Origin of the sequence: Micromonospora sp. NPDC048063 (assembly GCF_043202855.1) — a bacterium.
In the GTDB taxonomy this organism is placed as follows: domain Bacteria; phylum Actinomycetota; class Actinomycetes; order Mycobacteriales; family Micromonosporaceae; genus Micromonospora.
Genome location: NZ_JBIDBG010000002.1, coordinates 56039 through 150739 on the forward strand (window position 1 = coordinate 56039; position 94701 = coordinate 150739).

Here is a 94701-nt window from a genome sequence, read left to right on the forward strand (position 1 = left end):
GCGTGCACCAGCAGCGACTCGGCCGTGTTGCAGGTGGACAGCCGCTGCGTCTTGGCGTTCAGCGTGATCGCGACCGCCTTCGCCGGGTCGGCGGCGGCGTCGACGTAGACGTGGCAGTTGCCGACGCCGGTCTCGATGACCGGCACCGTCGACTCCTCCACCACCGTGCGGATCAGGGACGCGCCGCCGCGCGGGATCAGCACGTCGACCAGGCCACGGGCGCGCATCAGCTCCTTGACCGAGTCGCGGCTGCTGGCGTCGAGCAGTTGCACCGCGTCCGCCGGCAGGCCCGCGCCGGAGACGGCGTCGCGCAGCACCGCGACCAGGGCGGCGTTGGAGTGCGCCGCCGACGACGAGCCGCGCAGCAGCGCCGCGTTGCCGGACTTCAGGCAGATGCCGGCGGCGTCGACGGTCACGTTCGGCCGGGCCTCGTAGATGATGCCCACCACGCCGAACGGCACCCGGATCTGGCGCAGCTCCAGCCCGTTGGGCAGGGTCGAGCCGCGGACCACCTCGCCCACCGGGTCCGGCAGCGCGGCCATCTGCCGCAGCGCGTCGGCGATGCCCGCCACCCGCCCCGCGTCGAGGGCGAGCCGGTCCAGCACGGCCGCGCTCAGCCCGGCCGCGCGCCCGGCCGCCAGGTCCGCCTCGTTCGCCGCCAGGATCTCCGGCGTACGCGCCACCAGCGCGTCGGCCATCGCGACCAGCGCGGCGTCCTTGGCCGTACGCGTGGCGACGGCCAGCGCCTCCGCCGCCGTACGCGCCCGCCGGGCCTGCTCGCTCACGCTCATCGCCGCACTCATCTCCTCAGTCGTTAGGAAGGGCCCCTTGCTATACAGAATCCGATAACAAGGTGCCCTTCCTTACAGCAGTACCAGGTCGTCGCGGTGGACGACCTCCCGTTCGTACGCCGGGCCGAGCGCCGCGGCGAGTTCCGAGGTCGACCGGCCGAGCAGCCCGGGCAGCTCGACCGCGTCGTAGTTGACCAGCCCCCGGGCGACCGGCGCGCCCTCGACGTCCACCAGGTCGACCGGGTCGCCGGCGGTGAACGCCCCGTCCACGGCCGTGATCCCGGCGGGCAACAGCGACTTGCGCCGGCCCACCACCGCGGCGACCGCGCCCGGGTCGAGGTGCAGCCGCCCCCGGGGCGAGGTGGCGTGGGCCAGCCAGAAGAGCCGGGCCGCCGGGCGCCGGCGGCTCGGGTGGAACAGGGTGCCGACCGGCTCGCCGGCCAACGCCGGGGCGGCCAGCGGCGCGGCCGTCAGCACCACCGGGATGCCGAAGCCGGTGGCGATCCGGGCCGCCTCCACCTTCGTCACCATGCCGCCCGTGCCCACCCCGGCCCGCCCCGCGCCGCCGATGTCGACGCCACTGAGGTCCCGCTCGTCGCGCACCTCGCTGATCCGGCTGGAGCCCGGGCGGGTGGGGTCGCCGGTCCAGAGGGCGTCCACGTCCGAGAGGAGCACCAGCAGGTCGGCGTGGACCAGGGCGGCGACGAGGGCGGCCAGCCGGTCGTTGTCGCCGAACCGGATCTCCTCGGTGGCCACCGTGTCGTTCTCGTTGACGATCGGCACCGCCCGCAGGTCGAGCAGCTTGCGCAGGGTGCGGTACGCGTTGCGGTAGTGCGCCCGCCGGGTCACGTCGTCGACGGTGAGCAGCACCTGCCCGACGGTCAGCCCGTGCCGGGCGAAGGCGGTCGCGTACCGGCCGATGAGCAGGCCCTGCCCGACGCTGGCGGCGGCCTGCTGGGTGGCCAGGTCGCGCGGACGCCGGGCCAGCCCGAGCGGGGCGAGGCCGGCGGCGATCGCGCCGGAACTGACCAGCACGACCTCGCGGCCGTCGGCGGCGAGCGCCCCGAGGGTGCCGACGAGCGCGTCGACCCGCTCGTCGTCCAGCCCGCCGGCGGCGGTGGTCAACGAGGAGGATCCGATCTTGACGACGACCCGTCGGGCCGCCGTGACTGCGTCGCGCACCCGCCTATTCTGCGTGGTCGGTGCGGGCGCGCCCCGTCGCGTTCTCATATCGTGGCCGCTCGTGAGACCTGACGAGTACGTCGAGGCGGTGCTGGAACTGGTCGAGCGGATCCCGCCCGGCCGGGTGATGTCGTACGGGGCGGTCGCCGACGCGCTGGCCGAGCGCTCGGGGCGGGCGTCGGCCCGGCTGGTCGGCTCGATCATGGCCCGGCACGGCGGCGGGGTGCCCTGGCACCGGGTGGTGAACGCGGCCGGCCGCCTCCCGCCCGGTCACGAGCGGGAGGCGCGGGCCCGGCTGCGCGCCGAAGGCACGCCGCTGCGCGGCGACGGGGTGGACATGCGGGCGGCGGGCTGGTCCCCGGAAGAGGGGATGTGACCAACGCCATAACGTGAGTAACATTCGGCCCCATGGACGCGCCGCCGGGTGGAGCCGGCTCCCCGGGCGTGGCCGCGCCGGCCGTCCCGGTGCCGCCGGCCGCCGGCCCGCCCGCGCCGGGTGGGCTGCCGCGCCGGGTGCACGCCGGGTACGCGCTCGGGTCGCTGGCCACCGGCGCGTTCGGCACCGTGCCCGGGCTGCTCCTGCTGCCCTACCTGACCGACACCCTCGGGGTCGCGGCGGGCGCGGCCGCCCTGCTGGTGCTCCTGCCGAAGGCGTGGGACGTGCTGGTCAACCCGGTCGCCGGCCGCGTCTCCGACCGCACCCGGTCGCGCTGGGGCGCCCGCCGGCCGTACCTGCTGGGCGCCGGGGTGGCGCTCGGCGTGCTCTTCGCCGCCATCTTCGCCGCGCCGTTCGGGGCCGGGCCGGCCGCCGGGGCGTACGTCGCCGTCGCCTTCCTCGCCACCGCCACCGCGTTCGCCTTCTTCCAGGTGCCGTACGTGGCGATGCCGGCCGAGCTGACCGGCGACCACGCGGAACGTACCCGGCTGATGAGCTGGCGGATCGCGGTGCTGGCGCTGGCCATCCTCGTCTCCGGGGCGGTGGCCCCGCTGGTGCGCGACGCGGGCGGCGGTGGCGTCGCGGGGCACCGCTGGATGGGGCTCTTCGTCGCCGGGCTGATCGTGGCCGGCGCGCTCGGCGCGTTCCTCGGCACCCGGTCCGCCCCCGAGGGCACGGTGGGGGCGAGCGAGCCGACGCTGCGCGCCCAACTCGCCGTCGCCGGGCGCAACCGGCCGTTCCGGGCGTTGCTGGTCTGCTTCGTGGTGCAGTCCGCCGGGGTGGCCACGATCCTCGCCGGGGTCAACTACTTCGCCGACCAGATCCTGCGCGACCCCGAGGGCGGGCCGACCGTCCTGTTCGCCTGCTTCGTCGGGCCGGCGCTGCTGGTGATGCCGGTCTGGACCCGGGTCGGCGCGCGCGTCGGCAAGCCGACCGCCCTGGTCGCCGCGTCGCTGACCTTCGCGGCGGGCGCGCTGGCCCTGGTCGCCGCGCCGGTGCTGCCGGGGGCGGCGGTCTACCTCCTGGTCGCGCTGGTCGGCGTCGGGTACGCGGGCCAGCAGGTCTTCGCCCTCGCCATGCTCCCGGACTGCATCGCGTACGACACGGCGCGCACCGGCCGGCGGCAGGCCGGCGTGTTCACCGGCCTCTGGACGGCGGGAGAGACCCTCGGGCTGGCCCTCGGTCCGGGCATCTTCGGCCTCGTGCTCCAGCTCAGCGGCTACGTCTCCGCCGACACCGGCACCGCCGCCGCCCAGTCCGACGGCGCCCGCCTCGGCATCCTGCTCGGCTTCACCGTCCTGCCCGCCCTCCTGGTGGCCCTGGCCGTTCTCCTCCTGCGCCCCTACGACCTCACCCCCGCCCGCCTCGCCGAAGCCGAGGCCCAAGCCCAGGCCGCCCGTCGCCCCGCCGTCGATGCGGTCGGGGCGGGGACAAAAGCCGCTGAATCCCACGGAAAGGGCATTACGACTCCATGATCGACGAGAGGTCGGGCCGGAGCGCGCTGCCCGGGAGCGGGGTGCCCGCCGAGCGGGTGCTGGCCGAGCTGCGGGCGCTGCGGGGCGCCGACCGGCCCACGCACGGGGGGCGGCTCTTCGCGTACGTCTACGACCCGGCGGTGCCGGGGCTGGACGAGCTGGCCGCCGCCGCGCACGCCGGGAGCGCGCACGTCAACGGGCTCGACCCGACCGCCTTCCCGTCGCTGTTGGCGATGGAGAACGCGCTGGTCGGCGCGGCGGCCCGGCTGCTCGGCGGCGGCCCGGGCGGCACCGCGCCGGACGCCGTCGGCAGCGTCACCAGCGGCGGGACGGAGTCGCTGATCCTGGCCGTGAAGGCCGCCCGGGACGCCCACCCGGCGATCACCGCGCCCCGGATCGTGGTGCCGGCCAGCGCGCACGCCGCGTTCGCCAAGGCGGCGCACTACCTGCGGGTCGCGGTGGACCCGGTGCCCGTGTCGGCGGCCACGCTCCGGCCCGCCGCCGCCGACGTGGCCGCCGCCATCGGCCCGGAGACCGTCCTCGTGGCCTGCTCCGCCCCCTCGTACGCGCACGGCGTCGTCGACCCGGTCACCGAGATCGCCGGGGCGGCCGCCGAGGCCGGGGTGCGCTGCCACGTCGACGCCTGCTTCGGCGGCTGGACCCTGCCGTACCTGCGCCGGCTCGGGGCGTCCGTGCCGCCGTTCGACTTCGCCGTCCCCGGGGTCACCTCGATCTCGGTCGACCTGCACAAGTACGCGTACGCCCCGAAGGGCGTGTCGGTGCTGCTGCACCGCGACCCGGCGCTGCGCGCCCCGCAGTACTTCGCGTACGCGGACTGGCCCGGCTACACGATGGTCAACCCGGTCATCGCCTCGACCCGCTCCGGCGGCCCGATCGCCGCCGCGTACGCCACCCTGCGCCACCTCGGCGACGACGGCTACCTGCGGCTCGCGGCGGCGACGCGGGACGCCGTGGCCGGGCTGGCCGACGCCGTCCGGGCGGTCGACGGGCTGCGGCTGATGGCCGAGCCGGAGTCGACCGTCGTCTGCTTCACCGCCACCGACCCGGGGCTGGACCTCTTCGTGCTGGTCGACGAGCTGACCGCCCGGGGCTGGCACACCCAGCCCCAGCTCGCGTACGCCGACCTGCCGCCGAGCGTGCACCTGACCGTGACCGCCGCGGTGGCGCCCCGGGTGGCCGAGTTCGGCCCGGCCCTGGCCGACGCGGTGGCCGCCGCCCGGGCGGCCGGGCCGGTCGCGCTCCCCGGCGAGCTGCTCGCCCTCGCCACCACGCTGACCCCCGACGCGCTCACCCCGGACCTGGTCGCCGGACTGGCCGCGGGGCTGGGCCTGGGCGACCCGGCCCCGACCGGTGCGGACGCCCCGGCGCGCCCGGTGCCGGGGCGGACGGCGGTGGTGAACACGCTGCTCAACGCCGCGCCGCCCGCGCTGCGGGAACGGCTGCTCGTGGAGTTCGTCGGCCTGCTGCAACGCCCGACCTGGTGACCGGCAACGCCGCCGGTCACCACGCGGCCGACGCGGTCACGCGGCGGGCAGCCTGAGGTCGGTCGGAGCGGTGTTGTCGGCGGGGGTGCGGTCGGCGGGGAAGGCGCCCCGCACGTTTGCCCGGACGGTCAGCGCGAAGCCGGTGAGTGTGCGCGCCGGCCCGCCCGGCGCGACGTCCACCCGCACCCGGAACCGGTACGACCGGGAGCCGCCCGCCGGGATCTGGCTGTCCCCGGTGCAGAACATCGTCTTCGTGTCGTCGTCCCCGCCCTGGTGGAAGCAGCCGCCGACGCCGGTGCCGTCGAGGTTGATCGTCGCCTCCACCGGCAGCACCACGATCAGGTCCCCGCTGTCGTACGCGCGGGTGCCGGCGTTAGCCATGGTGACGTCGAGCCAGCCGGTGTAGGCGCCGTCGGACGGTTGCAGGGTGAGGGTGCGCGGGGCGTCGATCGACAGGTCGACGTACCGGGCCGAGGTCGCCGACGGCGTGCCGCCGGGGCGGGGCCCGGACGGGGCCGGCGCGCCGGTGGTCGGCGCCGGCGTCGCCGTGCGGCTCGGCGTCGCCGAGGGGGTGCCGCTCGGGGCCGCGGACGGGCTGGACGGTGACGGGTCGGGCGGGGTCGATCCGGTCGAGGGCCAGGCGGAGGGAAGGTCGGTGGGGTCGGTCGCCGTCACCGGCGCGGGCGGCAGACGGACCGCGCTCCCGGCCAGCCCCACCGCGCCGGCCAGCAGGACGACCGCCGTCGCCACCGCCGGGACGGCGGTCCGGTTGCGCAGTCGGCGGTACGCCCGACGGCGCGGCTCGTCCGGATCAGGGTCGGTGACCTGACGCAGACTGGCGGAGCGCAGTTCGGCGAAGGCGCCCGCCAGCCGGTCAGGACCCAGGTCCCGCTGGTCCATCTCAGTCCACCGTCCTTCGGGTCGGGGGTGCCGCCGGGCGGCTGCCGTCCGGATGCTCCGGGCCGTTGTCGGAGAGGCTGGCGGCGAGTGTCGTGCGGGCGCGGTGCAGCCAGGACTTGACCGTCCCGGGGGCCACCGCGCATTCCTCGGCGATCTCGCCGACAGTCAGTTCGGCCAGGTAGTACAGCACCACCGCGCGTCGCTGCTGGGCCGGCAGCGTACGGAGTGCGGTGGCGAGCGCGACCCGGTCCGGGCCCGGTCCGTCCACCACCTCCAGCCGTTGGCGCTGGTGGAACAGCCGGGCCGTGCGCAGCCGGCGCCACCGGCTGACGCCCGCGTTCCAGGCCACCCGGCGGACCCAGGCCACCGGGTCGTCGTAGCGGGCGATCCGGTGCCAGCGCGGCCACGCCCGGCTGAACGCCTCCTGCACCAGGTCCTGGGCCTCGCCCATGTCGCCGACGAACGCGTACAACTGCACCACCAGGGGCTGGAAGTGGTGGCGGTAGACGTCGTCGAAGCCGGGACCGGCATCCTCCACCACCGCGGCCCTCACCTCGATCGTCGGTCGCTCCGTCCCGCGTGGCGGAGGGGTGGTGCGCGGCCGTGGGGTCACCCACGGCCGCGCATCGGTCTGCGTCATTGTCGTCAGTCGACGGCGGTGACGGTGAACGCGGCGGTGTTGTCGGCCGGGTCGACGTCGAGCCGCTCGCCGTCCCAGCCGAAGACGGCGTACAGCCGTACCGAGCCCGTGCCCAGGTCGCCCGGGGCGACCTCCGCGGGCGCGCGGAGCAGCAGCGACACGGTGCGCTCCTCACCCGGCACGAACCGCCCGCCGGGCACGGTGCAGGCGCCGGCGCAGGTCTCCTCCGGCTCGATGCCGGCGAGGCTGACCCCGGCCGGCAGCGTCGGCTCCAGCCAGTACGCGTCGTGCGCGGCGTCGCCCGCGACCCGTACGGTCACCGGCAGCCGGCCCCGCCAGCTCCCGTCCTCCTGCCGGGTCATGGTTGCCGCCCCCACCGCCAGCGACGCGTCCGTCAGGGTGTCCCAGACGTACGGCTGCGGGTCGCGCAGCGAGCCGGTGGTGGAGCGGAACAGCGTGCTGAACTCGCTGGTGTCGTTGGTCGGGTTGGCGTCCCCGGTCTCCACCGTCACCCGACCCGCCGGGGCGGACATGGCGTGGTCGCGCAGGGTGGTCGACACCCGGAAGTCGACGGTGAACCGTCGGCGCTCACCCGGCTGGAGGGCTCCGCCGGGAACCGTGCAGTAGATCGTGCGCACCGGGTTCGGGCTGCCGGAGAAGCACGGTTCCGCCGGGGTGAGCCCGGCAAAGGCGCCCGGCACCGGTTCGGTGACGGTCAGGTTGAGAGAGCTCGCCTGGGCGCCCCGGTAGGTGACGGTCACCGGCAGGCCGCCGGCGTACCCACGATCGGTCGGTTCGAGCACCAATTGGCCGACCGACACCGACGTGTCGGCGGGCACGGCTGCGGCCTGCGCGGCGGGCGCTGCCGCGCCGAGCAGGGCGAGCCCCGCGCCCAGAACGCCGGCGGCGAGCCGACGGGCGATGGTACGTGCCATGTCCGTGTCCTCCAGTTCCCCGTGGTTCCGCCCGCGGCCCTTGCCGTCGGGCGGTGTTACGGGCAAGACACCTGCCACCCCCGGGAACGGTTGCGGCCGGACGAACACGAACCGACGTCGCCTAGCCGACAGTGGGCGGCCGAGGTCGCGCGGACCGAGCGACCGGTCGGCGTGCCCCGGGGCTGTGGTTGACTGGTGGCGGGCTCGGGGAAGGGGGCGGTCGTGCAGGTGCCGGGAGTGCTCGGCGAGCCGATCCGGTTCGTGCTGAACTGGGGCCGCCGCTACTCGCTCTGGGTCTTCAACTTCGGCCTGGCCTGCTGCGCGATCGAGTTCATCGCCACCAGCATGGGCCGGCACGACTTCATGCGGCTCGGCGTGATCCCGTTCGCGCACGGCCCCCGGCAGGCCGACCTCATGGTCGTCTCCGGGACGGTCACCGACAAGATGGCCCCCGCGATCAAGCGGCTCTACGACCAGATGCCCGAGCCGAAGTACGTGATCTCGTTCGGTGCCTGCTCCAACTGCGGCGGCCCCTACTGGGACTCCTACTCGGTGACCAAGGGCGTCGACCAGCTCATCCCGGTCGACGTCTACGTGCCGGGCTGCCCGCCCCGGCCAGAGGCGCTGCTGCACGGCATCCTGCGCCTCCAGGAGAAGATCGCCGCCGAGCAGTCCGGGATCGGCGGGGTGCCCCGGCCGGACGCGCTCGCCGCGCCGGTCGACGCCCCGCCCGCCGACGCCGGGTCCACCGGCGCGGTCCCGCGCTCGGCGGAGTCGCTGACCGCCCCGCCGGTCCGCCCGCCCACCCGCTGAGGCGCGTCCCCGCCCGCGCCGACTCCGGCCGTCGGGTCGGGAAGGCCGGTCGGTCGGACGACACCCCCGGGTGGTCGGCGGGGGCTAGCCTGCGCACCATGAGCCAGTCTGCGGACCAGCGTTCCGCCCACATCGTCCACGTGCTCACCGAGGAGTTCGGCGAGTCGATGGCGCTCGACCCGGCCGCCTTCCGGCGCAAGTTCCGCAAGATGGCCGCGTCGCCGTTCGCCTTCTACCGGGGCAGCGCCTCGCTGTTCTACGCCGACCAGCTCGGCGACTTCGCCGACGACCGGTTCCTCGACGAGCGGACCAGCCGGGTGTGGATCCACGGCGACCTGCACGCGGAGAACTTCGGCACGTACATGAACGCCTCCGGGCAGCTCGTGTTCAACGTGAACGACTTCGACGAGGCGTACGTCGGGCCGTTCAGCTGGGACCTGAAGCGCCTGGCGGCCAGCGTGGCCCTGCTCGGCTACGCCAAGGCGCTCTCCGACCGGGCGATCAGCGACCTGGTCGCCGGCTTCGCCGGGTCGTACCTGACGGAGCTGCGGGCCATCGCCGCCGGCGGTGACGACGCGATCGGCTCGATCACCCTGGACAACGCCGACGGGGTGCTGCGCCGGGTGCTCCAGCAGGCCCGGCTCAACACCCGGGTCGACCTGCTCGCCACGCAGACCACCATCGACAACTACGAGCGGCGGTTCTCCCTCGGCGACGGCGTCTTCGAGGTCGACGGTGAGACCCGGGCGAAGGTGTGCGCCGCGTTCGAGCACTACCTCGGCACGTTGCCGGTCTCCTCGGCCCGGCTGCGCCCGGTGGCGGCACACATCAAGGACGTGGTGCTGCGCAAGGGGGTGGGCATCGGCTCGGCCGGGCTGCCGTCGTACAACCTGCTGCTGGAGGGGCACACCCAGGCGCTGGAGAACGACGTCGTCATCTACATGAAGCAGGCCCAGGTGCCGGCGGTCGCCCGGCACATCGCCGACGAGTCGATCGCGGGCTACTTCCAGCACCAGGGGCACCGCACCGCCGAGTCGCAGCGGGCGCTCCAGGCGCACGCCGACCCGTGGCTGGGCTTCACCGAGCTGGACGGGGTCGGCCAGCTCGTCGCCGAGGTCTCCCCGTACGCGGCCGACCTCGACTGGGCCGACGTGAACGAGCCGGAGGAGCTGGCCGGGGTGCTGGCCGACCTGGGCCGGGCGGTCGCCCGGATGCACTCGGTCGCCGACGACGAGTCGAGCCACGACCTGGTGGACTACTCCACCGAGGAGGCCATCGTGGCGGCGGTGGACGCCGACGAGGCGGGTTTCGTCGCACACCTCGTCGACTTCGCCCACGCGTACGGGGTGCGGGCCCGGCAGGACCACCAGCTCTTCGTCGACCTGTTCCGCAACGGCCGGCTGCCCGGCCTCTGAGCGGCGTCAGGAGGCGAACTCCAGCACCACCTTGATGTCGTCCGGTTCGGAGGTGTACGCCTCGGCGTACGCCTCCACCGGCACGCGGCGGGTGATCAGCGAGCTGAGCCACGACTGGTCGGCGCGGGTCAGCGCCTCGGCGGCCATGTCCCAGTGCCGCCGGTTGGCGTTCACCGACCCGAACACCACGTTGTTCTCCAGCACCAGGGCGCGGTTGAGCGCCCCCGCGTCGAAGTCGATGGTCCGCCCGCCGCTGGACACCCCGGTCAGGCAGACGATGCCGGTCGGCCCGGCCTGGCACATCACGTCCAGGACGACGACCGGCGCCCCGGTGCACTCCAGCACCACGTCCGGTGCGAAGTCCAGCTCGCTGACCGGCCCGGTGTGGTAGGTCGCCCCGAGCGCCCGGACCAGCTCCGGCTTCGGCCCGGTGGTGCTGCGGTCCAGCACGTGCACGGCGAGCCCGCGCTGCGTGGCCAGCAACGCGGCCAGCAGGCCGATCGGCCCGGCCCCGGTGACCAGCACGGTCTGCGGTTGCCACTCGGCGCGGGCGCCGATCCGCTCGATGTGGTCCCACGCCTTCGCCACCACGCTGGTCGGCTCCAGCAGCATGCCGACCGGGGCGAGCGCCCGGTCCAGGCCGACGGCGAACCGGGGTTGCACCCGCCACCGGTCCCGGGCGAAGCCGGGCAGCGCCTTGATGCCGTGCTCGGTGAACTGCCCGTTGCGGCACATGTCCCACTCGCCGACCGCGCAGTTCGGGCAGGGCACCGGGTCGGGGTGCCGGACGATGCCGGCCACCAGGTCACCGGGTTGCAGGGTGCCGGTCGGGTCCTCCAGCACCCGGCCCAGCGACTCGTGCCCCAGCACCAGCCGGTCCGTGCCGGGCGGAGCCTCGCCGTACTCGCCCGCGATGATCTCGTGGTCGGTGCCGCAGATCCCGACCGACAGCGCCTCGACCAGGATCGAGCCCTCCTCGGGCGACGGCTCGGGATGGTCCTCCACCAGCCGCAGGGAGTCGGCGACACCAGGGGCGACAGTCACAGCACGCACGGCCTCATCCTCTCCCGCCGGCCGGCGAGCCGCCGGGCAAAGCGGCCAGATCGCCCGCGAACCGGCGGGACCGGCCGGGGCCGTCCGCCGTCCGGGGGCCTCGGCTCGCTCCGGCGGGCCCCACGGGAGAGGCCCTAGGATCAGCGGCATGACTCCGGAAGAGGTCGGCCAGCGGATGGTCGCGCTGCTCGCGCCCGCCGAGGCCACCCCGTCGGTCTCCGGCGGTCAGGCGCACGCCCGCGCCACCGTCGACGTACCCCCGGCGACCTGGCCGGACGCGCTCCGCGCGGCCCGCGACGACGCGGAGCTGGCCTGCGACTTCTTCGACTGGCTCTCCGCCGTCGACGAACTGGCCGGCGGCTTCGACGTGGTGGCGCACCTCTGGTCCACCACCCACCGGCACGGCCTCCTGCTGCGCACCCGCGTGCCCCGCGAGGCGCCGGCCGTCGCCTCGGTGGTCGACGTCTACCCGGGCGCCGCCTGGCACGAGCGGGAGACGCACGAGATGTTCGGCATCGACTTCCCCGGCCACGCCGGGCTGGCGCCGCTGCTGCTGCCGCCCGAGTTCGAGGGGCACCCGCTGCGCAAGGAGTTCGTCCTCGCCTCGCGGGTGGCCAAGCCGTGGCCGGGCGCCAAGGAACCGGGCGAGTCCGAGGCCGGAGGCGGGCGCCGACCGATCCGCCCGCCGGGCGTACCCGCGCCGGGGGAGTGGGGGACGACGCCGACGCCGGCCGGCGCGGGCGGCGCCGGCGAGGGTCCGCGCGGCGGCGTCCCGGCCCGCCCGGCCCGGGAGCGGCCCGCCCGGCCGGCCCGTACCGCCCGGCCCGCCGGCGCCGCCGACGGCCCCGCGCCGGCCGGCCCGACCGCCGAGGCTCCGGCGCCGGCCGACCAGACCGCTGCCGACGGTCCGGGGGCAGCCGGCCCGACCGGTCCACTGCCGGGTGCGCCCGGCGGTCGCGGCGAGGGGGCCGCCCGCTCCGGACCGCCGGCCGACCGGCCGTCCCGGCAGGGCCCGGCCGCGACCGAGCGGGCCGACGACGGAGGTACGCCCTGATGCCGCTGTGGTTGGAGCTGGTGATCCGGGTGGGCGGCGTGCTCGTCGCCTTCCTGACCCTGCCGCTGCTGGTCGGCCAGGCCGAGCACAAGGTGATGGCGCACATGCAGGGCCGGCTCGGCCCGATGTACGCGGGCGGCTTCCACGGCTGGGCCCAGTTGGTCGCCGACGGCGTGAAGTTCGTGCAGAAGGAGGACGTCACGCCCCGGGAGGCGGACCGGGCGGTCTTCCGGCTCGCCCCGGCGGTCGCCCTCGTGCCCTACCTGCTGGTCCTGCTGGTGATCCCGCTCGGCCCGGACGACCTGGTCGGGCAGCCGCTCGACATCGGCCTCTTCTTCGTGCTGGCCGTCGTCGGGGTGGGCGTGCTGGCGGTGCTGATGTCGGCGTGGGCGTCGGCCAACAAGTACAGCCTGCTCGGCGGGCTGCGCGGGGCGGCCCAGCTGCTCGGCTACGAACTGCCGCTGGTGCTGGCCGCCGCGTCGGTGGCGATGGCGGCCGGCACGCTCAGCCTTTCCGGCATTGTCGAGGCGTGGCAGCCGTGGTGGCTGCTCTGGCAGGCCCCCGCCATGGTCGTCTTCTTCCTCGCCGGGCTCGCCGAGATCCGCCGCCCGCCGTTCGACATGCCGGTCGCCGACTCGGAGCTGGTCTTCGGCTACATGACCGAGTACACGGGCCTGCGGTTCGCCTTCTTCCTGCTCGCGGAGTACGTCGGCATCGTCGTGATCGCCGCGCTCACCACCGTGCTCTTCCTCGGCGGCTGGCAGGGCCCGTTCGCCGACGCGCAGCTCGGCTGGCTGTGGACCCTGCTGAAGGTCTTCGCCGTCTCCTTCGTGATCATCTGGCTCCGGGTGTCCTATCCCCGCCTGCGCGAGGACCAGCTCCAGCGCCTCTGCTGGCTCGTCCTGGTCCCCGTCTCCCTGGGCCAGCTCGTCCTCACCGCCGCCGTCCGCGTCGCGCTGTAAGGAAGGGCACCTTCCTAACGTATTCGGTATAGGAAGGGCCCCTTCCTTACACCTCGGCCGGGTGCCGGCTCAGCGCAGCGGGCTGTGGGCGGGGTCGACCCGCTCCTCGGGCGGGGGCGGCGGGGGCGGGGTGCCGTCGCCGAAGGGGCGACCGCCGAGGGCCTCCCGGCCGTGCGGGGTGAGCCAGCTCGCCAGGTCAGGGCCGAGCGGCACCACCCCGGTCGGGTTGATGTCGCGGTGCACCTCGTAGTAGTGCCGCTTGATGTGGTCGAAGTCGACCGTGTCGCCGAAGCCGGGGGTCTGGAACAGGTCCCGGGCGTACGCCCAGAGCACCGGCATCTCGGTCAGCTTGCTCCGGTTGCACTTGAAGTGGCCGTGGTAGACCGGGTCGAAGCGGACCAGCGTGGTGAACAGCCGCACGTCGGCCTCGGTGATGGTGTCGCCGACCAGGTAGCGCTGCCCGGCCAGCCGGTCGCTCAGCCAGTCCAACCGGTCGAAGAGCCGGTGGTACGCCTTCTCGTACGCCCCCTGGTCGCCGGCGAAGCCGCACCGGTAGACGCCGTTGTTGACGTCCCGGAACAGGATCGCGCTCAGCTCGTCGATCTCGTCGCGCAGCCGCTCCGGGTAGAGCTCGGGCGCGCCCGCCCGGTGGTACGCCGTCCACTCGGTGGACAGGTCGAGGCTCATCTGCCCGAAGTCGTTGGTGACCACCTGCCCGGTCGGCACGTCCACGATCGCCGGCACGGTGATGCCGCGCTCGTAGCCGGGGAACCGCGCGAAGTACGCCTCCGCCAGCCGCTCGATGCCGAGCACCGGGTCACGCCCGCCCGGGTCCAGGTCGAACGTCCAGCTCCGCTTGTCGTGGGTCGGGCCGGCCACCGCCATCGAGATCGCGTCCTCCAGGCCGAGCAGCCGCCGGACGATGATCAGCCGGTTCGCCCACGGGCAGGCGCGGCTGACGGCGAGCCGGTACCGGCCGGGCTGCACCGGCCAGCCGTCCCGGCCGTCGGCGGTGATCCGGGTGGCGATGTAACGCTGGTCCCGGGTGAACTCGCCGCCCGGCTCGACGTACCTGCCGCCGGTCCGCATCAGCACCTCGTCGCCGCTGGCCGTGCCGCCGCCGCGGTCCTCGGTGGTGTCGCCCACGCCCGCTCCCTCCGCCGTCGCCTGTCGCTCGTCCCATCATGGCGGGTTCCGCCGCCCGCCGGTGTACCGAGCGCCAGCCCACTGCGCCCGCGGGCTCCTCCCCGGCGCGGCCGGCGTCCGGGTCGGGCGGCGCGGCCGGCGGTTACGCTGCCGCGGTGACCGATGTGGAGGCGACGGCCCGGCGCTTCATCGCCGACGTGTGGAACGCCGCGCGGGAGGAGTCGGCGTACGAGCTGGTCTCGCCGGAGTGCCCGGGGTGGGGCGGCGCCGGCCCGGAGGCGACGCTCGCGTGGCACCGGGAACGCCGCGCCGCCTTCCCCGACCTGCGCTACAAGATCGTGGACGTGGTGGCCGCCGGGGACCGGGTGGCGGTGCACTGGCGGGCGGCCGGCACCCAGGTCGGCCGGTTCGGGCCGGTGCCGCCGACCGGACAGGTGGTCAGCTACTCGGGGGCGAGTTTCCTGCGCTTCGACGACGCCGGCCGGATCGTCGACGTGTGGAGCTGCAACGAGCTGTTCCAGCTCCTCCAGCAGCTCGGCGTCGAGATGCTCCCGCCCGCCGCGGGTGGGATCAGCGGGACCTCGGCATGATCCTGCTGAGCGGGATGTCGATCTCCCAAGGCTCCGGAACCAGGATGCCGTCGGTCATCCGGGCCTGCTCGACGTAGACGCGCTTCGCCGGGTCGAGCTTGTGGGCATGCACGACGATCCCTGACTCGGTCTCGATGCGCCAGAAGTAGGGGATGTCCGCCTCGGCGTAGAGCGCGGGCTTGAGCACCCGGTCGATGCTCCGCGATCCCTCCGAGACGATCTCGACCACCAGCATCACCTCGTGGGGCCGGTAGTGCGAGGGGTTGCGCGAGGCCGCGTCCAGCTCGGTGACCAGCACGTCGGGGATGAACGCGCGGGTCCGGGACAGTCGCACCTCGACGGCCTGGGTGACGTCGAGGTCGGCGGGGCAGCTCTCCTGGAGAGCAGCACCGAGCATCAGGGCGATCGACTGGTGGAGTCGCGTGGGGGAGGGCGACATGATGAGGTTTCCGTCCAGGAGTTCGTGGCGGCGGCCGTCGTCGGGCAGGCGGTCGAGATCGTCGGCCGTCCACTCGCCCGGCGGCGGAAAGTCGTCGTGCAGCGCGGCGGTCATGGCGAGCCCTTTCCGGTGCGTCGTTCTCCCCACGCTCACGGTACGCCGGTCAACCCCGGGTGGTGGTCGCGCGCGCCGGGGCCACAGGGCAGGATGGTCGGCATGACCGACCGCAGCGAGCGCAGCGAGCCGGGCGGCGCCGGCCCAGATCGTGGCCTGCCGGGCGCGGGCCTGGTCAAGGGGCTCGCGGTCACGCTGAAGACGATGACCCGCCGCTCGACCACCCAGCAGTACCCGGACGTCGCCCCCGAGCTGCCGCCCCGCTCGCGCGGGGTGATCGCGCTGCTGGAGGAGAACTGCACGGTCTGCATGCTCTGCGCGCGGGAGTGCCCGGACTGGTGCATCTACATCGACTCGCACAAGGAGGAGGTGGCGGTGCCCGGCGCCGCCCGCCCCCGCCAGCGCAACGTGCTCGACCGGTTCGACATCGACTTCTCGCTCTGCATGTACTGCGGCATCTGCGTGGAGGTCTGCCCCTTCGACGCGCTCTACTGGTCGCCCGAGTTCGAGTACGCCGAGTACGACATCAAGGACCTGCTGCACGACAAGGACCACCTGGGGCAGTGGATGGGCACCGTGCCGCCGCCGCCCGCGCACGACCCGAACGGCGAGCCGGCCAAGGAGGAGACCACCGCCGCGCGTAAGGCCGCGGTCCCGGCGGCCCCCGCCGCCCGTCCCGCCGCCCCGCCCGTACGCCCCGAGCCCGAGGCCGGCGCATGACCGGTGCGGACGTGCTGCTGCTCGCCCTCGGCGCGGTGGCGGTCGGTTCGGGGGTGCTGGTGGTGGCTACCCGGCACCTGGTGCGGGCCGGCCTCTACCTCGTGGTCTGCCTCGGCGCGCTGGCCGGGATGTACCTGGTGCTCACCGCCGAGCTGGTGGCCTGGGTGCAGGTGCTCATCTACGTCGGCGCGGTGGTGGTGCTCCTGCTGTTCGCGGTGATGCTCACCCGCGCCCCGATCGGCGCCTCCGACGACCTGGACCGGCCCGGCTGGCCCGCGGCGCTGATCGGCGGCGGCACCGGGTTGGGCCTGGCGGCCCTGCTGGTCGACGCCTACCGCTGGACGGCCGTGGACCTGCCCGACGCGGGCACGGCGGAACGCCTGGGCGGCCAGATCTTCCGGAGCTGGGTGCTCCCGTTCGAGGTGCTCTCGGTGCTGCTGCTGGCCGCCCTGGTCGGCGCGATCGTGCTCTCCCGCCCCGACATCGGCCGACCGGGCACCGACCGGTCCGGCGGGCGGCCGGGGACGGCGACCACCGGGAGCGGTCCGGGCGGCGACGGCGGGCGGTCGCGGTGAGGCCGGTCATCCCGTACGTCACCGCCGCGCTGCTGTTCGGCCTCGGCGTCTACGGCGTGCTGCGCCGGCGTAACGCGGTGCTGGTGCTGATGGCCGTCGAGCTGATGCTCAACGCGGTCAACCTGATCCTGGTCACCGCCGACACCACCGTGCGGGCGCAGTTGCCGCACGGCGGGCAGGTCTTCGCGCTCTTCGTGATCGTGCTGGCCGCGGCCGAGATCGGGGTCGGCCTGGCGATCGTGCTCCAGCTCTACCGGCTCCGGGCCAGCGTCGCCGTCGACGAGGTCCCGCTGACCGAGCGCCCGCCGACCGCACGTCCGGCCGGGCCGGCCGTGGCCGGGGTCGCCGCCGGAACCGGCGCCCGGCCCGGTTCCGCCGCCGGGACCGACGCCCGGCCCGGGTCCGCCCGTCCGGAGGGGGAGCGGTGAGCACGACCACGACGCTCGGCGCGTTGCTGCCGGCCGTACCGCTGGTCGCGGGCCTGCTCGGCCTGCTGCTGCCGCCCTCGCCGCGCGGCACCGGGACGGGCGGGGACCGGGCCCGCCGGGTGGCGATCGCGCTCGGCGTGGCCGGGGCGGCCGGCGCGCTGGCGCTCGCCGTCGCTCTGCTGGTCGCCCTCGACCGGCCGGCCGAGGCGTCCACCACCTGGGTCGATCTGGGCGGGCTGACCGTGACCCTCGGGGTCCGGCTCGACTCGGCCGCCGCGCTGGTGGCCGTCGCGGTCGCCGCGGTGGCCCTGGCCGTGCAGGTCTACTCGATCGGCTACCTGCGCCGGGGCCCGCACGACGACGTCGACGCCGACCACCGCTACCCGCCGTACGCGGCGCAGATCAGCCTCTTCACCGCCGCCATGCTGCTGGTGGTGGTCGCCGGCGACCTGATCCTGCTGCTGGTCGGCTGGGAGGTGATGGGCATCTGCTCCTACCTGCTCATCGCCCACGACCGCCGGCTCCCCGAGGCGCCGGCCGCCGCGATGAAGGCGTTCCTGGTGACCCGCGTCGGCGACGTCGGCTTCCTGCTCGGCATCGCGCTGCTGGGCGTCTCGGCCGGCAGCTTCCGGATCGCCGACGTGCTCGCGCACGACCACGGCACCGCCACGCTGACCGCCGCCTGCCTGCTGCTGCTCGCCGGGGTGGCCGGCAAGAGCGCCCAGTTCCCGCTGCACACCTGGCTGCCGGACGCGATGGCCGGCCCGACGCCGATCTCGGCGCTGATCCACGCCGCCACGATGGTCGCCGCCGGCGTGTACGCGGTGACCCGCCTCTACCCGCTGTTCGAGGCCACCCCGGTCGCGCTGGCCGTGCTGGGGGTCATGGCCTCGGTCACCCTGCTGCTCGGCGCGTTCGCCGCCACCGCCCAGGACGACCTCAAGCGGGTGCTGGCCTGGTCGACGGTCTCCCAGATCGGCTACATGACCGGCGCGCTCGCGGTCGGCTCGGCTCCCGCCGCGCTGTTCCACCTGCTCACCCACGCCGCGTTCAAGGCACTGCTCTTCCTCGCCGCCGGCGCGGTGATCCACGCGGTGGGCACCACGCTGATGTCCCGGATGGGTGGGCTGCGCCGCGCCATGCCGGTCACCTTCTGGTGCACGGTGGTCGGCCTGGGCGCCCTGGCCGGGCTGCCCCCGCTGTCCGGCTTCTGGAGCAAGGACGGCGTGCTCGCCGCCGCCGGGGACGCCGCCCTGCACGGCGCCGGCCCGGCCCCGTCCTGGGTGGGCTGGCTGGTCTGGCTCGCCGGGCTGGTCGGCGTCGCCGTCACCGCCTGGTACGCCACCCGCCTGCTGCTGCGCACCTTCTTCGGCGAGACGCGGATCCCGCTGGCCCACCCGCACGACCCGCCCGCCGTGATGCGCTGGCCGGTGCTGCTGCTCGCCGTGCCGGCCGCCCTGCTCGGCCTCGCCGGCTTCGACTGGGCCCTCGCCCGCCGGCTGCTGCTCACGCCCACCGCCGGCGCGCCGGCCGGGGAGCACGCCCTGATCCACGTCGGCCCGGAACTGCTGCTGCCGCTGGCGCTGCTGGCCGTCGGGGCGGGGCTGGCCTGGCTCCGCTGGCGGCGGGACCCGGCCGCCGACCCGGCGGCCGCGCTGGGTCCGCTCCGGCCGGTGTTCGCCGCCGCGTTCCGGCTCGACGACGTCCAGCGTGCCCTGGTCGTACGCCCGACGACGGCGTTGGCCCGGGCGACGCGTACGGCGGACGAGGTGGTGGTGGACGGCGCGGTCGAGGGCAGCGGCCGGGCCGCGCTCGGCCTCGGCGGCGGGCTGGCGGCCCTGCACCGGGCCGCGCTGCCGCGCGCGGCAGCCGGGGTGCTCGCCGGCGCGCTGCTGATCGGGCTGGCCGCCGCCCTGATCGGAGTGGCCGCATGAGGTTCGGGGAGTTCCTGCTGGTCGCGGTGCTGGCGCTGCCGGCGCTGGGCGCGCTCGCGGTGGCCGCGACGCCCCGGGAGCGGGCGGCCCGGGCGCTCGGCACGGCCGTCGCCGCACTGACTTTGGTGGCCGCCGCGCTGCTCGTCCTCGGTGAGCGCGGCTGGGTCACCTACGCGGCCGACGTGCCCGCGGTGCGCCCGTGGCACCGGCTCGACCTGCCCTGGGTGCCCGGTCTGGACCTGCGCTTCCACCTCGGGGTGGACGGCATCTCCTGGCCGCTGGTCGTGCTGACGGCCCTGCTCACCCTGCTCTGCTGCGCCTACACCCTGTGGCGGGTGCCCGAGGGCGGCAGCGGGCGGGCGCTGGTGGCGCTGCTGCTGGTCGTCGAGGTCGGCATCCTCGGCACCTTCCTCGCCCTCGACCTCGTGCTGTTCTTCGTGTTCTTCGAGGTCGTCCTCCTGCCGATGTACGCGATCATCGCCGGCTGGGGCGGCGCGGACCGGCGGCGGGCGGCGGCGAAGTTCGCCCTCTACACGCTGTTCGGCTCGGTGCTGCTGCTGGTCGGCGTCTACACGGTGGTGGCCGCCGCGGGCACCGCCGACATCGTGGCGCTCACCGGTGGGGCCGGGCTGTCCCGGGGCACCCAGCTCGCCGCGTTCACCCTGCTCGCGCTGGCGTTCGCGGTGAAGAGCCCGCTCTGGCCGCTGCACTCCTGGCTGCCCGACGCGCACACCCAGGCACCCACCGTCGGCAGCGTCGTCCTCGCCGGGGTGCTGCTCAAGATGGGCACGTACGGGCTGATCCGGATCGCGGTCGGAGTGGCGCCGGAGGGCGCCCGCTGGGCCGCCCCGGTGCTCGGCGTGCTCGCGGTCGCGGCGATCCTGGTCGGGTCGCTGGTCTGCCTCGCGCAGCGCGAGCTGAAACGGCTGATCGCGTACTCCAGCGTGGGGCACATGGGCTTCGTGCTGCTCGGGGTCGCCACGCTCACCACCACCGGCATCCAGGCGGCCCTGATCGGCAACGTCGCGCACGGGGTGATCACCGGCCTGCTGTTCTTCCTCGCCGGGGCGGTCAAGGACCGTACGCACACCGGCTCGCTCGACGAGCTGTCCGGGCTGCGGGAGACCTCGCCCCGGCTCGCCGGGCTGCTCGGCTTCGCCGCCGTCGCCTCGCTCGGCCTGCCCGGCCTCGCCGGCTTCTGGGGCGAGGCGTTCGCGGTGGTGGCCGCCGTCGAGGTCGGTGGGGCGCTCTGGACCACCCTGGGCGTGCTGGCCGCGCTCGGCGGGGCGCTCACCGCGGCGTACTTCCTGCGGCTGCTGCGGCGGGTGACGCACGGGCGGCCCAGCCCGGCGGTCGGGCGGCTGACCCCCGGCCTGGCCGGCGCGGAACTGGCCGCGTGGGCGCCGCTGGTGCTGCTGGCTCTCGCGGTCGGTCTGGCCCCGACCCTGGTGCTCGGCGTCGCCGAGGCCCCCGTGGACGCCCTGGTGGAGGTGCTGCGATGAGCGAGCCGGGCCGGCGGAACGGACGCGGCGAGGTGTCCGCATGAGCGAGCGGAGCGAGCGAATCATCAGGCTCAGCGCTTTGGTGCCTCATGACGGCACGCAGCGAAGCGGAGTGCCGGCATGAGCGTGGTGCAGAGCGTCGACAACGTGGCGCTGCTCCCGGCGTACCTGGCCGCCGGGACGGCCGTGCTGGTGCTGCTCGCCGACCTGCTGGTGGCCCGCTCCCGGGTCACGTTGGCGACGGCCGCCGTCGGCGCGGTCGCCACGGCGCTCGGCGCGGCCCTGGTCGGCGCCGGGGACGAGCGGCGGACGTTCTGCGTCGGCCCCGACTGCTCGTACGTCTTCGGCGGCCGGGCCGCCCTGGTGGCGGCGGTCGTCGCCCTGCTCACGCTCGGGGTGCTCGCGCTGTCGGGGCCGCCGCTGCGGGCGGGGCAGTCGCCGACGGGGGAGTACTGCTTCCTGCTCGCCTGCTCGATGACGGGCGGCGTGGTGCTCGGCGCGGCCGGCGACCTGATCACCCTGGTCGTGGCGCTGGAGACGCTCACCCTGCCGCTCTACGTGCTCGTCGGGCTGCGCCGGGGCAGCCTGGCCAGCGCCGAGGCGGCCGTCACCTTCTTCGTGGTCAGCGTGGTCGCCACCACGCTGACTTTGCTGGGGGCGGCGCTGCTCTACGCGGCCACGGGCGGGCTGCACCTGGGCCGGCTCGGCGCGATCCTGACCGACCGGCCGGACCTGCTCGACCTGCCGTTGACCACCGCCGCCGTGGCGCTGGTCGTGCTGGGGCTGGCGTTCAAGGTGGCGGCGGTGCCCTTCCACGCGTGGGCGCCGGCCACCTACGACGGCGCGCCGCTGCCGGTGGCGGCATACCTCTCCACCGCCTCGAAGCTGGGCGGCGTGGTCGCCCTGCTGGCCGTCGTGCAGCACGCGCTGCCGGCCGACGTGACGGGGCCGGTGCTCGCCCTGCTCGCGATGCTGACGATGACCGTGGGCAACCTGGTGGCGCTGCGCCAGCGGCGTACGGTCCGGCTGCTCGCCTGGTCCTCGGTGGCCCAGGCCGGCTACATCCTCGCCCCGCTGGGCGCGTTGGCGCTGGCCGCCGGACGCACCGCCGACGCCCGCACCGCCGCGTACGCGGCCGCCGTCGCGTACGCCGTCTTCTTCGTGGTGCTGGAGCTGGCGGCCTTCGCGGCCGTGGTGGCGTTGCGCCCGGCCGGCGCGGACGGCGGCACCGTCGACGACCTGCGCGGCGCGGGCCGGCGGCACCCGTGGCGGGCGGCGGCGCTGGGACTGGCGCTGATCGGGCTCGCCGGTCTGCCGCCGGGCCTGGCCGGTCTCTTCGCCAAGGTGACCGTGGTCCGTTCGCTGCTGGACGGCGGCGCGGGCTGGCTGGCCCTGGTGGTGGCCGTGAACGCGGTGCTCGGCCTCGCCTACTACCTGCGCCTCACCGCCGCCCTCTGGGTCGCCCCGCCCGTGGCTCCGACGGCCCCGGTCGCCGGGCCCACCGCCCCCGCCGGTGGGGACGCCACGCCGGTCGGTGCCCCGGCCATCGCCGCCGTGCGGGCCGGGGCGGTCGGCGCGGCGCTGGTCGTGGCAACCGTGGTGGCAGTGGTGATCGGTTTCGCTCCGCAACTCGTGCTCGACCTCGCCGCCCGCTGAGCGAACTAGTCAGCCGGCGGCTCCCGCGCTGCGAACCCGTCAGCCGGCGGGCTCCGCGCCCGGATTCCCGCTGATCGTGGCGGTAACCGCAGGCGGGCACTCCGGACATCCCAGGCAACTCACAGCCATGAGACGGATGGTTGACGGGTACCGGGTTGTTGAAACGGTCAGCGGGTCCCGCGTGGATCCGCGCACCGAAGGAGTGATCGTGCACCACAACCGTCTGAAGACCGCCGCGTTGCTCGGCCTGCTCACCTCGCTGATCCTGGCGGTGGGCTACTGGTTCGGCGGCAGTGGCGGACTGGTCATCGCCGTCGTCGTCTCGCTGCTGATGAACGGCGTCACCTACTTCTACTCCGACAAGCTCGCGCTGCGCTCGATGCGGGCGCAACCGGTCAGCGAGGCACAGTTCCCCGAGCTGTACCGGATGGTCCGCGAGCTGGCCACCGAGGCCGGGCAGCCGATGCCGCGCCTCTACGTGAGCCCGACGTCCCAGCCCAACGCGTTCGCCACCGGGCGGAACCCGCAGCACGCGGCCGTCTGCGTGACCCAGGGGATCACCGAGATCCTCGACTACCGGGAGCTGCGCGGGGTGATCGGGCACGAGCTGTCGCACGTCTACAACCGGGACATCCTCATCTCCAGCGTGGCGGCCGGTCTGGCCGGCATCATCACCATGCTGGCGAACATCGCCTGGTTCATCCCGCTCGGCGGTGGCGACGACGAGGACGCCCCGAACCCGATCGTGCTGCTGCTCACCATCGTCCTGGGCCCGATCGCGGCCACCGTCATCCAGCTCGCGATCAGCCGCAGTCGGGAGTTCCAGGCGGACGCCTCCGGCGCCCGGCTGACCCGGGACCCGCTGGCCCTGGCCAGCGCTCTGCGGAAGATCCACATGGGCACCCAGCGCCGGCCGCTGCCGGCCCAGGGGCAGCTCACCAGCACCGCCCACCTGATGATCGACAACCCGTTCCGGGGCGGCGGCGTGGCCGCGCTCTTCTCCACCCACCCGCGGATGGAGGAGCGGGTCGCGCGCCTGGAGCAGATGGCCGCGAGCAGCGGCCCGGTGCAGTTCCAGCGCTGAGGCGTTGATCACCTCTCCGCCCGTGCCCGGCCCCGCCGGGCACGGGCGGACCGCTGTGTGAGCGTGTTAACCGTTTCGTCCCGAGGCTGGCCGGCGTTAGGGTCGGAAGGGGTTCCCGCTCATTACACTCCCTTGGAGGTCGACCGTGGCCGCACTGCGCCAGTACCTGGGCGTCTGGCGGATCCCCGGGGCACCGATGCTGCTGGTGACCGGCATCATCGGGCGGCTCGGGATCGGGATGACGCCGCTGGCGCTGCTGCTGGTCGTCGAGCAGGTCACCGGGCGATACTCGCTGGCAGCCGTCGCCGGGGGCATCTACGCCCTGGCCGGTGCCGCGCTCAGCCCCGTGGCCGGCCGGATCGCCGACCGGATCGGCCCCAGCCCCGTGCTGCTCGGCACGGCGGTCGCCCACCCGCTCGCCCTGATCGGCCTGCTCTGGTCCGCCCGCGCCGACGCCGGCGGCCTGGCGCTGGTCTTCGTGGCCTCCGGCGTGGCCGGGGCGACGTACCCGCCGCTGACCGCCGCGATCCGGGGCGCCTGGAACGACCTGACCTCGCCCGCGTCGGGCCGGCGACAGCTGCGCAACACCGCGCTCGCCGCCGAGACCACCCTCTTCGAGATCGTCTTCGTGCTCGGCCCGCTGCTGGTCGCCGGCTTCATCCTGGTCGCCGACGCCGGGGCCGCCCTGGTCGGTTCGGCCGTGGTGACCCTCGTCGGCACCACCGCCGTGGCGCTGGGCCGGGTGATGCGGGGGTGGCAGCCGCACCCGCGCGAGCACCACACCAGGGGGCTCGGGCCGCTGCGCGCCCCCGGTTTCCCGGCGCTGCTGCTCTGCGTGGCCAGCCTCGGCATCGCCTTCGGCGCGGCCGGCGTGACCGTGCCCGCGTTCGCGACCGACTACACCTCCGACGACCCGGACAGCCTCGCCGGCGTGCTGCTGGCAGTCTGGGGCGTCGGCAGCGCGGTAGGCGGGTTCTGGTTCGGTGTCCGCAAGCCGGCCCGGAACATGACCCGGCAGTTCGCGCTGCTGCTCGCCGCGGTGGCCGGCAGCTTCGCCGTCTTCGCGGTGATGCCCACCCCGGCGGCGCTGGGCACCGCCCTGGTGATCGGCGGCGCCACGATCGCGCCCGCGCTCACCCTGGAGAACACCCTGGTCGGCCGGATCTCGCCGACCAGCATGCTCAACGAGGCGTACACCTGGGTGGTGACCATGTCGGTGGGCGCCAGCGCCGCCGGCGGCGCGGTGGCCGGCCTGATCGTCGACCACGCCGGCGGGGTGCCGTGGGCGTTCCTCTTCGCCGGGGCGGCGGTCGCCGTCGGGGCCGGGATCGCGGCCCTGCCCACCGGCCCCATCGCCCGCGCGGAGGCCACCGCGGTACGCGCCGAGGATCTCGTGCCCGCCTGACCCGCACCACCGGCCGCCGCTGTTCAGGTCACCGGTTCTTCCGGCACCGGCTGTTCCGGCCGCCGGTTGTCCCGGCACCGGCTGTCCCGGCCGCCGGCGGGGTCAGCGCTGCTGCGTCATCCGGTCGGCGAGGCGACGCAGCGTCGGCGCGGCGGCGAGCAGCGCCTCCCGGTCGGCGTCGTCCAGGCCCGCCAGCGCGGCGCCGAGCAGGTCCCGCCGGTGCCGCCCGTACGCGGCGATCCGCTCCCGCGCCGCGTCGGTCAGTTCCAGGCGGACGGTCCGCCGGTCGACCGGGTCCCGGTCCCGGTGCAGCAGCCCGGCGGAGGTCAGCTCACCGACCAGCGTGCTGACCGTGTTGGGCGCGGTGCCCAGCCGCTCCGCGGCCTCACGGACGCCGACGCCCGGCTGCCGCTGCACCAGCCGCAGCACCTCCACCTGCGCGTCCGGCAGGGCGACGCTGCCGGCCCGCTGGCTGGCCGCGCGGCGCAGCACCCGGTGCAGATCGCCGAGGGCTCCGCTGAGCTGGTCCACCGTCTCGTCCGTCACAGGACACTCTCCCCGCTTCAACAACTCTGTTGGCAGAGCTATCGTATGCGGGCCGCCGCCACGGAGGGGACCGCCATGCCGCACGCCACCGCGCCGCCCGTACGCCCGGACGAGCGCGTCGCCGTGCCGACGGGACGGGCCGCCGCGGTGCTGCTGGTGCTGCTCGGCACGATCACCGCGTTCGGGCCGCTCTCCCTGGACACCTACCTGCCGGCGTTCCCCGAGATGACCCGCGACCTGGCCGCCAGCCAGGCACAGATCCAGCTCTCCCTCACCACCTGCCTGATCGGCATGGCGCTCGGCCAACTCGTCACCGGCCCGCTCAGCGACCGCTGGGGCCGGCGCCGACCGGTGCTCGTGGGCGTCGGCGCGTACACCCTGCTGTCGCTGCTCTGCGCGGCCGTGCCGTCGGCCGAGGCCCTGGCCGCGGCGCGGTTCGCGCAGGGCTTCGCCGGCGGCATGGGCGTGGTAGTCGCCCGCGCCGTCGTCCGCGACCTCTACGCCGGCCGGGACGCAGCGAAGTACTTCTCCCGGCTCACCCTGGTCTTCGGCATCGCCCCGATGGCCGCGCCGGCCTTCGGCAGCCTGGTGCTGCGCTTCGGCTCCTGGCGTACCGTCTTCGTCGCCCTCGCGGTGATCGGCGCGCTGCTCGCCGCCGCCGTCGCGTGGCGGCTGCCGGAGACGCTGCCCGCATCCCGGCGCAGCACCGGCGGCCTCGCCGCCACGGCCGCCGCCGGCCGCTCGCTCTTCACCGACCGGATCTTCCTGGGGTACGCGTTGGCGCAGGGCCTCGCCTTCGCCGGACTGTTCGCCTACATCTCCGGATCGTCCTTCGTCTTCCAGGACGTCTTCGGCGTCTCGGCCGGCACGTTCAGCCTGATCTTCGGCGTCAACGCGCTCGCCCTGGTCGCCGTCGGCCAGGCGAACGCCCGCCTGCTGGACCGCTTCGAGCCCCGCAGGCTGCTGATCGGGCCGCTCGGGGTGGGGGTGCTGGCCGCCGCCGCGGTGCTCGCGGGCGCACTACTCGACGCCCTGCCGCTGGTGGCGGTGGCCCTGTTCGTCTTCGTCGGATCGCTCGGCATGGTGACGCCGAACGGCACCGCGCTCGCCCTGGACCGGCACGCCGCCCACGCCGGCACCGCCGCCGCCCTGCTGGGCGCCATCCAGTCGGTGGTGGGGGCGGCAGCGGCGCCGCTGGTCGGGCTGGGCGGGGAGGGCAGCGCCGTCCCGATGGCCGTGGTGATCACCGGTGCGGCGATTGCCTCCCTCGCCGTCGTCCTCACCCTGGCCCGCCCGCGCCGGTCCACCACGGCGACCTCTGCCGAGGGCAGCCTGTGAGCATGGCGGGGCCGGTTCCGGCGGTGGTGGGTGGCGGCGTCAGAAGGTGAAGTCCCGGATCGCGGCGCCGCCCGACGCGTAGAGGTCGACCCCCACCTCTGCCCCGTCCAGCAGGAACTGGAGGCCGGCCCAGGCTTGTCGAGGCAGCAAACCGGCCGATCCTCGTCGTCGACCACGTGCTCCGCGGCCCACTCCGGGGCGCCCGGCCCGGCTCCTCCGGGGTCACCCGGAACGACAGCACCCCATGGATCGACCACTCCACATCGGCCCGGTCGAATCGGCGGCCAGTCTGACAGCCCCCTTCGACGACCGGCGGGCACCGGGCGAGCACCACGGAGCCCGACCGCAGAGGTCCAGGCCGTCGCCGGGCCGCCGGCCATCAGACGGAAATACCGAACGACGACCGACGGCAACGACGTCTGCCAGGCCGCAGCAGGTCGACGACCTGATGATCAGCCAGGGCGGCTGAGGCTTACCGGTAGTTCGTGAACTGGAGGGCGACGCCGAAGTCCTCGCCCTTGAGCAGCGCGATGACGGCCTGGAGGTCATCCTTCTTCTTGCCGGTGACGCGGAGCTGGTCGCCCTGGATCTGCGCCTGGACGCCCTTCGGGCCCTCGTCGCGGATCTTCTTGCTGATCGCCTTGGCCTTGTCCGAGTCGATGCCCTGGATGACCTTGCAGTCGATCTTGAAGGTCTTGCCCGACGAGCGGGGGTCGCCGGCGTCCAGCGACTTCAGCGAGATGTTCCGCTTGACCAGCTTCTCCTTGAAGACCTCCAGCGCGGCCCGTACCCGCTCCTCGGTCTCCGCCTGGAGGCTGATCGCCTCCTCGCCGGACCAGGAGATCTCGGCGCCGGTGCCCCGGAAGTCGAACCGCGTCGCGAGCTCCTTCTCCACCTGGCGGAGGGCGTTGTCGACCTCCTGGCGCTCGACCTTGCTCACGATGTCGAACGACGGGTTCGCTGCCATGCTCATGCTCCTGCTGTCCGGCGGTTTGTGGTCCTGTGTCCCCCGCTGACCAGCGGTACGACCCCCTGACGGTACCCGGTTGCGCTCCTGCCGGGGGGAGCCGCTATCCTTGCTTCCGCTACCGCGTTACGACGCGGTGGGGTGCCCTGGCGGGTTGCCCGAGCGGCCAATGGGAGCGGACTGTAAATCCGTCGCGAAAGCTACAGAGGTTCGAATCCTCTACCCGCCACCAGGAGCACCAACGGCCCCTGACCAGCAGGAATGCTGATCGGGGGCCGTTGTCGTTTGTCTGGCCGAGTCCGGCTGCGTCCAGCCGTTGACGACTGGTTGTGGGCAGATCGTGGGCGGGTCGATCTTGCCTCTGGGGCTGCGCCTGTTGGTGTTGTGGCGCTTGCCGGGCTGGCGCGGGCCGTGCGCGTAGGGACCGGCTGAGGGCTCCGCGCTGGCGTGTCGCTGGCTACGGGAGGTAGGCCGAGGGCAAGCCAGTCCCGGGGTTGGACTGGCGCGGCAGCCGGAAGCCCCGACCCTCGACAAGGTCGACCCGTTCGGCTTCCGTACCGCCTGGCGGTGATCGTGCCGTTCTTGGGGGCGGCGGTCCGGCGGTAGTCGGTGGCTCTCCGCCCCGGCGCCGAAGGCGGTCGGGGCGGTTTGCCGCCGGCCGGGTTACCGCCCCCGCGCCGCGCGGAGCGCGGCGCCTTGATCCAGAATAGAAGGAATCGGCAGTGATGGTGGTTGGCCTATGTCGTGTCACGGCACATGCTTGACACTCGCGTCCCACCAGATGCTTGACAAGATCCATACAGGTTGGTCGGGTGGCCTGCTGAGCTAGGAAGACCGTTACCGCGGGGAGGTCGGTGACATGGAGGCGCTCGACGTCCTGGCAGAGTTCGGCGCAACTGGCCGGGTCGGCCTTCTTCATCCCGGCGCCGGTTTACGAGGTGTCGCTGCTGCTTACGGCATGCCGTGGGACATCGGGCGAATCGACAAGCGCAGCAGGTGGCCGCACCTGTACTCCTATGGTGACGTCGAGTTCGTCGTATGCCGCTGCCGGATCATCACCTCCGTGATGGTCCAGACCTGGCGACGGACGGTCGAGCTGCCGAGCGAAGCGCGGTCGGGCGAGGTCATCGCCCTGCCCTCACGACTGACCTTCGTTCAGGTGACCGACGCCTTGGCCGCCGCAAACTGTCACTGGGAGCCGCTCAAGCCGATCGAGGGACAGTGCGGGCTGCGCACCCTGCCTCAACGCGTCGACTTCACCTTCGTCACCGACGATGGCCCCGATCCCGTGCTGCACGGTGCAAGCACTTGGGCCCACGAGCACGCCTGCATGCCTTCGGCAGCCGCCGACGCTGCCTTCGCTGACGACTTCCCACCCGAGCAGGCCGACTGACCACTGTCTCAGGTGTGGCGGTCCTTCCCCGCTTCTCTAGACCAGCCGTCAAGCATGTCCTGGGATGGATCTGTCAAGCATGTGCTGGGACTAGGCATGGCGGTTAGCATAGAAGGGCCATAGGTAGATTTGTAGTTCATTTGTTAAGCGCATCGTTAAGAAGTCGAAGCACATCGTCGGGCATTGCATTGCCCTGTAGCTCCTTAAGTATCTGTCCCATCAAAAAATTGGTACCTTTTCGCTTGCCGCGCCTGGCCTGATCGACAACGTCCTGGTTTGCCTCGAAGACCGCTACAATGACCGAGTTGATCAGACCTGTATCTGCCGACTTTGAAGCACGTTCTCGCTTAACAATCTCCTCTAAAGAATCTCTCCCCCTTGCGAGCTCTTCGGCGACTGCCCGGACTTGCTGGGGGAGGAGGGCCTTCCGCCGGATTAGCTCGGCCAAGTTAACGACCGCTCCATCGCTGATAGGAAGCTGTGCAGGCTCGACTTCAAGAACGATAGCCAGCTCTTTGAGGTGAGACAGCCATAGTGAGGCTATCCGTGCAGGGTCGCCCTTCAACTTCATTGCCGCGAGGATGCGTTTCGATAGGCCACTTCGGTCGATCCCGATGGCCATGTCGCGAGGGACGCCGGCTGCCTCTAGTCCCGCGACAGTTGCCTTGTCGAATGCTTTATTGCGTCTGTCTTGGAATCGCTCGTACCAGCCATCTTTTGTGTTTACATTAGAGCGTATGCAAAGGTTCGCTCTGGGTGACTTGAAACTCGCGTTACCAGGCCCGATCTCGACAAGAGTAATGTAAGGAGAGCGGTCAAGTGGCTCTTCCATGAAAACAATATAACGAGCAGACTTGGCGGCAGATTTTACGCGATGATCCCTTCGGGCCTTGTCCAAGCCTAGGCTAGGCGCGTAGGTGACTGCCACAATGCCATTATGCTTTCGGATGTCGATACGTTTCAGGTAACTGAGTTGAGACGTGGAGAGCAGAACGATCAAGAGATCAGGATCGAGACACGTTGCTCTGACGGTCGATTCAAGGCCCCTGCTGGTAGTCCTGATCCTTCCCAAGACCTGCTTTCCCCGTGGCCCGTGGCGCGATGGCGGGGAGATGGATGGATTGCCGGCAAAGCTCTTTCCATACTTCAGTGCGACCCATGGGTTAATGTGCCTCTCCTGTTGTACAGGCGCGATGTGAAGAGTGTGCTTATTCCACTTTGCATTTAGGTCGCCGGATACGCCCTCCTGGCGCAGTCCCCAAACGCCTGATCCGACGACATCTACCCCTCCGACAAAGGCTCCGAGCATCTCTAGCTCGTCAATAACCTCAATCCAGTGGTTCAGAAGCACCTCCTCTCTAAAATCCAGATATGCAACAAAATTTTCTCCTGTTTGAAGCACCTCCGCCATCAGTAGTAGATCCTGAATGGAGGCAATGAGGGGAGTGGCCTTATCGGGGAGCAGGCTCGTGCGCCAGAGGAGGTCTAGTCGTGTCGCAAGTTGCCCTAAATCGTCCGCTGTTGGCAGCAAAACGTAGGCCTTCCTGACCTCCTTCGCGGAGATGGTCACCGGCGTCGAGTCTTTTTCCGTCAACGTGACTGATCCGTCACGATCGAGAACCCGCAGGAAGCGCGTCGCTTGGAAGTACCCCTCGCTGATTGTCTGCTTCAGGTCCGCCATTGCGGCCTCCGTAGATCCCTTGCGTGCGGCCGTAGAGAGGTATCCCCCCTTACCCTCAAGTACAAAGCAAACGTCCTCCCAAAGAACGACACCATCGACCTCGCCTTGAATTTTTCTGTCCGCGCTTGCATACGTTGCGCCCGACAAGAGTCGGCATCCGGGAGTTAGAAGCTTTACCGCCTGTAGCGATGATTCTTCGACCTCTGCTGCCCGAATTGCGAAGTATTTCTCTCCGTGTTCCCGAGCTATGGCGGAGTCGTAAAGTGCGGAGAAGTCGGTCGCAAGTCGGTGTGACAAGGCGAGGAGGATCCGGCTTCCGCTTCTAACGAACGGACGATGTTTGAGCTCTGCGTCAACCAGCGCGTTGATGTCTCGGTTTTTCGACCTCTTGTATCCTGGCTCCAGGCTTAAAGCCTGAAGCCAGTACCTAACCTGCTCCCGGTGTGGTTCTTCGCGTGTTTGGAGTATCTGGTCCTCAGTTAAGGATAGGGCCGGGAGCAGCTTACGTAGTGCGCTGGTTTCGGCAGCGGATAGTCGGTCTGGCTTGTTTGGCAAGAGTGACTGACTTCTGATAATTTGCGTGATATAGCTGCCAGGGCCGAGGATCTTCATCGCCTTGTCGGTTACCTTAGCCCACCGCTCTACGAAGGGTGAAATAAGGGAAACCGCCGGTTCCGGGTCGTAAGCTTCGATGCCATGCTCGGCCATTCGCCGCTTCAGCGCTGTTAGATACCTAAGATCAAAGGCGGTGATCGAACGACCCCTTCCGGATAGCCATTCGATGCGGAATGCGAGACCTAGGTTGTTTGGAGATGCGGGGCCGTCCAGCAATCCCTTGGCCATCACCTGAAGATGTGAGGCAATGTTGATCTGCCGGGCGGCTATCAGGGCATCGATAGTTGCTTGGGGGTCATCGGTGAGAAAAGAGGACGACCAGTTGGTTCTGCTTTCCAGGGTGGAGATTAGCTCGATCTCGAATGAGAACGCGTTCGGTGAGGCGGTAACAGCGTTGTGTTCCAGCGTGACCTGACCCAGAAGGATCGCCAAGCTTATGCAACTGTAGGGGGTTGTATCCTTCAATGATGCCGTGAGCTTGGCTTGAGACTGTGCCAAAAAGGCGTCGCAGGACTCCCTGAAGTCCCTCAACTCATCGTCCGTTGGCAAGTGATCGGGTCGATCCACCAAAGTGGGTGAGTTCCCGCTGTACTGGCTCACATCCGCCGCAAGTATTAGCTCGGCTGTAGGTCCGCCAATTGCGGTCACCACCTCGCGTTCATCGAGGATGTGGCCAAGATCGGTCTGAGGTGCCGGCATTTCCATCTCCTCCGTATCCGTCTAGGTTCGCAGTGACGATCGCAATGCGGCAACGGCGATGAGCCGGTAATTTGTAGCTCTACTATCCTGCGTCGCTTGGCCTGTACGTTCTTACTACAGAATCGACGACTCCATGCCGCCTGTTGACGGTCTCCGTGCGGATTAACGCCGCTCCTACCTGAACGGCGAAGAGCGCTGCTAGCTCCGTATCGGCAGCGACAAGGCATTCTCGCGTGTGTGATTCAACCCCTTCGGGCTCTAGATTGCGAGCAGGGGCCTTCACCGAGCTACCTCGACCGTGTTCAGTGGAGATGAGGCCGGCCTGGCGCAGGACGGAGATCGCTTGGCGAATGGTGCCGCGGCTAGCTCGGAACTCGATGACCAGCTTGCTTTCGGTCGGCAAGAGGGCACCCGGCGGGATGGCGCCGCTCTGGATGCGTTCTCTGAGCTCGTCGGCGATCAAGCGATAGCGGGGCTGTCCGTAGTGCAGGGTGGGCACGTGCTCACCGTACCTGGCACTTGTCTTACCAAGTGCCAACCGAACGACATGTTTCGACGTCTAGACAACTCATCCACTTGTAGATACGTTTCCTGGTGTGCGGCCGGGGTGACGGCTCGTATCAGGGGTGGTGTCGCGCCAATCCTGGTCGCACCTGACGCGCGGCGTCCTGTCGGACCGGTTGCGGTAGCCGCGCGGACAAGTTGGCTCGGCGATACCCGACCCGTCTGCGTCACCGGGCGCCCGGTCTCCGAGGCCAGAACCAAGAACCCCACCACCTGGTACGCCCACAGCCGCGCATACGTCGAGATGAAGTGGCCCCGGGCGGCAGCCAAGACCCGGCGGTCGATCGTCGAGGCGCTGACGTCGATCACGGTGACCCTGACCCGGCCGACGAAGCGGGGCCGACCGGATGACGCCCTGCTCCGTGAGGCGCTGTACCTCTACGGGCTGAACCCGCGTCGCTGGTCCGAGGAGAGCCCGGCCGAGCACGCGGCGGCGCTGGCCTGGCTGGAAACCGCGTCGCTGCCGGTTGTCGAGCTGGACTCGCCCGCAATGGTCCGCCGCGTCCTGGACAGCCTGTGCGTACGCCTCGACGGCAAGCCCGCGGCGGCCTCCACCGTTCAGCGCAAGCGGGCCACCTTCTACAACGCGCTCGGGTACGCCGTCGAGCTGGAGCTGATCGACTCCAACCCGGTCGACCGGGTCCAGTGGACGGCCCCTGAGGTCGCGCAGTCCATCGACCGGCGGGTGGTGGCGAACCCGGCCCAGGTCGCCACGCTCTTGGAGGCGGTGAAATCTCTCGGCAAACGGGCCGACAAGGTGACGGCGTTCTTCGCCTGTCTCTACTACGCGGGCATGCGGCCCTCCGAAGCGGCGGACCTGCGACGGGAGGACTGCGACCTTCCCGGGCGGTGCCTCGGCTGCGGGACCGACTTCGACGACCTGGCGGCGGTCAAGCCTTCGGGGTCGTGTGACCACGAGAAGATCGAATACCGCTGGGGTCGCCTGGTGCTCGCCGGCACTGCCCCGCGCGCCGGGTCGCACTGGACCGATGACGGTGGCTCCCACGAGCGGCGCGGTCTCAAGCACCGGGGCCGGCAGGAAACCCGAACCGTTCCGATCCCGCCCCGGCTCGTCGAGCTGCTGTGCGCGCACGTCGAGAACCACGGCGTCGGCCCAGACGGTCGGTTCTTCCGGGGCCTGCACGGCGGGCCGCTCTCCGAGTCGGTCTACGACCGGTGGTGGAAGCTCGCTCGCGAGCGGGCGCTGACCGAATCCCAGGTTGCCTCGCCCCTCGTGCGCCGTCCCTACGACCTGCGGCACGCGGCGGCCTCGCTCTGGCTGAATGCCGGCGTCCCGCCGACCGAGGTCGCCCGACGCCTGGGCCACGGCGTCGCCGTCCTGCTCCGCGTCTACGCCAACTGCATCGACGGGGGAGACAACACCATGAACGACAAGATCGGCGACGCGCTCGGATGATGCTCGTCTCGCTTCCGTCTGACGTCCGATCGGCGCATTCTGGGCCTTGTGAACATCTTCACCGTCCTGGTCGCCGTCATCCTCTATCTGTGGCTTCCGTTGTCGATCATTGCCGCCGTGATCGCAGTAGCGGTTTTGCTGGCTTGGTCTGCCGTCCGTTCGCCGAGGGACACGCAGTCGGAGCCGCTGCGGTCAGCAAGGCGAGCCACTGTGGCGGTGTCGAGGCTGGGCCTGGCGGCTGCGCTCGCAGTAGTACGCCTGGCGACTGGGTTCTGGCGGGCGACAAGACGGGGTGCTGCCTCTCTGCCGGTGGCGCTGAAGTCACTGACGGTCGAGCCGCCGTCGGGAGGCGCCTTCAACGACTCCCGGGACGTGTGGCCGATGCCGCGGGACGACTAAGGAGCCGCGGCTCCAGTGGGCGTGGGCAGATGGTGGGCGGTCGAGCATCAGCGGCCAGCTCGTGAAGGAGAAGCAGCAGCTCAGGATGCTTGCCGGGGGCAAGATCGCGGATGCCCTGTAAATCCGTCGCGAAAGCTACAGAGGTTCGTATCCTCTACCCGCCACCAGGCAACGGCAAGGCCCCTGAACTGCGAAACGCGGGTCAGGGGCCTTTGTCGTCTCCTGTCGCGGTTGACCGTTGTCGCCCCAGCCCGACCGGCCGATCGGGCACGCAACGGGCACGTTTGATCTTGGGGTTGCCCGACCATCGTCGGCTGGCGGGATTCTCGGTCCGGGGCATTCGTCCATGCCGGGTTCTCAAGTTCCTCGTCATCCGGCACGAACTTGGCCACCGGACCTGATCGTGCAAACGACGTCCGGAACGGGCTCCGCTCGGAACCGATGAGGCCGAGAGGGGAAACCGTGAACTTGCTGAGCGTCCTGCTGCTCGCGGTGGTGATGATCGCCGGTCCGCAGATCATCAGTGCCGTCTTCCTCGCCTCCAGCCGGGAGGCGAAGCGCAGTTCGCTCGCCTATGTGGTTGGGGCCGGGCTCGCCATGCTCATCGGGCTGACCGTCTGGTACTTCGTCTTTCACGCCGTCCGGGGCACGGGGGGCGGCCAGGGCAAGCACGAAGGTACTCGTCACCTGATCGACTGGGTGGTGTTGGCCGTGCTGTTGGCGCTGATGGTGATGGTCTTCGCCCGCCGCAAGCGGAGCCAGCCGCCGAAGTAGATGAGCAAGTTGCAGGCGGCCAGCCCCCGCTTCGCCTTTGGGTTGGGCTTTCTGCTATTCATCGCCATGCCCAGCGACGAGGCCACTATGGTGGCGGTCGCTGGAAGCCTCGCCGGCCATGACAAGCCTTGGTGGCACCTGCTGCCGTTCCTCGTTTTGACGCTGCTGTTGCTGGCGTTGCCGCTGCTCGTCCTGCTCGCGCTCGGTCAGCGCGCAGTGGTGATGCTGCCAAAGATCCGGGACTGGGCCAACGAACACTCGTGGCTAGTTAGCGAGGCAGTCATCCTGATCTTCACGGCAATCGTCGTGTCCGATCTGCTCAAGTGACCCGCCTTCACTTGGGCGTCAATCGCCGAGCGGGCTGGCACGCACCTTCGTTGATGTATCGGCCCGGAAGTTCATGCGGGCGCGTGTCGTGAAGACGTCGCGGAGGATGTAGCGCGGCTGTTTGGGCGGATCTCCTCGTCGGGCAGTCGTAGGCCGTCCGGGGAGGCTGGAGCCCTTGTGGTACCGGCGAGGTGCTCCGCGCGGATCTCCCCGCCGGATGACCTCCTGGTCCTGGTCCTCGCCTACGGCGGATTGCGGATCGGGGAAGCGCTCTGCTTGCGGCGCCGGTACGTCGTACGCGGCAGACGGCCGCATGACCGTCGCCGAGTCGGTTGCCCAGCTCCCCCTCGGCCCGATGATCGACATCCAAAAGTCACCAGCGGCGGGAACTCGCCCTGCCGGCCTTCGTGGTCAACCGGCTCCGACAGCACCTGGCCGATTTGTTCCAGGACCCGGACCCCTTCTTCTTCTCCGGCCGACAGCAGCGGACCGCCGGCCGGCCGCAGAGCTACAACGGCTGGAAGTGCCGATTTGATCGCGCGGTGGAGCGGGCTGGCCTGACCAACCTCATCCCGCACGACCTCCGGGCGACGCACGGTAGCTGGGTCGCTGATTCTCACGGCGTCCTCGTTGACGCCCGCCGGCTCGGTCACTCCAACGCCAGCGTCACTACTCGGCGCGAGCGGTTGACGGCCGGGATGCCGAGGTGGCTGCCTTCTTCGACAGGGCACGAACGGGCAGGGATGCTTCCAACCTGGCCCGCAACAGCCACGCGGGTAAGACCAAGCCCTCCCGCGAGTTGCCCCAGGGATCCTGACCGGAATTCGGGGCGCAGCGTGCGGAAGGTAACCCTGGCCTATTCCTCCTGGCCTTGGCGTCCCTCGCGCCAGAGTTCATGTTCCCTAAGTACCCATGCCAGCCAGTAGAGGCCGAACGAGACCACAAAGATGGCGAAGAACAGCGCCGCCAGCAGCATGACCCCGCTCAGGAAGCTCCCGTCCGAAACGGACTGGCCAGCGCACACGAACACTACGCCGAGCAACAGGGAGGTCAGCATCAGCGACCGGAAGACCGGTTGTTCGACTGGATGCTTGGGCGGGTCCGCCATGAGTGCTCCTTTGCGTGGTCCGCTCATCTTCACGACCTGGGGCAACCCCCGTAGGGGTTGATCATCGGGGTGCGATCGGGCACGTCGGGCCGCCGGTACCTCAGAAGGGGCACGCAACGGGCACGCGGGGGGCCCGAACCGAACAGCGGGGGAGAAAAGCGACCCTGATCTACGCGGACCTTCATCGAAGACCTTGAGAACAGGCAAAACTGTAAATCCGGCGCGAAAGCACACAACTGGCGGCCGTAATCGCCCCGCACGCCCTTGGGTGGGCGCGCGGGGCCAGGGCGAATCGCGTAGTAAGTGTGGTGGGGCCCTGAGCAGGAGTGTTCTCCCACATCACCATGAACTGGCAGAGCTCATCCCGTGCGTGACGCTGGCTGGTCTGTCAGCTCCGCTCGTGGCTGCCTGCCCAACCTCATTCTTGCCGGTCCCCGCAGAAGATCAAAGATCCTCAACCTGCATCAGCCGGCGGTTGAGATCGGGTTCTACTTCACCGTACGCATCGGCTGGCCGGTCAGGATGCTGTGGCCGACAGTAATCACGATCATGACGCCGGCCACTGCGAGAGCTACGCCTATCGCCCGTTCCAGCAGGATGAAGCGCGCTAGACGCTCCTCGTGCGGGACGTCTGGTAGCCAACGCCAGGGCGGAACTCGCCGTAGCGCACTCGCGGTGGACATCGACCGCCGCACGTGCCACTCCGTCACGCCGCGAAAGTTGGTGGCCAGGGCGACGCCTACGAGGCTCACAGCTGGTCCCGTGATGACAGCCGCCAGGACACGCCATGTCTCCATCTGACCCCTCCGGTGTGGTTACCGGATCTTAGTTGGCGGCCTCTGTCTCGCATCTGTGTCGCCGTACCCCTGTTGATCGGCGTTCATGCTGGTCAGAGGCTTCGGGTGCATCGTGGTCGGCGTTGCGGACCTGGTGCCGTTCGCCCATTCGTACGACATCCTGGTCGGGCCAGGAGCCGCTGCCGGTCACCGTTGTGCGGCTTTCCCTCCGGGTGTACGACGTCCAACCCCCGGTGAGCCGGGCAGGTGGCGGTGAGTATGAGCGGTATGGGACATCCGGAAGGCGGTGGAGAGGGTCAGGACCTGTTGCAACGTCGCGAGGACGTGCGGCAGGCCAACTTCCTGGAACTGTTCGTCGACCTGGTGTTGGTGTTCGCCCTGGCCGGGGTGGTCAGCCGCGTCGCGCGGGACATCGTCAGCGAAGACGCTGTCGTCCGGTGGCGGTCGATGGCCTTCCTGCTGGTGCTGTCTCTGCCGCTGATCTGGTTGTGGATCACGACCGCGCACATCACCAGCTGGTTCGACCCCCGCCGCCGCAAGATCCAGTGGATTGTGCTGGCCAGTGCCTTCGGATTGCTGGTCATGTCGACCTCGCTGCCGTACGCGTTCGTGGGCCGCGGGTGGGCGTTCGCGCTGCCGTACGTGATCCTGCAGCTCGGCCGGCCGCTCATCCTGATGCCCGCGCTGCGCGGGCACCCCCTTCGGCGGCTCTACCTCCGGTCAGTGCTGTGGTACGCGGCCACGGCGGTGATCTGGCTCGCCGGCGCGGCCGTCAGTGGCAGCGCCCGGGCCACCCTGTGGGGGGTCGCCGTGACCATTGACATCGTCGCCGGGCAGTTGCGCTGGCCGGTGCCGGGGATGGCCCGGCCAGCGCAGGTCAGTGCGTGGGCCATGGACAGCCGCCACCACCTGCCCGAGCGATACCAGCAGTTCCTGATGATCGCCCTCGGGGAAACCGTCCTCGCCGTCGGCCTCACGCTGACCAACCAGCCGGTCACCGCGGCGGCCGCCGCGGGGCTCGTGGTGGCGTTCCTGTCGACCGTGCTGTTGTGGCGCATCTACTTTTACCGCTCCGGCCAGGTCCTCGCCGAAGCTGTCGCCGCGGCGGGGGACCGGTACGCCGCCGGCCGCGCCACCGGCACCGCCCACGTCGTCATGGTGGCGGGCATCGTCGCCGCCGCAGTCGGGTTCGAGATCGTACTGCAGCACCCGGACGGCCGGCCCGAGGCGGTGTGGCTCGTCGCGATCCTCGGCGGCCCGGCATTGTTCCTCTACGGCCGCATCCGTCTGGAACGCATCGTGTTCGACCGACTTTCCGTCCGCCGCATCGTCGCCATCGCCGCCCTGGCGGTCGCCGCCGTCCCCCTGTATTTCGCCTCGTCGCTGGCCGCTGCGGTCGTGGCCGCGCTCGTGCTGCTCGCCGTCGCCCTGGCCGACGCCCGCCACGCCGCTGGCCGTCCTCCCGAGGCGCCCTCCCCGGCGCACTAGGTGTACTGCCCAGGGAGGTTGGTCAACCTGGTGATAGGTGGCCGGCCGGCGGAGGTTGCCCGGCGTCTGGGCCACGGCCTCGTGCTCCTTCGGGTCTACGCCGACTGCATCGACGGGGAGACGTACGTCGGACGGCCGGCGAAGCCCGTGCGGCCCCGGGCGGGAGGCGCTCACTCCCGCGGTCCCCTTCGTGACCGGCTTGTCCGGATCCGCCGCTCCAGCCGCATTGCCCTCCACCGATCGGACGCATCATGTCTCGACACTGGTGCGATGGCGCAGACCGGGTATGGTGGTCGATGCCCGGGCGCGTGTCCGGATGGGTGGTGCGGCTCCCCGGGCGACTGATGGACGATAGCCGTAGGGCCGGCCGGCCCTGCTGGCCTCGTCGCCGGGCGGAATGCGCCGAAGGTCGTATTCGGCACTGTACGAAGTGGGTGGTGGCCGTCGCAGGCTCGTGATCTGGCCTGCTGCGACGAGGGTGGTGGTCCGAACGGCGGAACGTCACCGACGCTCGGGCCGCCGGCAGGCGCACGGCTTTTCTGGGTACCTGCCTTGTGGCACGATCGTGGAACCTCCACCATCCCCGTGACACTTCCCCGACAGGAGCAAACATGTCTGGTCGAAGGCTGGGCCGGCTGCTTGGCTCGTTTTTCGTACTCGCCGCTGTGGCTGGTGGCGTCTTCGTCGGTGACGCCTCGAACGTCGGCGACGCTCAGTTGTTGGATTTCGTCTGGAACATGCCCAAGCTCTGACGAACCACCACGTCGATGATGTGAGCCGGCGCGGCCGGTGAGGGGAGCGGCATGGCGGGTCGAGGCCGCACCGGTCCCCGCTCGACGGAGTACGCCTGGCTGATCACCGGGCCGTTGGCGATGCTCGCGGTCGTCTGCGCCACGGTCGTCGGCTTGGTCGCCCCGGAGCCGTTCGGCGAATGGCCACTGGCAGTGCTGCTGCTGGTGGCCATGGTGGCTGCCGGCATGCCGGTGCTGAACTTCACGGTCCGGCGGCAGTCCATCGGGATGACGCTCAACGAGATCCCGCTCGTCCTGGCGTTCTTCCTCGTCCGGCCGCTCACGGTCGTCGCCATCTACACACTCTCGGCGATCATCACCCACCTGCGGCACCCCTCCGCCGCCGCGAAGTTCTGGTTCAACGTGGCCCGGGCCGCCGCCGGCTCGTCGCTGGCCGTCCTGGTGCTCCAGGCGTTCCCGCCGGTGCAGGGCGTGGGTCCGGCCACCTGGCTGACCCTGTTCGTCGCGGCGAGCATGGTGAACCTGGTGAGCCTCACCGCGATCGCCGGGGTGCACACGCTGCTCCAGGGCTGGCAGGCCGGGCGCGAGGTCTTCCGGAAGTCCCCGCCGGGACTGCTGGCCGCGGCGATCAACATCGCCTGCGGGATGATCGTCCTGATCCTCATCGCGGCCACCTGGTGGTCGTTGCTGCTGCTGGCGGTCCTGGTCGCCGCGCTGGCGCTCGTCTACCGGGCGTACGCCCAGTTCTTCCGGCAGCACCGCACGCTCGCCGACATGTACGAACTGAGCCGCGCGGTGAGCGAGAGCGGTCAGTACGGCACCCTGCCCGACGCCCTCCTCGGGCGGGTACGGGCCCTGATGCAGGCCGAGTACGCCACCCTCTGGTTGCCCGCCCAGGGCCGGCACCCGGAGGTGCTGCTCACCGCGCGCAACGACGACCCGGGCCTGCTCGACTTCGCCAAGACGCCGGCCGCGCTGCGCGAACGCGCCCGCGACGAGGGCCGTACGGTGGCCGTCGGGCGGGGCCTGATGACCGACGGCGACCTGCGCGCGGCGCTGTCGGCGGAGCGCGTCAAGGACGTGATCGTCATCCCGTTGCGGTCCGGCCAGGCGGTCATCGGGACGCTGGAGGTCGCCAACCGCCTCGGTGACAGCAACCACTTCGTCCGCACCGACGTGCCCCTGTTCGAGACGGTGGCGGCGCACGCGGCGGTGGCGTTGGAGAATTCCCGGCTGGTCGACCGGCTGCGGCACGACGCGTACCACGACGCGTTGACCAAGCTGCCCAACCGGCGGCGGATCACCGGCGCGCTGGACGAGGCGGTCAAGATCCGGGCGCCCGGCGAGGTGGTGGCGCTCCTGCTGTTCGACGTCGACCGGCTGCGGCAGGTCAACGAGTCCCTGGGGCACGCGGCGGGCGACAAGGTCCTCGCCGAGGTCGCCGACCGGCTGCGCGCCTGCGCCCCGTCGTCGGCCCTGGTCGGCCGAGCCGGCGGGGACGAGTTCCTGGTCACGCTGCGGCTGGAGAGCGCCGAGGCGGCGGTGGAGTTGGCCGCGCAGTTGCGCGAGCAGATCCGCGACGAGATGGTCTTCGACGCGCTCACCCTGGACGTGGACACGGCGGTCGGCGTCGCCGTACACCCGGATCACGGCAGCGACGCCGCCTCCCTGTTGCAACGGGTGGACCTGGCGGCGACGGCGGCCAAGTCCGTGCCGGGCAGCGTGCAGCTGTTCAGCCCGGCGCTGGAGTCCCGGTCGCTGCGGCGGCTGGGCCTCGCCGGTGACCTGCGGCGGGCGCTGGACGACGGCGAGTTGAAGGTCTACTTCCAGCCGAAGGTGACGCTGCGGGACCGCCGGTTGGTCGGCGTGGAGTGCCTGGCCCGGTGGGAGCACCCGGCCCACGGGTCGGTCGCCCCGGAGGACTTCGTCGCGGTGGCCGAGCACACCGGCCAGCTCGGCCGGTTCACCGAGTTCGTGCTCCGCGAGGGGCTGCGGCGCAGCCGGGACTGGTCGCACGCCGGCCAGCCGCTCTCCGTCGCGGTCAACCTCTCCGCCCGTACGCTCACCGACCAGCACTTCCCGGCCCGTGTGCAGGAGTTGCTCGACGAGTACGGCGTACCGCCGCAACGGCTCACGCTGGAGATCAAGGAGGCCGGGGTGCTGGACGGCACCGACCGGCCCATCCCGACGCTGCGGCGGCTGCGGGACCTCGGCGTACGGCTGTCGGTGGACGACTTCGGCACGGGGGATTCGTCCCTGGCGCACCTGCGCCGGCTGCCCGTGCACGAGGTGAAGGTCGACCGCTCATTCGTGCAGGGCATGGCGACGGACCCGGGCGACCTGGCGATCGTGAACGCCGTGGTCACCCTCTCCCAGCAGTTCGGCCTGGCCGTGGTCGCCGAGGGCGTGGAGAGCGAGCTGACCCTGGAGCTGCTCCAGGACATCGGCTGCGAGATCGGCCAGGGCTTCCTGTTCAGCCGGCCACTGCCGTACGAGCGGCTGGAGGCCTGGTTCGGCGCCCAGGTGGATCCGGAGACGATCTCCGCCGGGGAGCTGCCCCGGCTGCGCGTCGTGCCCTGAGCTGTGGAAATACGGCTCTGGGGGATCCGATTTCATCTCCGCCGCACGGCCGTGTAATGTATCCCCTGCGCGTCACCCCCCGGGGAGATCGCGCAGGCCCCCTTAGCTCAGTCGGCAGAGCGTCTCCATGGTAAGGAGAAGGTCTACGGTTCGATTCCGTAAGGGGGCTCAGAGGGTCCGGCTGGACCCGCCACGGCGGTGTAGCTCAGATGGTAGAGCAAGCGGCTCATAATCGCTGTGTCGCCGGTTCAAGTCCGGCCACCGCTACTCTCGTCCACCGGGCCTTTTCCCGGTGGACGGTGGGATGGGCGCCACAGGCGCCCACTTTGCATGTCCGCGTGGTCAGCGCGTAGGCTGATGCGCCGTAGTTGTTACCCGTAGCGAGGAAGGCACTCCGCCGTGGCGAAGGCGACCGATGTCCGGCCGAAGATCACTTTGGCGTGTGTGGAGTGCAAGGAGCGCAACTACATCACGCGCAAGAACCGTCGTAACGACCCGGACCGCATCGAGCTGAAGAAGTTCTGCCCGCGGGACGGCAAGCACACGGTCCACCGCGAGACCCGCTGACCCACGGCCGGCTCCGCCGGCCCGGTCCCCGCACTTCCCGATCGCCGGTCCGTCAGGACGGCGCGGCTCCGGCCGCCGCCGCCCCGTACGGATCGGCGATCTTGTTTTGCGTGTAGGTTCGCGGCATGTCCCTGGACCCGTCCTTCGTCGGCCGGACGTACCCGCCGACCGCCCCCTACCAGGTGGGCCGAGAAAAGATCCGTGAGTTCGCGACGGCGATCGGCGCCGCCGACCCGGCCCACCACGACCCGGAGGCCGCCCGCGCGCTCGGCCACCCGGACGTGGTCGCCCCGCCGACCTTCCCCGTGGTGGTCAGCATGGCCGCCAGCCAGCAGATCATCGACGACCCGGCCCTCGGCGTGGACTACAGCCGGGTCGTCCACGGCGACCAGCGCTTCGCCTACACCCGCCCCGTGGTGGCGGGGGACGAGTTGGTCTGCGTCTGCGTCGTCGAGGACGTCAGCAGCCGCGGCGGGCACGACTTCCTGACCACCCGCACCGAGGTCGGCACGTCGGCCGGGGAGCCGGTGGTGACCGTCTGGTCGAAGCTCGTCGTACGCGGGGAGGGCTGAGATGGAGCTGCCAGCCAAGACGTTCCGGGTGACGCGCGCGGACCTGGTCCGCTACGCCGGCGCCTCGGGGGACTTCAACCCGATCCACTGGAGCGACCGGTTCGCCACCAAGGTGGGTCTGCCCGGCGTGATCGCCCACGGCATGTTCACCATGGCGCTGGTCGGCCGCGCGCTGACGGATTGGGCCGGCAGGCCGGACGCGGTGGTCGACTACAACGTCCGCTTCACCCGGCCGGTGGTCGTCCCGGACGACGACGAGGGCACCGAGATCGAGGTCACGGCGGTCGTCCGGGAGGTCACCGAGGAGGGCCTGACCAGGCTCGACGTGACCGCGACCTGCCTGGGGGAGAAGGTGCTCTCGCAGGCCCGGGCGACCGTCCGGACGGCCCGCTGACCAGGCCCGCGACGCGCGATGGGCAGACCGGTTGGGAAAGTCGTGCGACTACCCGTACACTGGTCCGCCGTGGGGCAAGTGACCCCTGCACGGTCCTGTGACCGGGCGGGGTGAGCGTTGCCGCACAGGGGTGTAGCTCAATTGGCAGAGCAGCGGTCTCCAAAACCGCAGGCTGCAGGTTCAAGTCCTGTCACCCCTGCGCCTCAGGCCTGACCGTTCCCGTGGGTCGCGCCGCCGTAGGGCGGCGTCCGGCCCGTGGTGGTGGTATCGGCGGGGTGGTTCCGAGGCATTCGGGTCCGTCCGGCCGGTCCACCGGCCGCGGCCCGTCGCGGGACGGTTGGTCCGGCCGGCGTGACCAAGCGCTGCGCACGCCCACCGCGTGCGACCCGACATCCCGCGACGGAGGGCGAAGTGGCCGACAAGAAGCGGCGCGGCGAGGACGCCGGCGACGACCGTCTGCACGACGAGGTCGTCGACGACGTGGCCGACGACGACGCCACCGACGCCGAGGAGCCGGTCTCCCGGGGCGGCACCGCGACGCGGTCGCGGGCGAAGGCCGAGTCGGCCGACAGCCGGCCCAAGACCAAGACGGACACCGATCGCGTGGGTCTGTTCGGCCGCATCGCCCGATTCATCCGCGAGGTCGTGGCCGAGCTGCGTAAGGTCATCTGGCCGACCCGCAAGGAGCTGCTGACCTACACGGCCGTGGTGGTCGCCTTCGTCACGGTGATGCTGACGATCGTGGCCGGCCTGGACTACGCCTTCGCGAAGGGCGTGCTGTGGGTCTTCGGCAACCCCAGCTGACCGGCCGACTGAGCCGATAGTGACGGAAGTGAGCGAGCGTGCCTGAGTACGACGAGACCGCCGAGACCACGGACGAGCAGTCCACGGTGGCGACGGCGGCTGGTGACGAGTCGGTCGAGGCCGCCAGCGAGCCGGAGTTCCCCACCACCGAGCCCGCCCCGGACGAGGACTACGACCCGGTCGCCGAGCTGCGGCAGAAGCTGCGCTACGCGCCGGGCGACTGGTACGTGGTGCACTCGTACGCCGGCTACGAGAACAAGGTCAAGACCAACCTCGAGACCCGGATCACGAGCCTCGACATGGAGGACTACATCTACCAGGTCGAGGTGCCGACCCGGGAAGAGGTCGAGGTCAAGAACGGGAAGCGGTCGCAGGTGCAGGCCAAGGTCTTCCCGGGCTACATCCTGGTCCGGATGGAGCTGACCGCGGAGTCCTACTCCTGCGTGCGCAACACGCCGGGCGTGACCGGCTTCGTGGGCGCGACGGACCGGGCCGACCGCCCGGCTCCGCTCTCCCTCGACGAGGTGCTGAAGTGGCTGGCGCCGGCCGTCGAGACCGAGCAGAAGAAGGCCAAGCCCGAGATCAAGGTCCTCGACTTCGAGGTCGGCGACTCGGTCACGGTCACCGACGGTGCCTTCGCCTCGCTGCCGGCGACGATCAGCGAGATCAACGCCGACCAGCAGAAGCTCAAGGTGCTCGTGTCGATCTTCGGCCGCGAGACGCCGGTGGAGCTCAACTTCAACCAGGTCACCAAGATCTGAGGTCCCGGTCGCCGGCGGTGGGCAGCGGCCCGCCGCCGGCGTACTCGTTCCACCCGTCCGTGCGACCTCGGCGGGAGGGGCGGCGGGACGCTGCGCTACCCTAGAACGTCGCCGCTGTCGCATCGCGCTGACCGTGCGCGCCCGCGGCCGGCACCTTTCCCAGTTCCAAGCCCCAGGAAGAGACATGCCTCCGAAGAAGAAGCTCGTCAAGACTTTCACGCTTCAGCTGCCGGCGGGCCAGGCCACCCCGGCGCCGCCGGTCGGCCCCGCGCTCGGCCAGCACGGCGTGAACATCATGGAGTTCTGCAAGTCCTACAACGCGCAGACCGAGTCCCAGCGGGGCGACATCGTCCCCGCCGAGATCAGCGTCTACGAGGACCGCAGCTTCACGTTCGTGCTGAAGACCCCGCCCGCCGCCCGGCTGCTGATCAAGGCCGCCGGCGTGCAGAAGGGCTCGGGCGTCCCGCACAAGGAGAAGGTCGGCTCGGTCACCCGCGCCCAGGTGCGCGAGATCGCCGAGAAGAAGATGGCCGACCTCAACGCCAACGACATCGACCAGGCCGAGAAGATCATCGCCGGCACCGCCCGGTCGATGGGCCTCAACGTCACCGACTGACCCCGGTCACCGTCAGATCCAGTTCGTGGGAGGGCGCGCGGACGCCGCGGCCCGCCATAGACCACAGGAGTTACCAGACCATGCAGCGCAGCAAGAGCTACCGCAAGGCCGCCGATGTCATCGACCGGTCCAAGCTCTACACCCCCGCCGAGGCCGTGAAGCTGGCCAAGGAGACCACCAACGTCAAGTTCGACGCCACGGTCGAGGTCGCGATGCGCCTCGGCGTCGACCCCCGCAAGGCGGACCAGATGGTCCGCGGCACGGTCAACCTGCCGCACGGCACCGGTAAGACCGCCCGCGTGATCGTCTTCGCCGCCGGCGCGAAGGCCGAGGAGGCCGTCGCCGCCGGTGCGGACGAGGTGGGCACCGACGAGCTGGTCGCCCGGATCCAGGGTGGTTGGCTCGACTTCGACGCGGCGATCGCCACGCCGGACCAGATGGCCAAGATCGGCCGGATCGCGCGGATCCTGGGCCCGCGCGGTCTCATGCCGAACCCGAAGACCGGCACGGTGACCATGGACGTCACCAAGGCCGTCTCGGACATCAAGGGCGGCAAGATCACCTTCCGGGTGGACAAGCACTCCAACCTACACCTGATCATCGGCAAGGCCTCGTTCTCCGAGACCCAGCTGATCGACAACTACGCGGCGGTCCTCGACGAGGTCCTGCGGGCCAAGCCGTCCGCCGCGAAGGGCAAGTACCTCAAGAAGGTCACCCTCACCACCACCATGGGCCCGGGCGTCCCGGTCGACCCGAACCTGGTGAAGAACCTGCAGGAGGGCTCGGCCGAGGGCTGAGCACCCGCACCCGTGACGGGGCGTCGCCACACCGTGGCGGCGCCCCGTTCCCTTTCCGCTGTGGCATGCTCGGCCGGGTGCGACTGGAGAACGTCTGGCTGCGGTACCGGCGGCGCGGGCCGTGGGTGCTGCGGGAGACGGATGTGCGGGTCGGTTCCGGTGAGGTCGTGGTCGTGCTCGGCCGCAACGGCGTGGGCAAGTCGACCCTGCTCCAGGTGGCGGCCGGGGTGCTGCGGCCGAGCCGGGGGCGCGTGATCGACCGGCCCCGACACGTCGGTTGGGTCCCGGAGCGTTTCCCGGCCGACCAGCCCTTCACCGTCGAGCGCTACCTGACCGCCATGGGTCGGGTCGCTGGCCTCGATCCGGCGGCGACGGGCCGGGCGGTCGACCACTGGACCGACCAGCTGGGCCTGGCCCGGTTCCGCCGGGTCCGGCTGCCGGAGCTGTCCAAGGGCACCGCCCAGAAGGTCGGCCTGGCCCAGGCGATGCTGCGTACCCCCGGCCTGCTGGTGCTCGACGAGCCGTGGGAGGGCCTCGACGCCGCCACCCGGGAGCTGGTGCCCGCGGTGATCGCCGAGGTGTTGGCAACGGGCGGGTCGGTGCTGGTCAGCGACCACCGCGGCGAGATCGCCCGGCTGCCCGGCGCCCGCCGCTGGACGGTGGCCGACGGCACGGTCACCGAGGGTGCGCCACCGGCCGACGTGGCGATGGTGGTGGTCGAGGTCGCGGTGCCGGCCGCGCGGGTCGCCGGCACCGTCGCCCGGTTGCGCGCCGAGGGCCATCACGTCCTGCGCGTACGCCCCGAGGCGCCGACCCCTTCCGGCACCCCGGACGGGGTCGCGACCGCCGAGGGGACGGCGGAGGTCGGCGCGGCGGAGCCGACCGGTCCGGCCACCGGGGGAGCGCGGTGACCGCCCTGCTCCGGCTGCGGCTGGCCGGCTTCCTGCGGACGGGGGGCGGGCCTTGGCGCCGCTGCTCGCGGGCCTGGTGGCCCTCGGCGTCCTCTACGGCGGTGGCCGGGCCCAGCCGGGAGAGGCGTACGGCGTCTCGGCGGTGGTGCTCTTCCCGGTGCTGGCCTGGCAGACCAAGGTGCTGCTGGACGTGGAGCCCGACGTGCAGCGCCGGTTGGCCCAGGCGCTGGTCGGGGTGCGCCGGGAGCGGCTGGCCGGCCTGCTCGCCGCCGGCGTGGCCGGGCTCGGCACGGTGGTCGTCGCGCTGGTCTTCCCCTGGCTGGTCGGCGGAATCGCCGGCCCCGTGGGGCCGGACGACCGCTCGGTGCCCCTCGGCATCGCCGTCGGCCTGTGGGCGCACCTGCTGGCCGTACCCGCCGCGGTGGCGCTCGGGGCGCTGGCCAGCCGCGCCTGCGCGGGCAGCGCCGGCTACGGCGTCGCGGTGCTGGCGCTCGGCGGGGTCGGCGCGGTCGCCCTCGGCCTGAGCGGCTCGGTGGCGCCCTGGTTGGCGCCGCCGGTGATGGCGACCGCGCGGGCCGCCGCCGGCGACCTGGCCGCGCCGACCGTGGCGCTGCTGACCGGCTGGGCCGCGGCGTGGAGCGCGAGCGCCGGGGCGGCCTACCTGTGGCGGCGTCGCACCCGGCCCTGACCGGCGGCCGCACCCCGGGTCCCACCGGAGGGGTGACGTGGCGCACCCGGGGGGCGATTTGGTGGTCAGGGCACTCTTCGCGTAACCTTGGCGCGAAGTTCCACCCAGAGACCGCTGGTCACCGTGCCCCGGCACGGTCGAAGGTCCCGCGACGACGGGCGACCCGCGCAGGGCGGTAAGCGAAAATCGGTGCTGAGCACGGTCCGCCGACTGTGCCCGCGTCCGGCCCTCGCCCCGTGCGCCCTGCGCCGGGGCTTTCTCGTTCTCGTGATGCCTCCGTTCCCGTCGAAAGCTCCGGCCGACGACGGTGACCAGCCTCGAGCAACGAGAGAGGAGGGACATGGCGGACAAGCCGATCCGGGCCGACAAGGCCACGGCCGTCGCTGAGCTGACCGAGAGCTTCCGCAACGCGGGTGCCACGGTGCTGACCGAGTACCGCGGTCTGACGGTTTCCCAGCTCACCCAGCTGCGGCGCTCGCTCGGTAAGGAGACCAGCTACACGGTCGCGAAGAACACGCTCGCGAAGCGTGCCGCGTCCGACGCTGGCATCTCCGGTCTCGACGAGATGTTCACCGGTCCTACCGCGCTGACTTTCGTTTCGGGCGACGTCGTCGAGGCGGCGAAGGGGCTTCGCGACTTCGCGAAGGCCAACCCGAAGCTCGTCATCAAGGGCGGTGTCTTCGAGGGCAAGGCCATTTCCGCGGCCGAGGTCACGAAGCTCGCCGACCTGGAGTCCCGTGAGGTGCTGCTGGCCAAGCTGGCCGGCGCGATGAAGGGCAACCTGAGCAAGGCCGCGGCCCTGTTCCAGGCCCCGCTCTCCAAGGCCGCCCGTGCGGCGGCCGCCCTGGCGGACAAGCGCGAGAAGGAGGGCGCCGAGGCGGCCTGAGGCCCCGCGGCGCACCCAGTTCTTACCTAACAGATTCAGGAAAGGACGCCAGACATGGCGAAGCTCAGCACCGACGAGCTGCTCGACGCGTTCAAGGAGATGACGCTGATCGAGCTCTCCGAGTTCGTGAAGCAGTTCGAGGAGACCTTCGAGGTCACCGCCGCGGCTCCGGTCGCCGTCGCGGGCCCGGCCGGCCCGACCACGGCCGCCCCGGTCGAGGAGGAGAAGGACGAGTTCGACGTCATCCTCGAGGCTGACGGCGGCAAGAAGATCCAGGTCATCAAGGTCGTGCGCGAGCTGACCGGCCTGGGCCTCAAGGAGGCCAAGGACCTCGTCGAGGCCGCTCCGAAGGCCGTCCTGGAGAAGGCCAACAAGGAGACCGCCGAGAAGGCCAAGGCCAAGCTCGAGGGTGAGGGCGCCAAGGTCACCCTCAAGTGACCTGAGGTCGACCAGGCGCGCGTCCGGCTCACGTGAGCCGGGGCACACCGCGTCACGGCGGGCGGTGATCCGACAGTGGATCGCCGCCCGCCGTCTTGGTGGCCCCGGTCGCAGCGCGGTGAGCAGGGCGTCCACGCCTGGCGTCGGCGCGTACGCGGTGCGTGGCGATAGCCCGTGGGTGGGAAAGACGGGGCGACCCGGATGCCGGCCCTTGACGCGGCCCCGGGCTGACAGGCACGCTGACACCAGCAAGACCTTCCGCGCTTGCAACGGCCACCACTTGGGTAATGGCAGCGGCAGCACCATCGGCCGCCACACCCGAGCGGCCCGGCAGGAACGTCGCGTTCCGAGCGGCCCGGTGAGACCCGGTTCCTGGGGGTCCCGAGGCACGTTCCGCGACGACCTGCGGGGTGGGCTGGACAGCGGTTAGCCTCTCGGCTACACTGCTAGTTTGCGCTGCCTTCCGGCTTGACCCCTGCTCGGAAATGTCCGTTTACGGATAATTCTGGTGGGGTCATTGGAGTGCACGCGTACCAGCCGTTCTGCAGCACCGGTCCTCGGAAGGACGCATCTTGGCAGCTTCCCGCCCTGCGAAGACCAGTCGTACGTCGAGCGCATTCGCTCCCCGCCGAGTCTCATTCGGCAGGATCACCGAACACCTCGAGGTCCCCAACCTCCTCGCCATCCAGAACGAGTCCTTCGACTGGCTCGTCGGCAACGAGGCTTGGCAGGGCCGGTCGGCGGACGACCCGCACGCACGCTCGGGTCTCGCGGAGATCCTCGACGAGATCAGTCCCATTGAGGACTTCTCCGGCACCATGTCGCTCTCCTTCTCGGCTCCGCGCTTCGACGAGGTCAAGGCCTCGATCGAGGAGTGCAAGGAGAAGGACCTGACCTACTGCGCCCCGCTGTTCGTGACCGCGGAGTTCACCAACAACACCACCGGCGAGATCAAGAGCCAGACGGTGTTCATGGGTGACTTCCCGATGATGACGCCGAAGGGCACCTTCATCATCAACGGCACCGAGCGCGTCGTGGTCAGCCAGCTCGTCCGGTCCCCGGGCGTCTACTTCGACAAGCAGCCGGACAAGACCTCCGACCGCGACCTCTCCAGCGTCAAGGTCATCCCCAGCCGGGGTGCCTGGCTGGAGTTCGACATCGACAAGCGCGAGACGGTCGGCGTTCGCATCGACCGCAAGCGCCGGCAGGCCGTCACGGTGCTGCTCAAGGCCATCGGTTGGTCGGCCGAGCGGATCCGCGAGCGGTTCGGCTGGTCCGAGCTGATGATGACCACGCTCGAGAAGGACCACATCGCCGGCCAGGACGAGGCGCTTCTCGACATCTACCGGAAGCTCCGCCCTGGCGAGCCGCCGACCCGCGAGAACGCCCAGACCCTGCTCGACAACCTCTTCTTCAACCCGAAGCGGTACGACGTCGCCAAGGTCGGGCGTTACAAGTTCAACAAGAAGCTCGAGCTGAACGTGCCGATCACCACCGGCACGCTGACCGAGGACGACATCGTCGCCACCGTGGAGTACCTCTGCCGGCTGCACGCCGGTGAGGAGGGCTACGAGGCCGACGACATCGACCACTTCGGCAACCGGCGTCTGCGTACGGTGGGCGAGCTGATCCAGAACCAGGTCCGGGTCGGGCTGTCCCGGATGGAGCGGGTCGTCCGCGAGCGGATGACCACCCAGGACGTCGAGGCGATCACGCCGCAGACCCTGATCAACATCCGCCCGGTCGTGGCGGCGATCAAGGAGTTCTTCGGCACCTCGCAGCTGTCCCAGTTCATGGACCAGACGAACCCGCTGGCGGGCCTGACCCACCGGCGCCGGCTGAGCGCGCTCGGCCCGGGTGGTCTGTCCCGGGAACGGGCCGGCTTCGAGGTCCGCGACGTGCACCCGTCCCACTACGGCCGGATGTGCCCGATCGAGACGCCGGAAGGCCCGAACATCGGTCTGATCGGCGCGCTGTCCACCTTCGCCCGGGTCAACCCGTTCGGCTTCATCGAGACGCCGTACCGGAAGGTCGTCGACGGTCGGGTCACCGACCAGATCGACTACCTGACCGCGGACGAGGAGGACCGGTTCGTCAAGGCGCAGGCCAACGCGCCGCTGACGGCCGACGGGTCGTTCGCCGAGGACCGCGTCCTGGTCCGCCGTAAGGGCGGCGAGACCGAGGACGTCCCGCCGGCGGCCGTGGACTACATGGACGTGTCGCCGCGGCAGATGACCTCGGTCGCGACCGCGATGATCCCGTTCCTCGAGCACGACGACGCCAACCGGGCGCTCATGGGCGCGAACATGCAGCGCCAGGCGGTGCCGCTGGTCAAGGCCGAGTCGCCCCTGGTCGGCACCGGCATGGAATACCGTGCCGCGGTCGACGCCGGTGACGTGGTGGTCGCCGAGGTCGGTGGCGTCATCGAGGACCTCTGCGCCGACTACATCACCATCCACCAGGACGACGGCCACCGCCGCACGTACCTGCTGCACAAGTTCCGCCGCTCCAACGCCGGCTCCTGCGTCAACCAGAAGCCGGTGGTCTTCGAGGGCGACCGCGTCGAGGCCGGCCAGGTCATCGCCGACGGTCCGTGCACCGACGAGGGCGAGATGGCGCTCGGGCGCAACCTGCTCGTGGCGTTCATGTGCTGGGAGGGCCACAACTACGAGGACGCGATCATCCTGTCGCAGCGCCTCGTGCAGCAGGACGTGCTCACCTCGATCCACATCGAGGAGCACGAGGTCGACGCCCGGGACACCAAGCTGGGCCCGGAGGAGATCACCCGCGACATCCCGAACGTCAGCGAGGAGATGCTCGCCGACCTCGACGAGCGCGGCATCATCCGGATCGGCGCCGAGGTCGTCCCCGGCGACATCCTGGTCGGCAAGGTCACGCCCAAGGGCGAGACCGAGCTGACCCCGGAGGAGCGGCTGCTCCGCGCGATCTTCGGTGAGAAGGCGCGCGAGGTCCGCGACACCTCGCTGAAGGTGCCGCACGGCGAGACCGGCACGGTCATCGGCGTGCGTACCTTCTCCCGAGAGGACGGCGACGAGTTGCCGCCGGGCGTCAACGAGCTGGTCCGGGTCTACGTCGCCCAGAAGCGGAAGATCCAGGACGGTGACAAGCTCGCCGGCCGGCACGGCAACAAGGGCGTCATCTCCAAGATCCTGCCGATCGAGGACATGCCGTTCCTGGAGGACGGCACGCCGGTCGACATCGTGCTCAACCCGCTGGGTGTGCCGAGCCGGATGAACATCGGCCAGGTGCTGGAGACCCACCTCGGCTGGGTGGCCAAGACGGGGTGGAGCGTCGACGGCGACGACGCCGAGTGGAAGCGTCAGCTCCGCTCGATCGAGGCCCACGAGTCCGAGCCGGACACCAACGTGGCCACGCCGGTGTTCGACGGCGCCCGTGAGGAGGAGATCTCCGGCCTGCTCGCGTCGACCCTGCCCAACCGGGACGGCAAGCAGCTCATCGGCTCTTCCGGAAAGGCACAGCTGTTCGACGGCCGCTCCGGCGAGCCGCTGCCGGACCCGATCGCGGTCGGCTACATCTACATCCTGAAGCTCAACCACCTGGTCGACGACAAGATCCACGCCCGGTCGACCGGCCCGTACTCGATGATCACGCAGCAGCCGCTGGGTGGTAAGGCGCAGTTCGGTGGCCAGCGCTTCGGTGAGATGGAGTGCTGGGCGATGCAGGCGTACGGCGCCGCGTACGCCCTGCAGGAACTGCTGACGATCAAGTCCGACGACGTCCTCGGCCGGGTCAAGGTCTACGAGGCGATCGTCAAGGGCGAGAACATCCCCGAGCCGGGCATCCCCGAGTCGTTCAAGGTGCTGCTCAAGGAGCTGCAGTCGCTGTGCCTCAACGTCGAGGTGCTCTCCAGCGACGGTGTGGCCCTCGAGATGCGCGAGACCGACGACGAGGTGTTCCGGGCCGCGGAGGAGCTGGGCATCGACCTGTCCCGGCGCGAGCCGAGCTCGGTCGAAGAGGTCTGAGGTGAGTGGTCGGGGGCCGGCTCGCCGGCTCCCGACCCCACCCACTAGCTAGCAGTACAGACGACGACATAGGGGACATGGTGCTCGACGTCAACTTCTTCGACGAGCTGCGCATTGGCCTCGCCACCGCCGACGACATCCGTCAGTGGTCGCACGGCGAGGTCAAGAAGCCTGAAACGATCAACTACCGCACCCTGAAGCCGGAAAAGGACGGGCTCTTCTGCGAGAAGATCTTCGGTCCGCAGCGGGACTGGGAGTGCTACTGCGGTAAGTACAAGCGGGTCCGCTTCAAGGGCATCATCTGCGAGCGCTGCGGCGTCGAGGTGACCCGGTCGAAGGTCCGCCGTGAGCGCATGGGCCACATCGAGCTCGCCGCTCCGGTGACCCACATCTGGTACTTCAAGGGCGTGCCGAGCCGGCTGGGCTACCTGCTGGACCTCGCCCCCAAGGACCTTGAGAAGATCATCTACTTCGCCTCGTACGTCGTGACGAGCGTGGACGCCGAGGCGCGTCACCGCGACCTCTCGACGATCGAGAACGAGATCCTGGCCGAGAAGCGGCAGGCCGAGAACAGCCGCGACTCGGAGATCGAGAAGCGTGCCGCCAAGCTCGAGGCCGACCTGGCCGAGCTGGAGGCCGAGGGTGCCAAGGCGGACGTCCGGCGCAAGGTCAAGGAGGGCGGAGAGCGCGAGATGCGCCAGATCCGCGACCGGGCCCAGCGCGAGATCGACCGCCTGGACGAGGTGCTCGACACCTTCCGCAAGCTGGAGCCGAAGCAGCTGGTCACCGACGAACTGCTCTACCGCGAGCTGCGGGACCGGTTCGGCGAGTACTTCACCGGCGGCATGGGCGCCGAGGCTATCAAGGCGCTGGTCCAGAACATGGACCTCGACGCCGAGGCCGAGAGCCTGCGCGAGACCATCCGCTCCGGCAAGGGCCAGCGGAAGATCCGGGCGCTCAAGCGGCTGAAGGTCGTCGCGGCGTTCCTGAACACCCGCAACTCGCCGCTCGGCATGGTGCTGGACTGCGTCCCGGTCATCCCGCCGGACCTGCGCCCGATGGTGCAGCTCGACGGTGGCCGCTTCGCGACCTCCGACCTGAACGACCTGTACCGCCGCGTGATCAACCGGAACAACCGCCTCAAGCGGCTGATCGACCTCGGCGCGCCCGAGATCATCGTCAACAACGAGAAGCGGATGCTCCAGGAGGCCGTCGACGCGCTGTTCGACAACGGCCGTCGCGGCCGGCCGGTCACCGGCCCGGGCAACCGCCCGCTCAAGTCGCTGTCCGACATGCTCAAGGGCAAGCAGGGCCGGTTCCGCCAGAACCTGCTGGGCAAGCGCGTCGACTACTCCGGCCGTTCGGTCATCGTGGTCGGCCCGAAGCTCAAGCTGCACCAGTGCGGCCTGCCCAAGCAGATGGCGCTGGAGCTGTTCAAGCCGTTCGTGATGAAGCGGCTGGTGGACCTCAACCACGCGCAGAACATCAAGTCCGCCAAGCGGATGGTCGAGCGGCAGCGGCCGGTCGTGTGGGACGTGCTGGAAGAGGTCATCGGCGAGCACCCCGTCCTGCTGAACCGGGCGCCGACCCTGCACCGGCTGGGCATCCAGGCCTTCGAGCCGCAGCTGGTCGAGGGCAAGGCCATCCAGATCCACCCGCTGGTCTGTACCGCGTTCAACGCCGACTTCGACGGTGACCAGATGGCGGTGCACGTGCCGCTCTCCGCCGAGGCCCAGGCCGAGGCGCGGATCCTGATGCTGTCGTCGAACAACATCCTCAAGCCGGCCGACGGCAAGCCGGTCACCATGCCCACCCAGGACATGGTCATCGGGCTCTACCACCTCACCCACCTCACCGCCGGTGAGCGGGGCGAGGGCCGGGCGTTCAGCTCGGACGCCGAGGCCCGGATGGCCTTCGACAACGGCGAGCTGCACCTGCAGGCCCCGGTGAAGATCCGGCTGCGTGGCGTGGTCGGGGTCGACAACGGCGCCGGCGCCGAGCCGTGGACCGCCCCGGAGGGCTGGGTCGAGGGCGACCCGCTGACCGTGGAGACCACCCTCGGCCGGGTGCTGTTCAACGAGACGCTGCCGCAGGGCTACCGCTTCGTGAACTACGAGATCCGCAAGGGTCAGCTCTCCGCGATCGTCAACGACCTCGCCGAGCGCTTCCCCAAGGTGGCGCTGGCCGCCACCCTGGACGGGCTCAAGGAGGCCGGTTTCCACTGGGCCACCTGGTCCGGCGTGACGATCGGCATGGAGGACGTCATCGCTCCGCCGCGCAAGCGGGAGATCCTGGAGCGGTACGAGAAGGAAGCCGACCGGATCGACAAGCAGTACCAGCGTGGTCTGATGACCGCCGAGGAGCGCCGCGGCGAGCTCATCGAGATCTGGACCAAGGCGACCAACGAGGTCGCCAAGGAGATGGACACCGCGCTGCCGCAGGAGAACCCGCTGTGGAAGATGATCAACTCGGGTGCCCGCGGTAACCTGCTCCAGCTCCGGCAGATCGCGGCGATCCGTGGTCTGGTGGCCAACCCGAAGGGCGAGATCATCCCGCGGCCCATCAAGGCCAGCTACCGGGAGGGTCTCTCCGTGCTGGAGTACTTCATCTCCACGCACGGTGCCCGGAAGGGTCTCGCGGACACCGCCCTGCGTACCGCCGACTCGGGTTACCTGACCCGTCGTCTGGTGGACGTCTCGCAGGACGTGATCATCCGCGAGGAGGACTGCGGCACCGACCGCGCCATCCCGATGCAGATCGGCGAGCGGATCGACGGCAAGCTGGTCGTGCACGAGCACGCCGAGACCAGCGTGCACGCCCGGACGCTGGCCGACGACATCAAGGGGCCGGACGGCACCGTCGTCGCCGAGCGGGGTCAGGACATCAACTCCATCGGGGTCGACAAGATCGTCGCCGCCGGGGTGGAGACGGTCCGGGTGCGCAGCGTGCTCACCTGCGAGTCGAAGCTGGGCGTCTGCGGTGCGTGCTACGGCCGTTCGCTGCCGACCGGCAAGACCGTGGACGTCGGCGAGGCGGTCGGCATCATCGCCGCCCAGTCGATCGGTGAGCCGGGTACGCAGCTGACGATGCGTACCTTCCACACCGGTGGTGTCGCGGGTGAGGACATCACCCAGGGTCTGCCCCGTGTCCAGGAGATCTTCGAGGCCCGGGTCCCGAAGGGCAAGGCGCCCATCGCCGACACCCCGGGTCGGATCCGGATCGAGGACGGCGAGCGGTCGCGGAAGATCATCGTGGTGCCGGACGACGGCAGCGACGAGATCGTCTACGACAAGATCTCCAAGCGGGTCCGGCTGCGGACCCACGACGGCGACCACGTCGAGGTCGGCGAGAAGCTCACCGAGGGCACCATCGACCCGCACGAGCTGCTGCGCATCCTCGGCCCGCGCGCGGTCCAGGTCCACCTGACCCAGGAGGTCCAGGAGGTCTACCGCTCGCAGGGTGTGCTCATCCACGACAAGCACATCGAGATCATCATCCGCCAGATGCTCAAGCGGGTGACGGTCATCGACTCCGGCTCGACCGAGTTCCTGCCGGGCGTGCTGGTCGACCGGGCGCTGTTCGAGTCGGAGAACCGCCGACTCGTCTCCGAGGGCGGCGAGCCCGCCGCCGGTCGCCCGGTGCTGATGGGTATCACCAAGGCCTCGCTGGCCACCGACTCCTGGCTCTCGGCGGCCTCCTTCCAGGAGACCACCCGGGTGCTGACCGACGCGGCGATCAACTCGCGCAGCGACTCGCTCGTCGGCCTCAAGGAGAACGTGATCATCGGTAAGCTCATCCCGGCCGGTACGGGCATCAGCAAGTACCGCAACGTCCGGGTCGAGCCGACCGAGGAGGCGAAGGCCAAGGTCTACTCGATGACCGGCTACCCGGAGACCGACTACGGCTTCGGGCCGGCCAGCGGCCAGGCGGTTCCGCTGGACGACTTCGACTTCGGGTCGTACCGCTAAACAGCACGGACGACGAGGCCCCCGGCAGCCGCCGGGGGCCTCGTCGTGTCCCGGGATCGGCCGGCCCGATCCGGCGGGGCCGGGGCATGATGGAGGGCATGACGACCGCACCCGGGCAGGCGCCCGTCGCCCCGCCGGTGCCGCCGCGCCACCCGCTCGACCCGGACCCGGCCCGGGCCACCAAGGCGAAGGCGGTCTTCGCGCTGGGCCTGATCGGCGCGCTGACCGGCCTGTTCGTCGGCGGCGTGGTGCCCGCCACGGTGGCGCTCCAGCTCGCCCGGCAGGCGCGCCGGGAGGCGTACGCGTCGGGGGGTTTCCTGACCGGTGCGGCCTGGCTGCGCCAGGGGGAGCGGCTGGCCTGGACGGGCCTGGTCCTGGCCGCGGTCACCGTGGTGGCCGCGGTGGTGGTCGGGGTGGTCCGCCTCGCCGACGCGCCCTACGGGCAGGACTTCGCGCCGAACGTGGACTGACCGCCCGGGGGAACGGGTCCCGCCGGGAGTGGGCCGTCCGCCCGCCGGCGGTAGCCTGGCCCGGTGTCCGTCGCGCGGCGGTGGACGCCGAGACGTCGACAGGAGGACCCGTGACGGAACCGGCGCGCTTCCCGGGCAGCGACCCCGCGGCGCCCCCCGCCACGCACCCGGACGCCGCCCCGTCCGACGCGGGGCAGTGGGCGCGGCCCGACGCGGCTGCCCCGTCCGCCCCGACGGGATACCCGCCACCGTCCACGGCCGGCGGCTGGGGCACGCCTTCGGGCCCGGGTCCCGGCACGCCTCCCGGGGCGGCTCCAGGCCCGGGTCCCGGCACGCCTCCGGGCACGGCTCCCGGTTCGGGTCCCGGCTGGGGTGGCGGCTCCGCCTTCCCGGCACCGACGCCTCCGCCGCCGCGGGAGCCGGGTCGGCCGCCGAAGCGGGTCGAGGCGGTCGCCGGCACGCCGTTCGGCGTGGTGCACCTGGACGTGCCCCCGGTCACCTCCGGCCTCGCCGTCGGTTCCCTGGTGGCCGGGATCGTCTCGATCCTCGTCGCGCTGCTGGTGGTCTGCTTCGGCGCGGTCGCCGGCATGGGCGGCGCCTGGGCGGCCGGCGCCTTCACCGTGCTGGGCGTCCTGTCGGGGGCGGGCGCGGTCGTCGCCGGCCTGTTCGGGCTGCGACAGATCCGCCGTGCGGCGCCGCCGCCGGCGGTCCGGTTCACCGGGCGGGGGCTGGCGGTGGCCGGCGTGAGCTGCGGCGGAGCGGGACTGCTGCTCAGCCTGCTCGGGCTGGGGCTGGCGTTGCTGGTGGCGCTGGCGTGACGCGGAGCCGCGACGGCCGGGCGTGAGCGGAGCCGCCCCGGGGTCGACGGGCCGGTTCCTGGGGAAGCCGGTACACTTGTGACCGTAGGTGCCCATCACGGGCGGGCAGGCGCGACGGGTTCGATCGGCGGGCGGGTGAGACGCTACGCCGGCCACTCCGTTTTGACCTGTGCGGTTGTGGTAGGTACTCTTTCCCCTTGTGCCCGGGCAGGCCCGGGCAACTCGTGCGTGCGCTGGATCCGGCGAGCCGGAGATCGCGCGGGAGCACGACAAAGCCAAAGACCCGGCGCGCGGCCTGCCGTGTGCCGGTGAAAGACCCCGGTCGACACGCGTGAGCGCCGACGCCGGGACCGTGAGCTGGGCGACACGCCCGACCGCGGGTGCCGGGACCTCCGCGAGGTGGCCCTGGTCGGAATGTAGGAGAGCCGGTCATCAGGTCGGCTACGGCAGAAGGCGCGGCCGCCACACAGCGGCCGAAGGGAGCGGAGAAGCCCGGTGCCCACCATTCAGCAGTTGGTCCGAAAGGGCCGTCAGGCCAAGACGACCAAGACGAAGACCCCGGCGCTCAAGGGGTCTCCCCAGCGGCGCGGCGTGTGCACCCGCGTGTACACCACCACCCCGAAGAAGCCGAACTCGGCGCTCCGCAAGGTCGCTCGTGTCAAGCTCAGCAGCCAGATCGAGGTGACCGCCTACATCCCGGGCGTCGGCCACAACCTGCAGGAGCACTCGATCGTGCTCGTCCGCGGCGGCCGTGTGAAGGACCTCCCCGGCGTGCGGTACAAGATCGTTCGCGGCTCGCTGGACACCCAGGGTGTCCGCAACCGCAAGCAGGCTCGCAGCCGTTACGGCGCGAAGAAGGAGAAGAGCTGAGATGCCGCGTAAGGGACCCGCTCCGCGGAAGCCGCTGGTCGCTGACCCGGTGTACAACTCGCCGCTGGTCACCCAGCTGGTGAACAAGATCCTGCTGCGTGGTAAGCGTCAGCTCGCCGAGCGCATCGTCTACGCGGCCCTCGAGGGCTGCCGCGAGAAGTCCGGCACCGACCCGGTCGTCACCCTCAAGCGGGCGATGGACAACGTCAAGCCGACCCTCGAGGTGCGCAGCCGCCGCGTCGGTGGCGCCACCTACCAGGTCCCGGTCGAGGTCCGCCCGGCCCGGGCGACCACCCTGGGCCTGCGTTGGCTGGTCACCTACTCCCGCGCCCGTCGCGAGAAGACCATGGTCGAGCGGCTGATGAACGAGCTGCTGGACGCGAGCAACGGCCTCGGCGCCGCCGTCAAGCGGCGCGAGGACACGCACAAGATGGCCGAGTCCAACAAGGCCTTCGCGCACTACCGCTGGTAACACCCTGGTTCCGGCGTCCGCGTGACGCCGGAACCGCCACCAGTTGTGTCGAGACGACGATAAGTAGGGATTGAAGTGGCCGCCGCAGACGCGCTCGCCAACGTACGCAACATCGGCATCATGGCCCACATCGATGCCGGTAAGACCACCACCACCGAGCGGATCCTGTTCTACACCGGCATCACGTACAAGATCGGTGAGGTCCACGAGGGCGGTGCCGTCATGGACTGGATGGAGCAGGAGCAGGAGCGTGGTATCACCATCACCTCCGCTGCTACCAAGTGTGAGTGGAAGGGCCACACGATCCAGATCATCGACACGCCCGGCCACGTCGACTTCACGGTCGAGGTCGAGCGGTCGCTGCGGGTGCTGGACGGCGCGGTCGCGGTCTACGACGGCGTCGCCGGCGTGGAGCCGCAGACGGAGAACGTCTGGCGGCAGGCGGACAAGTACAACGTCCCCCGGATGTGCTTCGTCAACAAGCTCGACCGGACCGGTGCCGACTTCTTCCGCTGCGTGCAGATGATGATCGACCGGCTCAACGCCACCCCGCTGGTGCTCCAGATCCCGATCGGCGCCGAGTCCGACTTCATCGGTGTGGTCGACCTGGTCGAGATGCGGGCGCTGACCTGGCGCGGGGAGACCCAGAAGGGTGAGGACTACGCGGTCGAGGAGATCCCGGCCGACCTCGCCGACTCCGCCGCCGAGTGGCGCGAGAAGCTGATGGAGACCCTGGCCGACGTCGACGACGCGGTGATGGAGAAGTACCTGGAGGGCGAGGAGATCTCCGTCGAGGAGATCAAGGCCGCCATCCGTCGGGCCACCATCGCCGGCAAGGCCAACCCGGTCCTCACCGGCACCGCCTTCAAAAACAAGGGCATCCAGCCGATGCTGGACGCGGTCATCGCGTACCTGCCGTCGCCGCTGGACATCCCGGCGATCGAGGGCACGGCCACCGACGGCGAGACGCCGATGCAGCGCAAGCCGTCCGTCTCGGAGCCGTTCTCCGGCCTGGCCTTCAAGATCCAGACGGACAAGCACCTCGGCAAGCTCACCTACGTCCGGATCTACTCCGGCACGCTCGAGTCCGGCTCCCAGGTGGTCAACTCCACCAAGGACCGCAAGGAGCGGATCGGCAAGATCTACCAGATGCACGCCAACAAGCGGGAAGAGCGCAGCTCGGCCCAGGCCGGCGACATCATCGCGGTGCAGGGTCTCAAGCAGACCACCACCGGTGACACCCTGTGCGACTCGGCGAACCCGGTCATCCTGGAGTCGATGACCTTCCCGGAGCCGGTCATCGAGGTCGCCATCGAGCCGAAGACCAAGGCCGACCAGGAGAAGCTCAGCACCGCCATCCAGCGGCTGGCCGAGGAGGACCCGACCTTCCGCGTCAAGCTGGACGACCAGACCGGCCAGACGGTCATCTCCGGCATGGGCGAGCTGCACCTGGACATCCTGGTCGACCGGATGCGCCGCGAGTTCAACGTCGAGGCCAACATCGGTAAGCCGCAGGTGGCGTACCGCGAGACCATCCGCCGCAAGGTGGAGAAGGTCGAGTACACCCACAAGAAGCAGACCGGCGGTTCCGGCCAGTACGCCCGGGTGATCATCAGCCTGGAGCCGCTGCCGCTGGGCAACGACGCCCCGACCTACGAGTTCGCCAACGCCGTGACCGGTGGCCGCATCCCCCGGGAGTTCATCCCGTCGGTGGACGCGGGTGCGCAGGACGCCATGCAGTACGGCATCCTCGCCGGCTTCCCCCTGGTGGGCGTCAAGCTCACCCTGGTGGACGGCCAGTACCACGAGGTCGACTCGTCGGAAATGGCATTCAAGATCGCCGGCTCGATGGCGATGAAGGAGGCGGCCCGCAAGGCCGACCCCGCGCTGCTCGAGCCGATGATGGCCGTTGAGGTCACCACTCCCGAGGAGAACATGGGTGACGTCATCGGCGACCTCAACTCCCGCCGTGGCATCATCCAGGCGATGGAGGAGCGCAGCGGCGCCCGCGTCGTCCGGGCCCTGGTGCCGTTGTCGGAGATGTTCGGCTACGTCGGCGACCTGCGGTCGAAGACCCAGGGCCGGGCTAGCTACAGCATGCAGTTCGACTCCTACGCCGAGGTTCCGGCCTCGGTCGCGAAGGAGATCATCGCCAAGGCGACGGGTGAGTGACCTCACCTGACGTGCTCCGATGATCCGGGGCGGTCGCGGGAGGGTGCTCCCCGCCCGCGGCCACCTCGGTCGGGATGCGTGAGACCGGGCCTGTAGGCTTCATCGCCGCAGAACCCACCAAAGCTCTCCGGCCGCCAGGCCGGAAAGGCTGTCGACAGAGTCCTAAGCGCCGACCGGCGCGCCGGGGCGAACGAACCAAGAAGTCCACAGGAGGACACCAGTGGCGAAGGCGAAGTTCGAGCGGACTAAGCCGCACGTCAACATCGGCACCATTGGTCACATCGACCACGGTAAGACGACGCTGACGGCGGCCATCACCAAGGTCCTGCACGACCAGTACCCGGACCTGAACCCGTACACGCCGTTCGACGAGATCGACAAGGCGCCGGAGGAGAAGGCCCGCGGCATCACGATCTCCATCGCGCACGTCGAGTACCAGACCGAGGCGCGGCACTACGCGCACGTCGACTGCCCCGGTCACGCCGACTACATCAAGAACATGATCACCGGTGCCGCGCAGATGGACGGCGCGATCCTGGTGGTCGCGGCGACCGACGGCCCGATGCCGCAGACCCGCGAGCACGTGCTGCTGGCCCGCCAGGTCGGCGTGCCCTACATCGTCGTGGCGCTCAACAAGAGCGACATGGTCGACGACGAGGAGCTCCTGGAGCTCGTCGAGCTCGAGGTCCGCGAGCTGCTCTCGTCGCAGGAGTACCCGGGTGACGACCTGCCGGTCGTCCGGGTCTCGGCGCTGAAGGCCCTCGAGGGTGACCCCGAGTGGACCGGCAAGCTGCTGGACCTGATGACCGCTGTCGACACCGCGATCCCGCAGCCGGAGCGCGAGACCGACAAGCCGTTCCTGATGCCGATCGAGGACGTCTTCACGATCACCGGTCGTGGCACCGTCGTCACCGGTCGCGCGGAGCGCGGCGTGCTCAAGCCGAACGAGGAGGTGGAGATCGTCGGCATCCGCGAGAAGTCGATGAAGACCACCTGCACCGGCATCGAGATGTTCCGCAAGCTGCTCGACGAGGCCCGCGCGGGTGAGAACGTCGGTCTGCTGCTGCGTGGCATCAAGCGCGAGGACGTCGAGCGCGGCATGGTCGTCATCAAGCCGGGCACCACGACCCCGCACACGGAGTTCGAGGCGACGGTCTACATCCTCTCCAAGGAGGAGGGCGGCCGGCACACCCCGTTCTTCCAGAACTACCGTCCGCAGTTCTACTTCCGGACCACGGACGTCACCGGTGTCGTCACGCTCCCCGAGGGCACCGAGATGGTCATGCCGGGTGACAACACCACCATGACGGTGAAGCTGATCCAGCCCATCGCCATGGAGGAGAACCTCAAGTTCGCGATCCGCGAGGGTGGCCGCACCGTCGGCGCCGGGTTCGTCACCAAGATCATCAAGTGAGCTAGGTAACCCCGATTAGACCCGCCGCCGGTCGTGCGGCATACTAGTCAGGTTGCGTAACGACAGTTCGCTGCCCGTGTTCGGCTTTCGTCGAACCTCCGGGCTGCAGGACAGTCGGGCGTAGGGTGGTTGGCGGCCCGTCCGCCAACCACCCTCGCACGGCGTTCAGGTCGCGGTAGTGCGATCGGCGCCTTGACCCACCGCGCGGTCAGAATCGCTCCGGAGTCCCGGGGCGGAGCCTGGCCCGAGGGCGCGACACGCCCGACCGCGGGGGTCGGCGAAGTGGGCCTGTACCAGCCGGTACAGGCGCCCGCAACACAGCGGCATCGAGAGAAGGAACAGAAGCCACCATGGCGGGACAGAAGATCCGCATCCGGCTCAAGGCCTATGACCACGAGGTCGTCGACTCCTCGGCTCGGAAGATCGTCGAGACGGTGACGCGTACCGGGGCGCAGGTCGCAGGCCCGGTGCCGCTGCCCACGGAGATCAACCGTTTCTGCGTTATCCGCTCGCCGCACAAGTACAAGGACTCGCGCGAGCACTTCGAGATGCGCACGCACAAGCGGCTGATCGACATCATCGACCCGACCCCGAAGACGGTCGACTCGCTCATGCGCCTCGACCTGCCGGCTGGCGTCGACATCGAGATCAAGCTGTAGGGACCGGACAAATGGACAGGCAAGTCAAGGGGATCCTGGGCGCAAAGCTCGGCATGACCCAGGTCTGGGACAACAACCGCGTTGTCCCGGTGACCGTGGTTCAGGCCGGCCCGTGCGTCATCAGCCAGGTTCGTAGCGCCGACAAGGACGGTTACTCCGCGGTCCAGCTGGCGTACGGCACGATCGACCCGCGCAAGGTCAAGAAGCCGATCAGCGGGCACTACGCGAAGGCCGACGTCGCGCCGCGCCGGCACATCGTCGAGCTGCGCACCGCCGACGCGGCGGACTACTCGCTCGGCCAGGAGATCACGGTCGAGGAGTTCCCGGCCGGTGTCTCGATCGACGTGACCGGCAAGACCAAGGGCAAGGGCTACGCCGGCCCGATGAAGCGTCACGGCTTCCACGGTCTGCGCGCCAGCCACGGCGTCGAGCGCAAGCACCGCTCGCCGGGCTCCATCGGCGCCTGCGCCACCCCGGGTCGTGTCTTCAAGGGCACCCGGATGGCCGGCCGGATGGGTGGCGTGCGCTACACCGTCCAGAACCTGACCGTCCAGGCGGTCGACACCGAGAACAACCTCCTGCTCGTCCGCGGCGCCATTCCCGGCCCCAAGGGCGCGCTGGTCCTGGTCCGCACCGCGGCCAAGACCAAGGTGAAGAAGGGCGGTGTGGCCAAGTGACCACCGTTGACGTCCTCTCCGTCGAAGGCAACAAGAGCGGCTCCGTCGAGCTGCCCGCCGACATCTTCGACGTCCAGGCCAACGTCGCGCTGATGCACCAGGTCGTGGTGGCCCAGCTCGCGGCGGCCCGGCAGGGCACGCACAAGGTCAAGACCCGCGGCGAGGTCGCCGGTGGCGGCAAGAAGCCGTACAAGCAGAAGGGCACCGGTCGTGCCCGGCAGGGCTCGATCCGCGCGCCGCAGTTCGCCGGCGGTGGCGTGGTGCACGGTCCCGTGCCGCGCGACTACAGCCAGCGCACCCCGAAGAAGATGAAGGCCGCCGCCCTGCGTGGCGCCCTGTCGGACCGGGCCCGCGCCGGGCAGGTGCACGTCGTCGAGGCGTTCGTCTCGGGCGAGAAGCCGTCGACCAAGGCCGCCCTGGCCACGCTGGCCAAGCTGACCGAGGCCCGCCGGGTCCTGGTCGTGCTGAGCAGCACCGACGAGCTGAACTGGGTGTCGCTGCGCAATGAGCCGCGGGTGCACCTGATCGAGGCCGGCCAGCTCAACACGTACGACGTGCTGGTGGCCGACGACGTGGTCTTCACGAAGGACGCCCTGGACGAGTTCCTCGGTGTTCCCGCCGAGACCACCGAGGAGGGTGGCAAGTGAGCACGATCGCCGACCCGCGCGACATCATCGTGGCGCCGGTCGTCTCGGAGAAGAGCTACAGCGAGCTGAACCGCAACTGGTACACCTTCCTGGTGCACCCGGACGCGAACAAGACCGAGATCAAGATCGCTATCCAGCAGATCTTCAACGTCCGCGTCCTGACGGTCAACACGCTCAACCGCGAGGGCAAGCGCAAGCGGACCCGCACCGGGTTCGGCAAGCGCAAGGACACCAAGCGGGCGATGGTGAAGCTGGCTGACGGTGACCGTATCGAGGCCTTCGGCGGCCCGGTCAGCTGAGGGGTGTAGACAATGGCTATCCGTAAGTACAAGCCGACGACGCCGGGCCGGCGTGGCTCGAGCGTCGCCGACTTCGCCGAGATCACCCGGTCGACGCCCGAGAAGTCGCTGCTGGCTCCGCTGCCGAAGAAGGGCGGACGCAACGCCCACGGCCGGATCACCACGCGGCACCACGGTGGCGGTCACAAGCGCCAGTACCGTCTGATCGACTTCAAGCGGGTCGACAAGGACGGCGTGCCGGCGAAGGTCGCCCACATCGAGTACGACCCGAACCGCACCGCGCGCATCGCGCTGCTGCACTACGCCGACGGCGAGAAGCGCTACATCATCGCGCCGAAGGATCTGAAGCAGGGCGACGCGGTCGAGTCCGGTCCGGGCGCCGACATCAAGCCGGGCAACAACCTGCCGCTGCGCAACATCCCGGTCGGTACCACCATCCACAACGTGGAGCTGCGCCCGGGCGGCGGCGCCAAGCTGGCCCGCTCGGCCGGCGTCGGCATCCAGCTGCTCGGCCGCGAGGGCGCGTACGCGACCCTGCGCATGCCGTCCGGTGAGATCCGGCGGGTCGACGTCCGCTGCCGCGCCAGCATCGGCGAGATCGGCAACGCCGACCAGTCGAACATCAACTGGGGCAAGGCCGGCCGGATGCGGTGGAAGGGCAAGCGCCCGACCGTCCGTGGTGTCGCGATGAACCCGGTCGACCACCCGCACGGTGGTGGTGAGGGTAAGACCTCCGGCGGTCGCCACCCGGTCAACCCGCAGGGTAAGCCCGAGGGCCGCACCCGTCGTAAGGGCCAGCCGAGTGACCGGCTGATCGTCCGCCGCCGCTACGCCACGCGTAAGCGCGGCTGAGGGAGATAAGACATGCCTCGCAGCCTGAAGAAGGGCCCGTTCGTCGACGACCACCTGCTCAAGAAGGTGGAGACGCAGAACGACAAGGGCTCGAAGAACGTCATCAAGACCTGGTCGCGGCGCTCGACGATCATCCCGGAGATGCTGGGTCACACGATCGCCGTGCACGACGGACGCAAGCACGTCCCGGTGTTCGTGACCGAGGCGATGGTCGGGCACAAGCTCGGCGAGTTCGCGCTGACCCGCACGTTCAAGGGTCACGAGAAGGACGACCGGAAGAGCCGTCGGCGCTGACGCCGCGGGCATACGGATAGAGGAACAAGGGGTTACAGCGATGCCAGGAAAGGGCGACGCTCCGGTGCTTCCGGGCGCGCGGGCGGTTGCGCGGCACGTGCGCATCTCGCCGATGAAGGCGCGCCGGGTGGTCAACCTCGTCCGCGGCCTGCCCGCGAAGGAGGCGCTCACGGTGCTGCAGTTCGCGCCGCAGGCTGCGAGCGAGCAGGTGTACAAGGTGCTCGCGAGCGCGATCGCCAACGCGGAGAACAACGAGCGGCTGGACCCCGACGCGCTGCTCGTCAGCGAGGCGTACGTGGACGAGGGCCCGACCATGAAGCGGTTCCAGCCGCGGGCGCAGGGCCGGGCGTACCGGATCCGCAAGCGCACCTGCCACATCACCGTCGCGGTCGAGGCCGTGGCGCCGGCCGCGCCGAAGAAGGCCGCGGCGAAGAAGGCGGCCCCGGCGAAGCAGGCGGAGCCGGCTGAGACGCAGAGCAAGACGGAGGGCGCCGAGTAATGGGTCAGAAGGTTCACCCGCACGGGTTCCGGCTCGGCATCTCGACCGACTGGAAGTCCCGCTGGTTCGCGGACAAGCTCTACAAGGACTACATCGGCGAGGACGTCAAGATCCGCCGCATGATGTCCAAGGGCCTCGAGCGTGCCGGCATCTCCAAGGTCGACATCGAGCGCACCCGGGACCGGGTCCGCGTCGACATCCACACCGCCCGGCCGGGCATCGTCATCGGCCGCAAGGGTGCGGAGGCCGACCGGATCCGTGGCGAGCTCGAGAAGCTGACCGGCAAGCAGGTCCAGCTGAACATCATCGAGGTGAAGAGCCCCGAGTCGGACGCGCAGCTCGTCGCCCAGGGCGTCGCCGAGCAGCTGTCCAGCCGGGTCAGCTTCCGTCGGGCGATGCGCAAGGCCATGCAGTCCGCGATGAAGAACCCGGTCTGCAAGGGCATCCGGGTCCAGGTCTCGGGCCGTCTCGGCGGTGCCGAGATGAGCCGGACCGAGTTCTACCGCGAGGGCCGGGTCCCGCTGCACACGCTGCGGGCCAACATCGAGTACGGCTTCTTCGAGGCCCGTACCACCTTCGGCCGGATCGGCGTGAAGGTCTGGATCTACAAGGGCGACGCGGTGCCGGGTCGGGAGACCCCGGCCGAGGCTCCGTCGCGCCCGCGCCGTGAGCGCGGCGACCGCCCCGAGCGGCCGCGCCGTGGTCGGTCCGGCTCGTCCGGCACGACCGCCGGCGGCACCGAGGCCGGCCGGGCCGCCGCGACCACCATCGCGCAGCAGGCCGAGACGCCGAGTGGTGACGCGGTGGATCCCGCCGCCGTCTCCGCCGCGGCAGAAACGCAGCAGGAGGGCTGACAGATGCTGATGCCGCGCAAGCCCCCGAAGGGCTTCCGCAAGCCGCACCACCCGGACCGCCACGGCGCGTCCAAGGGTGGTAACCGGGTGGTGTTCGGCGAGTTCGGGATCCAGGCTCTCGAGCCGGCGTACGTGACCAACCGCCAGATCGAGTCGGCGCGTATCGCGATGACCCGCCACATCAAGCGTGGTGGCAAGGTCTGGATCACGATCTTCCCGGACCAGGCCCTCACCAAGAAGCCGGCCGAGACCCGGATGGGTTCCGGTAAGGGTTCGCCCGAGTGGTGGGTCGCCAACGTGAAGCCGGGGCGGGTCCTCTTCGAGATGTCCTTCCCCAACGAGCAGATCGCGCGAGAGGCGATGCGTCGCGCGATCCACAAGCTCCCGATGAAGTGCCGGATTGTTACGCGCGAAGTGGGTGAATCCTGATGGCAGCGGGCGTCAAGCCTTCCGAGCTGCGTGAGCTCTCCGAGGAGGAGCTGGTCACGAAGCTGCGTGAGGCCAAGGCGGAGCTGTTCAACCTCCGCGTGCAGGCCGCAACCGGGCAGCTGGACAACAACCGGCGGCTGCAGGTCATCCGTCGGGAGATCGCCCGGATCTACACGATCATGCGTGAGCGCGAGCTGGGTCTCTCGGCCGCGCCGACTGAGGTGACTGCATCATGAGCGAGAACACCACCGCCGCCGCGCGGGCCCGCCGCAAGGTGCGTGAGGGCCTCGTGGTCAGCGACAAGATGGAAAAGACCGTCGTCGTCGAGGTCGAGGACCGGGTCAAGCACGCGCTGTACGGCAAGATCATGCGCCGTACCAGCAAGCTGAAGGTGCACGACGAGCAGAACACCGCCGGCATCGGCGACCGGGTCCTGATCATGGAGACCCGGCCGCTGTCCGCCACCAAGCGGTGGCGGCTCGTGGAGATCCTGGAAAAGGCCAAGTAGCGAAGGCTCAAGCTCGCCCGGCGTCAGTCGGGCGCGGGTTCCGCCAGGCTCCGGCCGCCTCGTGCGGCCGGAGAACCGGCAGACATAGGAGATAGACGTGATTCAGCAGGAGTCGCGACTGCGCGTCGCCGACAACACGGGTGCTCGGGAGATCCTGTGCATCCGGGTTCTCGGTGGCTCCGGTCGGCGCTACGCGAGCATCGGCGACGTCATCGTGGCCACCGTCAAGGACGCGATCCCGGGTGCCGGTGTGAAGAAGGGCGACGTCGTCAAGGCCGTCGTCGTTCGCACCGCCAAGGAGAAGCGGCGGCCGGACGGTTCGTACATCCGCTTCGACGAGAACGCCGCCGTCATCATCAAGGACGGCGGGGACCCGCGCGGCACCCGTATCTTCGGCCCGGTGGGTCGGGAGCTGCGGGACAAGCGGTTCATGAAGATCATCTCTCTCGCGCCGGAGGTGTTGTGACCGTGAAGGTCAAGAAGGGCGACACGGTCGTCGTCATCGCCGGCAAGGACAAGGGTGCCAAGGGCAAGGTCATCGCGGCCTACCCGCGGCAGGACAAGGTCCTGGTCGAGGGCGTGAACCGGGTCAAGAAGCACACCCGCATCAGCACCACCCAGCGTGGCGCCAAGACCGGTGGCATCGTCACCCAGGAGGCCCCGATCCACGTCTCGAACGTGCAGGTCCTGGACTCCGACGGCAAGCCGACCCGCGTCGGTTACCGGATCGACGAAAACGGCCAGAAGGTCCGCATCGCGCGTAGCACCGGTAAGGACCTGTGATGACCACGGCTACCGAAACCAAGACCATGCCGCGCCTCAAGGAGCGGTACCGCAACGAGATCGTGGCCCAGCTGCAGGAGCAGCACAAGTACGGCAACCCGATGCAGGTGCCGCGGCTGGTCAAGATCGTCGTCAACATGGGTGTCGGCGAGGCTGCCCGGGACGCCAAGCTGATCGACGGCGCCGTCCGCGACCTGGCCACCATCACCGGCCAGAAGCCGCAGGTGCGGCGGGCGACCAAGTCCATCGCGCAGTTCAAGCTCCGCGAGGGCATGCCGATCGGCGCGAAGGTGACCCTCCGCGGCGACCGGATGTGGGAGTTCCTGGACCGGCTGCTGTCGATCGCGCTGCCGCGTATCCGCGACTTCCGCGGTCTCGACGGGCGCAAGCTCGACGGGCACGGCAACTACACGTTCGGCCTGACCGAGCAGTCGGTGTTCCACGAGATCGACCAGGACAAGATCGATCGGCAGCGGGGCATGGACATCACGGTGGTCACGACCGCCACGACCGACGACGAGGGCCGGGCGCTGCTCAAGCTCCTGGGCTTCCCGTTCAAGGAGAACTGAGATGGCCAAGAAGGCGCTGATCCTCAAGGCGGCCGCGAAGCCGAAGTTCTCGGTTCGCGCGTACACCCGCTGCCAGCGGTGCGGGCGTCCCAAGGCGGTCTACCGCAAGTTCGGTCTCTGCCGGGTGTGCATCCGGGAGATGGCCCACCGCGGTGAGCTGCCCGGCGTGTCCAAGGCTTCCTGGTAATAGCTATTGCTCTTCGCCGTAGGCCCGGGGCTCACCGCCCCGGGAACCCCGGCGAGAAAGGCTGACGAATTCCATGACGATGACCGACCCGATCGCAGACATGCTCACGCGTCTGCGTAACGCCAACCAGGCGTACCACGACCGGGTGACGATGCCCTACTCGAAGATCAAGGCGAACATCGCCGAGGTCCTCAAGGCCGAGGGTTACATCGCCACCTGGTCGGTCGAGGAGCCCGAGGAGGGCGCCGTCGGCAAGCGACTGGTCGTCGAGCTGAAGTACGGCCAGAACCGGGAGCGGAGCCTGGCCGGCATCAAGCGCGTGTCCAAGCCCGGTCTGCGGGTTTACGCCAAGTCGGACGGGCTCCCGCGGGTGCTCGGCGGGCTGGGCGTGGCGATCATTTCGACGTCCCAGGGGCTGCTCACCGACCGGCAGGCCCGCAAGCGGAGCGTTGGCGGGGAAGTCCTCGCCTTCGTCTGGTAACGGGAGACAGGTAGAAATGTCGCGTATTGGACGTAAGTCGATCCCGGTGCCAGCCGGCGTCGACATCACGATCGACGGGCAGACCGTCAAGGTCAAGGGCCCGAAGGGCGAGCTCTCGCACACCCTGGCCGAGCCGATCACGATCGACCGGGCCGAGGACGGGCAGCTGAACGTCAACCGCCCGAACGACGAGCGCAAGGCCAAGGAACTGCACGGCCTCAGCCGTACCCTGGTCGCCAACATGATCGTCGGCGTCACCGAGGGCTACCGCAAGAGCCTGGAGATCGCCGGCACCGGTTACCGCGTGACCGCCAAGGGCAAGGACCTGGAGTTCGCGCTCGGGTTCTCGCACCCCGTGCTGGTTCCGGCGCCGGACGGCATCACCTTCACGGTGGAGAAGCCGACGCTGTTCCACGTGGCCGGCATCGACAAGCAGCTCGTCGGTGAGGTTGCCGCCAACATCCGGAAGATCCGCCCGCCGGAGCCCTACAAGGGCAAGGGCGTGAAGTACCAGGGCGAGGTCATCCGCCGCAAGGCTGGAAAGGCAGGTAAGAAGTGAGCGCCACGCTGCTCAAGCGCCGCCGCGGCGTCGCCGCCAAGCGTGCCGTCGGGCGTGCGCGTCGGCACTTCCGGGTCCGCAAGAACATCAGCGGCACCGCCGAGCGTCCCCGCCTCGTGGTCACCCGCTCCCTGCGGCACATCGTCGCCCAGATCGTGGACGACACCAAGGGTCACACCCTGGCGTCGGCCTCGACCCTGGACGCCTCGGTGCGCGGCTCGGAGGGCGACAAGAGCGCCCTGGCCGGCAAGGTCGGCGCCCTGCTCGCCGAGCGGGCCAAGGCCGCCGGCATCTCCAAGGTCGTCTTCGACCGCGGTGGCAACCGGTACGCGGGGCGGGTCGCCGCGCTTGCCGACGCCGCCCGCGAAGCCGGGCTCGAGTTCTAGAAACCCCGTCACGAGAGAGAAGGAAGGCTGCTGATGCCAGGTCAACAGCGCCGTGGCGGCGGGTCCGGTGGCAACGAGGGTGGTCGCCGCGACAACCGCCGTGAGGGCGGCCGCGGAAACGCGCCCGTCGAGAAGACCCCGCACCTCGAGCGGGTCGTCGCGATCAACCGCGTCGCCAAGGTCGTGAAGGGTGGTCGTCGCTTCAGCTTCACCGCCCTGGTGATCGTGGGCGACGGCGACGGCACCGTCGGTGTGGGCTACGGAAAGGCCAAGGAGGTGCCCGCGGCGATCGCCAAGGGTGTCGAGGAGGCCAAGAAGCACTTCTTCAAGGTTCCGCGGATCGCCTCCTCCATCCCGCACCCGGTGACGGGTGAGGCGGCGGCCGGTGTGGTGCTGCTCAAGCCGGCTTCCGCCGGTACGGGTGTCATCGCCGGTGGTCCGGTGCGCGCCGTGCTGGAGTGCGCGGGTATCCACGACGTGCTCTCCAAGAGCCTCGGCTCGTCGAACCCGATCAACATCGTGCACGCCACCGTGGCGGCGCTGAAGGGGCTCGAGTCCCCCGAGGCCGTCGCCGCCCGTCGTGGCCTGCCGGTCGAGGACGTCGCGCCGGCCGCCATGCTGGCGTCGCGGGCGGGGGTGGCTTCCTGATGGCTCGCCTGAAGGTCACCCAGGTCCGGTCCGAGATCGGGACCAAGCAGAACCAGCGTGACTCGCTGCGCTCGCTCGGTCTCAAGCGGATCAACGACGTGGTGGTCAAGGAGGACCGTCCGGAGATCCGCGGCATGATCTTCGCGGTCAACCACCTCGTGAAGGTCGAGGAGGTCGAGTAATGACGATCAAGGTCCACCACCTGCGCCCGGCGCCCGGTGCCAAGACCGCGAAGACCCGTGTGGGTCGCGGTGAGGGCTCGAAGGGCAAGACCGCCGGTCGCGGTACCAAGGGTTCCAAGGCCCGCAAGAACATCTCGGCGGCGTTCGAGGGTGGGCAGATGCCCATCCACATGCGCCTGCCGAAGATGAAGGGCTTCAAGAACAAGTTCAAGGTGGTCTTCCAGGTGGTCAACCTGGACCGGCTCGCCGAGCTGTTCCCGAACGGCGGCCAGGTCGGCCCGCTGGAGCTCGTCGAGGCCGGCGCGGTCCGCAAGGGCCAGCCGGTCAAGGTCCTCGGCACCGGGGACCTCGGCGGGGTCGCCCTCCAGGTGTCGGCGCACGCGTTCAGCGCGTCGGCCAAGGAGAAGATCGCCGCCGCCGGTGGCACCGTCACCGAGCTGTAAGAGCTGTACGACACATGGCGCCCGCTCAGTTGTCCCAACTGGGCGGGCGCCATGGTCTCCCCGGCATGTGTGCGCCGGGTAACATCGGATTCGGTTTATGTAGCCGGGCACATCTGCCCGGACCGGGATCGGGCTGTTAGAGTCCCTTCCCAGCTATGGATATCGGGCGCTCGCCCGGCACCCACCCCGACCCGCCCGGGATCACCGGCGGCCCGCCGCGCGCAGGAGGAAGAAGTTGCTGTCCGCCTTTCTCAGTGCGTTCCGTACGCCTGACCTGCGCAAGAAGCTGCTGTTCACAGTAGGCATCATCGCGGTCTACCGGCTCGGGGCTACGCTGCCCAGCCCGGGTGTCTCGTACGGCAACGTGCAGAAGTGCCTCGACACCCTGGAGAACGGCTCCACCGGGGTCCTCAACCTGCTCAACCTCTTCTCCGGCGGCGCGCTGCTGCAACTCTCGGTCTTCGCGCTGGGCATCATGCCCTACATCACCGCGTCGATCATCCTGCAGCTGCTGACCGTGGTCATCCCGCGGCTCGAGCAGCTCCGCAAGGAGGGCCAGGCCGGGCAGGCGAAGATCACCCAGTACACCCGCTACCTGACGCTGGGCCTGGGCGTCCTCCAGGCGTCGGCGTTCGTGGCGCTGGCCCGCTCCGGGCAGCTGTTCCAGAACCAGTGCGACCAGTTCCCGATCATCCCCGAGGGCACCGGAATCCCGGACTGGCTGACGCTGACCCTCCTGGTCATGACGATGACCGCCGGCACCGGCGTGGTGATGTGGCTCGGTGAGCTGATCACCGACCGGGGCGTCGGCAACGGCATGTCCGTCCTGATCTTCACCTCGATCGCGGCCCGGCTTCCCAGCGAGGGCTGGCAGATCAAGCAGACCGGCGGCTGGGGCAAGTTCATCCTCGTCATCGCGCTGGTCCTGGTGGTCATCACCGCGGTCACCTTCATCGAGCAGGCGCAGCGCCGGATCCCGGTGCAGTACGCCAAGCGGATGATCGGCCGGCGCATGTACGGCGGCACCTCGACCTACATCCCGCTGAAGGTCAACCAGGCGGGTGTCATCCCGGTCATCTTCGGCTCGTCGCTGCTCTACCTGCCCCAGTTGGCGCTGCAGTTCTTCGACCAGACCAACCCGGGCAAGACCCAGGCGTGGATCCAGAACAACCTGGTCGACCCGACCAGCCCGATCTACATCTCGGTCTACTTCCTGCTGATCATCTTCTTCACGTACTTCTACGTCTCGATCACGTTCAACCCGACCGAGGTCGCGGACAACATGAAGAAGTACGGCGGCTTCGTGCCGGGCATCCGCCCCGGCAAGCCGACCGCCGACTACCTCGACTTCATCCTCAGCCGGATCACTCTGCCGGGCGCCCTCTACCTGGGCATCATCTCGATCCTGCCGAACTTCTTCTTCATCTGGCTGGACAAGCAGCAGTACCTGAACTTCCCGTTCGGCGGCACCGCTGTCCTGATCATGGTCGGCGTCGGTCTGGAAACCACCAAGCAGATCGAGAGCCAACTGATGCAGCGGAACTACGAAGGGTTCCTGCGGTAGATGAGACTCGTTCTGGTTGGCCCGCCGGGTGCGGGCAAGGGTACGCAGGCCGAGTTCGTCGCCGCGCACCTCTCGGTCCCGAAGATCTCGACCGGTGACATCTTCCGGTCGAACGTCTCCCAGGGCACGCCGCTGGGGATCGAGGCGAAGCGCTACATGGACGCCGGCGAGCTGGTGCCCGACGAGGTCACGATCAACATGGTGCGGGACCGGCTCGCCGAGCCGGACGCCGCCGAGGGTTTCCTGCTCGACGGCTTCCCGCGCACCACGCCGCAGGCCGCCGCGCTGGACAAGCTCCTCGCCGACCTGGGCACCGCGCTCGACCTGGTGCTGGAACTCGTCGTCGACGACGACGAGGTGATCCGGCGGCTCTCCGGCCGGCGTACGTGCCGGGGCTGCGGCAAGATCTGGCACGTCGAGTTCGACGCGACCACCCGCGAGGGCATCTGCGACCGCTGCGGCGCCGAGCTGTTCCAGCGCGACGACGACAAGCCGGAGACCATCGCCACCCGCCTGCGGGAGTACGCGGACAAGACCGCGCCGCTGGTCGACTACTACGGCGCCCAGGGCAAGCTGGTGGGCATCGACGCCACCGGCCCGGTGGAGGACGTCACGCTCCGCGCCATCGACGCCCTGCGGTCGTACGGCGGCTGACGTCCCGCCGGGCTCCGGCGGATAGAGTGCGAAGAGCGGGGTACGTCCGACGTGCCCCGCCTCTTCGGCTTCGGCAACGAAAGGTAACGGCTCCATGCGTCGTCCCCAGCTGGACATCCAGCTGAAGACCCCTGACCAGATCGAGAAGATGCGGGCCGCCGGGCTGGTGGTCGCCGAGGCGCTGCGTCGGATGCGGGAGGCGGTCGCCCCCGGGGTCAGCACCGCCGACCTGGACGCCATCGCCGAGTCGACCATCCGCGAGGCCGGCGCCGTCCCCTCGTTCAAGGGCTACCACGGCTTCCCGGCATCGATCTGCTCGTCGGTGAACGAGCAGGTCGTGCACGCCATCCCGGCACCGCAGCAGGTGCTCCGCGACGGGGACCTGATCTCGATCGACTGCGGCGCGGTGCTCGACGGTTGGCACGGCGACGCCGCGATCACGGTCGGCGTGGGCGAGGTCGACCCGGCGCTGCTCAAGATGGCCGAGGTGGCCGAGGACGCCATGTGGGCGGGCATCGCCGCCGCCGCCCGCGGGGCGGCCAGCGGCAGGGGCCGGCTCACCGACATCTCGCACGCCGTGGAGAACGCCGTCCGCAAGGGCGGCCGGTACGGCATCGTCGACGGCTACGGCGGCCACGGCATCGGCACCGAGATGCACCAGGACCCGCACGTGCTCAACCACGGACGCCCGGGCAAGGGCCCCCGCCTGGTGCCGGGCATGGCGCTGGCGATCGAGCCGATGATCACCATGGGCTCGCCCCGGACGGTGGAGCTCTCCGACGGCTGGACCGTGGTCACCCGGGACCGGTCGATGGCGGTGCACGTCGAGCACACGATGGCGCTGCTCCCGGACGGCGTCTGGGTGTTGACCGCGCCGGACGGCGGCCGCGCCCGGCTCGGTGAACTCGTCACCTCCCGCCAGCCCGCCGACTCGCCGGCCGTCTGATCCGACAGGGCCGGCTGGAGCCGCCCGACACGACGAGCGGTCGCCGCGGGCGTACGGGGAGCGGGACGCCCTCGTCACCGGCCCGCCGGCGCCCGCCGTCCTGCGGCGGGAGGTTCGCGACGCCGGCGGGCCCTGCCCTGTACCTGGTCGGGGCACCGCCGGACCGGAACGCCGGGCGGGTGACCTGGATGCCTGATTGTCGCCTTTTCGGGTGGTCCGACGCTCCCGAGGGTGGCCGGTTTGGCGACCGCCCGCAGGCGGGCGTACACTTTCTGATCGGCGCACAGCGTCCACTCCGGCATGCCCACCCCGCGCTTCGGTGGGAGTCGGAGCCGCGGCTGGCGCGGGCTTCCTGATCTTGATCGGTCGCCCGTGTAAGACGTTGTGGGCCGTCCGGAGTAACCGACGTCAGGACAGCGGAGGACATGCCGAAAAAAGACGGAGCCATCGAGATCGAGGGTCGGGTCATCGAGCCCCTGCCGAACGCAATGTTCCGCGTGGAGCTCGCGAACGGTCACAAGGTGCTGGCTCACATCAGCGGCAAGATGCGGCAGCACTACATCCGCATCCTGCCGGAGGACCGGGTCGTCGTCGAACTCTCGCCGTACGACCTGACCCGCGGGCGCATCGTCTACCGCTACAAGTAAGCCTGACGACGGCCGGGACGTCCCCGTGTCCGTCTTCGACGTCCGGTGTCGCGCTTCGGCGCGTCGTCGGGCCAGATGGGAAGTAAGGCAACCGTGAAGGTCAAGCCGAGCGTCAAGAGGATCTGCAACAAGTGCCGGGTCATCCGCCGGCACGGCCGGGTCATGGTCATCTGCACCGACCCGCGCCACAAGCAGCGCCAGGGCTGAACCAGTTCCGACCGGCCGTGTGACAACGGTCGGTCGTAATCGGTCCGGGCCGCGGATCCAGACAACGAATCAATTGCTCGTCCCAGCCGCGGGCGGTGCGCGTCGCGTACCTCTTCGTGGTTGACCCCCGGTCGGAGGCCGGGGCCCGCTCGGGCAGCGACCGTTTCCGGTCGCCGGCGCACGACGCCGGAGGCGGAACGGTCGGTAGCGGGGTGGGACGGGTCCACACCTCCGCCAGAACACCACGAGGAGCACGCCCGCACATGGCACGTCTAGTCGGCGTCGACCTCCCCCGCGAGAAGCGGATGGAGATCGCGCTCACCTACATCTTCGGCGTGGGTCGGACCCGCGCCCTGGAGACGCTCGCCGCCACCGGCATCTCGCCGGACAAGCGCGCCCGGGACCTCACGGACGAGGAGCTGGTCCAGCTCCGCGACCACATCGAGGGCAACTACAAGGTTGAAGGCGACCTGCGCCGCGAGGTCGCCGCTGACATCCGCCGCAAGGTCGAGATCGGCTGCTACGCCGGCATCCGGCACCGCCGGGGCCTGCCCGTGCGTGGCCAGCGGACCCGGACCAACGCGCGGACCCGCAAGGGCCCGAAGCGGACCGTGGCCGGCAAGAAGAAGCCCGGCAAGAAGTAAATAGGAGCGCACAGACTTATGCCACCGAAGGCTCGTGCCGGAGCCGCTGTCAAGAAGGTCCGGCGCAAGGAACGCAAGAACGTCGCCCACGGGCAGGCGCACATCAAGAGCACCTTCAACAACACCATCGTGTCCATCACGGACCCGACCGGTGCGGTCATCTCCTGGGCCTCCGCGGGCCAGGTGGGCTTCAAGGGCTCCCGCAAGTCGACCCCGTTCGCCGCGCAGCTCGCCGCCGAGGCCGCCGCGCGCCGGGCGATGGAGCACGGCATGCGCAAGGTCGACGTGTTCGTCAAGGGCCCCGGCTCCGGCCGGGAGACCGCCATCCGTTCGCTGCAGGCCGTGGGCCTGGAGGTCGGTCAGATCTCCGACGTGACCCCGCAGCCGCACAACGGGTGCCGTCCGCCGAAGCGTCGCCGGGTCTGAGAGGTTAGAGAGAGATGGCTCGTTACACCGGTGCTGACTGCCGCCGTTGCCGGCGGGAGAAGATGAAGCTGTTCCTCAAGGGCAGCAAGTGCGATGGCCCGAAGTGCCCGTTCGAGTCCCGGCCGTTCCCGCCCGGGCAGCACGGCCGCGGTCGCACGAAGGAGACGGAGTACCTGCTCCAGCTCCGTGAGAAGCAGAAGGCCCGCCGTGTCTACGGCGTGCTGGAGAAGCAGTTCCGCGGTTACTACGAGGAGGCCGTGGCCAAGCAGGCCAAGACCGGTGAGGTCCTCCTGCAGATCCTCGAGTCGCGGCTGGACAACGTGGTCTACCGGGCCGGCTACGCCAAGTCCCGGGACATGGCCCGCCAGCTGGTCAAGCACGGTCACTTCACGGTGAACGGCAAGAAGGTCGACATCCCGTCGTACCGCGTCAAGGAGCACGACATCATCGAGGTCCGGGGCAAGAGCAAGGAGCTCACCCCGTTCATCGTGGCGCAGGCCGAGGCCGGCTCGCGGTCGGTTCCGGCGTGGCTCGAGGCGATCCCCAGCCAGATGAAGATCCTCGTGCACTCGCTCCCGGCCCGCCAGGTCATCGACACGCAGGTCCAGGAGCAGTTGATCGTCGAGCTCTACTCCAAGTAGTCGGAGCTCGTTGCGGTGGCCCGCCCGACACGGGCGGGCCACCGGAACAGTTTGTCGTGGGCGTCATATGGCGGGCGCCCCGGAAGAGAAGAGAAGACATGCTCATCAGCCAGCGACCGACCCTCTCCGAGGAGTCGATCAACGAGACCCGGTCCCGGTTCACCATCGAGCCGCTGGAGCCGGGCTTCGGCTACACCCTGGGCAACTCGCTGCGGCGTACGCTGCTGTCGTCGATCCCGGGTGCGGCGGTCACCTCGATCAAGATCGACGGTGTGCTGCACGAGTTCACCACGATCCCCGGTGTCAAGGAGGACGTGGTCGAGCTCGTCATGAACATCAAGGAGCTCTGCGTCAGCTCCGAGCACGACGAGCCGGTCAGCATGTACCTGCGCAAGCAGGGCCCCGGCGACGTGACCGCGGGTGACATCCAGCCGCCGGCCGGCGTCTCGGTGCACAACCCCGACCTGAAGCTCGCCACCCTCAACGGCAAGGGCCGGCTCGACATGGAGCTGACCGTCGAGCGGGGTCGCGGCTACGTCACGGCGGCGCAGAACAAGCAGGCCGGCGCCGAGATCGGCCGGATCCCGGTCGACTCGATCTACTCGCCGGTGCTCAAGGTGACCTACCGCGTCGAGGCGACCCGTGTCGAGCAGCGGACGGACTTCGACCGGCTGATCATCGACGTCGAGACCAAGCCGTCGATGGGCCCGCGTACCGCGCTGGCCTCGGCCGGCTCGACGCTGGTGGAGCTGTTCGGCCTGGCCCGGGAGCTGGACGAGACCGCCGAGGGCATCGACATCGGGCCGTCCCCGCAGGACGCCCAGCTCGCGGCGGACCTGGCGCTGCCGATCGAGGAGCTGGACCTGACCGTCCGCTCCTACAACTGCCTCAAGCGCGAGGGCATCAACTCCGTTGGTGAGCTCATCGGGCGTACCGAGGCCGACCTCCTCGACATCCGCAACTTCGGTCAGAAGTCGATCGACGAGGTCAAGATGAAGCTCGCCGGGATGGGACTGGGGCTGAAGGACTCGGCCCCGAACTTCGACCCGGCGCACGTCGTGGACACCTTCGGCGAGGCCGACTACGACACCGACGACTACCGCGAGACCGAGCAGCTCTAGTCCGCGCTGCCGCCACACCTGAGGAGCACCAAGCATGCCCACGCCCACCAAGGGCCCCCGCCTCGGCGGCAGCCCCGCGCACGAGCGGCTGATGCTGGCCAACCTGGCCACCGCGCTGTTCCAGCACGGCAAGATCCAGACCACCGAGACGAAGGCCCGGCGGCTGCGTCCGCTGGCCGAGCAGCTCATCACCAAGGCCAAGCGCGGCGACCTGGCGTCCCGCCGGCGGGTGCTGGGCGTCGTCAAGGACAAGGACGTGGTCTACGCCCTGTTCGACCAGATCGCGCCCCGGTACGCCAACCGCAACGGTGGCTACACCCGGATCGTGAAGACCGGTCCGCGCAAGGGTGACGCCGCGCCGATGGCGATCATCGAGCTGGTCGAGGAGCTTCAGGTCGCCGAGCCGAAGGCGAACAAGAAGACCGCCGCCCGCAAGGCCGCGCAGCAGGACAAGGTCGAGGCGCTCGCCCCGGCCGAGGAGGCCCCGAAGTCGAACTCGGGCGACCAGGACGCCGAGGCGCCCGTGTCGGCGTCCGGCGACACCGCCGCCGCCCGCGAGGACAGCGACGAGGCCGGCGAGAACGACAAGGCCTGATCCAGGCCACCGTCGGGCCCGGCACCCCTTGTGGGGTGCCGGGCCCGACCCCGTGAGGCGGAGGTACGAGTGGACGAGCGCACCCGACTGCGGCTGGACGTCGCGTACGACGGCACCGGCTTTTCCGGCTGGGCCGCCCAGCCGACGCGGCGTACGGTCGCCGGGGTGCTCGTGGAGACCCTCGACCTGGTGCTCGGCGCGGGGACGGCGACGGGGTTGACCGTGGCGGGCCGCACCGACGCCGGGGTGCACGCCACCGGGCAGGTCTGCCACGTGGACCTGCCCACCGCCGTGTGGCGGGAGCACGAGGGGCGGCTGCTGCGCCGGCTGGCCCGGCTGCTCCCCACCGACGTGCGGGTGCGGGCGATGACCGAGGTGCCCGCCGACTTCGACGCCCGGTTCTCGGCCACCTTCCGCCGCTACGAGTACCGGGTCACCGACGCGTCGTGGGGCGCCGAGCCGCTGCGCCGGCACGAGGTGCTGGCCTGGCCGAAGCCGCTCGACCTGGACGCGTTGAACGCCGCCGCGGCGGGGCTGGTGGGGGAGCACGACTTCGCCGCGTACTGCCGGCGCAAGGAGAACGCCACCACGCTGCGCGAGGTGACCAGGCTGGACTGGCGGCGGGATCCCGACGGGCTCCTCGTGGCCACCGTGCAGGCCGACGCGTTCTGCCAGGCGATGGTGCGCAGCCTGGTCGGCGCGATGCTGGTCGCGGGGGACGGGCGCCGTCCGGTCGGGTGGCCGGGCAGCCTGCTGACCCGCCGGGAACGCTCCAGCGAGGTGACCGTGGCCCCGGCGCACGGGCTGACCCTGGTCGCCGTGGGCTACCCCGACGACCCGGCCGAGTACGCCCGCCGCGCCGAGGCGACCCGCCGGCTGCGCGTCCCCGTGGAGGGTTGACCGCAGGGACGCGTCCGGCGTACGCCATCTCGGCGGGTCGGCGCCGAACCGGCCAGGGGTGCCGGCCGTTGGCGCTGCTGCGGACGTACCGGGTCGAGCTGGGCGGGTGACTCCGTCGGGGTGCCGAAGGGTACGGGTGCGCGGCCCGGTGGCCCGCGCACCCGTCCAGACCCGGAAGCTCGTCACGCGCCCGGCAGTTCGCTCCCGTCCTGTGTGCCGGTGCGGTCCGCGCCCTCGTCGGTCGGCTGGCCGGCCGTCCCACCGTTCGCCCGGCGCTCCAGCACACCCTGGTTGAGGTGCAGCTCGATCATGTCGAAGAGGATCTCTCTGGCCTTCGTGTCGCCCGACCTGATCGTCTCGCCGTCGGCGCGGGCGACCACCGCGTACGCGAGGTAGTGGCCGCGCACCTGCCAGCCGACCCGCGCCGGCGCGGTGGCGATCGCCTCGGTGCCGTTGCCGGCCGGCATGCCCCGGAATCGGCCCTGCCGCTCGTCGAGCATCTGCCGGATCCGGTCGCGGGCGCGTTCGGCGCTGGCGCGGTCGGTCAGGTTGAACAGGCCGGCGGTCACCAGGTGGTCGCCGTCGGGCGTGCGCAGGGTGGCCCGGACCACCTGGTTGCAGCCGAGCCGGACCAGCAGGTCGGCGACCTCCCCGGTGGCCGCGACCGCGCAGCTGGCGCTGGAGTGGGTCTTCAGCACCCGGTACGCGGGCTGCCCGTCGGCGACGACGAGCTGCGTGCCGGGGAACAGCTCCTTGGCCGTCAGCGGCCCCTGGTCGGTGTCCCGGGAGTCGAGGTCGTGCGCCCCGGCCTCGGCCGACTCGGCCACCTGGGGCTGGCCGGTGGGCGTGGCCTGCGGCGTCCGGTCGCGCTCGACCAGCAGGGCGGCGGCGCCGAGGCCGCAGAGCGCGAGCAGCACGAGGACGGCCGCGCCGCCGACGAGCACCTGCCACAGCCGGCCGCCGCTTCGCTGCGGCACGGGGCGCTCGACCGCCACGGGTGCCTCGACCGCTACGGGTGCCTCGGTGGCCACGGGCGCCTCGGCCGCTACGGCCGGCTCGGCCGGTGCCGGCGACACCTGCACGTCCGGCCGCGCCGGCGACACCTGCACGTCCGGCGGGGCCTGCGCGTCCGGCGGGGCTTGCGCGTCCGGCGGGGCTTGCGGGGCCGGCGGAGCCTGCGGGGCCGGTGGGGCTGGCGGAGCCTGCGGGTCGGGCGGTACCTCTGCCTGTGGCGCTGACGGCGCCTGTGGCGCTGGTGGCGGCGTCTGCGGCGCCTGTGGTGCTGGCGTGTGCCGCGCGGGGGACACCGGGGCCGAGGCGCGGACCGGCTCCGGCTCGGCGGGGGGCGGCGCGACCCGGTTGGGCCGGGGCAGCGACGGCGTCGGGAAGCGGGACGGGGAGGGACCGGCCGGCGGACCGGCACCGAGCACCGAGCGGCCGGACCGGGGCTCCGGGTACTCCATGAATGCTTCCTCATCGGACTCGTACCGATACACCATGTCGCCCAGGGTAGGAGGCACTGTCCCTTTAGGGGGTAATAACGGGAAATTGGGTGCCTGACTGTTTCGTGTCGTGCTGTGTCCGCTCCTCGGCCCCGGACCAGCCGGTGGCGAGGGCGGTGCGAGAATTGCCCGCGTGACCGGCGACCACTACTTCACCGCTGAACCCGCGACTGCCGCCCACCCGCGTGAGGTCGAGTTCGCCGTCGCCGGCCGCGACTACACCCTGACCTCCTCCGGCGGGGTCTTCTCCGCCACCCGCCTCGACCCCGGCACGGCGGTGCTGCTGCGCAAGGCCGAGCTGCCGCCCGCCGACACGGCCGGCGCCCTGCTCGACCTCGGCTGTGGCTTCGGGCCGATCACCTGCGTGCTGGCCACCTCGGCGCCGTCGGCGACCGTCTGGGCCGTCGACGTCAACGAGCGGGCCCGGGAGCTGACCGCGGCCAACGCGGCGCGGGTCGGCGCGGCCGACCGGGTACGCGTCGCCGAGCCGGACGACGTGCCCGCCGACGTGACGTTCGCCCAGCTCTGGTCCAACCCGCCGATCCGGGTCGGCAAGGACGACCTGCACCGGATGCTGCTGCGCTGGCTGCCCCGGCTCGCCCCGGACGGCGTCGCCTGGCTGGTGGTCGCCCGCCACCTCGGCGGCGACTCGCTGCACCGCTGGCTGGCCGAGCAGGGCTGGCAGGTCGAGCGGCACGCCAGCCAGAAGGGCTACCGGGTGCTGCGCGTCACCCGGTAATTGGTTGGGCCGCCCGGCGGGTGCTCGGGCAGGATGCCGACGTGGGATACGTGGACGTGGCAGCCGTCGGGCACCTCCTCCCCGACGGGCGGGAACTCTTCACCGACGTCTCGTTCCGGGTCGGGGAGGGCGCCAAGGTGGCCCTGGTCGGGCCGAACGGCGCCGGCAAGACGACGCTGCTGCGGATGGTCGCCGGCGACCTGCCGGTGAAGACCGGCGCGATCGCGCGGGCCGGCGGGCTGGGCGTGATGCGCCAGTTCATCGGCATGATCGGCGACGAGTCCACACTGGCCGACCTGGCGCTGTCGCTCGCCCCGCCGGCGCTGCGCGACGCCGGCCGCCGGCTCGCCGAGACCGAGGCGGCCATGCGGGCGGCCGAGGTCCGCGGCAAGTACAGCACCGCCGCCGGCAAGGCCCAGCTGGCGTACGCGGACGCGCTCGCGGCCTGGGGCGAGGCCGGCGGGTACGACGCCGAGGTGCTCTTCGACACCGTCGCCACCATCGTGCTCGGCCTGCCGTGGGACGGTGCCCGGGAGCGGCCCGTCCGGACCCTCTCCGGCGGCCAGCAGAAGCGCTTCGCCCTCGAACTGCTGCTGCGCGGCCCCGACGAGGTGCTGCTCCTCGACGAGCCGGACAACTTCCTCGACGTGCCGGGCAAGCGCTGGCTGGAGGGGCGGCTGCGCGAGTCGGCCAAGTCGGTGCTCTACGTCTCGCACGACCGGGAGCTGCTGGCACACACCGCCGACCGGGTCGTCGCCGTGGAGGGCGGCAGCGCCTGGGTGCACCCCGGCGGCTTCGCGAGCTGGCACTCCGCGCGCGTGGCCCGGCACGCCCGCCTCGACGAGCTGCGCAAACGCTGGGACGAGGAACACCAGAAGCTGCGCGAGCTGATGCTGATGTACAAGCAGAAGGCCGCGTACAACGACGGGATGGCCTCGCGCTACCAGGCCGCACAGACCCGGTTGCGCAAGTTCGAGGAGGCCGGGCCGCCGCCCGTACCGCCGAAGGACCAGGACATCCGGATGCGCCTGACCGGCGGGCGGACCGGCAAGCGCGCGGTGGTCTGCGAGCAGCTGGAGCTCGACGGCCTGACCTACCCGTTCGACCTGGAGATCTGGTACGGCGACCGGGTGGCGGTGCTCGGCGCCAACGGCACGGGGAAGTCGCACTTCCTCCGGCTGCTCGCCCGCGGCGGCAGTGACCCCGACCCGGCCAACGGCCCGGTCGACGGCGCGGCGGCGCTCGCGCCGGTCGCGCACGACGGGGTGGCCCGGCTCGGCGCGCGGGTGCGCCCCGGGCACTTCTCGCAGACCCACGACCGGCCGGAGCTGATGGCGAAGACCCTCGTGGAGATCCTCTGGCGGGGGGACGACCACCGGGCCGGCATGGACCGGCACGCGGCGATGGCGGCGTTGTCCCGGTACGAGTTGGCGGGGCAGGGCGACCAGCGCTTCGGCACCCTCTCCGGCGGGCAGCAGGCGCGGTTCCTGGTGCTGCTGCTGGAGTTGTCCGGCGCGACGCTGCTGCTGCTCGACGAGCCCACCGACAACCTCGACCTGGCGTCGGCGGAGGCGCTGGAGGCCGGGCTGACGGCGTTCGAGGGAACCGTGGTCGCGGTGACCCACGACCGCTGGTTCACCCGATCGTTCGACCGGTTCGTCCTCTTCCGCGGCGACAACGAGGTGGTGGAGACCCCCGAGCCGGTCTGGGACGTTGGCTGAGGCGTCCCCGGGCGGCCGGCCGGCATAGGGTGGATCTCGTGACTGAGATGACCTACCGCCGGTTGGGCGACTCCGGGCTCGTGGTGTCCGTCGTCGGCATCGGCTGCAACAACTTCGGCCGCAAGCTCGACCTCGACGGGACCCGGGCGGTGGTCGACGCCGCGCTGGACGCCGGGATCAACTTCTTCGACACCGCCGACATCTACGGCGAGCCGCAGGGCGGCTCCGAGGAACTGCTGGGCCAGGCGCTCAAGGGCCGCCGCGACGACGTGGTGGTGGCCACCAAGTTCGGCATGGACATGCACGGCCTCAACGGCCCCGACTTCGGCGCCCGGGGCGCGCGGCGCTACATCGCCCGCGCCGTGGAGGCGTCGCTGCGCCGGCTCGGCACCGACCACATCGACCTGTACCAGATGCACGAGCCCGACCCGGGCACCCCGATCGACGAGACCCTCGCCGCGCTGGACGACCTGGTCCGCGCCGGCAAGGTGCGCTACCTGGGCAACTCCAACTTCGCCGGGTGGCAGATCGCCGACGCGGACTGGGTGGCGTCGTCCACCGGCCGGTCCCGGTTCATCAGCGCGCAGAACCACTACAGCCTGCTGGAACGCTCCGCCGAGGCCGAGGTGGTGCCGGCCTGCGAGCGGTTCGGCCTCGGGCTGCTGCCGTTCTTCCCGCTGGCCAACGGCCTGCTGACCGGCAAGTACAAGCGCGACCAGGCCCCGCCCGCCGGCAGCCGCCTCGCCGGAGGCGGCCGGTACGCCCAGCGCTTTGCCGCCGCCGACTGGGACACCATCGAGGCGATCGAGGCGTACGCGAACGAGCGGGGGCTGTCGATGCTCCAGGTGGCCATCGGCGGGCTGGCCGCCCTGCCGGCGGTGACCTCGGTGATTGCCGGCGCCACCACGCCCGAGCAGGTGCGCTCCAACGCGGAGGCGGGCGCGTGGCAGCCCACCGACGAGGACGTCGACGCCCTCCGCGCCATCCTCTGACCCACGTCGTCGCGCCCGCCCAGGCCCGGGCTGCCAGGGGTGGAACACCACGCACGTCTCCGACACTGGGAGGCAGCCCTGGTGTTCCACCCGTCCCCGTCACCCTTCCCCGCGCGGCCCGTCTCGGCCGGCTGCGGGGCGGTTGTCCCGTGGGCCTGCCGGGCGGGCGCTGGTTACCTGGCCGGGGGGAACGTGCGCCGGCGCGGGTGGAACGGGACGGCTGTCACCGTGGGCGGGTGACAGCCGTGCTGTTCCGCTCGTCGGCGCGTTCGCGCAGGGCGGCGGTGACGAGGCGTACCGTCCGGGTCCGGTGCCGGAGCACATCGTCGGCGGTGAAGCGGAGGACGATCCAGCCGGCCGCGCGCAGCGCGTTCAGCCGGGCGACATCCTGGCGGAAGTGGGCGCGCTCGCGGTGGTGGTCGCCGTCGTACTCGACCGCGACGCGCAGGGCGGGCCAGGCCAGGTCGACCCGACCGACGAACCGCCCCCGGGCGTCGCGCACGTCGTGCTGCGCCGTGGGTGGGGGCAGCCCGGCGTCGAGCAGGAGGAGCCGCAACCGGGTCTCCATCGGGGACTCGCTCAGCGGCTCGGCCAGCGCCAGCACCTCGCGCAGCAGCGGCAGCCCGGGCCAGCGGGGACGCGTCTCGGCGTACGCCCGCAGGGCCGGCAGCCCGACCACCCGGCGGTGCAGCAGGGCGTCGAGGGCGACGAGGGCCTCGTCGCGCGGCCCTCGTCGCGCGAGGTCGAACGCCGTACGCAGCGGTGTGGTGACCGGTAGGCCACCGAAGCGGGTCAGGTCGCTGGCCGGTAGCGCCGAGCGGGTGACGGCCAGTTGTGGGTGCGGGCGCAGCCGTGCCGGCCGAGAAAGAAGCACGCTGACCGCCGCGCCTCGGGGCAGCAGGTCGACGCCCCACAGGTACGCGGCGCTCGGCCCGGCGATCGCGGCACCGGCGGGCAGGAGCAGGGCGACCGCGTCGCACCAGAGCCGATGGTCGGCTGCGCGCAGGGCGTCCCGGTGCACGTACACGTCGGGGAGCAGGCGTTGCCAGGTCGGACCGCGCAGCATGGCGCGGGTCAGCAGCCCCTGCGTGATCGCGGTGCTGCCGCGGAACGGCAGGAAGGCGAGCCGGGGCGGGACCCGGGCGGGGGAGGGCATCCGGACAGCATCGCGTGACGGGCCGGTCACGCGCCGCCCCGATCGTCGGCTTCGGACGGTCGGTGTGAAATCCGCGTCCCGCCCTTGGCGGATCCGGTGATCCGTCGTACGGTGACACGCGCAAGTGACCCACGGGAGCCCGGTGCACCGGGCTGAGAGGGGGGCTGAGAGCCCCCGACCGTCGAACCTGATCCGGGTAATGCCGGCGCAGGGAGGAGTGTTGCCGTGCCGTCCCTTGGGCGACTGCATCTGATCACCGACACCCGACCCGGGCGGGATCCGCTGGCCGTGCTGCGGGCCGCCCTCCCCGTGGCCCGCGCCGAGCTGGTCGTGCAGGTCCGCGTCACCGACGACGCCACCGACCGGGAGGCGTACGACCTGGCCCGCCGGGTGGTCGCGCTCTGCGCGCCGTACGACGTCCCCTGCCTCGTCAACGACCGGCTGCACGTGGCGCTGGCGGTGGGCGCCGCCGGCGGGCACGTCGGCGCGGACGACCTGCCGGTCGGGGCGGCCCGCCGGGTGCTCGGCGCGACCGCCGTGCTCGGGGCCACCGCCCGCGAGCCGGGGACGGCCGCCGAGGCGGTCGCCGCCGGGGCCAGCTACCTGGGCGTGGGCCCCTGCCACGCCACGAGCACCAAGAGCGGCCTGCCGGCGCCGATCGGGCCGGCCGGGGTGCGCGCCGTCACCGCCGCCGTGGACGTACCGGTGGTCGCGATCGGCGGGGTGACCGCCGCGAACACGCCCGCGCTGCTGGCCGCCGGGGCGTACGGGGTGGCGGTGGTGGGGGCGCTGTCCGGGGCGGCCGAGCCGGCCCGGGCGACGGCGGAGCTGCTGGGAGCGCTGGGGTGCTGAGCCGGCCGGACGTCGCCGTGGTGGGGGCGGGACCGGTCGGGCTGGCGATCGCCTGGCGCTGCGCGGCGCGCGGCCTCCGGGTCGCCGTGCACGACCCCACCCCGGGCTCCGGCGCGTCGCACGTCGCCGCCGGGATGCTCGCCCCGGTCGCCGAGGCGTACTTCGGCGAGCACGAGCTGACCGGGCTGCTGACCGCCTCCGCCGCCCGCTGGCCGGCCTTCGCCGCCGAGCTGACCGCCGCCACCGGCGCGGACGTCGGCTACCGCACCGAGGGCACGCTGATGGTCGGGCTCACCGCCGACGACCTGGCCGAGGCGCGCCGGCTGTGGGCGTACCAGCAGGGTCTCGGGCTGCCGGTGACGCCGCTGCGCCCCTCGGCGCTGCGGGACCGCGAGCCGGCGTTGGCGCCCCGGGTGCGCGGCGGCGCGCTCGCCGCCACCGACCACCAGGTCGACCCGCGCCGGCTGGTGCCGGCGCTGCGCACGGCCGCCGAACGGGCCGGCGCCACGCTGGTGCCCGCCGCCGTGCGCCGGCTGTCCGACGTGGACGCGCGCGTCACGGTGGTGGCGGCCGGCTGCGGGGCGGCGGCCCTGACCGGGCTGCCGGTGCGGCCGGTGAAGGGCCAGGTGCTGCGGCTCCGCGCGTCCGGCGGCGGCGCGCCGGGCTTCCGGCACGTCATCCGGGGGTACGCCGACGGCGAGCACGTCTATCTCGTGCCCCGCGACAGCGGGGAGGTGGTGGTGGGCGCGACCGTCGAGGAGCGCGCCGACACCGACGTCTCCGCCGGGGCGGTGCTGCGCCTGCTCCGCGCCGCCGTCGACCTGCTGCCGGAGCTGGCCGAGTACGACCTCGTCGAGACCCTCGCCGGCCTGCGCCCCGGCACCCCGGACAACGCCCCGATCCTCGGCCCGCTGCCCGGCCGGCCGGGCGTGCTCGCCGCGACCGGGCACCACCGGCACGGCATCGTGCTCACCCCCGTCACCGCCGACCTGGTTGCCGACCTGGTGGTCACCGGTACGGCGGACCCGCTGCTCGCCCCCTTCACCCCGGACCGGTTCGCGCCGGCCGCCACCGCCGATCCGGCTGTCACCGCTGGGCAGGCCGGCACCGCTGGGCAGGCCGGCAGCGTCGGGCGGGCCGGCAGCGTCGGGCGGGCCGGCAGCGTCGGGCAGGCCGGCAGCGTCGGGCAGGCCGGCAGCGCTGGGCAGGCCGGCGGCGCTGGGCAGGCCGGCAGCGTCGGGCCGGTGGTCCGGGCCGCCGCCGACGACCGGTCCGGCGCCTACGCACCCGAGGAGGAGCACACGTGGAACTGACGGTGAACGGCGCCGGGCGCAGCCTGCCCGGCGGCTCGACCGTGGCGGACCTGGTCCGCGCGGTCACCGACCAACGGCGCGGCCTCGCCGTCGCGGTCAACGGGGAGGTCGTGCCGCGTACCGGCTGGCCGGCGACCGTGCTGCGCGACGGCGACCGGGTCGAGGTGCTCAGCGCCGCCCAGGGCGGGTGACGCGGTGAGCCTCGACCTGGGCGGCGTGCGCCTCACGTCCCGGCTGATCCTCGGCACCGGTGGCGCGGCCAACCTGCGCGTGCTGGAGGACGCGATCCGCGCCTCCGGCACCGAACTGGTCACCCTGGCCCTGCGCCGCGTCGACACCGCCCCCGGCACCGCCGGCGGGCTGCTGGACCTGCTCGACCGGTGCGGGGTGCGGCTGCTGCCGAACACCGCCGGCTGCTACACGGCGGGCGAGGCGGTCAAGGTGGCCCACCTGGCGCGGGAGGCGTTCGGCACCGACTGGGTGAAGCTGGAGGTGATCGGCGACGAGCGCACGCTGCTGCCCGACGGGGTGGAGCTGCTGCGCGCCGCCGAGGAACTCGTCGCGGACGGGTTCGTGGTGCTGCCGTACACGTCGGACGACCCGATTCTGGCGCGGCGGCTGGCCGACGTCGGCTGCGCCGCGGTGATGCCGGCGGGCGCGCCGATCGGCTCCGGGCTGGGCGTGTCGAACCCGCACCACATCCGGCTGATCCGGCAGAGCGTCGACGTGCCGGTGATCCTGGACGCCGGCATCGGCACCGCCTCCGACGCGGCGCTGGCGATGGAGCTGGGCTGCGACGCGGTGCTGCTGGCCAGCGCGGTCACCCGGGCCGCCGACCCGGTGGCGATGGCCACCGCGATGCGGTACGCGGTCGAGGCGGGGCGGCTCGCGTACGGGGCGGGCCGGATCGCCCGTCGCTTCCACGCCCTGGCATCCACCCCCGACGACGGACGGCCGGACCTGTGACCCGCCCCGGTCCCGTTCCGGCGGATCCTGGTGCGGAAGCGCCCCTGGCGGGGCCGTTTCCTACCAGGATTCCGCGTGGGCCGTCCGGCGTCGTTCTGCTGACCGACCGGTGGCAGGCGGGGCGGCCGTTGACCGAGGTGGTCGCCGGGGCGGTGGCCGGGGGAGTGCGGTGGGTGGTGCTGCGGGAGAAGGACCTGCCCCGCGCCGACCGCGTCGCCATCGCCGCCGGCCTGCGTTCGATCCTCGCCGAGGCGGGCGGCACCCTGGTCGTCGCCGGGCTCGACCCGCTCGACGGGGACGCGGTGCACCTGCCGTCGGCCGGCCCGTACCCGCCGCCGCGTCTCGGCCTGGTCGGCCGCTCCTGCCACAGCCGCCCCGAGCTGGCCCGATTGACCACCGAGGACTACGCGACCCTGTCGCCGGTCTTCTCCAGCCGCACCAAACCCGGCTACGGTCCACCGCTACGTCCGGACGGGCTGCGGGAACTGATCGAGGCCAGCCCCGTGCCGGTCCTCGCGCTGGGCGGGGTGGAGACCCCGGAGCACCTGCACGCCTGCGCCGCGGCCGGAGCGGCGGGAGTGGCGGTGCTCGGCGCGATCATGCGCGCCGACGACCCGACAGAGGTCGCCGCTACGCTCACCGCCGCCTTCCGGTCGACGGTCTCCTCGCCGCCGCGTACCGCGGAGGACCGCGCGGAGGTCTCCGGTACGGGGCTGCGGCCGACCGTGCCCACGGAGGGATCAAGCTTGACCGCCCGGAGTGGGCACGGTCGGCCGCAGCCCCCCAGCGCCACCATGCCGCGGTCCCCGACCCCAACCATCCTGGGGGGCCGATGACACCCACCACCGTGCTCACCATCGCCGGCTCGGACTCCGGCGGCGGAGCGGGCATCCAGGCCGACCTCAAGGTCTTCGCCGCCCTCGGCGCGTACGGCACCAGCGTGATCACCGCGGTCACCGCGCAGAACACGAGGGGCGTCGACGCCGTCCTGCCGCTGCCGCCGCGCACGGTCACCGAGCAGCTCGACAGCGTGCTCGCCGACTTCGCCGTGCGGGCCGTCAAGACGGGCATGCTGGGCACCCCGGCCATCGCCGACGCGGTCGCCGACGCCGCCCGGGACGGTCGGCTGCCGCACCTCGTCGTCGACCCGGTGCTCGTCGCCACCAGCGGACACCGACTGGGCACGGTCGCCGCAGCCGAGCGGTTGCTGCCGTACGCCCGGGTGGCGACGCCGAACTGCGCGGAGGCGGCGGTCCTCCTCGGACGCCCGGTGACCACGGTCGAGGAGATGGTGGCCGCCGCCGAGGCGCTGGCCCCCGGCGGGCCGGAGCACGTGGTGGTGACCGGCGGCGACGTGGACTCCGACGGCGAGGCGGTCGACGTGCTGCACGGCGACGGGGTCACCACGCTGCTCCGCGCGCCCCGGGTCGCCACCCGGCACAACCACGGCACGGGGTGCTCGTTCTCGGCGGCCGTCGCCGTCCGGCTGGCGCTGGGCGACCCGGTGCCGACGGCGGTCGCCGCCGCCAAGGAGTACGTCTTCCGCGCGCTGACCGGCGGGCGGGACTGGGAGTTGGGCGCGGGACGCGGCCCGCTGGACCACTTCGGGTGGTCCGCATGAGCACAGGGGAGGCTGTCGTGCAGGCACGTCGCAAGGTCCATGTGGAGGGGTCCCGGCCGGATGTCCGGGTGCCCTTCGCCGAGGTGGAGTTGACCGGCGACAACGCGCCGGTCCGGCTCTACGACACCTCCGGGCCCGGGTCCGACCCGGAGGTCGGGCTGCCGCCGTTGCGCGGGCCGTGGATCGCCGAGCGCGGGGACGTGGCCCCGGTGCGCGGCGCGGGCACGCCGCTGGCCGGGGCGTACGGGAAGCGCCCGACGCAGCTCGCGTACGCCCGGGCGGGAGTCGTCACGCCGGAGATGGAGTTCGTGGCGATCCGGGAAGGCATGGCGCCGGAGTTCGTCCGGGACGAGATCGCCGCCGGGCGGGCGGTGCTGCCGCTCAACGTCAACCACCCCGAGTGCGAGCCGGCGATCATCGGCAAGGCGTTCCTGGTCAAGGTGAACGCCAACATCGGCACGTCGGCGGTCACCTCCTCGGTCGCTGAGGAGGTGGAGAAGCTGACCTGGGCGACCCGGTGGGGCGCGGACACGGTGATGGACCTGTCGACGGGCAGGCGGATCCACGAGACCCGTGAGGCGATCGTGCGGAACTCGCCGGTGCCGATCGGCACCGTGCCGATCTACCAGGCGCTGGAGAAGGTCGGTGGCGACCCGGTGAAGCTGAGCTGGGAGGTGTTCCGGGAGACCGTCGTCGAGCAGGCCGAGCAGGGCGTCGACTACATGACGGTGCACGCGGGGGTGCTGCTGCCGTACGTGCCGCTGGCGGTGGACCGGGTCACCGGGATCGTGTCGCGGGGCGGTTCGATCATGGCCGCCTGGTGCCTGGCCCACCACGAGGAGAACTTCCTCTACACGAACTTCGCCGAGCTGTGCGAGATCCTGGCCCGCTACGACGTGACGTTCTCGCTCGGCGACGGGCTGCGCCCCGGCTCGATCGCGGACGCCAACGACGAGGCGCAGTTCGCCGAGCTGCGCACCCTGGGCGAGTTGACGAAGGTCGCCTGGGAGCACGACGTCCAGGTGATGATCGAGGGCCCGGGACACGTGCCCATGCACAAGATCAAGGAGAACGTGGACCTCCAGCAGGAGTGGTGCCACGAGGCGCCGTTCTACACGCTCGGCCCGCTGACCACGGACATCGCCCCGGCGTACGACCACATCACCTCGGCGATCGGCGCCGCCATGATCGGCATGTTCGGAACCGCGATGCTCTGCTACGTGACCCCGAAGGAGCACCTCGGGCTGCCGGACCGGGACGACGTGAAGGCCGGCGTGATCGCGTACAAGATCGCGGCGCACGCGGCCGACCTGGCCAAGGGGCACCCCGGCGCGCAGGCGTGGGACGACGCGCTCTCCAAGGCGCGGTTCGAGTTCCGGTGGGAGGACCAGTTCAACCTTTCGCTGGACCCGGAGACCGCGCGGTCGTACCACGACGCGACCCTGCCCGCCGAGCCGGCGAAGACGGCCCACTTCTGCTCGATGTGCGGGCCGAAGTTCTGCTCCATGAAGATCACCCAGGAGCTCAAGGAGTACGCGGCGCGCGGCATGAAGGACAAGTCGGAAGAGTTCGTCTCCTCGGGCGGCCGGGTCTACCTGCCGCTGGCCTGACCCGAAGCGGGGGGGCCCCCCCCCGGGGGGGGGGGGGGGGCCCCCCGCGGGGGGGGGGGGGGGGGCGCGCCGGGGGGGGGCGGGGGGCCCCCCCCCCCCCCCCCCCG

99 protein-coding genes, 4 tRNA genes, 2 pseudogenes and 1 riboswitch (1 of these 106 running past the window's edge) are annotated in these 94701 nt (G+C 71.2%); of the genes and pseudogenes, 90 read left to right on the forward strand and 15 right to left on the reverse strand.

Annotated elements, in window-relative coordinates; translation table 11 throughout:
• Both ACGFZ2_RS04975 and proB read right to left on the reverse strand, forming a co-directional pair.
• Nucleotides 1–791, reverse strand: the 5' portion of a protein-coding gene (locus ACGFZ2_RS04975) for a glutamate-5-semialdehyde dehydrogenase (protein WP_393450393.1). The gene continues 454 nt to the left of window position 1, outside the view; 791 of the gene's 1245 nt are visible here — the first part of the coding sequence; the start codon lies at nt 789–791; its stop codon lies beyond the left edge, outside the window.
• A 72-nt stretch (nt 792–863) separates the two neighbouring features.
• On the reverse strand, nt 864–2021 hold the full coding sequence (gene proB, locus ACGFZ2_RS04980) for a glutamate 5-kinase (RefSeq protein WP_393264917.1): 1158 nt from the start codon (nt 2019–2021) through the stop codon (nt 864–866).
• Nucleotides 2022–2034: 13 nt separating this feature from the next.
• On the opposite strand from proB, the gene ACGFZ2_RS04985 reads away from it, so the two are divergent.
• Genes ACGFZ2_RS04985 through ACGFZ2_RS04995 form a run of 3 tightly spaced genes read left to right on the forward strand, consistent with a single transcriptional unit; the run spans nt 2035 to nt 5389 of the window.
• Nucleotides 2035–2349, forward strand: coding sequence for an MGMT family protein (locus ACGFZ2_RS04985; RefSeq protein ID WP_350711609.1), 315 nt, complete (start codon nt 2035–2037; stop codon nt 2347–2349).
• A gap of 32 nt (nt 2350–2381) precedes the next feature.
• Nucleotides 2382–3884 (forward strand): MFS transporter, encoded by a 1503-nt coding sequence (locus tag ACGFZ2_RS04990; RefSeq protein WP_393450396.1) that lies wholly within the window; start codon nt 2382–2384, stop codon nt 3882–3884.
• Nucleotides 3881–5389, forward strand: a complete 1509-nt coding sequence (locus ACGFZ2_RS04995) for a pyridoxal phosphate-dependent decarboxylase family protein (RefSeq protein ID WP_393450399.1) — start codon at nt 3881–3883, stop codon at nt 5387–5389. Before ACGFZ2_RS04990 ends, ACGFZ2_RS04995 begins: the two co-directional genes overlap by 4 nt.
• A 36-nt stretch (nt 5390–5425) precedes the next feature.
• Here ACGFZ2_RS04995 and ACGFZ2_RS05000 read toward each other — a convergent pair whose 3' ends face one another.
• From ACGFZ2_RS05000 to ACGFZ2_RS05010, 3 genes are read right to left on the reverse strand one after another with little or no spacing between them, the layout of a single operon-like run.
• Nucleotides 5426–6289, reverse strand: coding sequence for a hypothetical protein (locus ACGFZ2_RS05000; protein WP_393450402.1), 864 nt, complete (start codon nt 6287–6289; stop codon nt 5426–5428).
• A gap of 1 nt (nt 6290) precedes the next feature.
• Entirely contained in the window at nt 6291–6929 is a 639-nt protein-coding gene (locus ACGFZ2_RS05005; RefSeq protein ID WP_393264928.1) for a SigE family RNA polymerase sigma factor, read from the reverse strand.
• A gap of 5 nt (nt 6930–6934) precedes the next feature.
• A complete protein-coding gene (locus ACGFZ2_RS05010) occupies nt 6935–7864 on the reverse strand; it encodes a hypothetical protein (protein WP_393450405.1) in 930 nt (309 codons plus the stop codon).
• Nucleotides 7865–8086: 222 nt separating this feature from the next.
• On the opposite strand from ACGFZ2_RS05010, the gene ACGFZ2_RS05015 reads away from it, so the two are divergent.
• Complete coding sequence (locus ACGFZ2_RS05015; protein WP_350711598.1) at nt 8087–8677, forward strand: NADH-quinone oxidoreductase subunit B family protein; 591 nt, start codon at nt 8087–8089, stop codon at nt 8675–8677.
• A 98-nt stretch (nt 8678–8775) separates the two neighbouring features.
• Complete coding sequence (locus tag ACGFZ2_RS05020; RefSeq protein ID WP_393264936.1) at nt 8776–10092, forward strand: DUF2252 domain-containing protein; 1317 nt, start codon at nt 8776–8778, stop codon at nt 10090–10092.
• 6 nt (nt 10093–10098) lie between these two features.
• On the opposite strand, the gene ACGFZ2_RS05025 is transcribed toward ACGFZ2_RS05020, so the two are convergent.
• A complete protein-coding gene (locus ACGFZ2_RS05025; RefSeq protein WP_393450408.1) occupies nt 10099–11145 on the reverse strand; it encodes a glucose 1-dehydrogenase in 1047 nt (348 codons plus the stop codon).
• Between the two features lie 148 nt (nt 11146–11293).
• On the opposite strand from ACGFZ2_RS05025, the pseudogene ACGFZ2_RS05030 reads away from it, so the two are divergent.
• Together ACGFZ2_RS05030 and ACGFZ2_RS05035 are read left to right on the forward strand one after the other, a co-directional pair.
• A pseudogene (locus tag ACGFZ2_RS05030) lies at nt 11294–11893 on the forward strand (NADH-quinone oxidoreductase subunit C); the annotation flags it as partial.
• 305 nt (nt 11894–12198) lie between these two features.
• Complete coding sequence (locus ACGFZ2_RS05035; RefSeq protein WP_350818982.1) at nt 12199–13161, forward strand: complex I subunit 1 family protein; 963 nt, start codon at nt 12199–12201, stop codon at nt 13159–13161.
• A 69-nt stretch (nt 13162–13230) separates the two neighbouring features.
• Here the strand turns inward: ACGFZ2_RS05035 and ACGFZ2_RS05040 are convergent, their stop codons facing one another.
• On the reverse strand, nt 13231–14250 hold the full coding sequence (locus tag ACGFZ2_RS05040; protein ID WP_393451429.1) for a glutathione S-transferase family protein: 1020 nt from the start codon (nt 14248–14250) through the stop codon (nt 13231–13233).
• A gap of 212 nt (nt 14251–14462) precedes the next feature.
• Between ACGFZ2_RS05040 and ACGFZ2_RS05045 the strand changes: the two genes are divergently transcribed.
• The gene (locus tag ACGFZ2_RS05045; RefSeq protein WP_393450411.1) at nt 14463–14897 is read left to right on the forward strand and encodes an ester cyclase; all 435 of its coding nucleotides are present in this window, start codon (nt 14463–14465) and stop codon (nt 14895–14897) included.
• Here ACGFZ2_RS05045 and ACGFZ2_RS05050 read toward each other — a convergent pair.
• The gene (locus tag ACGFZ2_RS05050) at nt 14878–15450 is read right to left on the reverse strand and encodes a Uma2 family endonuclease (RefSeq protein ID WP_393450414.1); all 573 of its coding nucleotides are present in this window, start codon (nt 15448–15450) and stop codon (nt 14878–14880) included. The genes ACGFZ2_RS05045 and ACGFZ2_RS05050 overlap by 20 nt on opposite strands.
• 93 nt (nt 15451–15543) lie before the next feature.
• On the opposite strand from ACGFZ2_RS05050, the gene ACGFZ2_RS05055 reads away from it, so the two are divergent.
• The 8 genes from ACGFZ2_RS05055 (at nt 15544) to ACGFZ2_RS05090 (ending at nt 24754) form a co-directional block, all read left to right on the forward strand.
• Complete coding sequence (locus tag ACGFZ2_RS05055) at nt 15544–16170, forward strand: NuoI/complex I 23 kDa subunit family protein (protein WP_393450417.1); 627 nt, start codon at nt 15544–15546, stop codon at nt 16168–16170.
• Nucleotides 16167–16745, forward strand: coding sequence for an NADH-quinone oxidoreductase subunit J (locus ACGFZ2_RS05060; RefSeq protein ID WP_393450420.1), 579 nt, complete (start codon nt 16167–16169; stop codon nt 16743–16745). The genes ACGFZ2_RS05055 and ACGFZ2_RS05060 overlap by 4 nt, the downstream gene beginning before the upstream one ends.
• Complete coding sequence (gene nuoK, locus ACGFZ2_RS05065) at nt 16742–17173, forward strand: NADH-quinone oxidoreductase subunit NuoK (RefSeq protein WP_393450423.1); 432 nt, start codon at nt 16742–16744, stop codon at nt 17171–17173. The genes ACGFZ2_RS05060 and nuoK overlap by 4 nt, the downstream gene beginning before the upstream one ends.
• A complete protein-coding gene (locus ACGFZ2_RS05070) occupies nt 17170–19107 on the forward strand; it encodes an NADH-quinone oxidoreductase subunit L (RefSeq protein WP_393450426.1) in 1938 nt (645 codons plus the stop codon). The genes nuoK and ACGFZ2_RS05070 overlap by 4 nt, the downstream gene beginning before the upstream one ends.
• Complete coding sequence (locus ACGFZ2_RS05075; RefSeq protein ID WP_393450429.1) at nt 19104–20609, forward strand: NuoM family protein; 1506 nt, start codon at nt 19104–19106, stop codon at nt 20607–20609. Before ACGFZ2_RS05070 ends, ACGFZ2_RS05075 begins: the two co-directional genes overlap by 4 nt.
• 120 nt (nt 20610–20729) lie before the next feature.
• Nucleotides 20730–22265 carry an NADH-quinone oxidoreductase subunit N gene (locus tag ACGFZ2_RS05080; RefSeq protein WP_393450432.1) on the forward strand — a complete coding sequence of 512 codons (1536 nt, stop codon included), beginning with the start codon at nt 20730–20732 and terminating at the stop codon, nt 22263–22265.
• A 208-nt stretch (nt 22266–22473) separates the two neighbouring features.
• A complete protein-coding gene (htpX, locus tag ACGFZ2_RS05085) occupies nt 22474–23349 on the forward strand; it encodes a zinc metalloprotease HtpX (protein ID WP_393450435.1) in 876 nt (291 codons plus the stop codon).
• A 145-nt stretch (nt 23350–23494) separates the two neighbouring features.
• Nucleotides 23495–24754 carry an MFS transporter gene (locus ACGFZ2_RS05090; protein WP_393450438.1) on the forward strand — a complete coding sequence of 420 codons (1260 nt, stop codon included), beginning with the start codon at nt 23495–23497 and terminating at the stop codon, nt 24752–24754.
• A 102-nt stretch (nt 24755–24856) separates the two neighbouring features.
• Here the strand turns inward: ACGFZ2_RS05090 and ACGFZ2_RS05095 are convergent, their stop codons facing one another.
• On the reverse strand, nt 24857–25300 hold the full coding sequence (locus ACGFZ2_RS05095; RefSeq protein ID WP_393450441.1) for a MarR family winged helix-turn-helix transcriptional regulator: 444 nt from the start codon (nt 25298–25300) through the stop codon (nt 24857–24859).
• A 75-nt stretch (nt 25301–25375) separates the two neighbouring features.
• Between ACGFZ2_RS05095 and ACGFZ2_RS05100 the strand changes: the two genes are divergently transcribed.
• Entirely contained in the window at nt 25376–26638 is a 1263-nt protein-coding gene (locus ACGFZ2_RS05100; protein WP_393450444.1) for a multidrug effflux MFS transporter, read from the forward strand.
• 472 nt (nt 26639–27110) lie between these two features.
• On the opposite strand, the gene ACGFZ2_RS05105 is transcribed toward ACGFZ2_RS05100, so the two are convergent.
• Nucleotides 27111–27605, reverse strand: coding sequence for a YajQ family cyclic di-GMP-binding protein (locus ACGFZ2_RS05105; protein WP_393264969.1), 495 nt, complete (start codon nt 27603–27605; stop codon nt 27111–27113).
• 148 nt (nt 27606–27753) lie between these two features.
• Between ACGFZ2_RS05105 and ACGFZ2_RS05110 the strand changes: the two genes are divergently transcribed.
• Both ACGFZ2_RS05110 and ACGFZ2_RS05115 read left to right on the forward strand, forming a co-directional pair.
• A tRNA-Tyr gene (locus ACGFZ2_RS05110) sits at nt 27754–27837 on the forward strand.
• A gap of 627 nt (nt 27838–28464) precedes the next feature.
• Nucleotides 28465–28998: a hypothetical protein gene (locus ACGFZ2_RS05115; RefSeq protein ID WP_393450447.1), complete on the forward strand. Its 534-nt coding sequence runs from the start codon at nt 28465–28467 to the stop codon at nt 28996–28998.
• Nucleotides 28999–29134: 136 nt separating this feature from the next.
• Here ACGFZ2_RS05115 and ACGFZ2_RS05120 read toward each other — a convergent pair whose 3' ends face one another.
• Both ACGFZ2_RS05120 and ACGFZ2_RS05125 read right to left on the reverse strand, forming a co-directional pair.
• Nucleotides 29135–31993, reverse strand: a complete 2859-nt coding sequence (locus ACGFZ2_RS05120; protein ID WP_393450450.1) for a GatB/YqeY domain-containing protein — start codon at nt 31991–31993, stop codon at nt 29135–29137.
• Between the two features lie 82 nt (nt 31994–32075).
• Complete coding sequence (locus ACGFZ2_RS05125; RefSeq protein ID WP_393450453.1) at nt 32076–32492, reverse strand: GntR family transcriptional regulator; 417 nt, start codon at nt 32490–32492, stop codon at nt 32076–32078.
• A 309-nt stretch (nt 32493–32801) separates the two neighbouring features.
• Here ACGFZ2_RS05125 and ACGFZ2_RS05130 point away from each other — a divergent pair, with 309 nt between their 5' ends.
• From ACGFZ2_RS05130 to ACGFZ2_RS05145, 4 genes are all read left to right on the forward strand, one after another.
• Nucleotides 32802–33974 carry a tyrosine-type recombinase/integrase gene (locus ACGFZ2_RS05130; protein WP_393450456.1) on the forward strand — a complete coding sequence of 391 codons (1173 nt, stop codon included), beginning with the start codon at nt 32802–32804 and terminating at the stop codon, nt 33972–33974.
• A gap of 48 nt (nt 33975–34022) precedes the next feature.
• The gene (locus ACGFZ2_RS05135; protein WP_393450459.1) at nt 34023–34373 is read left to right on the forward strand and encodes a hypothetical protein; all 351 of its coding nucleotides are present in this window, start codon (nt 34023–34025) and stop codon (nt 34371–34373) included.
• Between the two features lie 462 nt (nt 34374–34835).
• Entirely contained in the window at nt 34836–35147 is a 312-nt protein-coding gene (locus ACGFZ2_RS05140; RefSeq protein WP_393450462.1) for a hypothetical protein, read from the forward strand.
• Nucleotides 35148–35474: a GAP family protein gene (locus ACGFZ2_RS05145; RefSeq protein WP_393450465.1), complete on the forward strand. Its 327-nt coding sequence runs from the start codon at nt 35148–35150 to the stop codon at nt 35472–35474.
• 856 nt (nt 35475–36330) lie between these two features.
• On the opposite strand, the gene ACGFZ2_RS05150 is transcribed toward ACGFZ2_RS05145, so the two are convergent.
• Nucleotides 36331–36582 (reverse strand): hypothetical protein, encoded by a 252-nt coding sequence (locus tag ACGFZ2_RS05150; protein ID WP_393450468.1) that lies wholly within the window; start codon nt 36580–36582, stop codon nt 36331–36333.
• Between the two features lie 1064 nt (nt 36583–37646).
• Here ACGFZ2_RS05150 and ACGFZ2_RS05155 point away from each other — a divergent pair.
• The 57 genes from ACGFZ2_RS05155 to truA all read left to right on the forward strand — a co-directional run bounded on the left by ACGFZ2_RS05155 (nt 37647) and on the right by truA (nt 82122).
• Nucleotides 37647–38867, forward strand: coding sequence for a low temperature requirement protein A (locus ACGFZ2_RS05155; RefSeq protein ID WP_393450471.1), 1221 nt, complete (start codon nt 37647–37649; stop codon nt 38865–38867).
• Between the two features lie 611 nt (nt 38868–39478).
• Nucleotides 39479–39619 (forward strand): hypothetical protein, encoded by a 141-nt coding sequence (locus ACGFZ2_RS05160; RefSeq protein WP_350711563.1) that lies wholly within the window; start codon nt 39479–39481, stop codon nt 39617–39619.
• 51 nt (nt 39620–39670) lie between these two features.
• On the forward strand, nt 39671–42199 hold the full coding sequence (locus tag ACGFZ2_RS05165; protein WP_357692571.1) for a bifunctional diguanylate cyclase/phosphodiesterase: 2529 nt from the start codon (nt 39671–39673) through the stop codon (nt 42197–42199).
• Between the two features lie 96 nt (nt 42200–42295).
• Nucleotides 42296–42368: transfer RNA gene (locus ACGFZ2_RS05170), tRNA-Thr, on the forward strand.
• Nucleotides 42369–42393: 25 nt separating this feature from the next.
• Nucleotides 42394–42466 (forward strand) — tRNA-Met (locus tag ACGFZ2_RS05175).
• A 132-nt stretch (nt 42467–42598) separates the two neighbouring features.
• A complete protein-coding gene (rpmG, locus tag ACGFZ2_RS05180; protein WP_013288652.1) occupies nt 42599–42766 on the forward strand; it encodes a 50S ribosomal protein L33 in 168 nt (55 codons plus the stop codon).
• A 125-nt stretch (nt 42767–42891) separates the two neighbouring features.
• Entirely contained in the window at nt 42892–43338 is a 447-nt protein-coding gene (locus tag ACGFZ2_RS05185; protein ID WP_357692569.1) for a MaoC family dehydratase N-terminal domain-containing protein, read from the forward strand.
• A gap of 1 nt (nt 43339) precedes the next feature.
• A complete protein-coding gene (locus ACGFZ2_RS05190; RefSeq protein WP_393450474.1) occupies nt 43340–43732 on the forward strand; it encodes a MaoC family dehydratase in 393 nt (130 codons plus the stop codon).
• A gap of 126 nt (nt 43733–43858) precedes the next feature.
• Nucleotides 43859–43931, forward strand: a tRNA-Trp gene (locus ACGFZ2_RS05195).
• 212 nt (nt 43932–44143) lie between these two features.
• The gene (gene secE / locus ACGFZ2_RS05200) at nt 44144–44536 is read left to right on the forward strand and encodes a preprotein translocase subunit SecE (protein WP_357692566.1); all 393 of its coding nucleotides are present in this window, start codon (nt 44144–44146) and stop codon (nt 44534–44536) included.
• A 38-nt stretch (nt 44537–44574) separates the two neighbouring features.
• Nucleotides 44575–45297 (forward strand): transcription termination/antitermination protein NusG, encoded by a 723-nt coding sequence (nusG, locus tag ACGFZ2_RS05205; protein ID WP_393105632.1) that lies wholly within the window; start codon nt 44575–44577, stop codon nt 45295–45297.
• A gap of 184 nt (nt 45298–45481) precedes the next feature.
• Nucleotides 45482–45913, forward strand: coding sequence for a 50S ribosomal protein L11 (gene rplK / locus ACGFZ2_RS05210; RefSeq protein WP_350681614.1), 432 nt, complete (start codon nt 45482–45484; stop codon nt 45911–45913).
• A gap of 80 nt (nt 45914–45993) precedes the next feature.
• Complete coding sequence (rplA, locus tag ACGFZ2_RS05215; RefSeq protein WP_393264980.1) at nt 45994–46710, forward strand: 50S ribosomal protein L1; 717 nt, start codon at nt 45994–45996, stop codon at nt 46708–46710.
• A 77-nt stretch (nt 46711–46787) separates the two neighbouring features.
• Nucleotides 46788–47621: an ATP-binding cassette domain-containing protein gene (locus ACGFZ2_RS05220; RefSeq protein WP_393450477.1), complete on the forward strand. Its 834-nt coding sequence runs from the start codon at nt 46788–46790 to the stop codon at nt 47619–47621.
• 52 nt (nt 47622–47673) lie between these two features.
• Nucleotides 47674–48309, forward strand: a complete 636-nt coding sequence (locus tag ACGFZ2_RS05225; RefSeq protein WP_393450480.1) for a hypothetical protein — start codon at nt 47674–47676, stop codon at nt 48307–48309.
• Nucleotides 48310–48649: 340 nt separating this feature from the next.
• Nucleotides 48650–49195 (forward strand): 50S ribosomal protein L10, encoded by a 546-nt coding sequence (rplJ, locus tag ACGFZ2_RS05230; protein WP_091102532.1) that lies wholly within the window; start codon nt 48650–48652, stop codon nt 49193–49195.
• 54 nt (nt 49196–49249) lie between these two features.
• Complete coding sequence (gene rplL / locus ACGFZ2_RS05235; protein ID WP_393264986.1) at nt 49250–49633, forward strand: 50S ribosomal protein L7/L12; 384 nt, start codon at nt 49250–49252, stop codon at nt 49631–49633.
• Nucleotides 49634–50205: 572 nt separating this feature from the next.
• Entirely contained in the window at nt 50206–53637 is a 3432-nt protein-coding gene (locus ACGFZ2_RS05240) for a DNA-directed RNA polymerase subunit beta (protein ID WP_393264987.1), read from the forward strand.
• Between the two features lie 80 nt (nt 53638–53717).
• Complete coding sequence (locus ACGFZ2_RS05245; RefSeq protein ID WP_393265052.1) at nt 53718–57605, forward strand: DNA-directed RNA polymerase subunit beta'; 3888 nt, start codon at nt 53718–53720, stop codon at nt 57603–57605.
• 98 nt (nt 57606–57703) lie between these two features.
• Complete coding sequence (locus ACGFZ2_RS05250; protein ID WP_393264989.1) at nt 57704–58075, forward strand: hypothetical protein; 372 nt, start codon at nt 57704–57706, stop codon at nt 58073–58075.
• A 470-nt stretch (nt 58076–58545) separates the two neighbouring features.
• Complete coding sequence (locus ACGFZ2_RS05255; protein WP_393265054.1) at nt 58546–58893, forward strand: hypothetical protein; 348 nt, start codon at nt 58546–58548, stop codon at nt 58891–58893.
• Nucleotides 58894–59388: 495 nt separating this feature from the next.
• Complete coding sequence (gene rpsL, locus ACGFZ2_RS05260) at nt 59389–59763, forward strand: 30S ribosomal protein S12 (RefSeq protein WP_007465318.1); 375 nt, start codon at nt 59389–59391, stop codon at nt 59761–59763.
• 1 nt (nt 59764) lies between these two features.
• On the forward strand, nt 59765–60235 hold the full coding sequence (gene rpsG / locus ACGFZ2_RS05265) for a 30S ribosomal protein S7 (RefSeq protein WP_013735957.1): 471 nt from the start codon (nt 59765–59767) through the stop codon (nt 60233–60235).
• Nucleotides 60236–60310: 75 nt separating this feature from the next.
• Complete coding sequence (gene fusA / locus ACGFZ2_RS05270; RefSeq protein ID WP_393264992.1) at nt 60311–62407, forward strand: elongation factor G; 2097 nt, start codon at nt 60311–60313, stop codon at nt 62405–62407.
• Nucleotides 62408–62627: 220 nt separating this feature from the next.
• Nucleotides 62628–63821 carry an elongation factor Tu gene (gene tuf / locus ACGFZ2_RS05275; RefSeq protein ID WP_393450483.1) on the forward strand — a complete coding sequence of 398 codons (1194 nt, stop codon included), beginning with the start codon at nt 62628–62630 and terminating at the stop codon, nt 63819–63821.
• A 350-nt stretch (nt 63822–64171) separates the two neighbouring features.
• On the forward strand, nt 64172–64480 hold the full coding sequence (gene rpsJ, locus ACGFZ2_RS05280) for a 30S ribosomal protein S10 (protein WP_007073037.1): 309 nt from the start codon (nt 64172–64174) through the stop codon (nt 64478–64480).
• 11 nt (nt 64481–64491) lie between these two features.
• Nucleotides 64492–65157: a 50S ribosomal protein L3 gene (gene rplC / locus ACGFZ2_RS05285; protein WP_357460245.1), complete on the forward strand. Its 666-nt coding sequence runs from the start codon at nt 64492–64494 to the stop codon at nt 65155–65157.
• On the forward strand, nt 65154–65804 hold the full coding sequence (gene rplD, locus ACGFZ2_RS05290; RefSeq protein WP_357692538.1) for a 50S ribosomal protein L4: 651 nt from the start codon (nt 65154–65156) through the stop codon (nt 65802–65804). The genes rplC and rplD overlap by 4 nt, the downstream gene beginning before the upstream one ends.
• On the forward strand, nt 65801–66103 hold the full coding sequence (gene rplW, locus ACGFZ2_RS05295) for a 50S ribosomal protein L23 (RefSeq protein WP_076466668.1): 303 nt from the start codon (nt 65801–65803) through the stop codon (nt 66101–66103). Before rplD ends, rplW begins: the two co-directional genes overlap by 4 nt.
• Before the next feature lie 12 nt (nt 66104–66115).
• Nucleotides 66116–66955: a 50S ribosomal protein L2 gene (rplB, locus tag ACGFZ2_RS05300; RefSeq protein WP_046567215.1), complete on the forward strand. Its 840-nt coding sequence runs from the start codon at nt 66116–66118 to the stop codon at nt 66953–66955.
• A gap of 12 nt (nt 66956–66967) precedes the next feature.
• Nucleotides 66968–67249, forward strand: a complete 282-nt coding sequence (rpsS, locus tag ACGFZ2_RS05305; RefSeq protein ID WP_007073032.1) for a 30S ribosomal protein S19 — start codon at nt 66968–66970, stop codon at nt 67247–67249.
• A 40-nt stretch (nt 67250–67289) separates the two neighbouring features.
• Nucleotides 67290–67748 (forward strand): 50S ribosomal protein L22, encoded by a 459-nt coding sequence (gene rplV, locus ACGFZ2_RS05310; protein WP_091102565.1) that lies wholly within the window; start codon nt 67290–67292, stop codon nt 67746–67748.
• A complete protein-coding gene (gene rpsC / locus ACGFZ2_RS05315) occupies nt 67748–68602 on the forward strand; it encodes a 30S ribosomal protein S3 (RefSeq protein WP_091102569.1) in 855 nt (284 codons plus the stop codon). Before rplV ends, rpsC begins: the two co-directional genes overlap by 1 nt.
• Nucleotides 68603–68605: 3 nt before the next feature.
• A complete protein-coding gene (gene rplP, locus ACGFZ2_RS05320) occupies nt 68606–69031 on the forward strand; it encodes a 50S ribosomal protein L16 (RefSeq protein ID WP_073834927.1) in 426 nt (141 codons plus the stop codon).
• Nucleotides 69031–69267: a 50S ribosomal protein L29 gene (gene rpmC, locus ACGFZ2_RS05325; RefSeq protein ID WP_013288628.1), complete on the forward strand. Its 237-nt coding sequence runs from the start codon at nt 69031–69033 to the stop codon at nt 69265–69267. Before rplP ends, rpmC begins: the two co-directional genes overlap by 1 nt.
• Nucleotides 69264–69539 carry a 30S ribosomal protein S17 gene (rpsQ, locus tag ACGFZ2_RS05330; RefSeq protein WP_088998356.1) on the forward strand — a complete coding sequence of 92 codons (276 nt, stop codon included), beginning with the start codon at nt 69264–69266 and terminating at the stop codon, nt 69537–69539. Before rpmC ends, rpsQ begins: the two co-directional genes overlap by 4 nt.
• Nucleotides 69540–69636: 97 nt before the next feature.
• Entirely contained in the window at nt 69637–70005 is a 369-nt protein-coding gene (gene rplN, locus ACGFZ2_RS05335; RefSeq protein ID WP_007073026.1) for a 50S ribosomal protein L14, read from the forward strand.
• Nucleotides 70002–70322, forward strand: a complete 321-nt coding sequence (gene rplX / locus ACGFZ2_RS05340; RefSeq protein ID WP_172896341.1) for a 50S ribosomal protein L24 — start codon at nt 70002–70004, stop codon at nt 70320–70322. The genes rplN and rplX overlap by 4 nt, the downstream gene beginning before the upstream one ends.
• On the forward strand, nt 70322–70891 hold the full coding sequence (rplE, locus tag ACGFZ2_RS05345; RefSeq protein WP_350681992.1) for a 50S ribosomal protein L5: 570 nt from the start codon (nt 70322–70324) through the stop codon (nt 70889–70891). Before rplX ends, rplE begins: the two co-directional genes overlap by 1 nt.
• Before the next feature lies 1 nt (nt 70892).
• On the forward strand, nt 70893–71078 hold the full coding sequence (locus tag ACGFZ2_RS05350) for a type Z 30S ribosomal protein S14 (RefSeq protein ID WP_007073023.1): 186 nt from the start codon (nt 70893–70895) through the stop codon (nt 71076–71078).
• 73 nt (nt 71079–71151) lie between these two features.
• Nucleotides 71152–71559 carry a 30S ribosomal protein S8 gene (gene rpsH / locus ACGFZ2_RS05355; protein WP_013288624.1) on the forward strand — a complete coding sequence of 136 codons (408 nt, stop codon included), beginning with the start codon at nt 71152–71154 and terminating at the stop codon, nt 71557–71559.
• Between the two features lie 16 nt (nt 71560–71575).
• Nucleotides 71576–72118: a 50S ribosomal protein L6 gene (gene rplF / locus ACGFZ2_RS05360; protein WP_350711533.1), complete on the forward strand. Its 543-nt coding sequence runs from the start codon at nt 71576–71578 to the stop codon at nt 72116–72118.
• An 8-nt stretch (nt 72119–72126) separates the two neighbouring features.
• Nucleotides 72127–72504 carry a 50S ribosomal protein L18 gene (gene rplR, locus ACGFZ2_RS05365; protein WP_357692780.1) on the forward strand — a complete coding sequence of 126 codons (378 nt, stop codon included), beginning with the start codon at nt 72127–72129 and terminating at the stop codon, nt 72502–72504.
• Nucleotides 72505–72537: 33 nt separating this feature from the next.
• Entirely contained in the window at nt 72538–73152 is a 615-nt protein-coding gene (gene rpsE / locus ACGFZ2_RS05370; protein WP_007073019.1) for a 30S ribosomal protein S5, read from the forward strand.
• Nucleotides 73152–73334, forward strand: coding sequence for a 50S ribosomal protein L30 (gene rpmD, locus ACGFZ2_RS05375; RefSeq protein WP_007073018.1), 183 nt, complete (start codon nt 73152–73154; stop codon nt 73332–73334). Before rpsE ends, rpmD begins: the two co-directional genes overlap by 1 nt.
• Nucleotides 73334–73777, forward strand: coding sequence for a 50S ribosomal protein L15 (rplO, locus tag ACGFZ2_RS05380; protein ID WP_350711532.1), 444 nt, complete (start codon nt 73334–73336; stop codon nt 73775–73777). Before rpmD ends, rplO begins: the two co-directional genes overlap by 1 nt.
• 235 nt (nt 73778–74012) lie before the next feature.
• Nucleotides 74013–75341, forward strand: coding sequence for a preprotein translocase subunit SecY (gene secY, locus ACGFZ2_RS05385; RefSeq protein WP_357692533.1), 1329 nt, complete (start codon nt 74013–74015; stop codon nt 75339–75341).
• A complete protein-coding gene (locus ACGFZ2_RS05390) occupies nt 75342–75995 on the forward strand; it encodes an adenylate kinase (RefSeq protein WP_357460255.1) in 654 nt (217 codons plus the stop codon).
• A gap of 94 nt (nt 75996–76089) precedes the next feature.
• Nucleotides 76090–76941, forward strand: coding sequence for a type I methionyl aminopeptidase (gene map, locus ACGFZ2_RS05395; protein WP_393450486.1), 852 nt, complete (start codon nt 76090–76092; stop codon nt 76939–76941).
• 425 nt (nt 76942–77366) lie between these two features.
• Nucleotides 77367–77588, forward strand: a complete 222-nt coding sequence (gene infA / locus ACGFZ2_RS05400) for a translation initiation factor IF-1 (protein WP_007073013.1) — start codon at nt 77367–77369, stop codon at nt 77586–77588.
• A 93-nt stretch (nt 77589–77681) separates the two neighbouring features.
• A complete protein-coding gene (gene rpmJ, locus ACGFZ2_RS05405) occupies nt 77682–77795 on the forward strand; it encodes a 50S ribosomal protein L36 (RefSeq protein WP_012184307.1) in 114 nt (37 codons plus the stop codon).
• Nucleotides 77796–78058: 263 nt separating this feature from the next.
• Complete coding sequence (gene rpsM, locus ACGFZ2_RS05410) at nt 78059–78439, forward strand: 30S ribosomal protein S13 (RefSeq protein WP_043965541.1); 381 nt, start codon at nt 78059–78061, stop codon at nt 78437–78439.
• An 18-nt stretch (nt 78440–78457) separates the two neighbouring features.
• A complete protein-coding gene (gene rpsK, locus ACGFZ2_RS05415) occupies nt 78458–78865 on the forward strand; it encodes a 30S ribosomal protein S11 (RefSeq protein WP_007073011.1) in 408 nt (135 codons plus the stop codon).
• 14 nt (nt 78866–78879) lie between these two features.
• The gene (gene rpsD / locus ACGFZ2_RS05420; RefSeq protein WP_350711525.1) at nt 78880–79506 is read left to right on the forward strand and encodes a 30S ribosomal protein S4; all 627 of its coding nucleotides are present in this window, start codon (nt 78880–78882) and stop codon (nt 79504–79506) included.
• Nucleotides 79507–79604: 98 nt separating this feature from the next.
• Complete coding sequence (locus tag ACGFZ2_RS05425; RefSeq protein WP_091079335.1) at nt 79605–80627, forward strand: DNA-directed RNA polymerase subunit alpha; 1023 nt, start codon at nt 79605–79607, stop codon at nt 80625–80627.
• A gap of 34 nt (nt 80628–80661) precedes the next feature.
• Complete coding sequence (gene rplQ / locus ACGFZ2_RS05430) at nt 80662–81222, forward strand: 50S ribosomal protein L17 (protein ID WP_350711523.1); 561 nt, start codon at nt 80662–80664, stop codon at nt 81220–81222.
• 69 nt (nt 81223–81291) lie between these two features.
• Nucleotides 81292–82122 carry a tRNA pseudouridine(38-40) synthase TruA gene (gene truA, locus ACGFZ2_RS05435; protein WP_393450489.1) on the forward strand — a complete coding sequence of 277 codons (831 nt, stop codon included), beginning with the start codon at nt 81292–81294 and terminating at the stop codon, nt 82120–82122.
• 182 nt (nt 82123–82304) lie between these two features.
• Here truA and ACGFZ2_RS05440 read toward each other — a convergent pair whose 3' ends face one another.
• The gene (locus ACGFZ2_RS05440) at nt 82305–83225 is read right to left on the reverse strand and encodes a hypothetical protein (RefSeq protein WP_393450492.1); all 921 of its coding nucleotides are present in this window, start codon (nt 83223–83225) and stop codon (nt 82305–82307) included.
• Nucleotides 83226–83757: 532 nt separating this feature from the next.
• Between ACGFZ2_RS05440 and ACGFZ2_RS05445 the strand changes: the two genes are divergently transcribed.
• The 3 genes from ACGFZ2_RS05445 to ACGFZ2_RS05455 are packed head-to-tail and all read left to right on the forward strand — an operon-like array spanning nt 83758 to nt 87076.
• A complete protein-coding gene (locus ACGFZ2_RS05445) occupies nt 83758–84363 on the forward strand; it encodes a class I SAM-dependent methyltransferase (RefSeq protein ID WP_393450495.1) in 606 nt (201 codons plus the stop codon).
• Between the two features lie 41 nt (nt 84364–84404).
• Complete coding sequence (locus ACGFZ2_RS05450; RefSeq protein ID WP_357460265.1) at nt 84405–86084, forward strand: ATP-binding cassette domain-containing protein; 1680 nt, start codon at nt 84405–84407, stop codon at nt 86082–86084.
• 29 nt (nt 86085–86113) lie between these two features.
• A complete protein-coding gene (locus ACGFZ2_RS05455; RefSeq protein ID WP_393450498.1) occupies nt 86114–87076 on the forward strand; it encodes an aldo/keto reductase in 963 nt (320 codons plus the stop codon).
• Nucleotides 87077–87299: 223 nt separating this feature from the next.
• On the opposite strand, the gene ACGFZ2_RS05460 is transcribed toward ACGFZ2_RS05455, so the two are convergent.
• Nucleotides 87300–88232 carry a DUF559 domain-containing protein gene (locus tag ACGFZ2_RS05460; protein ID WP_393450501.1) on the reverse strand — a complete coding sequence of 311 codons (933 nt, stop codon included), beginning with the start codon at nt 88230–88232 and terminating at the stop codon, nt 87300–87302.
• 122 nt (nt 88233–88354) lie between these two features.
• A riboswitch (TPP riboswitch) is annotated at nt 88355–88463 on the forward strand.
• Between ACGFZ2_RS05460 and thiE the strand changes: the two genes are divergently transcribed.
• From thiE to thiC, 7 genes and pseudogenes are all read left to right on the forward strand, one after another.
• The gene (thiE, locus tag ACGFZ2_RS05465; RefSeq protein WP_393450504.1) at nt 88458–89084 is read left to right on the forward strand and encodes a thiamine phosphate synthase; all 627 of its coding nucleotides are present in this window, start codon (nt 88458–88460) and stop codon (nt 89082–89084) included. It overlaps the preceding riboswitch by 6 nt.
• Nucleotides 89078–90199: pseudogene (thiO, locus tag ACGFZ2_RS05470) on the forward strand (glycine oxidase ThiO); the annotation flags it as partial. The gene thiE and the pseudogene thiO, both read left to right, overlap by 7 nt.
• A 188-nt stretch (nt 90200–90387) precedes the next feature.
• Nucleotides 90388–90588, forward strand: a complete 201-nt coding sequence (thiS, locus tag ACGFZ2_RS05475) for a sulfur carrier protein ThiS (protein ID WP_393265015.1) — start codon at nt 90388–90390, stop codon at nt 90586–90588.
• 4 nt (nt 90589–90592) lie between these two features.
• Nucleotides 90593–91363 carry a thiazole synthase gene (locus ACGFZ2_RS05480; protein ID WP_357692509.1) on the forward strand — a complete coding sequence of 257 codons (771 nt, stop codon included), beginning with the start codon at nt 90593–90595 and terminating at the stop codon, nt 91361–91363.
• Between the two features lie 68 nt (nt 91364–91431).
• Complete coding sequence (locus tag ACGFZ2_RS05485) at nt 91432–92199, forward strand: thiamine phosphate synthase (RefSeq protein WP_393451432.1); 768 nt, start codon at nt 91432–91434, stop codon at nt 92197–92199.
• On the forward strand, nt 92196–92984 hold the full coding sequence (gene thiD, locus ACGFZ2_RS05490; protein WP_393450507.1) for a bifunctional hydroxymethylpyrimidine kinase/phosphomethylpyrimidine kinase: 789 nt from the start codon (nt 92196–92198) through the stop codon (nt 92982–92984). Before ACGFZ2_RS05485 ends, thiD begins: the two co-directional genes overlap by 4 nt.
• Before the next feature lie 17 nt (nt 92985–93001).
• Complete coding sequence (gene thiC / locus ACGFZ2_RS05495; protein WP_393265060.1) at nt 93002–94594, forward strand: phosphomethylpyrimidine synthase ThiC; 1593 nt, start codon at nt 93002–93004, stop codon at nt 94592–94594.
• Nucleotides 94595–94701 lie beyond the last annotated feature (107 nt).

What these genes read in the sequence shown, in the direction of transcription:
- proB (WP_393264917.1), bottom strand. Translation starts at nt 2,021, where the DNA reads ATGAGAACGCGACGGGGCGCGCCCGCACCGACCACGCAGAATAGGCGG.
- ACGFZ2_RS04990 (WP_393450396.1), top strand. Translation starts at nt 2,382, where the DNA reads ATGGACGCGCCGCCGGGTGGAGCCGGCTCCCCGGGCGTGGCCGCGCCG.
- ACGFZ2_RS04995 (WP_393450399.1), top strand. Translation starts at nt 3,881, where the DNA reads ATGATCGACGAGAGGTCGGGCCGGAGCGCGCTGCCCGGGAGCGGGGTG.
- ACGFZ2_RS05000 (WP_393450402.1), bottom strand. Translation starts at nt 6,289, where the DNA reads ATGGACCAGCGGGACCTGGGTCCTGACCGGCTGGCGGGCGCCTTCGCC.
- ACGFZ2_RS05005 (WP_393264928.1), bottom strand. Translation starts at nt 6,929, where the DNA reads ATGACGCAGACCGATGCGCGGCCGTGGGTGACCCCACGGCCGCGCACC.
- ACGFZ2_RS05010 (WP_393450405.1), bottom strand. Translation starts at nt 7,864, where the DNA reads ATGGCACGTACCATCGCCCGTCGGCTCGCCGCCGGCGTTCTGGGCGCG.
- ACGFZ2_RS05020 (WP_393264936.1), top strand. Translation starts at nt 8,776, where the DNA reads ATGAGCCAGTCTGCGGACCAGCGTTCCGCCCACATCGTCCACGTGCTC.
- ACGFZ2_RS05035 (WP_350818982.1), top strand. Translation starts at nt 12,199, where the DNA reads ATGCCGCTGTGGTTGGAGCTGGTGATCCGGGTGGGCGGCGTGCTCGTC.
- ACGFZ2_RS05040 (WP_393451429.1), bottom strand. Translation starts at nt 14,250, where the DNA reads ATGCGGACCGGCGGCAGGTACGTCGAGCCGGGCGGCGAGTTCACCCGG.
- ACGFZ2_RS05050 (WP_393450414.1), bottom strand. Translation starts at nt 15,450, where the DNA reads ATGACCGCCGCGCTGCACGACGACTTTCCGCCGCCGGGCGAGTGGACG.
- ACGFZ2_RS05055 (WP_393450417.1), top strand. Translation starts at nt 15,544, where the DNA reads ATGGTCGGCATGACCGACCGCAGCGAGCGCAGCGAGCCGGGCGGCGCC.
- ACGFZ2_RS05060 (WP_393450420.1), top strand. Translation starts at nt 16,167, where the DNA reads ATGACCGGTGCGGACGTGCTGCTGCTCGCCCTCGGCGCGGTGGCGGTC.
- ACGFZ2_RS05075 (WP_393450429.1), top strand. Translation starts at nt 19,104, where the DNA reads ATGAGGTTCGGGGAGTTCCTGCTGGTCGCGGTGCTGGCGCTGCCGGCG.
- ACGFZ2_RS05080 (WP_393450432.1), top strand. Translation starts at nt 20,730, where the DNA reads ATGAGCGTGGTGCAGAGCGTCGACAACGTGGCGCTGCTCCCGGCGTAC.
- ACGFZ2_RS05100 (WP_393450444.1), top strand. Translation starts at nt 25,376, where the DNA reads ATGCCGCACGCCACCGCGCCGCCCGTACGCCCGGACGAGCGCGTCGCC.
- ACGFZ2_RS05105 (WP_393264969.1), bottom strand. Translation starts at nt 27,605, where the DNA reads ATGGCAGCGAACCCGTCGTTCGACATCGTGAGCAAGGTCGAGCGCCAG.
- ACGFZ2_RS05115 (WP_393450447.1), top strand. Translation starts at nt 28,465, where the DNA reads ATGGAGGCGCTCGACGTCCTGGCAGAGTTCGGCGCAACTGGCCGGGTC.
- ACGFZ2_RS05120 (WP_393450450.1), bottom strand. Translation starts at nt 31,993, where the DNA reads ATGCCGGCACCTCAGACCGATCTTGGCCACATCCTCGATGAACGCGAG.
- ACGFZ2_RS05130 (WP_393450456.1), top strand. Translation starts at nt 32,802, where the DNA reads ATGAAGTGGCCCCGGGCGGCAGCCAAGACCCGGCGGTCGATCGTCGAG.
- ACGFZ2_RS05145 (WP_393450465.1), top strand. Translation starts at nt 35,148, where the DNA reads ATGAGCAAGTTGCAGGCGGCCAGCCCCCGCTTCGCCTTTGGGTTGGGC.
- ACGFZ2_RS05150 (WP_393450468.1), bottom strand. Translation starts at nt 36,582, where the DNA reads ATGGCGGACCCGCCCAAGCATCCAGTCGAACAACCGGTCTTCCGGTCG.
- ACGFZ2_RS05155 (WP_393450471.1), top strand. Translation starts at nt 37,647, where the DNA reads ATGGGACATCCGGAAGGCGGTGGAGAGGGTCAGGACCTGTTGCAACGT.
- ACGFZ2_RS05160 (WP_350711563.1), top strand. Translation starts at nt 39,479, where the DNA reads ATGTCTGGTCGAAGGCTGGGCCGGCTGCTTGGCTCGTTTTTCGTACTC.
- ACGFZ2_RS05165 (WP_357692571.1), top strand. Translation starts at nt 39,671, where the DNA reads ATGGCGGGTCGAGGCCGCACCGGTCCCCGCTCGACGGAGTACGCCTGG.
- ACGFZ2_RS05185 (WP_357692569.1), top strand. Translation starts at nt 42,892, where the DNA reads ATGTCCCTGGACCCGTCCTTCGTCGGCCGGACGTACCCGCCGACCGCC.
- ACGFZ2_RS05190 (WP_393450474.1), top strand. Translation starts at nt 43,340, where the DNA reads ATGGAGCTGCCAGCCAAGACGTTCCGGGTGACGCGCGCGGACCTGGTC.
- rplK (WP_350681614.1), top strand. Translation starts at nt 45,482, where the DNA reads ATGCCTCCGAAGAAGAAGCTCGTCAAGACTTTCACGCTTCAGCTGCCG.
- rplA (WP_393264980.1), top strand. Translation starts at nt 45,994, where the DNA reads ATGCAGCGCAGCAAGAGCTACCGCAAGGCCGCCGATGTCATCGACCGG.
- rplJ (WP_091102532.1), top strand. Translation starts at nt 48,650, where the DNA reads ATGGCGGACAAGCCGATCCGGGCCGACAAGGCCACGGCCGTCGCTGAG.
- rplL (WP_393264986.1), top strand. Translation starts at nt 49,250, where the DNA reads ATGGCGAAGCTCAGCACCGACGAGCTGCTCGACGCGTTCAAGGAGATG.
- ACGFZ2_RS05250 (WP_393264989.1), top strand. Translation starts at nt 57,704, where the DNA reads ATGACGACCGCACCCGGGCAGGCGCCCGTCGCCCCGCCGGTGCCGCCG.
- rpsG (WP_013735957.1), top strand. Translation starts at nt 59,765, where the DNA reads ATGCCGCGTAAGGGACCCGCTCCGCGGAAGCCGCTGGTCGCTGACCCG.
- rpsJ (WP_007073037.1), top strand. Translation starts at nt 64,172, where the DNA reads ATGGCGGGACAGAAGATCCGCATCCGGCTCAAGGCCTATGACCACGAG.
- rplC (WP_357460245.1), top strand. Translation starts at nt 64,492, where the DNA reads ATGGACAGGCAAGTCAAGGGGATCCTGGGCGCAAAGCTCGGCATGACC.
- rplB (WP_046567215.1), top strand. Translation starts at nt 66,116, where the DNA reads ATGGCTATCCGTAAGTACAAGCCGACGACGCCGGGCCGGCGTGGCTCG.
- rpsS (WP_007073032.1), top strand. Translation starts at nt 66,968, where the DNA reads ATGCCTCGCAGCCTGAAGAAGGGCCCGTTCGTCGACGACCACCTGCTC.
- rplV (WP_091102565.1), top strand. Translation starts at nt 67,290, where the DNA reads ATGCCAGGAAAGGGCGACGCTCCGGTGCTTCCGGGCGCGCGGGCGGTT.
- rpsC (WP_091102569.1), top strand. Translation starts at nt 67,748, where the DNA reads ATGGGTCAGAAGGTTCACCCGCACGGGTTCCGGCTCGGCATCTCGACC.
- rplP (WP_073834927.1), top strand. Translation starts at nt 68,606, where the DNA reads ATGCTGATGCCGCGCAAGCCCCCGAAGGGCTTCCGCAAGCCGCACCAC.
- rpmC (WP_013288628.1), top strand. Translation starts at nt 69,031, where the DNA reads ATGGCAGCGGGCGTCAAGCCTTCCGAGCTGCGTGAGCTCTCCGAGGAG.
- rpsQ (WP_088998356.1), top strand. Translation starts at nt 69,264, where the DNA reads ATGAGCGAGAACACCACCGCCGCCGCGCGGGCCCGCCGCAAGGTGCGT.
- rplE (WP_350681992.1), top strand. Translation starts at nt 70,322, where the DNA reads ATGACCACGGCTACCGAAACCAAGACCATGCCGCGCCTCAAGGAGCGG.
- ACGFZ2_RS05350 (WP_007073023.1), top strand. Translation starts at nt 70,893, where the DNA reads ATGGCCAAGAAGGCGCTGATCCTCAAGGCGGCCGCGAAGCCGAAGTTC.
- rpsH (WP_013288624.1), top strand. Translation starts at nt 71,152, where the DNA reads ATGACGATGACCGACCCGATCGCAGACATGCTCACGCGTCTGCGTAAC.
- rplF (WP_350711533.1), top strand. Translation starts at nt 71,576, where the DNA reads ATGTCGCGTATTGGACGTAAGTCGATCCCGGTGCCAGCCGGCGTCGAC.
- rpsE (WP_007073019.1), top strand. Translation starts at nt 72,538, where the DNA reads ATGCCAGGTCAACAGCGCCGTGGCGGCGGGTCCGGTGGCAACGAGGGT.
- rpmD (WP_007073018.1), top strand. Translation starts at nt 73,152, where the DNA reads ATGGCTCGCCTGAAGGTCACCCAGGTCCGGTCCGAGATCGGGACCAAG.
- rplO (WP_350711532.1), top strand. Translation starts at nt 73,334, where the DNA reads ATGACGATCAAGGTCCACCACCTGCGCCCGGCGCCCGGTGCCAAGACC.
- ACGFZ2_RS05390 (WP_357460255.1), top strand. Translation starts at nt 75,342, where the DNA reads ATGAGACTCGTTCTGGTTGGCCCGCCGGGTGCGGGCAAGGGTACGCAG.
- map (WP_393450486.1), top strand. Translation starts at nt 76,090, where the DNA reads ATGCGTCGTCCCCAGCTGGACATCCAGCTGAAGACCCCTGACCAGATC.
- infA (WP_007073013.1), top strand. Translation starts at nt 77,367, where the DNA reads ATGCCGAAAAAAGACGGAGCCATCGAGATCGAGGGTCGGGTCATCGAG.
- rpsM (WP_043965541.1), top strand. Translation starts at nt 78,059, where the DNA reads ATGGCACGTCTAGTCGGCGTCGACCTCCCCCGCGAGAAGCGGATGGAG.
- rpsK (WP_007073011.1), top strand. Translation starts at nt 78,458, where the DNA reads ATGCCACCGAAGGCTCGTGCCGGAGCCGCTGTCAAGAAGGTCCGGCGC.
- rpsD (WP_350711525.1), top strand. Translation starts at nt 78,880, where the DNA reads ATGGCTCGTTACACCGGTGCTGACTGCCGCCGTTGCCGGCGGGAGAAG.
- ACGFZ2_RS05425 (WP_091079335.1), top strand. Translation starts at nt 79,605, where the DNA reads ATGCTCATCAGCCAGCGACCGACCCTCTCCGAGGAGTCGATCAACGAG.
- rplQ (WP_350711523.1), top strand. Translation starts at nt 80,662, where the DNA reads ATGCCCACGCCCACCAAGGGCCCCCGCCTCGGCGGCAGCCCCGCGCAC.
- ACGFZ2_RS05460 (WP_393450501.1), bottom strand. Translation starts at nt 88,232, where the DNA reads ATGCCCTCCCCCGCCCGGGTCCCGCCCCGGCTCGCCTTCCTGCCGTTC.
- thiD (WP_393450507.1), top strand. Translation starts at nt 92,196, where the DNA reads ATGACACCCACCACCGTGCTCACCATCGCCGGCTCGGACTCCGGCGGC.